The sequence below is a fragment of the Mycobacterium sp. 852002-53434_SCH5985345 genome (assembly GCF_001667155.1).
GTDB lineage: Bacteria > Actinomycetota > Actinomycetes > Mycobacteriales > Mycobacteriaceae > Mycobacterium.
The window spans coordinates 1-99,600 of sequence record NZ_LZIE01000056.1 but is presented as its reverse complement, the minus strand read 5'-3'; the positions used below and the strand labels follow the sequence as shown (position 1 = coordinate 99,600).

The window sequence follows — 99,600 nt, the reverse complement described above, 5'->3', positions numbered from 1 at the left end:
GTCCCTCCCACCCTGGCAGGGAGCACCCGTGAACGCCGCCACCACCGCCATCGTCGACCTGCTGGCCGAGCTGGCCGCCAACACCCCGGCGCTGCCCCGCGCGGCCTGCCGCCGACACCGGCAGATCTTCGACAGCACCGAGCCCGACGACATCGCCACCGCCACCCAGATCTGCCAGCACTGCCCCGAGCTGGCCCCCTGCCGGGAATGGGCCGACACCCAGGCACCCCGCACCCTCACCGGCGTCGTCGCCGCTGTGGACCGCACACCCGGCTACGCCCGACGCCGCACCACCAAGAAGGAGAACACCGAATGACCGAATACCTGCCCGGCGACCGGCTGCCCGACGCGCCGTGCCTGCTGCCCACCGAAGCCAGCGCCGGATACGGCTACATCGCCGAAACCGGCGAGAACGCCATCACCCTGACCCTGCTCGACCCCACCGTCGGGCCGGTCAACATCGCGATGACTCCCGACCTGGCCATGCTGGTCGCCGGGACGCTGGCCGCGTCATGTGTGCGGCTGCGCAGGCTGGCCGCACCCCAGGAAGGCGGCCAGCAATGATCGACGACGACAACATCGGCCCGATCAAGCTGCCGCGCGAGCTGCTCACCATCACCCCGGCGGCGCCCGACGGCCTGCAATTCGCCTACCAGCTCGCCCCCGACGGCACCGAGCTGATCGCCCTGCTGATCACCGACCCCCGGCTCGGCGCGGTGCGGCTGCTGCTCACCGTGGACGGCGCGCGCGTGGTGGCCGCCACCCTGGCCGCGATGCTCGACCAGCTTCCCGAGCTGCGCGACGAGTGGCGCATTTCAGGGTTGAATTGACAGCTACAGGAAGGAACTTCGACCATGCTCGACACCATCGGCGCCCACGTCCGCAGCGACCCTCGCGGCTGGTTGCGCTTCGCATCGCTGCCCGCCGATCTGCAGGGGGTGGGCGGTGCTGTTTGCTGGTCGGCGGTTTGCTGTGGAGAAAATGTGGAGAGTTTTCTCCACGTGGCCCCCTCCCGGGTCGCGTCAATAGCCCAGCAATATATAGGTTCTCTATAGAGGCTGATAGAGCAGTTATTAGGGTACCCATACTCTCAAGTAGAGGTTGAGATTTTGAGACCGATTTTTGGAGGGGCTGTGGAGAAAGTTCTCCACATCTCCACATCGTCTCCACATTGCTGGGGCGCGTCACGCGATCACCCACTGACCGGTCTCGCCGTCGTGTTTGACCACCTTGTTGACGGCCAACTGGGTCAGCACGGTGGTGATCACCGACCGGTCCCGGCTGTACGCCTGCCGCCGCAGCTCGCCCTCCGACAGCCCGCCGTCGGACTCGGTGACCTGCCTGACGATCCACGCCGCGACCCGGCTGGCCCGCTGGCTGGCCCGAAACGTCTTCTCCTCGTCGGCGGCCTGGTTGAAGATGCCGCGCACCATGCCCAGTTGGGCGGCCTCCTCGGCCTGGGCCTCGGCCAACCGCTGGGCCACCTGCTCGCGGGTGCGCGTCGACACCGCTGCGGCGATGCCCGACAGTTGCCAGTCCTCCTCGGTCATGGTGAGCCGCCCGTCGAGCAGTGCCAGCGCGTAGGCGAATTTCTCCCGCACGAACAGCGCGTGCCCGTCGAGGGCGTCGGTTTCTCCCCGCATCGCCTTGGCCCGCTCGGACAGGATCACATGCCGTGCGGTGTCGGGAATCATGATCTCGCGCGACTGGGCCAGCTCCAGATAGTTGGGCAGCGTCAGCGAGGTCGGCGTCCAGTGCGGCGGGTCATCGGTGATGCGCGCGTCGGTGCCGGGGAACCACTGGAACCGTTGCGGGGTGCCGCCGCCGTGATCGCCCAGCAGGGCACCGGCGCGCGCGGGCTGCACCGACAGCACCAGTGTCATCCGGTAGCTGCCGCTGCGCAGGTGGATGTCGCGGCCCTTGGTGACGTAGGAGAAGCCGAGGGTCTCCCCCGAGAACGCCGAGCGCAGCACCGCCATCGTGGTGGATCCGGTGCGACTAGCCAGCGCGGTGGCGGTGTCGATTTCGTCGGCGACGAACATCACCGACTCGCGCACCCCGTCGAGGTGCTCGTCGTCGGGCTTGTGCTGGTAGGCGGCGATCATGCCCTCACCGGAGCCCAGGTTGCGCACCGGCACGCCGCCCAGCGGGACCAGGTGGCGCGCGGTCGCCGAGGCGGCCCCCTTGCCGCCGCCCGATACGGCGGCGACGGCGGCGAACCAGTTGAGGCTGCCGGGCCCGCCGATGATGGGGGGCAGCACAATTCGCGGCGTTGCCAGTGCCAGCGCACGAGCGGCGCAGTGCGCCAGCACCGCCCAGGGCGGGCACATACGCGCCAGCGCGGCGTTCTGGATGGTGCGCAGGGATTCCCTTGCGGTCCAGAACGTTTCGTGGTCAGGGGCGTCGATCACGGCGGTCTTGGCGTGCCCGTTGAGGGCGCCCGGCTCCACCTCGATCACCTGCCCGGCGTCGGGGGCGTAGCGCACATGGCCGTCGGTGTAGCTGGAGTTGATCGCCGACTTGAGCGTGTCGTTGATCTCGCTGTCGGGGAAGGGGTGATCACCCAACGGGCTGGCCATCCGCCCGGCGTCGGTCAGCGCCTCGCGCACCTCGGCCTCGGTCAGCGATCCGGCGTTGACGAAGCCCATCGCGTTGTAGGCCGCCTCGTTGAGACGGGCGTTGCGCCCCTTGTGGGTGTTGGCCAGCTCGGCGGCCTCGCTGCGCAGCGTGCCCAGCGCGTAGGCGCGTTCGCGCTCGTCGATCTCGGCGGGCGGCCTGGGCCCCGGCGCCGGGCTGGATCGCCGAAGCCCCGCCTTGCGGGCCAGCTCTTTGAGCTGCGGGTCGTCGCTGTCGGCGACGAACTCGAAAATCCGCCGGGTGTTGGCCTGGGCGTCGGCGGTGAACTGCACGCCCGCGTTCATGGCGGGCTCCAGGCCGAAGGCCAGCACCATCCGCCCGACAACGGGGCCTTTGCCCAGCGTTTGGCTCAGGGCGTAGTCGACCGGCGGCCTCGCCGCCCCGCAGGCGCTACGCTCCGAGGTGTCGGTTGCGGCATCCTGGGCGGGGCGCGGCGGCGACTGGTGGGGCCCGGTGTCGCTCAGTAAGGCGGCGCCGGGCCCGTCGCCGTCGGGCGGTCCAGCGTCCTGGGCGTCGAGGTAGGTCACGCGGCGCCGCCGGTGGGCTGCAGGAATGCCGCCAGCTCGTCGGCGTCGACCTTCAGCAGGCGCGGGCCGACGCGGACAGCGTTGAGGCGACCGTCGGCGATCCAGCGGCGAACGGTGCGATACGAGACGTCGCAGTAGTCGGCGGCCTGTTGCAGGCCGATCAGGTCGGGATGGCGGCGCTCGCGGCGATTAGCGGGCTGGCGAGTCTTCGAGGACATTCGCGTGGCTTCCTTTAGGCATGGCTGTAACCAAGACCAAAAGGCGAAATTCCCACGGGGAGAACGACAACCGGCTCGCCAGAACTCTTGTCGACCGTACTCGTTTACACAGCCGGGGTTGTTTGTTTACGTCGCCCCCTGGTCTAGCCCGCAGGGTTCCAATACCAGGATTTGCCGTCAGGAACACTACTACGGTTAACCCCGCGTGTCCGCAGATGGCTTTACTTGGCCGCCGCGAGCTTCGACAGCCGCTGCGCGATTTCGGCGTCACGGCCCTCGGCGACATGCTGATAGCGCAGCGCCATCTGCGGCGTGGTGTGTCCCAGCCGGTGCATGAGTTCGGCTGTTGTGGCACCGGATTGGGCGGCCAGCACCGCCCCGACGTGACGCAGGTCATGCACCCGCAGGTGTGGCTTGCCGATTGCCTCGCGCGCCTTCTCCCAGTGCGTGCGGTAGCGGTCGGCGCGCAGATGGGTGCCGTCGTCATCGGCGAACAGCAGCGAGTCAGCGGCGCGGCCAACGTGATTCTTTAAGTGCGCCTTGAGCATTGGCCGGATATGCGGCGGGATCGCCACATCGCGCACGCCCGCCGCCGTTTTCGGCTGCCCAACGTCGAACTTGCCGCCGCGATAGGTGACCGCACGGCGCACCCGCAGCACGCCCTGATCGTCGCTCACGTCCTTGCGGCGCAGTTCCGAAGTCTCACCCCACCGCAGGCCGCACCACGCGGCCAACAACACGCTGGCGCGCAGGGGGGCGGGCATCTTGGACGCCAGCTTGTTGACGTCAGTCGGGGTCAGAATGTCGACATCGCGGCGGCGCTTGGTCTGCATCGCCGCGCGGATCCGGCACGGGTTGGCGTCGAGCACCTCGTCGGCCACCGCCGTGGCGCAGATCGCGTGCAGCAGCGCGTAGGCGTGGGCGTTACGGGTCTGGTGGCCGGTGCCCAGCCCGGCGTGCCATTCGCGGACCCGCGCCGGGGTGAGCGTGACGATCTTGGCGTCGCCCAGCTCGGGCAGGATGAGGCGCGCCAGCATCGACTCGTAGTGCGCGCGGGTGCGCGGGCGCAACTGCCGGTGCTCGATCCACCGCTGCGCGTAGGCCCGCAGGCTCACCCCGTCGCTGCGCTCGACCGCGCCCCAGGTGCCGAGTTCGATCTTGCGGCGTTCGATGTTCAGCCAGCCGATGGCGTCGTCGTCGGTGGCATACGTGCGCGGTGCCTTGTGCCGGTTGCCGTCGGGCCCGGTGTAGGCGGCCTGCCAGCGCCCCGAGGGCAACTGGCGTAGCTGTCCGAACTGGCGTCGTGTCCCGGCCATCGTCGCACCCCTTTCTTCCGTGCGAAATACGTGCAAGAACAATGTACCAATATGTCCGGCAATGTCCTTTACTGTCGGATGGCCGGGAGCGGCAAAATCGCAGGTAAACGGGCAGAAACTGCAGGCAGATCGAGCGGCGAAGCTACGAGATCAATCAGGTTCGAATCCTGCCGGGGGCACAAAAATAGTTGCAGGTCAGACGGTGTTTCCGTTAGTCAGCTCGGCTAATGAAACGCCGTTTCGGGCCTCAGGGTTACGAGGATGCCACCACTGTTCCCAAAGTCTTTCCGGCCGGCAAAAGCGCGTCGTCCTCGCCTTGGCTGGAATCGCCATCACGCACGCTGAAACGTTCACCGCGCATAAACCGGACTCAGATGGTGCATTTCAGCCCGACGTGGGCGGCGTGGTACCCGAGCCGGCGATAGAACGCCCGAGCCCTTTCGCGAGCCTCGTCTGTGGTCACCTGCGCCAGCTGTGCCCCGTGCGCTCGGCCGTAGTTGTGTGCCCACTCGATGAGCGCAGTACCAAGCCCCTGTGCGCGTTCGGCTTTGGCGACCCGTAATCCCTCGATCTGCAGCCGGGTGGCGCCGCCGCGGGAAAGGCCGGGAATGATCGTCAATTGCACAGTCGCGACGACCATATCGGAACCGTTCAGGACGACTCCGAGATAGTTGGATCGGTTGCGAACGACGATGTCGTAGGCCGCCTCGTAGCGTTCGAGTTCGGCGTCTTCGCGATCCTGACCGAATTCGTCGTCGGAGAGCAGCTGGGCGATCACCCCCACGTGTTCGCGCGTCGCGCGCTGCACACGATATGTGCGGCCCGCTATCCGCAGCAGTCCTCGGACCGAGGACTGCGCCAGTGCCTGTAGGCGCGCCACCAACAGGTCCAGCCACGCCCCCACGTTGGTTCGTGCCTCCGCGGTATCCGGGTAGCGGCATCGCAGATGCAGCCCGGACTCGTCCTGGATGAACCAGAGCATGACGCCGTCGGTGTCAACGCTCGCGCTCACATACTGGGCGTCGAGTCCGACCGAGTCGATGCGCACCGGAAGTCTGCTTTGGTCCAGCCAGGAAATGGCGAACATTCCGGGCGCGATGGGCATTCCACCCCACGGAGCCAGAACGTCGGCCAGTGGCCAGGAACCAAGCTGCACGGCCTCTTTGACGGCGGCGGCCGCGGCGTGCGGCTCGGCAACCGCCGACTCCAGGACCGAATTGGTGATGAACCAGCCCACCGAGTCGTGCCATTTGTCTTCAAATCGGCTGTGCACGGGGAAGACCGCGCGCAGCGGCGCCCCGGCCAACTCGCGGGTCACCCCTGTCATGGCGACCACAGCGAGTGCCAGCGTCGAGACACCGTCCTCGCGTGCCTGCGCCGCGAACGCGGCGCCGTCATCGACATCGAACACATCACGCACTTCAACGCGTTCCGGATGCGGCCCGGACTCACCCAACGGCAGCGGAAACCGTGGCATCACCCCACCGCTGTCGCTGATGATTTGCGCCCATCGCGCGCGCACGCGTTCCGGTGCCGCGGGACGGTCCAACAGTGCTTGCGTGTGCACGACAAATGCCGGCGGCGGCTGCAGCGACGACGTACGTCCGATCCGCGCGTCGGCGAGCATCGACAACAGGTCTCGGGCAATCACCAGCATTGACCACATGTCCACGTGGGCGTGGTCGGCAGCGATCACCACCGTCAATCCGGCGGCAGTCTCCAGCACACACAATCGATGTGAGGGTCGCTGATAGGGCGAGCACGTCGCATTGAGAACTACTCGCAGTGCGTCGTTGACCGCCTGGCCCGGAGTGATCTCATGCTCTACCCACTTGCCTGGGTGAATATCGATCTCATTCAGCTGCGGATCGCCGTCCGCCCCGAGCGTGAATGCCGTCCGTAGGGTGCCGTGGCGGGCGATCACAGCCAGCCACGCATCGGCCAACGATTGGCGGCTGACCCCCGCCGGCAACCGAATGGACAAAGCCATCCAGGAGCCGGGTCGTGCGCCCGCACCAACGTGTATGCGCTGGTCGAAAGACACCGGGAGCTGCCGGCCGAGGTCAGACACCGACACGTCGTAGCCCCAGAGTCGTCCAAAGGGTAGCCGCAGGTGCGCGACGTTGGTCAGCCGCATGGCGGTACCCTAACGCCCCAGTTAGCCTGAGTGCTCGGTCTGCGCGGTCGGCTCCGGGGCGAGTCGTCCGGTCGTGAGAAGAGTTGCGTGATGTCCACTTTCGTGGTTCCTGGAGCAGAGCTTGCGGTTGAACTGAGCGACGAAGGTGGTCATCCGGTCGTCCAACTGCACGGACTTACCTCCAGCCGCGCGCGTGACCGGGTGCTCAATCTCGACCTCGGCAGGGGCCTCAGCGGGACCCGATTGCTGCGGTACGACGCACGCGGCCATGGCAAGTCGACTGGGCGCAAGGTCCCGGAGGATTATCGATGGGAAAGCCTTGCCGAGGATCTTCTGCAGCTGCTCGACAAATGGTTTCCCGGCGAACGGGTGCACGGAGTCGGCCCGTCCATGGGTACCGGCACGCTGCTGCACGCGGCTGCCCGCGAGCCGGACCGCTTCGCCGGCCTCACGCTCATGGTGCCGGCCACCGCGTGGGAAACCCGGCCCGCGCAGGCGGCGATCTACCGGGTTGCGGCCGAAGTTATCGAAACCGAGGGAGTCGGGGCATTCATCGCGTCGGCTCGTGGGGCGACTCCGCCGCCAGCCACAGTCGGCGCGCCCGAAACAGTTCCCGATGTGGCCGACGCGCTGCTGCCGTCACTGTTTCGAGGCGCGGCTCTCAGCGACCTGCCCGCACGCGAAGCGGTCGCACGAATCGATGTGCCGACGACGATTCTGGCCTGGGTCGGCGATCCGGCGCATCCGATGTCGACAGCGGAATCGCTTGCCGCACTGATGCCGCGGTCAACGCTCACCGTGGCGCACATCCCGGCCGATGTCGAGACCTGGCCCCAGATCCTGAGCCAAGACGTCGCCCGCAGAGGCTGACTTGTGCGCGCACGCCACGTCGGCTCGTGCCTGGGCTGAGTCGGCGCCTTGCATGGTGTAGGCCATCAGCGGCTTCCGTCTCTACGGAGTACCTACACCGCACGCCGCCCGAATCAATCGAGAGATCCCAGATGAATCCCGCTGCGATTGAGCGCATTGCCCAGCCGTTGGCCCAACGCGGCGGCGACGCCTTCGGGTGATCAGATTGGAACCGGTTGTCGCACAACGGAATTCATTTCGACCGAGCTGAGGCATCCGATAACGATCCGACACGCACACCGGCATCACGCATCTGAACTGCGAATAGTGGCCCTAAATCGCCTGCAGGACAGGAGAATCGGGCTTACTTCAACTTCGCGCCAGGACGAACGCTTCGATGTGGCGCTTGCCGGCTCGCGCTTCGTACTTTCGCCAGCCGGGGTAAAGCTCTAGGCCCTTCGCCCAGATTTCGTCGCGCTCGCCCGGCGAGGCGAGCCGCGCGTTCGCATGCCACGTGTCCCGGCCGATCGCCACCGTCGCCTCCGGGTGCGCCTTGAGGTTGTGGTACCAGGCGGGATGCTTGGCGCCGCCGAAATTGGACGCGATGAGGGCCAGGCCATCCGGATGCGGGATTCCGTACACGGCGACGGTGCGGGGCTCACCGGATTTAGCGCCGGTGGTGGTGAGCATCACCACGGGGATGCCGGTCGCGAGCCCGGCGAAGCTGCTTCTGCCACCCGTGAGCTTGGTGATGAGTCGGTCCAGGTGGTGCGCCGTGGGGCGCAGGAGCGCCACACCCACCGGCGTCGAGGCGAAGCGACGCATGATCCGGTGGAACGCATTGGCATCGCCGAACGATTGGCTGGGCATGGTGACATTGTGACCCGACCTTGGGTCGCTTAGGGCCTATTCGTCCGAGCTGAATAACTGGACGAAAACGTGTCACAGAAGTCGCTTGCGGCACTAAGCTGCTGGTCGTGGGCAAGAACGTGTTAGCCAACGGCAGGGGCCGCTGGCTGGCGATTGTGGCCTCGTTCGCGCTTGCGGCCGCCATGGTCTACGCCCAAGACACAAAGCCGCGCTGCTGTGCGCCGAACGCGGTGGCCGCGGCCCCCACCACCACGGCCGCCGCGTCGATCAACGCCGCCGCCCCGCCGAACATCCCGCACACCGCCAGCCCCGCGGAAGTGGAAATGTTGACCGCCAGCGCACCGGCCGCCGCGCAGCAATTCCAGGTCGCGCTGCCCCGTGGAATCGCGTCGGAGGACAGGCTGCAGGTCAAGACGATCTGGGCGGAACGCGCCATCAGCGTGCTGTTTCCGCAGATCAAAACCATCTATGGGTACCGGGAAGACCCGCTGCCGTGGCACCCGAACGGGCTGGCGATCGACGTGATGATCCCGAACCACGGCAGCCCCGAGGGCATCGAGCTCGGCAACCAGATCGCCGGGTACGCCCTGGCGAATGCGAAGCGATGGGGAATCAACCACGTGATCTGGCGGCAGAAGATCTACCCGGGCGTCGGCGGGGGCAGCTGGACCGCCGACCTCGGTTCGGAAACCCTCAACCACTACGACCACGTGCACATCGCCACCAACGGCGGCGGCTACCCGACCGGGCACGAGGTCTACTACATCGCCTCGATGACGCCCGCGCCGCAGCAATGATTGGGTGACAACGAGATTCACTCCGGCCCGGCAGGAAACGCCGCCACCGGCATCTCGACGGTTCCCCGGCACGGGCCGCCGTTGATGTCGGTGTGCCAGGTGCCGCGCAGCGAACCGTCCGCCTGCGGCGTGTAGAACGCCCACGACCGCGCGGGCGCCCACACCTTCGGGACGCCGTCGCCCATGAAGCAATCCCATTGGAAGTCGAAGCGCTCAACCCAACGAGTGCCGTCCCAGGCGTAGTGAGACGGCTGGGGCAGCGTCGGGTTCTTGGGCGTGGGGCCGTTGGTGGCGGTAGCCACGCACTTGCCTGACGGGCAGGCGGTGACGAAGACGTAGTCGACGCTGAACGTCGGCTCGGGCTGACTGGCCGCCGTGCTGGTGCCGGACTTGCTCGCGGCGTACCTCACCAGCGAATATTTCCCGTTCCACGCCGGTGTCGCCGCGTGCGCCGGAACGACGGTCATCGCGAGCACCGCCGCCGCGACGCCGACCAGCGGCACGGCGCCGAACCGCCACCCGGGAAACATCACGTCCATGGTGGGGGTTCGACGGCGCAGCCCATACTCCGCCAAGAATTCTTTGAGACTCCGTTAAGGCTCCGTGCGGATTCTGTGATCAACGCACTCCGCGTCCGTCAGAAAAGCCACCTCAGCACAAGGAGACCCCGATGTTTTCTCGCCGTTTCACCGCCTCCGTCGTCGGCACCGCCGCCCTGGGCCTGGCCGCGCTCGGCCTCGCCGGCACGGCGGGTGCGAGCTCGGTCGATGACGCGTTCCTCGCCCAGCTGGCATCGGATGGCATCACCCCGCCGAGCGCGTCGGTCGCCATCAAGGACGCGCACGCCGTTTGCAACGCGCTCGACCAGGGCCAGTCGAGCAAGGAGGTCATCAGCGCCGTGGCCAAGGCGACCGGCTTGAGCACCAAGGGCTCCAAGACGTTCGCGGTCGACGCGGCCTCGGCCTACTGCCCGCAATACGTCACGTCGGCCTGACACCGACCACCACAGTGCGGGGACCCGGCGGGCCCCCGCACTGTTCATGGCCGCCGCAACAGAAACAGGCTGTAGGCGGCGACGGACTGAGCGTCGGCGATCACTCCCGACCGGATCATCTGCTCGACGTCCTCGCGGGCGAACCAGGCACTGCGCAGGTCTTGTTCCTCGTGCTCGAGATCCGGCTCCCCTTCGGCGATTCCGGTGGCCAGGAACACCCAGCCGCGCTGGCTGGTCATGCCCGGAGCGACGTCGAGCTGGCCGAGCACCTCGAATGACGACGCACTCAATCCCGTTTCCTCGCGCAGCTCACGCTCGGCCAACTCGGACGGGTCGGTGTCCGCCAAGCCGGGAGCGGTGCCCTGCGGGAATTCCCACCGCCGCTCCCCGAGCGGATACCGGAATTGCTCAACCAGCCGGAATCGGTGCCCGTCGAACGGCATCACCAGCGCATAGTCCGGTTTGTCCACCACGCCGTAGATGCCCGGGCTGCCGTCCGGGCGACGGATGTCGTCTTCGCGGAGCACCATCCATTGGCTCCGATAGATCTCGCGGGACGCGACGCATTCGATGAAGGGCACCAACCCAGTATCACTGGGATGCCGTGAAGCGGTCGTACGTGCGGCGCAGGGCCCCGCGGTCGACGGAGTGCAGCGCCCGGGTGAGGACTTCGAACACGTCGACGTGCCCGACGGTGGGATCCGCCGTCTCGCCACGCGTGTATTGCCACGGCATGGACCGGCCGCGCCGCAGCACTTCGCCGAGGTACCACACGGCGCCATCGACGAACGGTTCATTCCGCTCTTCGTTCAGGAGCTGCTCGGGTGTCGAGGCCTTCTGAATGACAAGCTCTTCCAACGCGTCTAACGACTCCGGCGAGAAGTCCCACACGGCATCGCCGCCGTAATGACCTGCCCAGACCGGGAATTGGGCCCCCCGCTCGGCAAGCCAGCATCTCAGGTATTCCTCATCCGAAAACCGCTGGGTGACTTGCCTTTTAGCGCTGAAGCGGCGCTTTCCAGCTTCTTCGACCCGGTCGCGTAACTCGGCCACCCATCGGTGGTCCTCGGCGCGGTCGCGCCACTTCGCCAGCTCCTCCCTGGCCGCGACGGTGACCGGATTGTCTTCGCCGAAGACTCGTGCTTCGTCGAAGACCAGTGCCTGCCAGGTAGCCACCTTGTCCCCGTAGTCCATGGGTTCTGGCTCCCACAGTGCAATGGTGTGCCGCGCGATCAGCGTGTGGCGGTGGTCGTCGCCCAGCTTTTCGCGCATCACCTCGACCAGCGACTCGAGCTCAGCCACGGCGCCGGCGCCGTCCACCGATTCGCCGTGCCATTGCGCCAGCGACAACCGCATTCCCAACGTGTCCTCGTGGTCGTCGCCGAGCACCCTTCGCCGGGCGGCAAGGACGCGCTCGCCCTCGGCGACGGCACCCGGGTAGTCACCAAGCTCCTTGCGCTTGTGCGCCACGCGGTCCATGGACGTCAGCACGGTGGGGTGCTCGGCGCCCAGGACGCGTTCTTCGTCGGCCAGCAGCTGTGACCATTCGGCCAACGCGGCCCGCGCTTCCTGCTGGGGCCGGTCCGCGAACATGTGGCGCGCCGTCAACGTGGTGATGTGATCCCAACCGAGCACCTCCTCGAACTCGGGTACCAGCTGCTCGAGCACGGCGTAGGCCCCGGCCTGGTCTCCCATTTGGAGCTGCAGGTGTACCAGCGCAAGCTTCATGTCCAAGACGTTGGGGTGCCGTTCCCCCAGGATCGGGCGGCAGACCGCGACCAGCTCGTTCATGAGTGGCAACGCCCCGGCGAAGTCGGCCGCGGCGATGCGCTCCGAGATGAGCCGGGTCAAGGCGGCGAGCGGCCCAGGCAGTTCCGGCTGCGTCATACCGCTATCGAATCTCTCCTGCGGCCCCGTGGCAATTCACTCTGCGGCCGGTGTCGCGCTGGCATGAATCGGCACGGTGCCCGATAGTCATAGGAACAAAACTCCAACGTCAGCAGAGGTGGGGGTCATGCCGGACGACCCGGGGCGTGCCTGACCATGCGCGGGCACATCATCGTCAGTGGTGACGACGCGCTGGCGACCACGATCGTCGAGGAGCTCAACAACGCCGGTGTACACATCGTCAAGCTCCAAACCGCCGGCGAGCTCGACACCGCCGGTGTGACCCGTGCTCGCGCCGTGATTTGCGTCGGTGACGACGACGCGACCAACCTCGAAATCGCACTGCTGGCAAGGAAAGCCAACCCCCGGGTGCGCGTGGTGGCACGGCTGGGCAACGATGTGCTGCGGACGGCGATGGCGGCCGACAAGCGTCCCGGCGCGATCCTGGACGTCGCCGACCTCTCCGCGCCCTCGGTCGTCGAGGCGTGCCTGGCGCACACCGTGCACCCCTTTGAGGCGGCGGGCATCGAATTCGTCGTCTCCGGCGCCGAGGCACCGTATAGCGCGACGCTGCGCGAAATCTACGGTGACCTGGCACCGGTGGCGGTGATCCACGGCGAGAACTGCGCCACCCCGGGCGAGGTGGTGTCCTGTCCAGGCCGTGATCTGTCGGTGCACGCCGGCGACTGGACCGCGATGATCGGCACCGCCGAGGAATTGGCCGAACGCGGCATCAAGGTCCCGCGGCCGACCGTGACGCGCTATCGCCTGCCCCGGCTGCGGCGGATCCTCGACAGTGCGCGCGCGCTGCGCGACGACGTCAACCCGATGTTTGCCCGAGCGTTGCTGGCCGCGGCATGCCTACTGGTCGGGTCGACGGTAATCCTGCGGTTCAGCTACCAGCCGGGTCCGAAGATGACCTGGCTCGACGCGCTGTATTTCAGTACCGAGACGATCGCGACGGTCGGTTACGGCGATTTCAGCTTCCTCCATCAGCCGACCTGGCTGCGGCTGTTCAGCATCATGCTGATGTTCGCCGGCGTAACAACCACCGCGCTCCTCGTCGCTTTCGTCGCGGACCTGCTGATATCGCGGCGCTTCGCCCACTCCGTCGGCCGCCGCCGGGCGCGCCATCTGCGCAATCACGTCATCGTCGTCGGGCTCGGTTCGTTCGGTAGCCGCGTCGTCGCCGACCTGAGGTCAGCGGGATACGACGTCGCCGTGATCGAGCGGGACGAAAACAACCGCTTCCTGTCGGCGGCGGCCGACCTCGACGTACCGGTGATCTTCGGGGACGCGACGCTGCGCCAGACGCTGGAGGCCGCCCGCGTCGAGCACGCCCGCGCGGTGGCGGTGCTGACCCAGGACGACATGGTGAACATCGAGACCGGGATCGTGCTGCGCGAGATGCTGGGCCCCCGGGTGAAGCCCGAAGTCGTGCGCACCGACGTTCCCCTGGTGCTGCGCGTGTACGACCGCGCGTTGGGTGCCGCGGTGGCGCAGCGGTTCGGATTCGAAAACGTCCGGTCCACCGTCGAACTGGCCGCACCATGGTTCATCGGCGCCGCAATGGGCCTGCAAGTGCTGGGCACATTTTCCGTCGGGCAGCGCTCGTTCATGATCGGTGGAATGCATGTGGCGCCAGGCAGCGAGCTCGACGGGCTGAAGATGTTCGAACTGTCCACCCAGACCCGGGTCATAGCGATCACCCGCCAGGACGCGCCCGTCGAGCTGCACCCGCGGCGGGACGCCTGGCTTCGTGGCGGCGACACCGTCTACCTGGTCGGCCCGTATCGCGAGTTGTTGGCGACGCTGCGCAAGGGACAGCCGCCGCAGCAGCCGGCCGCGGGCGACGAGCGCGCGTCGGCCTAGAGCCGGCCGGCCACGTCCGCGGCACGGCTCAGTTGGTCGACGTCCGCGCTCGTCGGGATGAGCTGTACCTCGTCGGTGCCGATGTCCTCGAACTTGCGCAGCACCGCCAGCAGCTCGTCCTCGGAACCGGCCCATCCGGTCGTCGGCGCCATGGCGTCGACGTACTCCGCCGGTATCCAGTTCATGTAGCGCCGTAGGTGGCGATGCACCTGGGCCCGGGCCTGCTCCGGCGATCCGAACGCGAACCAGAACGACGTCACCAGGTGGGGTTTCCCCTTGCCCGCCTGAGCCCACGCTTCACGCGCGACGTCGAACAGCTCGTTCTGCTTGGCGACGTCCAGGTCCAGCGTGGTCCCGGCCAGTCCAGCGGCCCAGGACGCGGCGCTGCGGATGGTCTTGGGGCCGATGCTCCCGACGAACAGCGGCGGGCCGCCGGGCTGCACCGGCGCCGGCCCCACTGGCAGGACGGACTCCGTGAGCTTTTCGCCGGCCCACACCCGCTTCATCACGGCGACGCGGTCGGCCATCTCGCGCATGGTCTGCGTCGCCGGATCGGCGCCGACGGCGTGGTAGTCCTCGTGCCTGCCGCCCACGCCGATGCCCACGCTCAGCCGCCCGCCGCACAGCATGTCGCCGGTCGCCAGGCCCTTGGCCAGCATGACGGGGTCGTGCAGCTGCGGCACGATCACGGTCGTCAGCAGCCGCACCCGGGTCGTCCACGCCGCCAGCGCGCCCAGCAGAGTCAGATTGTCGGGGTTGTCGAACGCGATGCGCTCGCCCCAGCACAGCGACGAGAACGGGCCGGCGTCGATCGCGCGCGCCCAATTCTCCAAAACTCCCGCGTCCAAGTCCGGCTCCATCACCGGTAGCGTCATCGCAATCCGCACGACGGCGATTCTGGCATGACCGTCAACATCCGGGCGTACAAGTGGCAGCATGGAACAGATGGGTTTCACCAGCAGTTCCATCGCGCACGTCCGCCTCACCGTCACCGATATTGAGCGATCCCGGCAGTTTTACGAGAGCGTGTTCGGTTGGCCGGTGCTACTGGAGGTGCCCGACAACGCCGACGAGGCCACCCGCAGCCAGTTGAGCTTCTTGTTCGGTGGCGTCATCTACGACCTCGGCGGCACGCTGCTGGGACTGCGCCCGGTTGCAACCGATCGCTTTGACGAGGATCGCGCCGGGCTCGACCACATCGCGTTCCGGGTCGGCAGCAAGGATGAATTGGACTCCGCCGCAGCGCATCTCGATGAGCTCAGCGTTGCGCACGAGCCCGTGAAAGACATCGGACCGTCGTACATCCTGCAGTTCCGCGACCCCGACAACATCGCCCTGGAGCTCACGGCACCCAAGTAGGAGGAGGCCATGTCCATCAGTTTCAACCACACGATCGTCGCCGCCCGGGACAAGCGCGAGTCCGCTGAGTTCCTCACCGAACTGTTTGGGCTGCCCAGCCCAAAGCCGTTCGGCCACTTCATGGTTGTCGAACTCGAGCACGGCGCCACTTTGGACTATGCGGATGCTTCCGACGGCGGGAACATCCCGCGGCAGCACTATGCCTTCCTGGTGTCCGAAGAGGAATTCGACACGATCTACGGCAAGATCTCCTCGCGCGGCATGGAGCACTGGGCTGACCCGGGCGCCAATCGGCCGGGCGAGATCAACCACAGGGACGGCGGGCGCGGCGTGTACTTCCTCGATCCGTCCGGACACGCCATGGAGGTTCTCACCCGCCCGTACGGGTCGGGGGGCTGACGCTCCGGCGGGCGGCGGCGCCTACTCGCCGGCGTGCGGTGTGCCGTGCCGAACGCTCTCCTGTGCCCGATAGTCGTGGGCGAACTGCGCGACGTGCCCGGGCAGGGCATTGGCGGCGACGTCGGCTAGGGTTGTCTCCTCGAGCACCGACCGCATGCTGGCACGCAACGCCCGCCAGACGTCGGTGAGCGCCGCGGTCGGACCGGAGTAGGGCAGGTCCCCTAGCCCGATGTCGCGCACGCTCGCCAGCGGGCCGTCGATACAGCGCAATACGTCGGCGATGCTGATCTCGTCTCCGGGACGGGCCAGTTCATAGCCGCCTTCGCGGCCCCGATGGCTTTTCACCAGCCGGTCGGTGCGCAGGTTGGTCAGGATGTCGACGAGGAATTGCGGCGGTATGCCCTGCGCTTGGGCCAAGTCGTCGGTTTTCACCAATGTCCCGCTGGGGACCGTGGCGAGCTGGACCATGGCCCGCACCGCGTACTCCGCCTTCGCCGACATGCGCACTCTCAGGATTGTGCCACTCGGCGCGCGGATTGCGGTGCAGCCGGGCTGTGGCGGTGCGCTAAGCCCGCGATTCGAGCAGATCGACGATGTTGCGCGCCTGCTCCTCGACGGTACGGTCCGGCGTAAGCCGCAGGTCGGGGTTGGCCGGCGGCTGATACGGGCTGTCGATGCCGGTGAAGTGCGCGATCTCGCCCGCGCGGGCCTTGGCGTACAGGCCCTTCGGATCACGCTGCTCGCATTCTTCGATCGGGGTATCGCAGAACACCTCGACGAAGTCGAACCCCGCGGCGGCGTGCACATTACGAGCCATCTCGCGTTGCTCGGTCAGCGGGCTGATCGCCGGCACCAGCACGACGTTGCCGCAGTCGGCGAGCAACGCGGCCACATGTGCCAGCCGTCGCAGGTTCTCGGCGCGGTCGGCCATGCTGAAGCCCAGGTCGGCGTTCAAACCGTGTCGCAGGTTGTCGCCGTCGAGAACGTAAGCGGGCGTGCCCTTTTCGAGCAGCATCCGCTCGACCAGCATGGCCACCGAGGATTTACCGGAGCCGGACAGGCCGGTGAACCACACCGTCTTGCCCCGCGGCCGGGCTTCGGCGACGGCCGAAGACTTGTGCCGCACGGTGTTGGGGCTCGCCGTTTGCACCGAGACGTCGCGCAGCACCATGCCCGCGGCCACGGTGCCGTTGGTGTGCGGGTCGATGAGGATGAACGAACCGGTGCTGGCGTTGCGGGTGTACTCGTCGAGCAGCAGCGGCACCTGGGTACGCACCGAAATGCGGCCAAGCTCGTTGAGCTGCAACGCTGTTGCGGACTTGTCGCGATGCAGGGTGTTCACGTCGAGCCGGTAGTCAAGCCCGGTCACCCTCGCGCGCGTGGTACGGGTGGTGTGCTTGATGACGTAGTCGCGGCCGGGCTCCAGCGCGGCGCCGTCGGCCATCCAGCAGACGGTCGCATCGAATTCCTGCGTGACCCGGGGATGATTGTTGGTGCGGGCGATGAGATCACCGCGCGAGATGTCGATCTCGTCGGCCAGGCTCACCGACACGGCCATCGGCGGAAAAGCTTCCTCCACTGGACCATTCGGCCCTTCGATCGCGGTGATGCGGGTGGCCTTCCCGACCGGCAAAACGACGACTTCGTCTCCCGGACGCATCACCCCGCTGGCCACGGTGCCGGCGTAGCTGCGGTGGTCTTGATGCTCGCGGGTGTGCGGCCGGATGACGTACTGGACTGGGAACCGCACGTCGACCAGGTTGCGGTCACCGGCGATGTAGACCTCCTCCAGGTGCGACAGCAGCGCCGGTCCCTCGTACCAGGGCGTCTGGTCGGATTTGGTCACCACGTTGTCGCCGTGTAGCGCGGAAAGCGGGATGGTGGCCACGTCGTGCACATCCAGGCGTGCGGCGAAGGCGTGGAATTCGTCCCGGATGGCCTCGAATTTCTCCCTGTCCCAACCGATCAGGTCCATCTTGTTGACGGCGAGAACGATGTGCTGAATGCCGAGCAGCGAGGCCAGGAAGGCGTGCCGGCGGGACTGCTCCAACAGGCCGTGCCGGGCATCGACGAGCACGATCACCAGCTGGGCGGTCGACGCGCCGGTCACCATGTTGCGGGTGTACTGGATGTGGCCCGGGGTGTCGGCGATGATGAATTTCCGCTTGGGCGTTGCGAAATAGCGGTAGGCGACGTCGATGGTGATGCCCTGCTCGCGTTCGGCGCGCAAGCCGTCGGTCACCAGGGCCAGGTCGGTGTAGTCGTGGCCACGATCCTTGGACGTCTGTTCCACCGCCGCCCACTGGTCCTCCATGACGGCCTTGGAGTCGTAGAGCAGGCGGCCGATCAGCGTGGATTTGCCGTCGTCGACGGAACCCGCGGTGGCGAGGCGAAGCAGCGTGGCGGGTGTGGCCATCAGAAGTACCCCTGCCGTTTGCGGTCTTCCATCCCGGCCTCCGAGATTCGGTCGTCGGCCCTGGTCGCGCCGCGTTCGGTCAGCCGGGACACCGCCGTCTCGGCGATGACCTCCTCCACCGTCACGGCCTCCGATTCCACGCATCCGGTGCAGGTGACGTCCCCGACGGTGCGGAAGCGCACCGTCGCTTCGAACACCGGCTCGTCGTCGCGCGGCTGCATGTGCCGGTCGACCGCCAGCAGCATGCCGTCGCGGCGGAACACCTTGCGCCGGTGGGCGTAATAGATCGAGGGCAGCCCGATGTTCTCCGCGCCGATGTAGGACCAGATGTCGAACTCGGTCCAGTTCGACAGCGGGAAGGCCCGGATGTGTTCGCCCTTGTGGTGCCGGCCGTTGTAGAGGTTCCACAGCTCGGGCCGCTGGGCCTTCGGGTCCCATTGGCCGAACTCGTCGCGGAAGCTGAACACCCGCTCCTTGGCGCGCGCCTTCTCCTCGTCGCGGCGGGCCCCGCCGAACGCCGCGTCGAACTTGTTCTCCCGAATGGCGCGCAGCAGCGTCACGGTCTGGATCGGGTTGCGTCCCTGCTTCGGCTCGACGACGCGCCCGGCGTCGATGTCCTCCTGGACCGAGGCGACCACCAGGCGCACCCCGTGCTCGGCGACCAGCTCGTCACGGGTGGCGATCACCTCGTCGAAGTTGTGGCCGGTGTCGACGTGCATCACGGGGAACGGCAACCGCCCGGGGCGGAACGCTCGCAGCGCCAGGTGCAGCATGACGATGGAGTCCTTGCCCCCCGAGAACAACAGCACGGGTCGCTCGAACTCGGCGGCCACCTCCCGGATGATGTGGATCGCTTCGGCCTCCAGCGAGCGCAGATGGCTCAACTCGTACTGGCCGGCGGCGGGGGCCGCCTTCAGATCGCTGGTCATAGCTTCCTCGGGTAAACCTGGTTGAGTCGGTCATATTTGGCAGCTTTGCCGTCCATAGCATCAGTTCGCGCCGATGGTTGTCAAGTGGCGGCCACCTCACGGCGCGGAGGACGGCCATGCGACGTATCGGGTCAAGACCGGCGGCAGACCTTTTCCGGCCAATGTCGGGTGCGACAGCATGAACGGATGACCTCCGACCCTGCACCCGCCGGCCCGCCATCGAGCGGCCGCGACGTCATCGCGCAGTTCCTCCCCCAATCGGCGTTCGTCGCCAAGCTGGGGATTGTCGCCGACCAACTCGAGGAGCACGAGGTCAGGCTGCGTCTGCCGTGGGACCCGTCCAACGTCACGATCGGCGACATGGTCCATGGCGGGGCTATCGCCACACTCGCCGATGTGACCGTGATGGCGGCGGCGTGGTGTGGGGCCGAGGCGCCCCCGGAACTGCGGGGGGTAACCGTGTCGATGACCTTGGACTTCATGGCCCCCGCCCGGGCCACCGACGTGATCGGCGTCGGCCGGGTGCTGCGGCGCGGCCGGTCGCTGGTTAATTGCGAGGCCGAGATCATCGACGCGCAGGGCCAGCTCGTCGCGAAGGCCCTCGCCACCTACAAGGTCGGCTAGAGCCTCACCGAACGTGCACTCAGGGCGCAGAAATGGGCAATTTCTCGCCCTGAGAAACGCGCTCGGTATAGGGGGCGGCGCTAGAGCGTCACTTCCTCGAGCTTGCCCGTGGCGACGTCGAAGACGAACCCGCGAAGCGAGACATGCTTGGTGACGAACGGGCTGTTCTCGATGCGGCGCAGCGACTGCCGGACGTCCTCGCCCACGTCGGGGAATGACTCGGCCGCCCATGGCGGCTTGACACCGGTCTCCTCCTGAATGGCGCGCTTGAAGTCGTCGTCGGTGAAAGTCAGCATCCCGCAGTCGGTGTGGTGGATCAGGATGATCTCGCGGGTCCCCAGCAACCGCTGGCTGATGGCGAGCGAGCGGATGACGTCGTCGGTGGCGACTCCGCCGGCGTTGCGGATGACGTGCGCCTCGCCCTCGTTGAGGCCGAGGAGGCGGTAGACGTCGAGCCGGGCATCCATACACGCGACCACCGCGACGTGTTTGCTCGGCGGCATGGGCAGCGGGCCCTGGAAGCCGCTCGCGTATTGGGCGTTGTTGGACAGGTAGTCATCGGTAACCGTCACGCGCGCCTCCTCGGGATATCGCGGGCTGAACGTAGCAACTAACCACCCGTAATTCACTCATGAGAATCAGCCGGATCACAAGGACGGGCCCGGCTCGTTAACCTGTCCCAATGCGAGGCGGGCGGTGCGGTCGGGGATGATCCGCTTCTTGGCGCGCCGATTGCTCAACTACGTCGTGCTGCTGGCGCTGGCGTCGTTTCTGACGTTCTGCCTGACGTCGGTGGCGTTCCGGCCACTGGACAGCCTATTGCAGCGCAGTCCGCGTCCGCCGCAGTCGGTGATCGACGCGAAGGCCCATGCGCTCAACTTGGACAAGCCGATACCGATCCGCTACGCGCAGTGGGCTTCGCACGCCGTTCGCGGCGACTTCGGAAAGACCATCACCGGACAGCCCGTCGGCGCCACCCTCTGGCGCCGCGTCGGGGTCACCCTGCGGCTCCTGGTCGTCGGGTCGCTGGCCGGCACGGTCCTGGGCATCGTCGCCGGCGCCTGGGGAGCCATCCGCCAGTACCGACTGAGTGACCGCCTTGTCACGATGGTGGCGCTGCTGGTCCTGAGCACCCCGACGTTCGTCATCGCCAGCCTGTTGATCCTTGGTGCGCTGCGGGTGAACTGGGCTTTGGGCGTGCACCTCTTCGATTACACCGGGGAAACCTCGCCGGGGGTGAGCGGCGGGCTCGGGCACCATTTGGTGGACCGGTTGCGGCATTTGATCCTGCCCACGCTCACCCTGACGCTGGCCGCCGCCGCCGGATACAGCCGTTATCAGCGCAACGCGATGCTCGACGTTCTGGGCCAGGATTTCATTCGCACCGCGCGCGCCAAAGGGCTCACCCGCCGCCGCGCCTTGGTCAAGCACGGGTTGCGTACGGCGCTCATACCGTTAGCCACCCTGTTCGCCTACGGGGTGGCCGGGCTGGTCACCGGTGCGGTGTTCGTGGAAAAGATCTTCGGCTGGCACGGCATGGGTGAATGGCTGGTACAGGGCATCGCCACACAGGACACCTACATCATCGCCGCGATCACGCTGTTCTCGGGCACGGTGGTGCTGCTGGCCGGCCTGCTGTCCGACGTCTTCTACGCCGCGCTCGATCCGAGGGTGCGGGTGTCATGACGACCGAACCCAAAGTGGAAGGCGCTCAGGGCCTCTCGGCACCCAAGGCAACGGAGTTCACCTCGCGCCGGAAACTCGTGCTGCGCAGGTTCCTCCGCAACCGCTTGGCGGTCGTGTCACTGACGCTGCTGGTGCTGCTGTTCGTCGGCTGCTACGCGCTGCCTGCGGTGCTGCCCTATTCCTATGACGACCTCGACTTCGACGCGCTGCTGCAACCACCGAACAGCCGGCACTGGTTGGGGACCAACGCGCTGGGGCAGGACTTGTTGGCGCAGATCCTGCGGGGCATGCAGAAGTCGATGCTGATCGGTGTCTGCGTGGCGGTCATCTCGACCGGCATCGCCGCCACGGTCGGGTCGATCGCCGGTTATTTCGGTGGCTGGCGCGACCGGGCGCTGATGTGGCTGGTCGACCTGCTGCTGGTGGTGCCCAGCTTCATCCTCATCGCCATCGTCACACCGCGAACCAAGAGCTCGGCCAACATCCTGATGCTCGTCTTGCTGCTGGCCGGATTCGGGTGGATGATCAGCTCGCGCATGGTGCGCGGCATGACCATGAGTCTGCGCGAACGCGAATTCATCAGGGCCGCAAGGTACATGGGGGTTTCCAGCCGTCGGATCATCCTCGGCCACGTGGTACCGAACGTGGCCTCCATCTTGATCATCGATGCCGCCCTCAACGTCGCCTCGGCCATCCTGGCCGAGACCGGGCTCAGCTTTCTCGGATTCGGCATTCAGCCGCCCGATGTGTCGCTGGGCACGTTGATCGCCAATGGCACCCAGTCCGCGACCACCTTTCCGTGGGTGTTCCTGTTCCCGGCGGCCGTGCTGGTTTTGATCCTGGTGTGCGCCAACGTGACCGGCGACGGCCTGCGCGACGCCCTGGACCCCGGCAGCGGCATGCTGCGAGGCGGCGCCCGGTGAGCGCGCTGCTGGAGGTGACCGACCTCGCCGTCACCTTTCCGACGGACAGCGAACCGGTGACCGCGGTGCGCGGTATCAGTTACAGCATCGCCCCGGGTGAGGTTGTAGCCATGGTCGGCGAATCGGGCTCCGGCAAGTCGGTTTCGGCGATGGCGGTGGTGGGCCTGCTGCCGGAGTACGCGCGGGTGCACGGCTCGGTGCGGCTGCACGACACCGAGCTGCTGGGCCTCGGCGACGATGCGATGTCGCGGTTCCGCGGCAAGACGGTCGGCATGGTGTTCCAGGACCCGATGTCGGCGCTGACGCCCGTCTACACCGTCGGCGACCAGATCGCCGAGGCGATCGAAATTCACCAGCCGCACGTGGGCAAGAGCGCCGCCCGCCGGCGCGCGGTGGAACTGCTCGAGCTGGTGGGCATCGCGCAGCCGGAACGACGCGCGCGGGCGTTTCCGCACGAGCTGTCCGGCGGCGAACGGCAGCGGGTGGTCATCGCGATGGCGATCGCCAACGACCCGGATCTGCTGATCTGTGACGAACCCACCACCGCCCTGGACGTCACCGTGCAGGCGCAGATTCTCGAGGTGCTCAAGACGGCGCGCGACGTCACCGGCGCGGGAGTGCTGATCATTACCCACGACCTGGGTGTTGTCGCCGAGTTCGCCGACCGGGCGCTGGTGATGTACGCCGGCCGGGTCGTCGAATCCGCCGGGGTGCAAGGCCTTTACCGCGATCGCCAAATGCCCTACACCGTTGGGCTATTGGGCTCCGTTCCGCGACTGGACGCCGCCCAGGGCACCCGGCTGGTCCCCATCCCCGGCGCGCCCCCGTCGTTGGTGGGGCTGGAGCCCGGCTGCCCCTTCGCGCCGCGCTGCCCTCTGGTCATCGACGAATGCCGAGCGGACGAACCGGAGTTGCTCCCAGTCGGGGTGGATCACCGCGCGGCCTGCATCCGCACCGACCGGGTGAACGGGCGCAGCGCCGCGGACATCTACGGGGTCAACACCGAGGCCCCCCGAACCGAATCCGGCGACTCGTCGGTCGTCGTGCGCGTGCGCGATCTGGTCAAGACGTACCGGCTCACGAAGGGGGTGGTGTTGCGCCGCACCGTCGGTGAGGTCCGCGCGGTCGACGGCGTCAGTTTCGAGCTGCGCCAAGGCCGCACGCTGGGCATCGTCGGCGAGTCCGGCTCCGGCAAGTCGACCACCCTGCACGAGATCCTCGAACTCGTTGCACCGCAATCGGGTTCGATCGAAGTGCTCGGTACCGATGTCGCGACCCTGAGCGCCTCCCGCCGGCGATCGTTGCGACGCGACATCCAGGTGGTGTTCCAGGACCCGGTGGCCGCGCTGGACCCCCGCCTGCCGGTGTTCGATCTGATCGCTGAACCTTTGCTGGCCAACGCCTTCGACAAAGACCGGACCAACGCGCGCGTCGCAGAACTGCTCGACATCGTGGGCTTGCGCCGGGCCGACGCCGCCCGCTATCCGGCCGAGTTCTCCGGTGGGCAGAAGCAACGCATCGGCATCGCCCGCGCGCTGGCATTGCAACCGAAGATCCTGGCGCTCGACGAGCCGGTGTCCGCCCTGGACGTCTCCATCCAGGCCGGCATCATCAACCTGTTGCTCGACCTGCAGGAGCGGTTCGGCCTGTCGTATCTGTTCGTGTCCCATGACCTTTCGGTGGTCAAACACCTCGCTCACCAGGTGGTGGTGATGTATGCCGGCGCGATCGTGGAGCAGGGCGACAGCCGGCAGGTGTTCGGCAGTCCGCAGCACGATTACACCCGGCGGCTTTTGGGCGCCGTGCCACGAGCGGATCTGGGCAAACGTGTCTAGGCGGGTCGCGACGGCGCTTTTCGTTGTAGCGCTTACGGTCTCCGGATGCTCACCGGCCATCAACGTCATGCCGGAAACCGGCCACAACGCCGCCGAGATCGGCACCAGCAGCGATATCAACCCCCAGGATCCCGCCACATTGCGGGACGGCGGCAGCCTGCGGCTGGCGCTCAGTGATTTTCCGCCCAACTTCAACATCCTGCACATCGACGGCAATTCGGCCGAAGTGGCCGCCATGATGAAGGCGACGTTGCCACGGGCATTCATCATCGGCGCCGACGGCTCGACCACGGTCGACACCGACTACTTCACCAGCGTCGAGCTCACCGGCACCGCACCGGAGGTGGTGACCTACACAATTAACCCGAAGGCGGTGTGGTCCGACGGGACCCCGATCACGTGGGAAGACATCGCCAGCCAAATCCACGCGCTGAGCGGAGCGGACAAGACGTTCGAAATCGCGGGACCCAGCGGCGCCGACCGGGTCGCGTCGGTCACCCGGGGCGTCGATGACCGGCAGGCCGTCATGACCTTCGCCAAACCGTATGCCGAGTGGCGCGGCATGTTCGCCGGCAACGGCATGCTGCTCCCCAAGAGCGTCACGGCCACGCCGGAGGCGTTCAACAAGGGCCAACTGGATGCGCCCGGCCCGTCGGCCGGCCCCTTCATCGTCACGTCGCTGGACCGGACCACCCAACGGATCGTGTTGTCCCGCAACCCGAAATGGTGGGGCGCCCGTCCGCGCCTGGACAACATCACCTACCTGGTGCTGGATGACGCCGCGCGGCTGCCCGCGCTGCAGAACAACACCATCGACGCGTCGGGTGTCGGTACGGTCGACCAGCTGACCATCGCGCAGCGTACGAAAGGGATCTCGATCCGGCGGGCCCCGGCACCCGCGTGGTCTCACTTCACGTTCAACGGTGCGCCCGGGTCGATCCTCGCCGACAAGGCGCTGCGCCTCGCGGTCGCCAAGGGCATCGACCGGCGCACCATCGCCAAGGTTGTCCAATACGGCCTCACCAGTGATCCGGTGGCGTTGGGCAACCACATCTATGTCGCCGGGCAGAAGGGCTACCAGGACAACAGCGCGGTCGTCCCGTACGACCCGGACGAGGCCAAGCGGGAGCTCGACGCGTTGGGCTGGAAGCTCAACGGCCAGTTCCGCGAGAAGGACGGTCGCCCGCTGGTCATCCGCGATCTGTTCTATGACGCCCAGGGCAGCCGGCAGTTCGCCCAGATCGCGCAGCACAGTCTCGCCCAGATCGGCGTCAAGCTCGAACTGGTGTCCAGGTCCGGCAGCGGTTTCTTCACCAACTACATCAACGTCGGGGATTTCGACATCGCCCAATTCGGTTGGCTCGGTGACGCTTTCCCGCTCTCGGCGCTGACCCAGATCTACCTATCCGGCGGGGAAAGCAACTTCGGCAAGATCGGCAGCCCGCAGATCGACGCGGCGATCGAACGGACCCTCGAAGAACTCGACCCCGGCAAGGCGCGGACGTTGGCCAACGATCTCGACAAACTCATCTGGGCCGAGGGGTTCAGCCTGCCGCTGACACAATCGCCGGGCGACGTCGCGGTACGCAGCACGCTGGCCAATTTCGGCGCCGCCGGGCTCGGCGACCTGCGCTACACCGCCATCGGATTCATGCGCGGCTGACCCGGCGTAGCGGCGCCGGGATCGGCAGGATGCCCTCCACCGCGGCCGCCACCCCGATCGCCTTCCACAGCAGGCGCAGCTCGGGGCGCGGCGGAAGCGCGTCGAGCGCCGGGGCTTTCGCGGCGAGCCCGTCGAATTCGCCCCGCGACACCGCCTGGGCGATGGCGATCGCGGCGGGCTCACGGAAGTCCAGCGCGCTGTGCGCCATGGTGGGCAGCTTCAACAGCACCGCGTGCGGCAGCAGTGCGGCGACGCGCTCGGCGACCGCCGGCGGGGTGATGAGGTCGCGACCGCCGGAAACCACCGCGGTGGGCCAGCCGAAATGCGGCATCTCGGCCACCAGGTCATAGGGCTCGTCCTCGAATGTCGCCGTCTGCGTGCGCGCCTCGCGTTCCGCCACGGCCGGGTCCAGCGGAAGCCCGTCGGGTTCGGCGGCGTAGTCGAGTTCGCGGAACGCGATGCGGCTCACCAGGTCTTCCTCGTAGCGATATGGCAGGTTGCTCAGGGTGGTGAACCGGGACATCACCCACCACAACAGCTTTCGGCCATCCAGCAGCAGGTCGAGTTCGCGCTCGAGCAGGCCGGCGCCGCCGTAGCCGTAGATCGTCGCGACCACCTGGGTGGCCGCCGCGGTCATCACCCCGGCGTCGACGAGCTTGCGCATTTTGGGCGCCAGCGCGGCGGTTTCGGGGCTATCGCCCCTGAGCAGGAGCCGACGAATCGCGCGGCGCACGATCACAATGTCATGCCGCGACAGCAACGGAGAGTCCAGGATCATCGCCCGCACCCGGCCGGGATGGCGCACACCGAACCCGGAGGCGATGTAGGTGCCGTACGACGCGCCGTAGATGTCGGCCGAGTCGACGTGGGCGTCGTCGAGCACGGCGGCGATGTCGTCGACAACCTGGTTCACGGTGATCGCTTCGGGGGGCAGGTCCGCGCCCGCGTCGTCGTGGCGCGACATACCCACCCCGCGGTGTTCGATCATGATGACGTCCAGGCCGGCAGCGGCGGCGCGGCCTCGCAGGCCCTTGTACATCTGCACCGACGCCACGCCGGGACCGCCCGGGATGATGACCAGCGGGTGCGCCGACTTGCGGCCGGTGCGCACGTAGTACAGATCGAACTCTTCGCTGGTTTCCGGCGAGATCGGCCGACGCACGGGCCGCACCCCGGGCAACGCCGCGAGCTTCTCCTGCACCCGGCGCCGTTTCGCATTCATCGTCATCGGTGTCGGCCCGCCATGATCCCATTCTGCCGGGACGGCCGGCGGGCTTCGCCGCGCCGGTCCACAGGCGGGGGTTCGACGCAGCTCAGCGGGTTCGCGCTAAGCGCTGAGATCGATGCGGTGCGCGCCCTTGACGCCGTCGTACCGGTCCGGACTGCAGGTGAGCACGATTACCTGACCGTGCGTGCCGACCGTGTCGAACACCTCCCCCATCTTCGCCAGCCGGTCGGGATCGGTGAACCCCAGCGCGTCGTCGACCACCACCGGAACGGCGTCCTCCTTGGCGACCAGGGCGGCGCCGGCCAGCCGCGCCAGGATGCCGAGCTGCTCCTTGGCTCCGCCGGAGAGGGATTCGTAGGGCACCGTGACGCCGTCGAGGGTGCGGCTGCGGATGCACAGGTCGCTGTCGATGTCGACCTCGAACGTGGGCCCGAACACCGGCCGGCCGAGCCTTTCCAGTTCCGCGCGGTAGGGCTCGACGTAGCGCTGCCGGGTGGTGTCACGGTGGCGCGTCATCACCGAGCGCAACAGCCGCGCCGCACGGGCCCGGCTGCCGACCCGGATGTGCTCGCTGGCGGCATGCTCACGTTCGGTCTCCGCGGCATCGAGCTTGCCCTGGCGTCCCTCGCTGCCGAACACCGAGAGTTCGATGGTGATCTCGCGCAATGCGCGCGCGGCCTCTTCGTAGCGTTCGCGAAGTTCCTCAGCTTCCTTGGTAGCAGAGGTCAATTCGCTGTGCACCGCGTCCGGATTCGCCGCTGCAAGGCCGTCGGCGAGCTCGGCGTGGCGACGTTCGGCGGCCCGCGCCGCTTGCAGCGCCGCGTCCGCCGAGGCCGCGAGCTCGTCATCGCCGGCCGATGCCCGCTCCCGGGCCAGCCGGTCGGTGGCGGCGTCGAGCTCGCCGCGTTGCGTCTGCAACGTGTTGTGGAGAACCGTTGCGCGGGTTGCCAACTCGGTGAGCCGGGCGGATTCGGCGGTGGCGGTCCGACGGCGGTCGTCGCACTCCGCCAGCGCGGCCAGGTGAGCCTTCTCGAGGGCATCGAGTTCGTCGCGGGCCGCGCCGACGTCCGCCGGGGGGAAGCCGGCCTCGGCCGGTTGCGCGGCACGCAGCTCCGCGAGTCGCGCGCGCAGTTGGTCGATCTCCTGGTCGCCGCACAGGCCGGCCAGGGTTGCGCTCAGCTGGTCGCGGTTGCCCTGCAGTTCTCGGCGACGCTGATCGGCGGATCGAGCGGCGGCGAGGTCGACCACCCGGGCAGCGGATAACGCGGCGGCCAATTCTTCTTGTGCGGCAGTGTGTTTCGCTTGAACATCGAGCGCCGTCGCGCCCGGACTGACCCGCGCGGTCAGTATGCCGGGAACCTGGACCGAGGTGGGTCCGGTGGCCGTGATGGACCAGGTTTGGCCCGCGGACAGCGACACACGTTGCTCGCCGATGGAGAGTTCGATGTCCGCGGCAGCGGTGAACTCGACCGCGGCGGACGTCGACGCCAACTGGTCGCCGATGCGATCGGCAGCGGCGGCGGCGTTCTCGATTCGCCGCAGCAGCTGCTCGGTGATGGCGATCTCGCTGAGTGCCGCGCACACTTGATCGCGGTCCCGCCGGATTGCCCCGACCTTGTCCACTCGGGCGCTCAACCGGTCGGCTTCTTCGCGGTCGGTTTGCTCAGCGACGGCACGCCGGGCGGATTCGACGCCGAGTTGCAAGGCAGCGAGGGCCGCGGCGGCCTCTTGGGTCGCGGCGTCGGCGGCGTCGGCCCCGGCGCGCGCCGCGTCGCGCGCGTCGGCGGCGGCCTGCGCTTCGGCCTCGGCGGTAGCGACAACGGCTGTGCGGGTGCTGATTTCGGCGAGCAGTTGCAGGCGTGAGTGGTGGGCGGTTGTCGCGGCGGCGCTCGTCGCCGCTGCCGCGGCGGCGATCAACTCGGCCTCCCGCGCCTGGCCGGTGAGTTCGTCGATCTTCTCCGCGGCCTCCTGCGCGGCGGCGAGCCGGGGGCGGGCAGCGATGCGCTGCTGGGACAACTCCGCGACCCGTTCGGTCAGGGCGGCATGCCGGCACACCCGCTCGTCGACCTCGGCGACCGCCGCCGCGTACTCGGCGACCGCGGCTTCTGCGTCGGCCAGTCGCGCGATCGCCGCAGCCCATTCGCCCGTCGGACGCCCGGTTGCGGTGAAATAGCGTCCATATTCCGCGTCGATTCGCTCGATGAGCAACGGTTCGGTGCCCGACAGCGCCCCGGTGTCGCCGGCCGCCACATCGAGCGCGCGTGAGAGTGCATCGCAGCCCGAGAGATCCACCGCGGCGGTTGATGCGGACTGCAGCACCCGCTGGGCATGCCACAGGTCGCTGTCGACCGTCTCGGCCAGCATCGCGCGGACACGTTCGTGCGCCTCGTCGCCGGTGAGCTGCTCGCGGTGCGGGGCCTGAATCGTCAGCTCGGTTTCACATTTCTTATGGAACCGCTTCCGATAGATGAATCGATAAGGGCCGCAGCTCAATTCGGCGCTCACCTCGGAGCCGACATCACTGTTGGTGGGCTTGACCTGCTTGACTTCCTTCTTCGTCGAGCGGTCCCTGGACTCCAGCAGTAGGTCCAGGGCTTCGACCATCGACGACTTGCCGATCTCGTTGGCGCCGAACACCACGACGACGCCATGATCGGGAAACTCGATCTCCCGGTGCGTGATGCCGCGGTAGTTCGTCAGGATCAGGCGGTGCAACTTCATGCGGCACCCCGATCGGTGAGCCGTAGTAACAGCGCCAGCGCCGCCTGCGCGTCAACGGCGGTCTCGGAATCACCTTCGCGCGCCGTTGCCACGAGCTCGTCCACCGCCGCGGCGGCGAATCCCCCGATACCGAGATCGCTGAATTCGCCATCGGCCGGAATGACCGCCAGGTCGGTGCGGCGTTCCCACAGGCCGAGCCAGGCGTACAGCCGCGCGTACTTGTCCAGGCACGCGTCCAGCGCGGCGCGGTCGGTGACCGTCAGCGACCCGGTGAGCGCCAACCGCACCACGGTGCGGTCCTTTTCGGTCATCAAGTCCAAGTTGACGTCCAGGTCGACGATGTCGCGCCGAGTGTCGACCTGTCGGTGCATGGTGACGAAGCGCCAGCGGCCGACATGTCGCGATTCCACCGTGACGGCCCGGCGCGGATCGGCTTCGTCGATCTCGACGATGAGGACGTGGCCTGGGTCCGATTCCACGTCGTCGAAGTTGGTGACTTCGGGCGCCCCGGAGTACCAGACCCGGCCGCTGTTCCCGACGTGCGTGCGGGAATGCTTGTCCCCCAGTGCCACATAGTGCACCGTGCCGGTCACCAGCGCGTCGTCGAGCGCGGCGAGCCGGATCAGGGAGGGCTTGTCGCGATCGGGGTCCAGCACGTCGACCCCGCCGTGGGCGACCAGGATCCGGGTGACCGGTTCCGGCGTCAGGGCTTCAAGGACTTCCGCGACCAGGTCGGTGGTCGGGGCCTTGGACCGCCAAGGCGCGGCGACGATCTCCAGCCCGGGCCTGACCTGGTGCACGCCTGCCCGGTCGAGCACCACCACGTTGTCGGGGCGTTCGGCGGTGAACAGCGCGCTGGTGTACACCGAGGACGCGTCCAGCGGATCGTGGTTGCCCGGCAGCAGGTAGACGGGAATCCCGATGGCGCGCATGGCTTCCAGGGACTGCCCGACAACCTGCGGGGGAAGCTGGTTGTGTTCGAAGACATCACCGGACACCACGACGAACTCGGCACCCACCTCCGCCGCCAGCGCCCCCAACCCGGCCACCGCATCCCGCCGGGCCGCGGAGTATCGCGGCTGGGCGTCGCCGGTGAGGAAATGCCGGGTCATCCCGAGCTGCCAGTCGGCGGTGTGCAGGAATCGCATGGCGGTGGCCTCCTTTCGAACTGCGTGGTTACCAGGGCATTGCGAGCTTAAGTCCGCACACCGACAAGACGCGGGACCTCGCCCGGCAGGTCTCCGAGCGGGTACGCCGCCGCGCGCTCGTCGAGAGGTTGATCAATCAGTGGTGCTCGGCGGCCTGGGCCGACCCCGCACCAACACGTTCCGCCACCCCAAAAAAGGCTCCTGCGTGACGACGACGATGACCACGACGCGGCATAGGGGTTAGCGTGGCTTCCGTGAAAGACCAGCGCACGTTGCTGTTGATGCGCCACGCGAAATCCGACTACCCGGCGGGGGTCACCGACCACGACCGGCCGCTGGCATCCCGCGGCATCAAGCAGGCCGGACTCGCCGGTGATTGGCTGCGCGCCAACGCGCCGGCCATCGACGCCGTCCTGTGCTCCACCGCGAAGCGCGCCCGGGAGACGTTGGCCAACACGCGCATCGATGCCCCGGTGCGGTATAGCGAGCGGCTCTATGGCGCAACACCCGGCACCATGATCGAGGAGATCAACACCGTCGCCGACGACGTCAAGACGCTGCTGGTCGTCGGACATGAGCCGACGATGTCCGCCCTGGCCCTCGGCCTGGCCGGCAGTGGTACCGATACCGCTGCGGCCGAGGGAATTTCGGCCAAGTTCCCGACGTCGGCGATCGCGGTGCTGGCCGTGCCGTCCGGATGGGGAGACCTCGAACTCGGTCGCGCGCAGTTGATCGGGTTCGAGGTGCCGCGCTGAGCTACGAGTTCGTGGCCAGCGTGAGTTCCATCAGCTTGAGGGCCTGACCGCAGGCGTCGATGCCGGGTGCCTGGGGGTTGACCCACCAGCCGACCACTCCGGCCGCGTCGCTGGCCACTCCGCATGCACCGTTCGGGTCATCCGGGCGCATCACGATCGAATCGATTCCCGCGATGTTGCGCGTCTCGACCTTGTACTTCAGGAAGTCGGCGACCTTGCGTTCGTTGCTCAGGCTGCCCTGCTCGAACCAGAACCGGGTGATGTCGATGAGCCCGGCCGGGTTGGCCGCCTGCCACCTACAGATGGCGCCGACGAACGTGCTCTGGATGTCGAGCGGGTCGGCACCCACGGTCTTGGCCAGGATGTCGCTGGTGAGCACCTCACACTCCTTGAGCAGGTTCGGATACTGCTGCTGGGAGTTGTTGTTGCGCGTGGGGCCACCCGCCTTCACGGCGTTGCCCGCGACGGACCTCGAACATCCGGTCAACATCAGTAACGCCGCGATCAAGACGGCTACCACGGGGCGGACGTTTCTTCTGGTCATTTGGAGTTCGCAATCGACTGACGCGCCAATTCTTTGGCTATGTCGCATGGCGGCGGAAACGGCTTTTGGCTGAAGCTGATCGACCACTCGATGAAGTCGTCCTGAAATTGGATGCCCACCTCGCATAGCGAGTCACCGAGGTTCGGTTCGTTTCCTATCGCGATGAAGCCGCCGTGTCCGTTGATGTTGATGTCATCGACGCTGGCGCGCGAGAGTTCCTCGGTCTTGCGCTCGCGTCCGATCGGACTGCCGCGATACCAGGAGAAGGAGAAGTGCGGACCGAGGATGCCGCCGCCCGCCAGCCATTGGCAGCCGACGGAGTTCCGGGCCGTGTTGATCAGCCCGGTTACCTTGGTCAGCTCGGCCACCGTCTGATCGCTGATGCCGCCGCACTGGGGGAACATCGGCCCGTGGTGTCCCTCCGAATTCCCCGGCGCTGTCGACGACGTCGCCCCCGGTTTGTTGCCGCCCGAATCGGAGCACGCCGCAACCGCGGGAACCAAGATCGCCAAGGCTAATGCCGCACCGGCCAGCGCCCTCGAGTTACGCCGCACCGCTACCCTGCTTCTGCTCAGCCTGCTGCCGGTCCACACGATGCACTGTAGCGGCAGCTCAGCGGGTCAACCACCGACGCGCCTGAGCAGGCGTTTCAGTCGCCCCCACGCGGGTTGGGCCATCCGGCGGCTGCTGCCCACCGCGGGACGCGCCGTATGCGACCCTTACGAAATGCTCCTGGCACTGCTGCGCCAGTACATCCAGCCGTACCGGCGGCTGGTCGCAGTGCTGATGGCGCTCCAGCTGACCAGCACGCTGGCCTCGCTGTACCTGCCGACGGTCAACGCCGCAATCATCGACGAGGGCGTCGCCAAGGGCGACACGGCCACCATCGTCCGGCTCGGCATGGTGATGCTTTCGGTCACCGGGTTGCAGGCGTTGTGCGCGGTCGCGGCGGTGTACTTCGGCTCGCGAACCGGGATGGGCTTCGGCCGCGACCTGCGTGCCGCGATGTTCAACCACATCACCACCTTCTCCGAGCATGAGACCGCCCGCTTCGGCGCACCCACGCTGTTGACGCGCAGCACCAACGACGTCCGCCAGATTCAGTACTTGGTTCAGATATCGAGCACCGTGCTGGTCACCGCGCCCATCATGTGCATCGGCGGAATCTTCATGGCCATCCACCAAGAGGCGGCGCTGACCTGGCTGCTGCTGGTGAGCGTTCCCATCATGGCCGTGGCCAACTACTGGGTGATGTCGCACATGCTGCCCCTGTTCCGCCGGATGCAAGGCCTGATCGACGGCATCAATCGGGTAATGCGCGACCAGCTTTCCGGCGTCCGGGTCGTGCGGGCGTTCGCCCGCGAGGCCTACGAGCGCGACCGATTCGCCCGCGCCAATGCCGCCCTGTCGAACACCGCGCTGACCGCCGGCAATTGGCAGGCGGTGATGCTGCCGGTGACCACGCTGACCGTCAACGTTTCCAGCGTCGCGCTGATCTGGTTCGGTGGGCTGCGCATCGATCGTGGCCAAATGCAGGTCGGCTCGCTGACCGCCTTTCTGGCCTACTTCACCCAGATCCTCATGGCGGTGTTGATGGCGACCATGACGCTGGTGGTGCTGCCGCGAGCGTCCGTGTGCGCCGAACGGATCACCGAGGTGCTCGCCACCCAGGCCGCGGTCAGCGACCCGCCGCGGCCGGTGTTTCCGGGCGGCGGGATCACCGGGGTGGTGCGCGTGGCGGGTGCGACGTTCACCTATCCGGGCGCCGACAGCCCGGTGCTGCAGGACATTTCGTTGACGGCACGGCCCGGCACCACCACGGCCATCGTCGGTAGCACCGGTTCGGGAAAGTCGACGCTGGTGTCGCTGATCTGCCGGCTCTACGACGTGACCGGCGGCGCCGTCCTCGTCGACGATGTCGATGTCCGCGATTACCACACAGAGCGGCTCTGGTCCGCGATCGGGCTGGTTCCCCAGCGCGGCTATCTGTTCTCCGGGACCGTGGCCGATAACCTGCGCTACGGCAAGGCGGACGCGACTGACGACGAGATGTGGGACGCGTTGCGGGTGGCCGACGCCGAAGGATTCGTCCGCGCACACGATGACGGGCTGCGAATGCGGGTGGCCCAGGGCGGAATCAACTTCTCCGGCGGCCAGCGGCAGCGACTGGCGATCGCGCGGGCGGTCATCCGCCGCCCGACCATCTACCTCTTCGACGACTCGTTCGGGGCTCTCGACGTGCACACCGACGCGCGGGTACGGGCATCGCTCCAGCAGATAGCGGGCGAGGCCACCGTCATCGTTGTCACCCAACGGGTTTCGACCGCCGCCCAGGCCGACCAGGTTATCGTCATCGACGGCGGGAAGCTGGTGGGCACCGGCACGCACGAAACGCTGCTGACCGACTGCGCCACCTACGCGGAGTTCGCCGACTCGCAGTCGGTGAGCGCCTTGCGATCGGGTCGGGTCGGGGGCGCGCCATGACCGCGGCGGCCACCCGAGGTTTGACCCCGGCCCCGGCCGGGCGGTCGCGCGACTTCTGGGGTTCGGCTGCCCGACTGGTGAAACGACTTGCGCCGCAACGCCGGCTGAGCATTGCGGTGATCATCCTGGGTATCACGGGGACGGCGATCGGAGTTGTCGTCCCGCGAATCCTCGGGCACGCCACGGATCTGCTGTTCAACGGGGTGCTCGGTCGACAGCTCCCCGCGGGCATCACCAAGGCCCAGGCCGTCGCCGCGGCCCGGGCCCGGGGCGAGGGCACCTTCGCCGACCTGCTGTCGGGGATGAATGTGGTGCCGGGCAAGGGCGTGGACTTCGGCGCGGTGGCCCGGACCTTGGCCGTGGCGCTGGGCCTGTATCTGATTTCGGCCCTGTTGATTTGGGCGCAAGCGCGGCTGCTCAACGTCACCGTGCAACGCGCCATGGTCGCGCTGCGTTCCGATGTCGAGGACAAGATCCACCGGCTGCCGTTGTCGTACTTCGATGGCCGCCAACGTGGCGAGCTGCTGAGCCGGGTCACCAACGATATCGACAATGTGCAGTCGTCGCTGTCGATGACCATCAGCCAGCTGGTGACGTCGATCCTGACCGTGGTGGCGGTACTGGCGATGATGGTGTCCATCTCGCCGCTGTTGACCCTGATCGCGGTGGCGACGGTGCCGCTGTCGTTGGTGGCGACGCGCGCGATCGCGCGGCGCGCGCAGCGGCTGTTCGTCGCGCAGTGGACGAGCATCGGTCGCCTCAACGCCCACATCGAGGAGACCTACAGTGGCTTCACGGTGGTCAAGACGTTCGGCCACCAGGCCGCGGCTCGCAAGCAATTCCGCGATTGCAACGACGACGTTTATCACGCCAGTTTCGGCGCCCAAATGTTCTCCGGCCTGGTGGCACCGGCGACCGCATTCATCGGCAACCTCGGCTACGTGGCGGTCGCCGTGGTGGGCGGCCTGCAGGTGGCCACCGGCCACATCACTCTCGGAGGTATCCAGGCCTTCATCCAATATGTCCGGCAGTTCAACGCCCCGCTTAGCCAGGTGGCCGGGATGTACAACACCCTGCAGTCCGGGGTGGCCAGCGCTGAGCGGGTGTTCGATCTGCTCGACGAGCCCGAGGAATCGCCGGACCCCGAGCCCGCTCTGCCGGGGCTCGACGGACGCCCGGCCGGGCGGGTGGAGTTCCAGCACGTGAGCTTCGGTTACCACCCGAACGCCCCGGTGATCCACGACCTGTCGATGGTGGCCGAGCCGGGTAGCACCGTGGCGATCGTCGGGCCCACCGGAGCCGGCAAGACCACTCTGGTGAACCTGCTCATGCGGTTCTACGACGTCGATTCCGGCCGGATCCTGGTCGACGGGATCGACATCACCACGGTGAACAGGCAGGCGCTCCGGTCGCGAATCGGCATGGTCTTGCAGGACACCTGGCTCTTCGACGGGACGATCGCTGAGAACATCGCCTACGGGCGGCCCGAGGCCAGTGCGGACGAGGTGGTGCAGGCCGCCAAGGCGGCTTATGTCGACCGGTTTGTACACACCCTGCCAGCCGGCTACCAGACGCGCGTCAGCGGCGGGGGCGGCAATATCAGCGCCGGCGAGAAGCAGCTCATCACCATCGCGCGCGCATTTCTGGCCAGGCCGCGGCTACTGATCCTGGACGAGGCGACCAGCTCGGTCGACACCCGCACCGAAGCGCTCATCGCCCGGGCCATGTCTGAGCTTCGCCGGGATCGAACGAGCTTCATTATCGCGCACCGCCTTTCGACGATCCGCGACGCCGACCGCATCGTGGTGGTCGAGGCGGGCCGCATCGTCGAACAAGGCAGCCACGCCGAGCTGTTGGCCCGCCAAGGCGCCTACTACGCCATGACGCGGGCGTAGCGCAACATCCCGCCGCGTGGCCTGGCCGCAATCGCGTCGCGGGGAACGCATTTCACTCCCGGTGCCAAAAGTTAGTGTCACTGCGTCGGCTCCGTGGGGGTTGCAGCAGAATGGCAACGGTAGTGACCGGAAGGACCGATAGGCGATGGTGGACAAGCGTCTCGAACTCGGCCTGCTCGGACCGCTGGAGATGAGCGTCGACGGCACGCTGGTGCCCCTGGGCACCCCCAAACAGCGGGCGGTGCTGGCCATGCTGCTGATGAACCGCAACAGTCCGGTGGGGGTGGACCGGCTCATCACGGCTCTGTGGGACGACGAGCCGCCGTCGGGGGCACGCGCCAGCATTCATTCCTACGTGTCCAACCTGCGTAAGCTGCTCAGCGGCGCCGGCATCGACCCGCGGGCGGTGTTGGCCGCGGCGCCTCCCGGATACCGGCTCAACATCGCCGAAAGCGATTGCGATCTGGGGCGGTTCATCGCCGAGAAGACGGCGGGCGTGCATGCCGCCGCCACGGGCAGATTCGAAGAGGCCGGCCAGCACTTGGCGGCGGCATTGGCGCAGTGGCGCGGGCCGGTGCTCGAGGACCTGCGCGAGTTCCAATTCGTCGACACCTTCGCCACTTCCCTTGTCGAGGAAAAGATCCTGGTCCATGGCGCAAAGGCGGAGGCCGAAATTGCTTGCGGGCGTGCGTTCGCCGTGATCACCGAGCTGGAGACGCTGACCGCGGAACATCCCTACCGCGAGCCGCTGTGGGCCCAGTTGATCACGGCATACTATCTGACCGACCGCCAATCTGACGCGTTGGCCGCCTACCGCCGCGTCAAAACCACTCTCGCGGACGACCTGGGGATCGATCCGGGACCGACACTGCGGTCGCTCAATGAGCAGATCCTGCGGCAGGAACCGCTAGACGTGAAGCGAACCGCCAAGACCGCCGCCGTCGATACGGTCACGGTCCTCGAACAGCACACCATGGTGTCCGGCCAGCAGGCCATCGCGTATCTGCACGAGATCTCGGGACGCAGCTATCCGCTGCGAGCGGCGGCGACCCGGATCGGGCGGCTCAGCGACAACGACATCGTCCTCGACAGCCCCAAAGTCAGCCGCCACCATGCGGTCATCGTCGACACGGGCACCAGCTTCATCATCAACGACCTCCGCTCTTCCAACGGGGTGCACGTGCAGCATGAGCGAATCCGCTCCGCCGCCACGCTGCGCGACGGCGACCACGTCCGCATCTGCGACCACGAATTCACGTTTCAGATCGCCACGGACGGCGAGAGCACACCGGGCTAATCGGTTGATTGTCATGCGTCGGGCTGGGCGGGGGCTTACGGTCATGGTTGCTGGGCCAGGGGGTTGCGGCTGACCCGTGTGCCCGGCGATTGTTGGGTTGTCGACGGTGTGGTGGCTGGGTGAAGGATCGGCGATGAGTGATGAGCAGGCCTCGCGGGCGGGGACGGAATTTGGGCCTTATCACCTAAAGCGGCTGCTGGGCCGGGGTGGGATGGGGGAGGTTTACGAGGCCGAGCACACCGTCAAGGAGTGGACGGTGGCGGTCAAGCTGCTCTCGGAGACGTTCAGCAGGGACCCGGTCTTTCGCGAGCGGATGAAACGTGAAGCCCGCACCGCCGGTCGTTTGCAGGAGCCGCACGTGGTGCCCATTCACGACTACGGCGAAATCGATGGGCAGATGTTCTTGGAGATGCGCCTGATCGAGGGCACCGACCTAGACAGCGTGCTCAAACGCTTTGGCCCGCTGGCCCCGCCGCGCGCGGTGGCCATCATCACCCAGATCGCCTCGGCGCTCGATGCCGCCCATGCCGCGGGAGTGATGCATCGCGACGTCAAACCGCAGAACATCCTGGTCACTCGCGACGACTTCGCCTACCTGGTCGACTTCGGCATCGCCAGCGCCACCACCGACGAGAAGCTCACCCAGTTGGGCACCGCGGTCGGCACCTGGAAATACATGGCGCCCGAACGCTTTTCCAATGCCGAAGTCACTTACCGCGCCGACATCTACGCGCTGGCCTGCGTGCTCTACGAATGCCTCACCGGCTCGCCGCCCTACACATCCAGCAGCGCTGGCGCACTGGTTACCGCCCACACCATGAACCCCATCCCCCAGCCCACCGCGGTGCGCCCGGGCATCCCCAAGGGCTTCGACGCGGTAGTCACCCGCGGGATGGCCAAGAAACCCGAGGACCGCTACGCCAGCGCCGGCGACCTGGCCCTGGCCGCCCACGACGCGCTCAGCGACCCCGACCAGGACCACGCCGCCACCATCTTGCGCCGCAGCCAAGAAGCCACCCTGCCGGGCACCGTGATGGCGCCTCCCCCGCCGCCGCGTCCGGCGGCCAACACCCCGCCACCGTCGCCGGGCCAGAATGCACCGACACCCACCCCGGCGCTCGGCTCGACTCCGGTTCCCGGGCAAAGCGCTCCGCCCTGGCGGCCCGACAGTGGGCCCATTCCGGCCGCCGCCCAGCCCCCGGTCACGCCGCCCTATTACCAAGCCGCCAACGCCAATTGGGGCAGTGCACCACAACAATTCGGCGGCCCACCCGCCTGGAACCAACCCCCACCGAAACGACGCAACCCCTGGCCCATCGTCGCCGCCGTCGCCGCGCTGGTGATCGTCGTGGTCCTGGCTGCCGTGGGCATCGCGATATTCATGGGAGGCGACGACAGCAACCCGCAGGCGAACCGCACGTCGACGACGACCACCACCAGGACCGTCCCCACCACCACGACAACTACTCGGCCCGCCAACCCGCAGGGCAAGCTGCTGGGCATGCTGCCCGCCGGGTATCCCAGTGGCGCTTGCACGCCCGCGACCCCGAAGTCCAACAGCATTTGGGTGAATGCGCTGGCCATGGTCGACTGCGACCAGAACACCAATCAGGGTGGCCCATCCCGCGCGGTCTACGGCCTGTTCGCCAACACGGACCTGCTCAAGAAGGCGTTCGACGACGACGTGGCCGCCGTGCAGCTGATGAATTGCCCCGGAGCCGGCACGTCACCGGATGGCTGGCACCACGACAGCACGCCGTCGGTGACCGCGGGCATGATCGCTTGCGGCACCTATAAAAACCACCCCAACGTGATATGGACCAACGAGGCGAAACTCATGCTCTGTGACGTCTACGGGGATCCCCCGGCCATCGAGGACCTGCATACCTGGTGGACCAATTACGGTGGCTGATCGGATCCAAACCTTTAGCCGCACTGTGACTTTGAATTACGACTGAAGGTCGGGGCCCTCGGCGCGCAGATCGTCGACCGCCGACATGGCGCTACGCAACTTGGCCAACCATTCCTCGGCATGTTCGCCGACGAGCTTGACCGACCACGCGAGCGCGTCCGCGCGGGACCGCGCGACGCCGGCGTCGACCAATGTGTCGAGCACCTGACGCTCCGGTTGCTTCAAGCGCGTCATCACAGGTACTGCGATGTGAGTGAAGAGGATTCGCTCCGCGCCGGTGCTGGAGCCGATCTCGACGCCCCAGGAAACCTTGCGGCCGTAGCGATCCTGCGCCTCGTCGGCGATGCGCATTCGCTCCGAACGGGTTTCCTCGCGGAAGCGCGACGCGCGCCCTTCCGCGCGGGCCTCGGTCTCTTTCTCCGAGCCCTGCGGTTCGGGCAGTCTCCCGATGACCGTGATCTCTTCGCGGTCGACGATGACCGTCGGGTCGCCGTCGAACCAGCTTTCGGGCAGGCGCCCGGCGAACCATTCGGCGGCGTCGCTCGCGTCGGGTTGCTGTGCCTGCTGCCAGCCGCCGGGGCGGCCGTAGCGCCGGCCGTGCGTGTGGTGAGATTTCATAATTACATGATTACATCGTTACAGCCGCAATGGAATGGCGTTCACCGCCGGCGAACGCAGCCCCGCACCGGCCCGCGCGCAGAAGGCGCGTCGGGTGCGGAAAACCCGTTGATATGGGCAGTTCAAAGTTGTATTTTTGGTAGCGAAGCAGGCCCGGAAACGACCAATTCCCAAGCGCCGGATGTCAGGGTAGAAAACCGGCCGCGTAGGACCCGCGCATGACGGAGCCCAACGCCCCCTAGCGTCGTCCGGGCCTGCCCATGTCCGCAGGATTTCCCCGGTCAGTCGCCGCCAGAACCGTCCCCGCGGCGGATCCGGAAGAGCTTGACCTCGTTCTTGATGCCCTTGAGGCGGCGCGCACCGGCGAACGACGCATCGAATCGGCCGGCGTCGCCGATCGTCTCCCAGACCGAGTCCGCCGCCAGCACCGTGCCCGGGCGCGCCACACTGGTGACCCGGCTCGCGACGTTGACCGGGCTGCCGAACCAGTCTCCCGCCCGGCTCACCGCCATGCCGGAGGCCACCCCCGCTCTCAGCCGCGGGAAGTCGGCGTCGGTGTCGACGGCGTCCACGAGCTTCACCACCACGTCGAGCATGGGCAGCGGATCGGGGCAGACGAACATGACCGCGTCGCCGATCGTCTTGATGAACCGCACGGGCGGGACGGTGACGTCTCGGGCCAGGACCGCCAGCCGGTTGGCCAGATGACCCAGCTCCTCCGCCGACACCGCTTCGCCGATCCGGGTGAAGCCGACGAGGTCGGCGAAGGCCACCGTGATCTGACGCGCTCCCGGCAGCGGCTGGCCGGCGGCGCGCTCGGCGGCGTTGACCGCTTCGGTCTCCATCATGTGGCGCAGCTGCATGAACATCATGTGCCGCAGCAGCGGGCCGAGTTCGGGCGCGATTTGGCTGACTAATGCCTTTGACGCCTTGGCGATTTCCAGTTCGGTTGCCCCCGGCCGCATGATCGCCGAAAGCGCGGAGTAGCGCATGACCTCGGCGGCCCGGGACAGGCCTTCCGCGAGCACCCGGACCACCAGCACCACCTGCTCGGGATCCAGGCCCAGCTCGACGAAACGCCGGGCGTAGGCGGCGGCTTCACCGTCGGCGCGCATGTGCACGACGGCATCGGGGTCCTCGATTCGGGCCAGACCGATGGCGCGTTGCAACTGCTGCAGAAGGTCCAGTTCGATGCCGTGGGTCTCGCTGATCTCTCGGGCGGACACGTAACTGCCGTCGTCACCGATGAGGTGGCGGGTGGCCAGCAGCAGCGGCGGATTGGTCGTCCTGATCTCCTCGGCGGTGATGCCCTGCTCGAGCAGCCACTCCACCAATTCGGCCCGTTCGGCGCGTGCGCTGCCCTCGAGTCCGTCGAGTAGGTCCTCGTCCACTTCGTCAACGTACAACGGGCGCCGATCGCGAGCCATGATGGAAAGCGATGAGCACACCTCTGCTGCGGGGATTTCCGCCGATCGTCGATGAGCACGCGAGTGTGCTGATCCTGGGGTCATTTCCCAGCGCACAATCCCTGGCAGTCGGTCAGTACTACGGCAATCCCCGAAATGCGTTCTGGCCGATCACCGGCGAGCTGTTCGGGTTCGACGCGACGGCGCCGTACGAAGCACGGCTGGTCGCGCTGCAATCGGCGGGCGTGGCCCTCTGGGACGTCTTGCGCGCATGTCGCCGCGCCGGCAGCGCGGATGCGGCAATCGAGCCGAAAAGCCTGGCGGTCAACGACTTCGATGGACTGTTCGCGCGGTACCCAACGATCGCGCGGGTCTACTTCAACGGCGCCAAGGCTGCGGAGCTGTACCGCAGGCTCGCCGAGGCCGACGAGCGGGTCGAGTACCGGCGGCTACCGTCGACGAGCCCGGCAAACGCCATCCGACCGGGCGCCAAGCTGGCCGCGTGGCGCGAGATCACGTCGATCGCGAGCGCGGCGAAGCCGGGCGAAGCGGGTCGGCGCAATAGATGAGGCGCTCTTTATGACACCGGCGGTTGCCGGTGTGCCCACGGCCTGGCGGATTCGATCTGCGCGGCCAGCGACAACAGCGTCGCTTCGTCGTACGGCCTGCCCACCAGCTGCACGGCGATCGGCAGACCGTCACCGTCGAAGTCCCACGGCACGGCCGCCGCAGGCTGTCCGGTCAGGTTCCAGACCTGCTGGTAGGGCACCTGTTGCGCCACCGCCAGCAGCGTCCATACCGCGCCGCGGCGCTGGTAGGCGCCGATGCGAGACGGGCCCGTCGCGTTGCCGGGCGTGACGACGACATCGACGTCGTCGAAGATCGCTTGGATCCGGGCGGCCGCTGCCGGCTCCGCGTCGCGAAGGGCGGTCATTCGGCGGTCCGAGAAAAACGAACCGGCGCGCGCCAGGTTGCGGGTGCGCGCTTCGAGACGTTCGGGGTAAGCGAGCGAATCGGCGTCGTCACTGATACCGCGCAGGTAGCGGGGCAGGTAATTGGTCATGATGGCCGACGGCGGATAGTCGGGGTCGGCGGTGATCACGTCATGACCGAGATCGCGGAGCAACGCGCCGGCCTGTTCTACCGCCGTGAGCTGATGCTTGCCGATCCTGACGGGCAGCGGCGTTGGCGACTTGGTGCTCAAGGCAATTCGCAGCTTGCCGGGGTGACGCGTCGCCGCGGCCGCGAACTCGCCCTCGGGCCCCGGCACGGTCGACGTCGCATCGAGGAAAAGCGCCGCGTCCAGGACCGACCGGGCGAGCGGGCCGTTGACACTCAGCCCGTACCACGCATCGTCGTGCGGCTCCAACGACACTCGATCCCGTTGTGGTTTGACGCCGAACAGTCCGCACCAGATCGCCGGGATGCGAATCGACCCGCCACCGTCGGACCCCAGCGCCAGCGGAGCGAGTCCGGCGGCCACCGCGGCGGCGCTGCCGCCACTGCTGCCGCCTGGAGTTCGCCTGGGATTCCATGGGTTGCGGGTCGCACCGAACGTCAGCGATTCGGTGTAGGGAAACATCATCAGCTCGGGCACATTGGTCTTGCCGAGGATGACGGCGCCCGCGGCGCGTAGCCGGCGGACCACCTCCGCGTCGGAGGTCGCGGCGGGGCGGTGTCCGCCGCTGCCATAGGTCGTCACCTCGCCGGCGACGTCGACATCGTCTTTGATCGCGATCGGCACCCCGAGCAGCGGGAGCCGCTCGCCGGCGTCGAGGCGGTCCTGCGCGACGGCGGCCTCGTATCGCGCGCTGTCCGAGAGCACCACGCGATAGCAGCGCAGCTGGCTGTCCAGCCGCGCGATCCGTTCCAGGTAGATTTCGAGCAGCTCGGGCGCGGTCAGTTCGCCGTCGGCCAGCATTCGTGCCTGAGCCGCCGCGCCGGCAAAGGCCACGTCGCGAGCGTCCACTGCGGCAGCGTATCCCCCGCACCGGGCCGGCCAGTACCGTGGGCGACATGCCCTGCGTGTTCTGTGCGATCGTCGCCGGCGAGGCCCCGGCCATCCGGATCCATGAAGACGACGACTACCTGGCGATCCTCGACATCCGCCCGTTCACCCGCGGCCACACCCTGGTGATCCCCAAGAGGCACAGCGTGGATCTCACCGACACGCCGCCGGAGACGCTGGCTGGGCTGGTCACCATCGGCCAACGGATCGCCCGCGCCGCCCGCGCGACGGAGTTGGCCGACGCGACCAACATCGCGATCAACGACGGCAGCGCCGCCTTTCAGACGGTGTTCCACATCCACCTACACGTGCTGCCCCGGCGCAACGGCGACAAACTGTCGGTCGCCAAGGGAATGTTGCTGCGGCGCGACCCCGACCGGGACGCCACCGCGGAAATCCTGCGCTCGGCTCTGGCCCGCATCGACGCCAGCCAGTAATACTGGGCGGATGGCACTTCCGTCCTGGGTCGAGCAGCGGTTGCTGCCTCAGGTCCTGCGCGTACACGACACCGTCTATCGCAGGACGAACGGCTGGATCGGTCATCGCATGCTGCTGATACCCAGCCTGCTGCTCCATACCGTGGGCGCTAAGACGGGCCAGGCGCGAACAGCGGCGCTCACCTATGCCCGGGACGGCGACGACTACCTGATCGTCGCTTCCAAGGGCGGCGACCCGCGCGCGCCCGGCTGGTATCACAACCTGCGCAAGCATCCGGACGTGGAGATCAACGTCGGGCCAAAGCGTTTGGCGATGACCGCCCGCGCGGTGCTGCCGGACGATCCCGACTACGCCCGGCTGTGGCAGATCGTCAACAAGAACAACGGCGACCGGTACACGGCCTACCAGCAGAAGACCTCGCGACCGATTCCCGTCGTGGTACTCGCGCGACGTCGACCCTGAACCTGACGCGGAGGTTTATTCTCCACTAGCGCGCGGTGAATTACTCGATGGCTCACCAAACGGCGCGGGATCGGCTGGAGCGGGTATGAGTCCGTGGGCGGGAAACCCTTGGCGGCGATTCAGGCTGCCCCCGCGGCTCGGTTGGCTCTTCGTCGGTGCATACGGTTTGGCGGCCGCCCTGGTGGTGGCTTCCTCGATCGGCGGCTGGGAGGGCGCCTACGCAACCCGACCGGTCGACGAAATCGCCCTGGCGGTGTGCCTGCTGTTCGGGGCGGGGTGTGCCGGCTACGCGGCCCGGTCGGCGGCCGGTCGGCAAAGGGCCGGGTGGCTGGCAATGGTGACGGCCCAGCTGGGCTGGGCGGCGGGCGAGGTCATCTGGGCCGTGTACGACGTGCGTTCGGAACTGGCCCACGCCACCCATCCCGCCGCCGCGGAGATCGTGCTGTTGCTATGGCCGTTCGGCGCGTACGCGTCGCTGGTGCTGTTGTCGCGCTTCTCGCGGCAAAGCCCGCGGCGACTGGTGCTGGACGGCCTCATCGTGGCGACGTCGCTGTTCGTGGTGTCGTGGGTCTTCGTCCTCGAGAAACAACTGCGCGAGGACAGCGGTTCGCAGGCGACGACGATCGCCGAAGTCTTCAACGACGTCCTCCTGCTGACGACCTCGATCCTGATGCTGTCCCGGGTTCGTCGCGGCGACCCGCCGAGCCGCAACCTGCTGGCCGGGGGCGTGACGACGATCAGCATTGCCGACATCACGATGGTGTTCAAGAGCGGGATCGGCAGCTACCAGGTCAGCGATCTCGTGGACCTCGGCAGAGTGGGCGGGCTCGCCATGATCGCGCTCGCCGCGCTGTCGAGCGTCTACGAGGTGCCGGTGCCGGGGGCGCGTGACGACGAAATACGGTCGCGCACCCGGCTGTGGCTGCCGTACCTGCCGCTGCTGGTGGCCGCCGCAGTCGGGCTGACCCGCGCGGTCAGGTTGATGGCGCACGGACCTCTGCTGATCGCGCTGGGGATCCTGGTGGCCGCGGTGCTCGTCCGGCAATTCGTCATGCTGATGGAGAACCAGAGGTTGTTGTCCGAGGTGGCGCGGGAAGCGTTCCGTGACAGCCTGACGGGGCTGGCCAATCGGGCCTACTTCCTCGATCGGCTGGAGCAGGCCGTCGCCCGGCGAAGCTGCGAAATTTCGCCCATTGCGGTGTTGTGCCTCGACCTCGACAATTTCAAATCGGTCAACGACGCCCTCGGCCACCCTGCCGGTGACGAATTGCTGATCCGGGTCGCCGGGCGGCTCACCGCCGCCTTGGACGACAGGTGCGTCACCGCTCGCCTCGGTGGTGATGAGTTCGCAGTGCTCATCGAGGGGTCCATCGAAGAATCACAAGGAGCGGCGCGACGGGTTCTCGAGGCGTTCAACGCCCCGATTCTGGTCGATGGCGTTCCGATACCGGTCCGACCGAGTGTCGGTTACACGGTCGCCACCGCCTCGTCGGACTGCAGCGTCGAGCAGCTCCTCAGGCATGCCGACCTGGCCATGTACACCGCTAAACGCGAAGGCGGCCAATGCATTCGGAGCTTCGTGCCGGATCTGTCCCTCTCGTTCTCGACCGCGCAGCCGACGGGGCCCATCCCGGCGGCAGTAAAGGTCGCCAAGCCGGGCGCCGCACCGATGTTCAGGCGCGCCGCTGACGTAGGGACGTCACGGCCGGTGCAACCGCAGGAAGGTATCGACGGCGTCCGGTGGCCCCCGACAGCCATCCGGATTGCATTGTCCCTCTTGATCATTGGCGTGGTCGCGTTCACTGCGACCAGCGCCCTCTACCCGAACGCCAGCCACAGCGTCTTCTTCGCCAAATCCCTGTACTCGGCGTTGAACCTGCTGGCGGCCGGGCTGATTGCCGTGCGCGCGTGCCGCCTCAAGGCCGACCGCCTTGCGTGGTCTTTGATCGCGGCGGGCATGGCGTTGTCGGCGCTAGGTGACGTCGCCTATGCCTTATGGGTCCCGAACGCCCAGTCGCCCTCGGTTGCCGATCCCGAATACCTGGCTTTCTATCCGCTCGTCTATGCCGGGATTCTGCTGCTGATGCGATCGCGCCTCAAGCGGGTGCCGATGCCCATCCGCCTCGATTCCCTGGTGTGCGCGTTGGCCGTCGCCGCACTGGCCGCGGCGCTGCGGGCCGGGCCCATGCATGGCGCCGCCGCACGGACACCCGCCACCGTGCTGGTGGGTCTGGTCTACCCGTGGGGCGATCTGGTCCTGCTGGCGCTGGCCGTCGGCATGCTGCCAATCCTCGGTTGGCGCAGCGAATTTCGCTGGGGTTTTCTGGTGGTCGGGCTGGTTGGCTTCGCGGTCGCCGACACGGCCTACCTCTTTCAAACCTCGGCGGGCTCATACCGGGTCGGCACCACGCTGGACGCGCTCTGGCCGGCTTCGTCGCTGCTGGTGGCGATGGCCAGCTGGGCGCGTGGGTCGTCGGCGGCGCCGGCGGCACGGCGTGGACTCGCCTCCTACGCGGTTCCGGTGACCTGCACCGTCGTAGCACTGGGCGTCACCATCCTGGGGCACGATTCGCGGCTCGCGTCGACGCTCGCCGCGCTGAGCCTCGTTGCGGTCGCCGCCCGATTCTCGGTGACCTTCCGGGATATCAGCATGCTGGCCGAAAGCCACCAGCAGGCCATGACGGACGAATTGACCACCCTGCCCAATCGGCGATCACTCGCGACGGCGCTGACCGAGCTGTCGGCTTCCGCGTCACCCGTCGGGACGTCGTCGCGTCGTTCGCTGCTCTTGCTGAATCTGCATAAGCTGCGCGAGATCAACGACTCCGTCGGTCGCCACTTCGGTGATGAGCTGGTGTGGCACATCGCAAACCGACTGGCGCACAGCGTTCGTCGCGATGACCTGCTTGCGCGCGTGAGCGACGAAGAATTCGCCATCCTGCTCGGTGAGGGATCGGATCTGGTCGCCGCACGCGCCCAGGCGGGGCGGTTGCTCGAAGGCGTCAGCATCCCATTCGAACTCGACGCCATCAGCGTGCAGATCGATGCTTGCATCGCCATCGCGCTCTACCCCGATCACTGCGACCATCCGCAGGAGCTGTTGAATCGCGCCGAGGCGGCGATCCCGCACGCCAAGTCCGCCCTCAGCAGGATCGCGGTGTACGAGTCCGCCTTTGAGATTGACCGTGATCACGACCCCAACCTCGTCGGGGAGTTGCGGGCCGCGCTGATCGATGGCGACCAGTTGACGGTGCACTACCAGCCCAAGGTGAACGCGAGTGACGGAAACGTCCACAGCGTCGAGGCGTTGCTGCGCTGGCGACATCCCACCCGCGGGTTGCTGCTGCCAGAGGAATTCCTTCCGGCCGCGGAGCGGGCCGGCTTGATGCGCACGATCGCCAATCGCACCATCAACCTCACGCTCGAGCAAGTTCGGTCCTGGCGCGACCAGGGCATTCCGCTGACAGTCGCGGTGAACCTGTCGACGACGAACCTGCTCGACCTCGACCTCGCCGTCACCATCGAGCGGCTGCTGCGGGTCCACGGCCTACCCCCCGAAGCGCTGATCGTCGAGATCACCGAGAGCGCCCTCGTCGATTCGGAGCGCTCCCGCAACACCGTCGCCGCCCTGCAGCTTCTCGGCGTTCGGATCTCGCTGGACGACTACGGCACCGGATGGTCGTCTCTGGCGCGCCTGCAGGATGTCTCGGTCGACGAACTCAAACTCGACCGAAGGTTCGTAGCGCGGCTGGCCCAGGACCCGCGGTCGGTTGCCATTGTGCAGTCCACCGTGGACTTGGCCCAGAACCTGGGCGCCGACCTGGTCGCCGAGGGGGTCGAAGACGAGGTCACCCTGAGCGCGCTGCGGCGCTACGGCTGCACCATCACCCAAGGGTTCGTGCACAGCGCGCCGTTGCCGCCGGACGAACTGCAACGCTGGATCACAACCCGGAGCGCGATCGCGGGCATCGAATCCGAACGATCGGCTATGACGGACGGTTAAAACAACTCCTTGGCCAGCAATTCCAGCGTCAGCACCCGTGCCGGAGCGGTGGCCGGGTCGATGCCGCGGCGAGCCGAGGCGACCGGGTGCACCATCACCTCGTCGACGTCGAACCGCTGCGCAAGCGCTCGCAACTGGTCGGCGGCCTCGGCCGGTGTACCGAGGACCGCTCGTTGCAGCCCGCTCTCCACGATGCGCTCCTGCTGCGGCGTCAGCTCGGCGTCTTGGGCTTCCTCAACCAGGGGCACCGGGCCCAGGGGCTGTCCGGTGCGCAGCTTCGCCATGATCTGTAGGTTGGGCAGCATCAATGCCGTTGCCTCGTCGCGTGTTTCGGCCACCGCGGCGTTCACGGTCAGGAACGTCAGCGGTTCGGGGGTTAGGGGGCTGGGCCTGAATCGGGAGCGATAGAGCTCGAGCGCCTCTTCGGTTCCGCTGCCCGAGAAGTGATGCGCGAAGACGTACGGCAGCCCCTTGGCGGCGGCCAGATGCGCCGAGTACATCGACGAGCCCAGTAGCCACAAGCGTGGCTCACCGGCCGCCGCCGGAGTCGCCTTGAGGCGATAGTCCCCCGAGCGCAGCGGTACCACCACGCCGCGCGCGCTCATCAGCGCCGCCACGTCGTCGAGGTACTCCGGAAAGTTTTCGATGTCACGGTCGTCCCGGCCGCCACGCAGCGCGTAGGAGGTCACCGGGTCGGACCCGGGCGCCCGACCGATGCCCAGGTCGATGCGGCCCGGGGCGGCGGCCTCCAGCAGCGCGAACTGCTCGGCCACCGCCAGCGGCGCGTGATTGGGCAGCATCACACCGCCGGACCCCAGCCGCACCTGCGTGGTCTGCGCGGCCAGATAGGCGATCAGGACCGGCGGGCTTGTGGCGCCGACCGACGGCATGTTGTGGTGCTCGGCGACCCAGTAGCGCGTGAAACCCAGGCGATCCGCGGCCTGTGCCAGCTGCACGGTCGCGGCGAGCGCATCGCTGGTCGTCTGGTCGGTGCGCACCGGGACGAGATCAAGGACGGAAAGACGCACGTTCGCGTCAACGTCTGATGGCGTGCGAACGTTCCCGGGCGTCAACGGTCCTTCGTATCTCAGTAGTCCTTCAGCGTGATCGAACTGACGATGCGGTCGAAGACCTCCTGCGGGATCGGCGCCCCGCCCGGAATGTTGTCGACGACAAGCCATTGGTTGCGGCTGACGTAGTCGTTGAACTCCTTGCGGTAGTTGGTGAAGCCGAGTTCGTAGTCATCACCCGCGGTGGCGAGCTCGCCGGCCAGGATGTAGGCGCCCAGGAGGGCGACGCTGGTTCCCTGGCCCGACAACGGCGAACAGCAATATCCGGCATCGCCGACCAGCGCCACCCGGCCCTTCGACCAGCGGTCCATCTTGATCTGGGACATCTCGTCGAAGTAGAAATCCGGTGCGCCGCGCAGGTATTCCAGCAGTTGGGGACGGACCCACCCGTCGTCGGCCATCCGCCGCTCCAGCTCGGCGAACTGCGCCTCGGTATCGCGGTAGTCGATGCGCAGATCGGTGTCCATGAAACCCAGCATGGCCCGGGCCTCGCTGTTGTTGCGGGCGCTGTACACCCCGGCCATCGTGGAGTCCCCGTAATGCCACGTCTGCCAATAGTCCAAGTCGAGAAAATTGGGCACGGTGAAGATCGCCGCGTAAGTGCCCAGCCGCTCGATGAATTGGTCCTCGGGGCCGAACACCAATCGGCGCACGTTCGAGTGCAGGCCGTCTGCCCCGACGACCAGGTCGAAGCTGCGCGCAGGGGCACGTTCGAAGGTCACGTTGACGGCCGTGCCGTCGTCCTCCAAGCCGATGATGGTGTCATCGAAGATGTATTCGGCCGTCCATTGGCTTGCGCCGTACAACAATTCGACGAGGTCGTCACGCAAGAGCTCGATATCGGGGCTGTCGATGGGTCCGCTGGTGGGCGTCGACTCCGTGTCGCGGGAGAGCTCGTTGCCGTCGCGGTCGACGACGGAAGCGCCCCGAATTTGCGTCTTCCGTTTTTGGGCGGCGGCCAGCAGCCCCATGCGTTCCAGCACTCCCAGCGCCGGCCCGCGCACGTCGATCGCCTGACCGCCCGGCCGCGGCCCGGGGTGGCGCTCCACCACGGTGACCGAATAACCGTGCCGTCCAAGCCAATAAGCCGCCGTTGCACCGGCCACGCTCGCGCCGGAAATCAGAACGTCAGTCACTTGATCCCTGCCAGCCATTTCGCGTCTCGGAAAACGTCGTCGAGCATTGCTGGTGTCAACCTACCGGTAAACATGTTTTGCTGGCTCGGGTGGTAGCAGCCGAGTAACCGCACACCAGGGGCGAATTGCGCCACCACCCCGTGGCCGAACCGCGGTTTGCGCATGGCGGACGCTCCCGGCAGGCGCAGCGCGATTTGCCAGGCGAAGCCGCCCAACGCCACGATCGTGCGCACATGCTCGGATACCAGCCGCCATTCGGCCTCCAGCCAGGGCCAGCAGGTGTCGCGCTCCGCCGGCGTCGGGGCGTTGGCCGGGGGCGCGCACCGCACCGGTGCCGCGATGCGAACCCCGTTGGCCCGCAACCCATCCGCGGCATCCACGCTGGTGGGTTGGTTGACGAGCCCGGCCCGGTGCAGCGCCGCGTAAAGCTGATCGCCGGACCGGTCGCCGGTGAACATGCGTCCGGTTCGGTTGGCCCCGTGCGCGGCGGGGGCCAACCCGACGATCAACAGCCGCGGCCGCTCCGACCCCCAGCCCGGCACGGGCCGGCCCCAATACGGCTGGTCGGCGAACGCGCGGCGCTTGATGACGGCCACGTCTTCGCGCCATTCGACCAACCGCGGGCACGCCCGGCAGACGCTGATCAGGGCGTCGAGTTCGGGGATCGACGCGGCGTGCGGCGCGAGCGCGGCGACCTGTGCGGCGTCGGCGGCCACGGTGGTCTGCGGGGTCGCCGGATCACCCGGCCATCCGGTGCCGGGGACCACTGGGGAATCGAACGCCTGGCCGGTACGAGGGTGGAGGAGCACATGAACATCCTGCAGTCAGCCGGTAGGCGGCGGCCGAACGCCCCGAAATACTCGGTGGTCTCGCCGCAAATCAACGGCTAAATTCTGCCCGGGATATTTCATGAGCCATACGAGCCGCGGCCCGGCGCTTCTCATCTTGTCCGCCACGCTGATGGCGACGGCCGGTACCGGCATCTCGGTGATCGCGTTTCCATGGCTGGCGTTGCAGCATCATGACCGCGCGCGCGACGCGTCGATCGTGGCCGCGGCCATGACGCTGCCACTGGTGCTGTCCACCCTGGTCGCCGGCTCCGCGGTCGACTTCTTCGGGCGGCGCCGGATTTCGCTCGTTTCCGACTCGCTCTCCGGCGCGGCGGTGAGCGCCGTCCCGCTGATCACCTGGGTGTTCGGCGTCGACGCGATCAACGTCGCCGAGCTGGCCGGATTGGCCTTCTGCGCGGCGGCCTTCGACCCCGCGGGGACCACGGCGCGCCAGTCGATGCTGCCCGAGGCCGCCGCCCGCGCGGGCTGGTCGCTGGACCGCACCAACGGCCTCTACGAGGCGATCCTCAACCTTGGTTTCATGGTGGGCCCCGGCATCGGCGGCCTGATGATCGCCACGGTCGGCGGCGTCGACACCATGTGGGTCACGGCGGGTTGTTTCGGGTTGTCGTTGTTGGCGATTGGTGCGCTGCGGCTCGAAGGCACCGGCAAGCCCCACCACGCGACCCGCCCCGGCGGGTTGGTGTCCGGCATCGTCGAGGGCCTGCGGTTCGTCTGGACTCTGCGGGTGCTCCGGACGCTCGGCCTGATCGACCTGGCCGTCACCGCGTTGTACCTGCCGATGGAAAGCGTGCTCTTCCCAAAGTATTTCGCCGAGCAGGACCAGCCTGCGGAGTTGGGTTGGGCGCTGATGGCCCTCGCGGTCGGTGGCGTGGCGGGCGCGCTGGGCTATACGGCGCTCTCGAAATACACCCGGCGGCGTACGGCCGTTCTGACGGCGACCCTGACCTTTGGCGCGGCGACGGTGGGCATCGCGTTCCTGCCGCCGCTGCCGGTGATCTTGGTGCTCTGCGCGGTGACCGGCCTGGTCTACGGGCCGATCCAGCCCATCTACAACTACGTCATGCAGACCCGCGCGCCTCATCATCTGCGCGGCAGGGTGGTCGGGGTGATGGCGGGGCTGACCTACGCCGCCGGGCCGTTGGGCCTGCTGGTGGCCGGTCCGCTCGCCGACGCCGCCGGGTTGAACGTCACCTTCCTGGCGCTCGCGGTGCCGATTCTGCTGATCGGGTTGTTGGCCATCCGGCTGCCGTCGTTGCGGGAGTTGGACTTGGAGGCAAGTCGGCAGTCGCCGCTGTGATCCGTCAGTCGCCGAGGATCTTGCGCTTTTGCTGCTCGAATTCCTCATCGGTGAGCAATCCCCGGTCTTTCAGCGCGGCCAGCCGCTCGAGCCGCTCGATCGGGTCCGCAGCCTGTTGGGTCTGCGCCGCCTGCATGGCGCCGAGCGCCTGCTGCTGCATCTCGGCTCCGCGCCGCATCATCTCATCCCGGAATGCGGTCGGATCGGCAATGGCTTGGCGGATGACATCGGCCATCGGCATACCCATGACCTGAGCGCCCGCCAGGTCGGGACGGGCCGAGGTCACGGCGTCGATTGCCACATCGGCCGTGGCGGCCGGCTGGCGGTCCATTTGGATGCGGCTGTGGTCCTTCGGGTCGTAGAGCACCGGCAGTCTCATGCCCGGACGCGGTGGGCTCAACTGAGGTAGCAGCGCGGTGAGGCTGGCCTCGAACGGCGGTTCGGCGTCCGGCGTGACCCGCAGCAGCAGCTTCCAACGAACTTCGGTGTTGCCAACCAGGTTCGGGTTGCCGATCGTGACGGAAATCGCCGACTGCTCGGCGGCGAGGACCTCCGCAAACGCACGGATGCCGACTTTGCTGAGATCTCGCCGTCCGAACATCTCTGACCCGCCTTTCGCCAGAATCGCTCAACTGTACAGCGCCCCCCGGCCCGTAGGATCGGTCCGTGACCGCTGATGTCCTGGCCGAGCTCATCGCCGGCCTGCCCGACGGCATGATCGTCACCGACCCGACCGTGACCGAGGGCTACCGCCAGGACCGCGCCTTCGACCCGTCGGCCGGCAAACCGTTGGCCGTGGTCCGGCCGCGGCGCACCGAAGACGTGCAAACCGTGTTGCGCTGGGCGTGTGCTCATTCGGTCCCGGTGGTGACCCGGGGCGCCGGCAGCGGCCTGTCCGGTGGGGCCACGGCGCTGGACAACGGAATCGTCCTGTCGACGGAGAAGATGCGCGACATCACCGTCGACCCGGTCACCCGCACCGCGGTATGCCAGCCGGGTTTGTTCAACGCCGAGGTCAAGAAGGCCGCCGCCGAGCACGGCCTGTGGTATCCCCCCGATCCGTCGTCCTTCGAGATCTGCAGCATCGGCGGCAACATCGCCACCAACGCCGGCGGCCTGTGCTGCGTCAAGTACGGCGTCACCACCGACTACGTGCTGGGGATGCAGGTGGTGCTGGCCGACGGCACGGCGGTCCGACTCGGCGGCCCAAGGCTCAAGGACGTCGCGGGGCTGTCGCTGACGAAGCTTTTCGTCGGCAGCGAAGGCACCCTGGGCGTCGTCACCGAGGTAACGCTGCGCCTGGTGCCCAAGCAGAACGCGTCCAGCATCGTGGTGGCCTCTTTCGCGACGGTCGAGGCGGCCGTCGAAGCGGTGCTCGGGGTCACCGCGCGGTTGCGCCCGTCGATGCTGGAGTTCATGGATTCGGTGGCCATCAACGCCGTCGAGGACACCTTGCGCATGGACCTGGACCGGGGGGCGGCCGCGATGCTGGAGGCCGGGTCCGACGAAAGGGGGCGCGCGGGCTCAGAAGACGCTTCGGTGATAGCCGCGGTGTTCGCGGAATGTGGTGCGGCGGAGGTATTTTCGACCGACGACCCCGACGAGGGCGAGGCGTTCGTCGCTGCCCGCAGGTTCTGCATCCCCGCGGTGGAGGCGAAGGGATCGCTACTGCTCGAGGATGTCGGGGTCCCGCTCCCGGCGCTGGGCCAGCTGGTCACCGGCATCGCGGACATCGCGGCCGAGCGTGACCTGACGATCTCGGTGATCGCCCACGCCGGCGACGGCAACACCCACCCGTTGATCGTGTACGACCCCGGGGATGCCGCGATGACCGAGCGGGCCCATCTCGCGTTCGGCGAGATCATGGATTTGGCCGTCGGCCTCGGCGGGACGATCACCGGCGAGCACGGCGTCGGCCGGTTGAAGCGGCCGTGGCTGGCCGGCTACCTCGGGCCCGAGGTGATGGACCTCAACCGGCGGATCAAGCAGGCCTTGGACCCACGGGGCATCCTCAACCCGGGCGCGGCGATCTAGGGCTTTGTATCTACTCGAGTGTGCGGCTGGCCGCACACTCGGTGCTCAGCGTGCGGCTAGGCGCACACTCGCCGGCGACCGCGTTGACATTCTGGCCTGAGTGTCGTACGAATGAGACATGTCCCCGGTTATGTCTCGTAACGCGCCGGTCAAGTTCGAGCTGGCGACCGCCGACACCTGGCGGGATCCGTGGCCGATGTACCGCGCGCTCCGCGACCAGGATCCGGTGCACCACGTCGTGCCGGCCAAGCGGCCCGACCACGACTACTACGTGCTGTCCCGGCACGCCGACGTGTGGGCCGCCGCCCGCGACCATGAGACGTTTTCCTCCGCGCAGGGATTGACTGTCAATTACGGCGACCTGGAAATGATTGGGCTGCAGGACAACCCACCGTTCGTCATGCAGGATCCGCCGGTGCACACCGAGTTTCGGAAACTCGTATCGCGCGGCTTCACGCCACGACAGGTGGAGGCGGTGGAGTCCAAGGTGCGCGAGTTCGTCGTCGAGCGCATCGAGCGGCTGCGCGCGAACGGCGGCGGCGACATCGTCACCGAGTTGTTCAAACCCCTGCCGTCGATGGTGGTCGCGCGCTACCTCGGTGTCCCCGAGGAAGATCGGGCGCAATTCGATGGATGGACCGACGTGATCGTCGCGGCCAACACCGTTGAGGGCGGCGTCGCCGGTGCGCTGGAAACGGTCGGTGATGCCGTCGGGTCGATGATGGCCTACTTCACCGCCTTGATCGAGCGCCGTCGGACCGAGCCCGAAGACGACACCATCTCGCACCTGGTGGCCGCCGGCGTGGGCGCCGACGGTGATATCGCCGGCACGCTGTCGGTGCTGGCGTTCACGTTCACCATGGTCACCGGCGGCAACGACACCACCACTGGAATGCTCGGCGGCTCAATGCCTTTGCTGCATCAACGCCCCGACCAGCGCCGGCTGCTTGCCGACGATCTCGGGCTGATCCCCGACGCGGTCGAGGAGCTGCTCAGGCTGACCTCGCCGGTGCAGGGATTGGCCCGCACGACCACCCGCGACGTGACGATCGGCGACACCACCATCCCCGCCGGTCGCAAAGTTTTCCTGCTGTACGGGTCGGCCAACCGCGACGAGCGCCAATATGGTCCGGACGCCGGCGAACTCGACGTGACGCGACGCCCGCGCAACATCATGACCTTCAGCCACGGTGCGCACCACTGCCTTGGCGCGGCGGCGGCGCGCATGCAATCCCGGGTCGCCCTGACCGAACTGCTCACCCGCTGCCCGGATTTCGAGGTCGACGAGTCCGCGGTCGTCTGGTCGGGGGGAAGCTACGTGCGGCGCCCGCTGTCGGTACCGATGCGGGTGAAGCGCTGATGCCGAACGACTGGCTGGGCACGCACCGCACCGAAGCGGCCGCGGACCGGATCCTCGACGCGGCCGAGCAGCTTTATACCGAGCGCGACCAGGCGTCGATCGGCATGAACGACATCGCCAGGGCCGCCGGCTGTTCCCGCGCCACGCTGTACCGGTACTTCGAGAACCGCGAGGCGCTGCGAACCGCCTACGTACACCGCGAAACCCGTCGGCTCAGCCGCGCGATCAAGGAGCGGATCGGCGGCATCGACGATCCCCGGGAACGGCTCGTCGCGAGCATCACCGCCACGCTGCGGATGGTTCGCGGCAGCCGCGCGTTGGCGTCGTGGTTCGCCATCACCCGGCCGCCGATCGGCGCCGAGGTGGCCGGGCAGTCCGAGGTGATCACCGCCCTGGCGGCCGCGTTCGTCGGCTCACTCGGGCCCGAAGATCCCGCCGTGGTGGAACGCCGGGCACGTTGGGTGGTGCGAGTGATCACTTCACTGCTGCAGTTCCCGGGCCGAGACGACGCCGACGAGCGGGCGATGATCGAAGAGTTCGTCGTGCCGATCGTGACACCGGTTCCCGCCCGGAGTTAGGCGCCCGTTTCACCAGACCGGGCCCCAACGACCCGGGCGCTCAGGTTCGCACGCGCGTGAAGCGGTGCAGCAGCCAGGCCAAGGGGATGGTCAGCGCCATCGTCGCGACGAACAGGCCCAGCATCGAACCGGTGTACACGTGGGCGCGGACGATGTACACCATGGCGAATTCCATGGTGATCAAGTGGATGAGGAAGATTTCGTAGGAGATCTCCCCCAGCCACACCATCGGCCGCGTCGCCAGCATCCGCCAGTACCAGCCCTGGTCCCCCAGGGCCAGCGGCGCCACCGCGAGCGCGGCGATCACGGCATAGAAACAAGTCTTGAACAGGGCCTCGCTCAGCGTCGCCGGCGACGTGGTGGGCGCGCCGGCGATGGGAGTCGAGACGATGAAGTAGCAGATCGTGGCGAGCGGTATGGCCACGAACGCGTACCCGCGCACGCCCATCGCCTGCAGCACGGCCAGCAGCATCCCGGCGAGGAACCAGGCCAGATAGGTGGGCAGCCAGAGCCGCGCGCCGTCGGGGAACCAGTGATCGGTGTGCACGAGGATCAGCCACGCCGGGCTGATCAGCGTCAGCGCGGCCAGCGCGCCCAGCAGCAGCCTCGGCTGCCACCGCCGCCGGCAGACGAGCACCAACAGCAGGTATGCCAGCAACGGAAGCAGCACGTAGAAGGAAGCCTCCACCGCGAGGCTCCACATCTGGGTCAGGCCCTGATGCAGGTACTTCCCCAGGTAGCCGTTGCAGTAGATCTGCGTCAGCGTCAGGTTGCGCGCCAGGCCGAGCCATGTGTGCCCGGGGTTGGGTCCCGCCTCGCGGAAGTGGTACAGCACGTAAGCGAACAGCACGGTGATGACGTAGGCCGGCATGATGCGCCGAACCCGATGCCACGCATAGCGACTCAGCGACGGTGGCGGCCCGCCGGTGGCCGCTGATTTCAACCACGGCCGGAACAGCAGGAAGCCGGAGAGCACGAAAAAGATCGGCACGCCGATCTCCATCCGGGAGCCGACCAGGCCCCAATAACCGTGGGTGTACTTGCCGGTGGTGTAGGCCGCGTGGGTGCCGACGACGAGAAGTGCGGCGACGGCACGGATTCCGGTCAGGGAGGCGACCCGGTCGACGTGGGCGGTCTGCTCGAGTCCGCCCTGGGCGTCTTGTTCTTCGGACAGGGTCATCCGGTGTGTTTCCTGCGCGGCTTTCCGCCATCCCGGCTGCGTGGCTTGGTCGCCGAACGGTCCGGCTGAAGGTTGATCAGCACTCCCGAAATGCGGGTGTGCTCGAGCTTTTTCAGGGTCGACGTCGGCAGCTTGGCCGGCAACTCCACCAGCGAGAAGTCCGGGCCGATCGCGATGTGGCCGAAATCGCTGCGATGCAGGCCGCCCTCGTTGGCGATGGCACCGACGATGGAGCCGGGGCCGATCTTGTGCCGCTTGCCCACCGCGATGCGGTAAGTGGTGAAGGGTCTGGTCTGTCTTGGCTTTTCGGGACGCTCCCGATGTTCGGTGTGCCGCTCGCGCCGCTCGCGCGGCGGCTCGGGCGACATGAGGAATTCTTCGCCATCGCGGGACTGCAGCGCCAGGGCCGCGGCTATGTCGGCCAGCGGGACATCATGCTCGCGTTCGTAGTCCTCGACCAGCTTGCGGAACAGCTCGATTCCCGGACGGCCCAGCGCGTTGGTGATGGAATCGGCGAACTTCGCCACCCGCTGGGCATTGACGTCCTCGACGGTGGGCAGCTCGGCCTCGGTGAGCGTTTGCCGAGTCGCCTTCTCGATCGCCTTGAGCAGGTGGCGCTCCCGCGGGGAGACGAACAGCAGCGCGGTCCCCGAGCGGCCGGCCCGGCCGGTGCGTCCGATGCGGTGCACGTAGGACTCGGTGTCGTGCGGGATGTCGTAGTTGAGGACGTGCGATATCCGCTCCACATCCAGCCCGCGTGCGGCCACGTCGGTGGCGACCAGGATGTCGATGCCACCGTCCTTCAGCGCGGCGACGGTCCGCTCCCGCTGGCCCTGAGGAATGTCCCCGTTGATGGCGGCCGCGGAAAAGCCTCGGGCCCTTAGTTTTTCCGCGACTTCTTCGGTAGCCTGCTTGGTGCGCACGAAGACGATCATCGCCTCGAACGGCTCGACTTCCAGCACCCGGGTCAGCGCGTCCATCTTTCGCGGACCGGCGACCTGGATGTAGCGCTGTGAAATGTTCTCCGCGGTAGCGGTTTTCGCCTTGGTGGAGACCTCGAGCGGATCGTGCAGGTACTTGGTGGTGAGCTTGCGGATCGCCGCCGGCATGGTCGCCGAGAAGAGGGCGACCTGTTTGTACTCGGGGGTGTCGGCCAAGATGCGTTCGACGTCCTCGGCGAAGCCCATGGTGAGCATCTCGTCGGCCTCGTCAAGCACCAGGTAGTCGACGTGCGACAGGTCCAGCGTCCCGCGTTCGAGATGGTCGATGACCCGGCCGGGGGTGCCGACCACCACCTGGGCGCCGCGCCGCAGCCCGGCCAGCTGAACCGTGTAGGAGGAACCGCCGTAGATCGGCAGCACGTTGATCTTCGGCAGGTGGGCCCCGTAACGGCTGAACGCCTCGGCCACCTGCAGCGCCAGCTCCCGGGTGGGGGCCAGCACCAGCGCCTGAGTCGCCCTGCTGGCGGCGTCGATCTTGGACAGGATCGGGATCGCGAACGCCGCGGTCTTGCCGGTGCCGGTCTGCGCGAGCCCGACGACGTCCGAGCCCTCCATCAGCGCCGGAATCGTCGCGGCTTGGATGCCCGTGGGTGACTCGTAGCCGACGTCGGCGATCGCCCGCAGGACCGAGGGATGGATCTGCAGGTCGGCAAACGTCGGAGAGGCAGCCTCAGGCGAGGTGTCCGGGAGGGTCATCGTCCAAGGAGTCTAGTGGTGATCGCGAGCTCAGCGGGAGCTGAGCGCTGCGGGTCACCACCATCGGGCCCCGTGGTGATCGCGAGCTCAGCGGGAGCTGAGCGCTGCGGGTCACCACCATCGGGCCCCGATCGCGAGGCCCCGTGATCATGAGCACAGCCGCGCCGGGCCCGGCCATGCCTGTCACACCTGCGCGCGCGATGACGGTACGGTGCGCGATGTGTGGTCGATACCCCGCCGTACCGAGCCACTGACCGGCTCGGCCGCTCTCGCGTTGATCGCCATGACGTTGACCGGCTGTGGTTCGGGAGACTCCACGGTCGCGAAGACGCCGCAGGCTACGACGACTACGGACACCCCGTCCATCACCGCCCCGGCTCAGCCCTCCGGCGCCGCCGCACCGCCCGGCAGCACCGCGCCGGCGGACCCATGCGCGATCAACCTCGCCTCCCCCACGATCGCGAAGGTGGTCTCTGAGCTCCCGCGCGACCCGCGCAGCCAGCAAGGCTGGAACCCCGAGCCACTGGCCGGCAACTACAACCAGTGCGCCCAGCTGTCGGCGGTGATCATCAAGGCCAATACCAACGCCGTCAATCCCACCACCCGGGCGGTGCTGTTCCATCTCGGGCAGTTCATCCCGCAGGGGGTCCCCGACACCTACGGGTTCAATGGCATCGACGCGTCGCAAACCACCGGCGACACGGTGGCGCTGACCTACCCCAGCGGCATCAACGGGTTGAACACCGATGTGCGATTCCACTGGAACGGCAACGGCGTGGAGCTGATCGGTAACGCACCGGGTCACTGAGCCTCCGTTTCCGTCAGTCCCCTCACCTACAGTTGCTGCTGTGTTCGTCACCGGCGACAGCATCGTGTACAGCGCGTCGGACCTCGCCGCCGCAGCCCGCTGCGAGTACGCCCTGTTGCGGGATTTCGACGCGAAGCTGGGCCGGGGACCCGCCGCCACGGTCGAGGATGATTTGCTCGCGCGGACCGCGGTCCTCGGGAACGAGCACGAGCGACGCGAATTGGACCGGCTACGCGAGAAGTTCGGTGATGGCGTTGCGGTCATCGGCCGCCCGGCCTACACGCTCGCCGGCCTCGCGGCGGCCGCCGAGGCAACCCGGCGCGCCATCGCCGGCGGCGCGCCCGCGGTGTATCAAGCCGCCATGTTCGACGGCCGCTTCCTCGGCTTCGCCGACTTTTTGGTGCGAGACGACGAGCACTACCGAGTGATCGACACCAAGCTGGCCCGTTCGGCCAACGTCACCGCGCTGCTCCAGCTGGCCGCCTACGCCGACGCGCTGGCCGCCTCCGGTGTGCCGGTGGCCCCCGAGGCCGAACTGCACCTGGGCGACGGGACGGCGGCGCGCTACCGCGTCCGCGACCTCGTTCCCGTCTACCGCTCCCAGCGCGCCCGATTGCAGCGGCTCCTGGACGAGCACCACGCCGGGGGCGCCGCGGTTCGCTGGGATGACGAGGGCGTGGGCGCCTGCTTGCGTTGCCCGTTGTGCACCGGGCAACTGCGGGCCACCGACGACCTGCTGCTGGTCGCCGGCATGCGAGTGGGCCAGCGGGACAAGTTGATCGACGCCGGAATCACCACGGTGTCCGAGCTCGCCCGGCACACCGGCCCGGTACCGGAGATCGCGTCCGGCACACTCGGCAAACTGACCGCCCAGGCGAGCCTTCAAGTTCGCCAACGCGAAACCGGCACACCGCTTTTCGAGATCGTCGACCCGCAGCCGCTGACGCTGCTACCCGAACCGGACCCGGGCGACCTGTTCTTCGACTTCGAGGGCGACCCGCTGTGGACCGTCGACGGACGGGAGTGGGGTTTGGAATACCTGTTCGGCGTCCTGGAAGCGGGGCCGGCCGGCGGCTTTCGCCCCTTATGGGCGCACAACCGGGTGGACGAACGCAAGGCCCTGACCGATTTCCTGGCGATGGTGGCCAAGCGCCGCAAGCGCCGTCCGAACATGCACATCTACCACTACGCGCCGTACGAGAAGACCGCGCTGCTGAAGCTCGCCGGCCGCTACGGGGCCGGCGAGGACCAGGTTGACGAATTGCTGCGCAGCGGAACGCTCGTAGACCTTTACCCGTTGGTACGCAAGAGTATTCGCGTGGGCGCGGAATCGTTCAGCCTGAAGGCGCTGGAACCGCTCTACATGGGAGCGCAGCTGCGGGCCGGCGACGTGACCACGGCCACCGGTTCGATCACCTCCTACGCGCGGTACTGCGAACTGCAGGCCGACGGCCGACGCGACGAGGCCGCCTCCGTGCTCAAGGAGATCGAGGACTACAACCACTACGACTGCCGCTCGACCCAGGAACTGCGTAACTGGTTGATGTTGCGCGCCTACGAATCCGGCGTCGTACCGGTCGGCGCCCAGCCCGTGCGGGGCGGCAACACCGTCGAGGACCACGACCAGTTGGCGGTGACCTTGTCGGGGTTCACCGGTGACCCCGCCATCGGTGAGCGCACTCCCGAGCAGACGGCGGTCGCACTGCTGGCCGCGGCGCGCGGCTACCACCGGCGCGAGGACAAACCGTTCTGGTGGGCCCACTTTGACCGGCTGAACTTCCCCGTCGAGGAATGGGCGGACAACACCGACGTCTTCATCGCGGAGAACGCGTCGCTTGCCGTCGACTGGAACACGCCGCCCCGCGCGCGCAAGCGGCAGCGACGGGTCCGACTGCGCGGTGAGCTGGCACGCGGGGAGCTGGTGGCCGACGTCTTCGCGCTCTACGACCCGCCGGCCCCACCGGGGATGTCCGACGATCCCGACCGGCGGGCGGCCGGACGCGCCACTGTCGTCGAGGCCGACGACCCGGCGCTGCCCACCGAGGTGACCATCGTTGAGCGAGTGGGCAACGACGGCAAGCCATTCCACCAACTCCCGTTCGCGCTCACCCCGGGCCCGCCGATTCCGACGACCGCACTGCGCGAATCGATCGAAACGACGGCCACCGCCGTGGCGGCCGGCTTGCCGCAGCTACCCCGCAACGCCGTCGCCGACATCCTGCTGCGCCGCGCGCCCCGCACGCTCAGCGGGACCGCGCCGCCGCGTGGCACCGACACCGCAGCCGACATCGCCGCCGCGGTACTGGATTTGGATTCGTCGTACCTGGCAGTGCATGGACCGCCGGGCACCGGCAAAACACATACCGCCGCCCGCGTGATCCAGCGCCTGGTCACCGTCCACGGCTGGCGCGTCGGCGTGGTCGCGCAGTCGCATGCCGCGGTGGAGAACCTGTTGGACTGCGTCATCGACGCCGGGCTGGAGCCGGCGCGGGTGGCGAAGAAACGCAATGACCACAACGCCCCGCGCTGGCAGGAGATCGACGGCGGCGCTTACGCCAGTTTCATCGCTGACACCGCGGGCTGCGTGGTGGGCGGAACCGCATGGGATTTCGCCAACGCCAATCGGGTCCCGCGCGACAGCCTGGACCTGCTGGTGATCGACGAGGCGGGCCAATTCTGTCTGGCCAACACCATCGCCGTGGCGCCGGCCGCGGCGAACCTGTTGCTGCTCGGCGACCCCCAGCAGCTGCCGCAGGTCAGCCAGGGAACCCATCCCGACCCGGTTGACACGTCCGCCCTCGACTGGCTGGTGGACGGCCAGCGCACGCTGCCCGACGAACGGGGCTATTTCCTGGACCTGTCGTACCGGATGCACCCGGCGGTGTGCGCCGCGGTGTCCGCCCTGTCCTACGAGGGCAGGCTGCGTTCCCACGAGTGCACCGCCGCCCGACGCCTGGCCGGATACCGGCCCGGCGTCCGGACGCTCACCGTCGGGCACCACGGCAACTCGACGGAGAGCCCCGAGGAGGCGGAAGCGATCGCCGCCGAGATCGATCGACTGCTCGGAACACCGTGGACCGATGAGCACGGCACCCGGCCCCTGACCGCTTCCGACGTGTTGGTGCTGGCGCCCTACAACGCCCAGGTGGCGCTGCTGCGCCGCCGGTTGACCGCCGGCGGGCTCGGCGAGGCCCGGGTTGGCACGGTCGACAAGTTCCAGGGCGGGCAGGCGCCGGTGGTGTTCATCTCGATGACGGCCTCTTCCGCGGACGTGGTGCCGCGCGGAATGTCGTTCCTGCTCAACAGGAACCGGCTCAACGTCGCCATCAGCCGGGCTCAGTATGCGGCGGTTATCGTGCGCTCGGGGTCGCTGACCGAGTACCTGCCCACCACGCCCGCGGGGTTGATCGACCTGGGCGCATTTCTGGCGCTGACGCAGCGGACGTGACAACCGGCCCGGGCCTAGTTGCCGGACGAGTGGCGACCGTAACCGGTCGGGTCTTCGTCGGCATCGCGGCGGTGCCGATGACCGCGCGCCGAGCCGTTCTGCGGCCGCGGGGGCGGCGGCGCGGGCCGATCGCGGGGGGCGGACCGGTAGGCGCGCGCAGACAGTTCGGTTACCGGACGGAACCGCTGACGGGCGTCGACATGGGAGCCGTTGTGCGCGAAACCGATTGGGCCACCGTTCGGAACGGGGTCGTCGCGCCGGCTGTGCCATGCCGACGGCGGGCGCGGGCGGGCGGGACGATCGGCCGGAGTCCCGGCACCGCTTGCGCGCCCGTACGCCGCGCGCGATGCGGGGGCGGCCTCCGGTTCACCAAGGATGAATTCGACGTAGTCGTCGTCGTCATAATCATCGCCAACCAAATCGCCCACCCCGGGCGGCCCGCCGGCCGCGGCCGACGGAACGTAACCGATCAAGAACAAGGCGGCCAAGATCCCGAACAGCGCAATGAACGCGGGCAACAGCACCGATTGCGACATGGCGGCCGCGAACGGGTCGCGCAGGAACTCGGGCAGTTGCAGCGTGGCGGGCGCCTCCTCGCCGACACCGCCGGACGGCTGCGGCGGCATCTCGGCGCCGATCCGTGCGGTCATGAACGCGGCCATGCCGGCGCTTCCGAGCACCGCGCCGAGCTGGCGGACGGAGTTGTACACGGCGGAGCCCGCGCCGGCCAGGCGCGGCGGCAGGTTGCGCGTCGCGGTGGCGGTCAGCGGCGACCACACGAACGCCATCCCGACGCCCGACGCAAAGAACGGCAACACCAGCCGCCAGATCGGCGTCGCCGGTGACATCTCGAAGGTGAGCCAGGTCAGCGCTATCGCCAGCACCGAGAAGCCGAACCCGAGGACCGGCCGTGGATGGTATTTGTCGACCATCCTGCCGACGAACGGGGCGAACACACCGTTGGCGATCGCCATCGGCGCGATCAGCAGGGCCGAGCGCGTCGGCGACAGCCCGCACACGGCCTGCGCGTAGAACGTCAGCGGCAGCATCATCGCCGTCGCGGCGAACGAGACGATGGCCACCCCGACGTTGCACAGGCCGAAGTCGCGGTCGCGGAAGATCACCAGGGGAATCAGCGGCTCGTCGGTGTTCATCGACTGCCAGAACGCGAACACCGTCATGAACCCGGCTCCGGCGACCAGCATCGCCCAGATCCACGGCTGCCAGTGCGCGGCCTGGCCCTGTTGCAGCCCGAACACGATCAGGAAGATCCCCACGCCGGACAGCGCGACGCCGACCACGTCGAACCGGTGCGACTGGGTGGGCAGCACCGGCACCAGCCAGTACGCCAGCGCGAGCCCGGCCACGCCGATGGGGACGTTGACGAAGAAGATCCACTGCCACCCCAGCCCGTCGACCAGCACGCCGCCGGCCAGCGGGCCCACCAGGCTGGCGACCCCGGCGGTGGCTCCCCAAAGGCTCACCGCGACGCCGCGCCGCTCCGCCGGGAAGATCCGGGTGATCGTCGACAAGGTCTGCGGGGTGAGCACCCCGGCGCCGACTCCCTGCACCACCCGGGCGGCGATCAGCATGGCGGCGCTGCCCGACAGCCCGCACCACACCGAGGCGACGGTGAACACCACCAGACCGATCAGGTACAGGTTCTTGGGGCCGAATCGGTCACCGAGCCGCCCGGCCACCAGCAACACGACCGCATAACCCAGCAGGTAGGCGCTGGTTACCCAGACCACGGTGTCGTAGCCGATGTGCAACTTGGTCATGATCGTCGGGTTCGCGATGGCGACGATGGTCGAGTCGACCATGATCATGAAAAAGCCGATCATCATCGCCCAGAGCGCGTTCCAGGGCTTCTGGGATTGCGGGGAATTCTGGGTGAGGAAGTTCCAGCGCTTGGTGAGGTGGGCTGGGTTCGGCGCAGCGCGCCGGGTCATCCCGGACGACGGAGGCGTCGCCGCGGTCATCTACCCACCTCGTTTCAGCTTCCGTGGATGGCCGGCTGCACGGGGCCGTCTCGTCGGCGGGCCCGGACCGTCACGGACATCCAGCCTGCATTATGGCCGCTGACGCAATTGAGGGCAGCGACTGACCCGATCCGGGTACATCACGCGAAGGTTTCGTGCGTTCTGCAGCGCGCAGGTTAGCCTGGTAGGACGCCATTTGCAGGAGAGGCAAGATGCGGGCCCGACGGAAGCGGTCTTCGAACCGGTTTTTTAGCATGTCGCACGCGGAGCAGGCGCCGACGCCCACCAACGGCCGGCCCAAGACGTCCGCGCGGGCTTTGGCCCAGGTCATCGAGCGGAGCTCGCGGATCCAAGGACCGGCGGCCGAGGCCTATGTGTCCCGGCTGCGCAACGCGCACCCGAGCAGCAGCCCGGCCGACATCCTCGCCAAGCTGCAGAAGCGCTACGTGGGCATGGTGACGGCCAGCGGCATGGCGGTGGGCGCGGCGGCGACGATCCCCGGCATCGGCACCTTGAGCGCGCTGTCTGCCGCCGCGGCGGAAACGGTGACGTTCCTGGAGGCCACCGCGTTCTTCGTGTTGGCCGTCGCGGTGGTCTACGACATCCCCGCCGATCACCGGGAACGCCGCCGCGCCCTGGTGCTGTCGGTGCTAGTCGGCGATAACAGTAAGGAAGCGGTCACCCAACTGTTCGGCCCGAGCCGCACCAACGGTGGCTGGATTTCCGAGAGCGTGGCCGCCGTGCCACTGTCGTCGATCTCAGGGCTGAACTCGCGATTATTCAAGTCGTGGGTCAAGCGGTACGCGCTGCGGCGCGGCGCCCTGGTGTTCGGCAAACTGCTCCCGGTGGGCATCGGGGTCGTCGTCGGGGCCGTGGGCAACTACTTCGCGGGCAAGAAGATCGTCCGCAATGCCGACCGGGCATTCGGCGCCGCGCCCGTGCGGTGGCCGCGCGCCCTGCACCTGGTGCCGCCGTTCCACGAAGCCGGCTAGCGCCCCCTCCGGACCCCGTCTCCCTGGCGAATTGCTGGCGAAAGGTTAGCCTTTATAGGGCGGGAAACGTGGAGCATCGCCACGACTGTGACATGCTGCACAATCCGGGGCCCGAGAAACGTACAGGCGCCGTGCAAGAGCTGTGTAAGCGCTTGCAGGACAGAGGAATTGAGGCGAACAGCGGTCGTGAGCAACATAAGTTCACCATTCGGGCAGAACGAATGGCTGGTCGAGGAGATGTACCGCAAGTTCCGCGATGACCCCTCGTCGGTGGATCCGAGCTGGCACGAGTTCCTAGTCGACTACAACCCCGAGCCGACCAACGACTCGGCTTCCAGCGCCCCGGCCGCCGGCGACGGCCGGCCCGCCGCGAGCGCCCCGCAAGCACAACCCGCGCCGGTCGCCCAGCCGTCCGCCCAGACCGCGGCGCCGGCCCAACCGGCCGCCGGCAACGGTGCCGCCAGCGTCCCCGCGGCAGCACCGGCCAAAGCCAAAGCCCCGACTCCCCCGCCCGCGGAAGGCGACGAGCTGCAGACGCTGCGCGGCGCCGCGGCCGCCGTCGTCAAGAACATGTCAGCCTCGCTGGACGTGCCGACCGCCACCAGCGTCCGGGCCGTCCCGGCCAAGCTGATGATCGACAACCGCATCGTCATCAACAACCAGCTCAAGCGCACCCGCGGCGGCAAGATCTCCTTCACCCACCTGCTGGGCTACGCGCTGGTGCAGGCGATCAAGCAGTTCCCGAACATGAATCGGCACTACGCCGAGGTCGACGGCAAACCCACCGCGGTCACCCCGGCTCACACCAACCTGGGCCTGGCCATCGACCTGCAGGGCAAGGACGGCAAGCGTTCGCTGGTGGTGGCGGGCATCAAGGGTTGCGAGACGATGCGCTTCGCGGAATTCGTCTCCGCGTACGAGGACATCGTGCGCCGGGCCCGCGACGGCAAGCTGACCGCCGAAGACTTTGCGGGCGTCACGATTTCGCTGACCAACCCGGGCACCATCGGCACGGTGCACTCGGTGCCGCGGCTGATGGCCGGCCAGGGCGCCATCATCGGCGTCGGCGCGATGGAATACCCCGCCGAGTTCCAGGGCGCCAGCGAGGAGCGCATCGCCGAGCTGGGAATCGGCAAGCTGATCACGCTGACCTCGACGTATGACCACCGGATCATTCAGGGCGCGGAATCCGGGGACTTCCTGCGCACCATCCACGAGATGCTGCTGTCGGACGCGTTCTGGGACGACATCTTCCGCGAACTGGGCAACCCGTACCTGCCGGTGCGGTGGAGCACCGACAACCCGGACTCGATCGTCGACAAGAACGCCCGGGTGATGGAGTTGATCGCGGCCTACCGCAACCGCGGCCACCTGATGGCCGACATCGACCCGCTGCGGCTGGACGGCAGCCGATTCCGCAGCCACCCCGACCTGGAGATCCTCAACCACGGGCTGACGCTGTGGGATCTGGACCGGGTGTTCAAGGTCAACGGCTTTGCCGGCTGCGAGTACAAGAAGCTGCGCGACGTGCTGGGCCTGCTGCGCGACGCCTACTGCCGCCACATCGGCGTGGAATACACCCACATCCTCGAGCCCTCGCAGCAAGAGTGGCTGCAGCAGCGCGTCGAGACCAAACATGTCAAACCGACGGTGGCCGAGCAGAAATTCATCTTGAGCAAGCTGAACGCCGCCGAGGCATTCGAGACGTTCTTGCAGACGAAATACGTTGGGCAGAAACGGTTCTCGCTGGAGGGCGCCGAGAGCGTGATCCCGATGATGGACGCGGCGATCGACCAGTGCGCCGAGCACGGCCTCGACGAAGTAGTCATCGGGATGCCGCACCGCGGGCGGCTCAATGTGCTGGCCAACATCGTCGGCAAGCCGTACTCGCAGATCTTCAGCGAGTTCGAGGGCAACCTCAACCCGTCGCAGGCGCACGGCTCCGGTGACGTCAAGTACCACCTCGGCGCCACCGGCGTCTACCTGCAGATGTTCGGCGACAACGACATTCAGGTCTCCTTGACCGCCAACCCGTCGCACCTCGAGGCCGTGGACCCGGTGCTCGAGGGCCTCGTCCGGGCCAAGCAGGACCTGCTGAACCGCGGCGCGCACGACGATGGGGACGAGAAGGCCTTCTCGGTGGTGCCGATGATGCTGCACGGTGATGCCGCCTTTGCCGGCCAGGGCATCGTCGCCGAGACGCTGAACATGGCGGACCTGCCCGGTTACCGGGTCGGCGGCACCATCCACATCATCGTCAACAACCAGATCGGCTTCACCACCGCGCCGGAGTATTCGCGTTCCAGCGAATACTGCACCGACGTCGCCAAGATGATCGGGGCGCCGATCTTCCACGTCAACGGCGACGACCCGGAAGCTTGCGTGTGGGTGGCGCAGCTGGCCGTGGACTTCCGGCAGAAGTTCAAGAAGGACGTCATCATCGACATGCTGTGCTACCGCAAGCGCGGCCACAACGAAGGCGACGACCCGTCGATGACCAACCCCGCCATGTACGACGTCGTCGACACCAAGCGTGGGGTCCGCAAGAGCTACACCGAGGCCCTGATCGGCCGCGGCGACATCTCGCTGAAGGAGGCCGAGGACGCGCTGCGCGACTACCAGGGCCAGCTGGAACGGGTGTTCAACGAGGTCCGGGACCTGGAGAAACACGGCGTCCAGCCGAGCGCATCCGTCGAGGCCGACCAGATGCTTCCTGCGGGCCTGTCGACCGCGGTGGACAAGGCGTTGCTGTCCCGCATCGGTGACGCGTTCCTCGCCCTGCCGGAGGGCTTCAGCCCGCACCCGCGGGTGCAGCCGGTGCTGGAAAAGCGCCGGGAGATGGCCTACGAAGGCAAGATCGACTGGGCCTTCGGCGAGCTGCTGGCGCTGGGTTCGCTGGTGGCCGAGGGCAAGCTGGTGCGGCTTTCCGGCCAGGACACCCGGCGCGGGACCTTCTCCCAGCGGCATTCCGTGATCATCGACCGCAACACCGGCGAAGAGTTCACCCCGCTGCAACTACTGGCCACGAACACCGACGGGACGCCCACCGGCGGCAAGTTCCTGGTGTACGACTCACCGCTGTCGGAGTACGCCGCCGTCGGATTCGAATACGGCTACACCGTGGGCAACCCGGACGCCCTGGTGCTGTGGGAGGCGCAGTTCGGCGACTTCGTCAACGGCGCGCAGTCGATCATCGACGAGTTCATCAGCTCCGGCGAGGCCAAGTGGGGCCAGCTGTCCAACGTGGTGCTGCTGCTCCCGCACGGCCACGAAGGTCAGGGCCCCGACCACACCTCCGGCCGCATCGAACGCTTCCTGCAGCTGTGGGCGGAGGGTTCGATGACCATCGCGGTGCCGTCGACGCCGTCGAACTATTTCCATCTCCTGCGCCGGCACGCACTCGACGGGGTTCAGCGGCCGCTGATCGTCTTCACGCCGAAGTCGATGCTGCGCAATAAGGCCGCCGTCAGCGACGTCAGGGACTTCACCGAGATCAAGTTCCGCTCCGTGCTCGAAGAGCCGACCTACGAGGACGGCATCGGTGACCGCACCAAGGTCACCAGGATCCTGCTGACCAGCGGCAAGATCTACTACGAGCTGGTGGCGCGCAAGGCCAAGGACAACCGGGACGACGTCGCGATCGTGCGCATCGAGCAGCTCGCCCCGCTGCCCAAGCGCCGGCTCAACGAGACGCTCGACCGCTACCCCGGCGCCAACGAGTTCTTCTGGGTGCAAGAGGAGCCGGCCAACCAGGGTGCCTGGCCGCGGTTCGGCCTCGAGCTGCCCGAACTGCTGCCCGACAAACTGACCGGGCTCAAGCGGATCTCGCGCCGGGCCATGTCGGCCCCGTCGTCGGGCTCGTCGAAGGTGCACGCGGTCGAACAGCAGGAGATCCTCGACACCGCGTTCCGCTAGACGGGGCGATCCCGCAACACCCGCCGGTACGAGTGACCGCTGGTACCGGCTAGCCTCGACGCAAACGAGCCGACAAGGAAGGGTGCTCATGCAGGGGTTCGCCGGCAAGGTGGCCGTGGTGACGGGCGCGGGTTCGGGCATCGGACGGGCGCTGGCCGTTGAGCTGGCCCGCTCGGGCGCCAAGGTCGCGATCAGCGACGTCGACGTCGAAGGCCTGGCCGAAACCGAGGCGCAGCTGAAGGCGATCGGTGCCGAGGTCAAGTCGGACCGGCTCGACGTGACCGAGCGCGAGGCGTTCCTGGCCTACGCCGACGCGGTCAAGGAGCACTTCGGCAAGGTCAACCAGATCTACAACAACGCCGGCATCGCCTTCACCGGCGACGTCGAAGTCAGCCAGTTCAAGGACATCGAACGGGTGATGGACGTCGACTTCTGGGGCGTGGTCAACGGCACCAAGGCATTCCTGCCGCACCTGATCGCCTCCGGCGACGGCCACGTCATCAACGTCTCCAGCGTGTTCGGGTTGTTCTCGGTGCCCGGGCAGGCGGCCTACAACTCGGCCAAGTTCGCGGTCAGGGGATTCACCGAGGCGCTGCGACAGGAAATGGTGGCGGCCGGACACCCGGTGGCGGTGACCACGGTCCACCCCGGCGGCATCAAGACCGCGATCGCCCGCAATGCCACCGCCGCCGAGGGGCTCGACCAGGCCCAGCTGGCCAGCCTGTTCGACAAACGGCTCGCCAAGACCAGCCCGCAACGAGCCGCCCAGATCATCCTGGAGGCCGTGCGCAAGAAGAAGGCCCGGGTCCTGGTCGGCACGGACGCCAAGGTGTTGGACGCCTTGGTGCGGCTGACCGGCCCCGGATATCAGCAGCTCTTCGGGCCCGTCATGGGCCGGCTGATGCCCAAGCAGTGATGGCCGCCGGTAACGGATAGCCTGACGCAGCACGCCATCACGAGGGAGTACGCATGCATGGGTTCGCCGGCAAGGTCGCTGTGGTGACCGGCGCGGGTTCGGGGATCGGCCAGGCATTGGCGCTCGAACTGGGGCGCGCGGGCGCCAGGCTCGCGATCAGCGACGTCGGCGTCGACGGTCTCGCCGAGACCGAGGCGCAGTTGAAGGCGATCGGAACGGAAGTCAAGGCGGATCGGCTCGACGTGACCGAGCGCGAGGCTTTTCTGGCCTACGCGGACGCGGTCGGCGAGCATTTCGGGCGGGTCAACCAGGTCTACAACAACGCCGGCATCACGTTCGTCGGATCCATCGAAGACAGCCGGTTCGAGGACATCGAACGGGTGATGGACGTCGACTATTGGGGCGTCGTGAACGGCACGAAGGCATTCCTCCCGCACCTGATCGCCTCCGGCGACGGCCACGTCATCAACGTCTCGAGCGCGCTCGGTCTGTTTTCGGCTCCCGGCCAGGCGGCGTACGTTTCCGCCAAGTTCGCGGTACGCGGATTCAGCGAGGCGCTGCGACAGGAGATGGTGCGGGCCGGCCATCCGGTGCGGGTCACGACGGTGCACCCGGGCGGGGTCAAGACGGGGTTCGCCCGCAACGCCATCTTCGCCGACGGGCTCGACCAGGACGGCCTGGCCGAGAAGTTCGAGGAACAGCAGGCCAAGACCACACCACAGCGGGCGGCCCAGATCATCCTGGGCGCCGTGCAGAAGAACAAGGCCAGGGTGCTGGTCGGACCGGACGTGAAGGCGATGGACCTGGTGGTTCGGCTGACCGGTTCGAGACCTGAGCGGCTGCTGGGCGGGCCGGTCATGGCACGCGTGCAGCAGGTGGTACACCAGCTCATGCCCAAGCGCTGACGCCCGCCTTACCGCCCCAGCGGATGCTCCGCCAACCACCCGCCGGCGACCGCCTGCGGGTCGGCTCCGCCGGCCACCTGGCGGCGCATGTCGACCAGGGCCGCCGAGTCCAGCACGCCGGCGACCTCGTTGATCGCCAGCAGCTGCCGATCGCTCAGCGCGTTGCGGCGATACAGCGGCACCACGTTCTCGGCCCGGATCAGAGCGGGTTTGCCGTCGACGAGCGTGACGAGGTCGGCGGGGAGGCCGGGGTCGGCGGTCGTCGTCCACCCCGCGGTCAGCTGCCCGGCCCGAACCGCGGCGAACATCGTTGCCTCATCGGGCAATTCGCGCGGAGCGGGAAGCCGGCAGGTGCCCACGCTCGACGGGGCCCGACGGCCGGTGACGGTGCCCACGACCAGGCCGGCGCAGTGCTTCGGCAGCGTGCTCAAGTCGGCGCTGACATCGCTGCCGCCCCACGCCTTGGCGGTGGCTCCCGTCACCAGCAGCACGGGTTTGTCTTCCGCGGCGGTCGTATAGTCGCCCGCGGCGACTCCCTCGGGCAGCGCGGCCACCATCGCGCGGTAGACATCCGCGTCGGAGATCGCCACCGTGCCGGGCTGCAAACTCTCCAGCTTGCGGCCGGTCAGGGCCGGGACGACAGTGAACGCGCCCGAGTCCAGGCGCGCCATCGGATCGTCGGCGGTCTCGGCGCGCGCCGCGAAACCGTAGGACCGCAGCGCGGCCACGTAGACGCCGGCCAGCAGCGCCGACTCGGGATCCGTCCCGGAGCCGACCACCAGTTCCGGACGGGCGCGGTGGTCGCCGGTGTCGGTCCCGCAACCCGCCACAACGAGTAGGGCGGCGAGCAGCGGCACCGCCAGCCAGCCGGTCCTCACCCCGCGATGTCTGCGGGGTCCGCGGCCAGGGCCACCGCCGTGGCGACCGCATCCCCGACGCGCAGGTCCAGCGGGCTCGGGACGATCCGGTCGAACGCCAGGTCGTCGCTCACGACCGAGAAGATCGCCTCGGCCGCGGCGACCATCATCTTTTCCGTGATCCGGCGCGCCCCGACATCCAGCGCCCCCCGAAAAACGCCGGGGAAGGCCAGCACGTTGTTGATCTGGTTGGGGAAGTCGCTGCGGCCGGTGGCCACCACCGCGGCGTACTTGGCCGCCACCTGCGGATGGATCTCCGGATCGGGGTTGGACAGCGCGAAGACGATCGCGTCGGGCGCCATCGTGGCGATCATCTCCTCGGGCACCACACCACCCGAGACCCCGAGAAACAGATCGGCGCCGCGCAGCGCTTCCGCCATGCTTCCCGTGAGACCGTCAGGGTTCGTGCGCTGCGCCAGAACACTCTTCACGCTATTCATGTCGCCGCGCCCGGTGTGCAGGATCCCCCGCGAATCCAGCACGGTGATGTCGGAAACACCCATCGCCAGAAGGAGATTCGTGCACGCGACACCCGCTGCCCCGGCGCCGGAAACCACTACCCGCAGCGACGTCATGTCGCGGCCGAGCAACTTGGTGGCGCCCATCAGTGCGGCCAACGCGACGATCGCCGTCCCGTGCTGGTCGTCGTGCATCACAGGGCAGTCCAGCGCTTCGATGACGCGCCGTTCGATCTCGAAACAGCGCGGAGCGGAGATGTCCTCGAGGTTGACCGCGCCGAACGTCGGGCGCAGGCGCACCAGGGTTTCGACGATCTCGTCGGGATCCTTGGTGTCCAGCACGATCGGGATCGCGTTCAGCCCGCCGTACGCCTGAAACAGGGCGCACTTGCCCTCCATCACCGGCAGCGACGCGGCGGGGCCGATGTCGCCGAGGCCCAGCACGGCGCTGCCGTCGCTGACGACGGCGACCAGCCGGTTGGCCCACGTGTACCGGGCGGCCTTGGCGCGATCGGCGGCTATCGCGCGACTGACCTGCGCCACACCCGGGGTGTAGGCGATCGACAATGCCCGCTGGGTGTCCAGGGGGGCCGTCAGGCCTACGGAAAGCTTGCCGCCTACGTGTGCCTCGAAGATCTCCGCGTCGGTGATCGCGCCCTGTTCGGCGCGTATCTGTATCGATTCAATCAACTCGGACACGCGCCCCAGGGTACTGACTACCGATTAGTAGGCCTAATCTGCGCGGGATGACTTCCGCGACGGCCGGGTGGCGTCAGATCAGTTTCAGCTCGGTCACCGCGTTGCGCTCGTCGACCAGCTCGGCGGTGGTCTTGTCGATGCGGCTGCGGGAGAAGTCGTCGATCTCCAGCCCCTGCACGATCGACCAGTTGCCGTCCTTGGTGGTCACCGGGAACGACGACATGATTCCCTCCGGCACGCCATAGGAGCCGTCGGAGTAGACCGCCATCGACACCCAGTCACCGTCCGGGCTGCCCAGCAGCCACGAGCGGGCGGCGTCGATGGTCGCCGACGCGGCCGAGGCGGCCGAGGAGGCACCGCGCGCGTCGATGATCGCCGCGCCGCGCTTGGCCACGGTCGGGATGAAGTCGTTCTCGATCCAGTTCTGGTCACCAACGACCTCCGCGGCATTCTTGCCGCCCACCTCGGCGTGGAAGATGTCGGGGTACTGGGTGGCGGAGTGATTGCCCCAGATCGTCATCTTCTTGATGTCGGTGACCTTCGCGCCGGTCTTCTTGGCCAGCTGCGATATGGCCCGGTTGTGGTCCAAACGGGTCAGCGCCGAGAACCGTTCCTTCGGGATGTCGGGCGCGTTGTTCAGCGCGATCAGCGCGTTGGTGTTGGCCGGATTGCCGGTCACGCCGATGCGGATGTCGTCGGCGGCGACGGAGTTCAGCGCCTTGCCCTGCGCGGTGAAGATCGCGCCGTTGGCCTCCAGCAGGTCGCTGCGCTCCATGCCCGGGCCGCGCGGGCGGGCGCCGACCAGCAGGGCGAGGTTGGCGCCGTCGAAGATCTTGTTCGCGTCCGCACCGATCTCCACCCCGGACAGCAGCGGGAACGCGCAGTCGTCCAGCTCCATCACGACGCCCTCGAGCGCCTTGAGCGCCGGCTCGATCTCGAGCAGCCGCAGCTCGATCGGGCGGTCGGGGCCCAGCAGTGCACCGCTCGCCAGGCGGAACAACAGGCTGTAGCCGATCTGGCCGGCGGCGCCGGTGACGGCGACCTTGAGAGGACTTGCGCTCACGTCGAAATGCTCCTTGTGGAGATAGTCATGCAGATTCGGGTCTCGGCACGAAACTAGCGCACCCCTCTCGGCTGCCAACCTCCGGTCCGACACCCGGCCCACTCCGCCGCGCTCCGATCGGCGCGCTTTGCGAAGCCAGGGCGCGTAGCATGAAGCACCGTCCGGTCAGACCTGCGCAGCGATCGGAGGTGGATGTGTTCCAGGGTTTTGACGCATTGCCCGAAGCGCTTCGGCCGCTCGCCCACGAGCCGCGTCCGCCGCATCCCGATCCCCCACCCCACTCCCCCAACGAGACGTTGGTCGACTGCGCCGTCTACGCCGACGGCCACCGGCTGCCCGGGAAATTCAGCTACGCCGCGGCCCGGGACAAGGTGCGCCAGATCGAAATGCTCGGACACGAAGCGTTCGTCTGGGTCGGCCTGCGCGAACCCGACCAAACCGAGATGCAGGACGTCGCGGACGTTTTCGGGCTGCACCCGTTGGCCGTCGAGGACGCGGTCTGCGCGCATCAGCGGCCCAAGCTTGAGCGGTACGACGACACGGTGTTCCTTGTCTTGAAGACCGTTACCTACGTCGCGCACGAATCGGTGACGAAGGCCCGCCAGATCGTCGAAACCGGCGAGATCATGGTCTTCGTTGGCAAGGACTTCGTGGTCACCGTCCGCCATGGTGAACACGGCGGGCTATCGGAGGTGCGCAAGCGCATGGAAGCCGACCCGGAGCAGATGCGCCTGGGACCGTACGCGGTGATGCACGCCATCGCCGACGACGTGGTCGACCATTACCTCGAGGTGAGCGGCCTGGTCGAGTCCGACATCGACAGCATCGAGGAGGTGGCGTTTGCGCCGGGCCGCAAGCTCGACGTCGAACCGATTTATCTCCTCAAACGCGAGGTCGTCGAACTGCGCCGGTGCGTCAACCCTCTGTCCGGCGCGTTCCACCGAATGCAGGTAGAAAACAAGGACCTGATCTCCAAAGAAGTGCGGCGCTACCTGCGCGACGTCGCCGACCACCAGTCCGAGGCCGCGGACCACATCAACAGCTACGACGACATGCTCAACTCGCTCATACAGGCGGCATTGGCCCGCGTGGGCATGCAGCAGAACTCCGATATGCGCAAGATATCGGCCTGGGCCGGCATCGTCGCGGTGCCGACCATGTTCGCGGGCATCTATGGCATGAATTTCGAGTTCATGCCTGAGCTGAAGTGGCACTGGGGCTATCCGGTGGTGGTCGGGATAATGGCCACCGCCTGCCTGACCCTGTACTTCAGCTTCCGCAGGCTCAACTGGCTCTAGCCGCTCGATCAATTAGGTTGTGCGGCAGGGCGATTCGGGTTCAGCACATCGACGCCGTCGTTCTGCCACGCCTGTCGCATGGCTTCGGCGCCCTTCAACCGCACCCACGCCGCTTCGGTCGCGGTGATGGGAGTCGCCGCGAGGAATCGCACCGGGTCGCGGGGCGGTTCCAGCGGTAGATCGTCGATGTCGCTGGGGCCCAACAACACCGCGGTGAACGGCACTCGCCCCGCGGGTCGCGTCCACAGCGGCGAGCCGAGATCGACCAACGCGTCGGCGGTCAGCACCAACCCCTCGACGGCCGGTGTCGCGGCCAATACCGCCAGGCTGCGGGCAATTCCGCTGACCGGCCCCGGATTCCGCAGGCTCAGCACGACTTCGGCGCGCGGGCCCCGCGTCCGGTCATCGACGATCTGTGTCGGGTCGGTCATCGGATAACGCGAACAGCCCAGCGACACGTAGTGCAGCAGCCCGTCGGTCCCGCGGAAGCGCAGTACCTCAATGGGTTCGGTGCCCAGGAATGTCACGCTCGCCGAATCGGGCTCGGCGCCGGCGAAGTGGCGGCGCAGGTGGGCCCGCACCCGGTCCAGGATCCGGCTCACCGCTACCCAGACGCCGCGTTGGTCAGGTTCGCCCCGGTGCCGGGGTCGAAAACGGCGAGCTTCGCGGTGTCGAACGCGAGCTCGAGAGACTGCCCCATTGCCGCTTTGGACTCCGTGGGAACCCTTGCCACGAACTGGTTTTCGTGGGCGTGGGCGGCGGCGGCCAGCTCGTCGAGCTGGGCTGAGTGCGCCGCCCACCCCGCGGTGGAAAAGTAGACGAACTTGTCGGCACCCAGCGACTCAACCAAGTCCACCTTCACCTCGAAGGTGAGCGCCCGGATGCGCTGGTACCCATCGATCAAAGCGGCGTCGTGCAGATGCTCGGGCCGTACCCCGACGATGACGTTCTCCGGCGCGGGGTGCCGGGCGATCGCCTGTTGCACTTCCGGTGTCACCACCACTTCCCCGAACGGCAGCGTCAGCCCGGTGGGCGTCAACGTGGCCGGGAAGAAGTTCATGGCCGGCGAGCCGATGAACCCCGCGACGAACAGGTTGGCCGGATGTTCGTAGAGCTCGTCGGGGGTGCCGATCTGCTGCGCGACGCCGCCGCGCATCACCACCACCCGGTCTCCCAGCGTCATGGCCTCGGTCTGGTCGTGGGTGACGTAGACGGTCGTGGTGCCCAGCCGCTTCTGCAGCCGTGCGATCTCACCGCGCATCTGGACGCGTAGCTTGGCGTCCAGGTTGGACAGCGGCTCGTCCATCAAGAAGGCTTTGGGGTGGCGCACGATCGCCCGGCCCATCGCGACCCGCTGTCGCTGCCCGCCTGACAACTGGGAGGGCTTGCGGTCGAGCAGTTCAGTCAGGTCAAGGGTTTTGGCGGTCTCCTCGACCTTCTGGGCGATCTCGGCCTTCTTCATCTTGGCCAGCGTCAGCGGAAACGCGATGTTCTGCCGCACGGTCATGTGCGGATACAGCGCGTACGACTGGAACACCATCGCGATGTCCCGATCCTTGGGCGCCTTCTCGTTCATGCGCTCGCCACCGATGCGCAGCTCGCCCGACGAGATGTCCTCAAGGCCGGCAATCATGTTCAGCGTTGTCGTCTTACCGCACCCCGACGGGCCGACCAGAATCAGGAACTCGCCGTCGGCGATGGTGATGCTGAGGTCTTTTACCGGGGTGGCGCCGTCCGGGTATCTCTTGGTGACATGGTCCAGCACAATCTCGGCCATCGCGCTATCCCTTCACAGCGCCGGAGGTCAACCCGGCGATGATTCTTCGTTGGAAGATTAGAACAAAGAGGACGATCGGGACCGTGATCACGACGGCACCGGCCGCGATCGACCCGGTGGGTTCCTCGAATTGCGAACTGCCACCGAAGTTCGCGATGGCCACCGGGGCGGTGATCGCCGCCTTGGTGGCGGTCAGCGACAGCGCAAGCAGCAGGTCGTTCCAGGCGAAGATGAACACCAGAATCGCCGCGGTGACCACCCCGGGCGCGGCCAGCGGGACGATCACCTTGCGGAACGCCTGGGCCGGTGTGGCACCGTCCATTTTCGCCGCCTTCTCCAGATCCCACGGAATCTCCCGGAAATACGCCGACAGCGTGTAGATGGCGAGCGGCAGAGCGAATGTGATGTAGGGCAAGATCAGCCCGGGCCAGGTATCGAACAGGCCGACGAAGCGTTCGATGTTGAACAGCGGGGTGACCAGCGAGATCGCCGGGAACATGGTGACCAGCAGGGTGGCACCGATCAGCATCCGCTTGCCCGGGAAGTTCAGCCTGGCGATCGCGTAGGCCGCCATCGCGCCGAGCCCCACCGCGATCGCGGTGGTGATCAACCCAATCCCGATCGAGTTGACCAGCGCCGAGCTGAACAAGTCACCGCGGAAGATGCCACGGTAGTTCTCGAAGGACACCGACGACGGAATCAGCTTGCCGTCCTTGACCGTTGACGTCGGCTTGAGCGAGAGGCTCAGGATCCACAACACCGGAACCAGTGCGTACACCACCACCACGGTGTCTAGCAGGACCCAGCCGGCCCAGGCCCGCCCGGGGCCCGCTTTGTTAGCGGCCATCGACGTCACCACCGGGCGCCGCGGCGCCGAACGCCTTGATGTAGACCAGCGCGATGATGCCCACACAGAGGAAGATGAGCACGCTGATCGCCGAGCCCAATCCGACGTTGAACCCCTTGAAAAGGTTGTCGTAACCCAGGATTGACACCGAGTCGGTGTTGTTGGCGCCGTCGGTCAGCACGTAGATGCTGTCGAAGATGCGAAAGGCGTCCAGCGTTCGGAAGAGTAACGCGACCACCACCGCCGGCTTGATGATGGGCAGGGTGATGCGCATCAGCCGCCGCCACGGCCCGGCGCCGTCGACCTGGGCGGCCTTCAGCAAGTCTTCGGGCACCAGCGCCAGCCCGGCCAGCAGGAGCAGCGACATGAAGGGGGTCGTCTTCCAAACCTCGGCCAGGACGACGATGCCGAGCGACGGGATCTGGGCGGTCAGGGGGGCGCTGCCCTGCGGCAGAAGGTTGGCCAGATAGCCGGTTCCCGGCGTCCAAGCGTAGTACCAGCTGTAGGACGCGACCACGGTGACGATGCCGTACGGAATGAGCACCGCGGTGCGCACCAGGCCCCTACCGACCAACGTGCGGTGCATCACCAGTGCCAGCGCCAGGCCCAACACGAACTCGAGCGACACCGAAACCGCTGCTATTCCCAGGGTTACGGCCAGAGCGGTCCACCAATAGCGGTCGGTCAAGATCGTTTGGTAGTTGCTCAACCCGACGAATGCGGTGTCGTTGGGGGTGGCGAGGTTGTTGCGCTGCAGGCTCAGCCACACCGCATAGCCGATCGGGTAGGCCGTCACCGCCAGCATCAGGATCGCCGCAGGCGCGACGAGCACAAAGGCAAGTCGCCGTTCCGGCAGCTGGTTTCGGGCCCGAGGGCGTGGCGCGGCGGCTACGGTCATCAGCGTCGCTCTCCCCCGCGAGCGGGCGGTACCCCCACTGCATCGTCGCCGGCGCGGGTCACGGCAACAGCCCCTTGCCGTCGATGGCCTTCTGCGCCTGCGCGGTGAGTTCGTCGGCCGTCCGCTCCGGGTCGATTTCGGCGATCGGGCTCAGCGCCGCCGACAGCCGCAGCGACAGCGCCTGATACACCGGCGTGGCCGGCCGCACGGCGGCATCGGTGAGCTGTTGCCGAATGATCGTGTACATCGGATATTTGGTCTGGAATTGCGGGTCGGAGTACAACGACGCCCGGACCGCGGGCAGGCCACCCGCCATCGACACGTATTTCTGGCTCTGCAGGCTGCGCAGGCAGCGCACGGCTTCGAAGGCCTCCGCACGGTGGCGGGTAGTGCTGGCCACGGCGAGGTTCAACCCGCCGAGCGTCACCTTGGCTGGCCGGCCCGGCGCCACACCGGGATACGGCGCGAATCCGAAGACCCGCCGGCTGGCGTCGTAGGCGATGCGGAACTGCTCGTCGCTGGGCACGAACGTCCCGACGTCGTTGATGCTGCCCGCCAGGGCCGGGTCGCGGTTCAGCGGCAGAAAGGGGACACCGCCCTTCACCGCGTTCTCCAGCATGGAGGCCAGCACATACGGCCAGTTGACTTCCAATGCGGCCTTGCCCTGTTCGACCGCCAGGCGCGCCGTGCCTTCATCGGTCCGGCTGATCGACGGGTCGGCCCCGGGGGCGGTACCGACGGACTTGAGGATGCGCAGCGCGTTGACGGTCGCGGCCCGGTGTGCGGGCGTGTCGGTCAGCGTGACCTGGCGGCCGTCCTCGGAGAGCACCTGACCTCCGCCGCTCACCAGCAGCGTGTTGAACCACACAACCAGGCCCTCACCCTCGTTCGCCTGCACGGCGATCCAGGCGGGCTGACCCGCGGCGTGCAACCGGGCGGCCTCGCCCACCATCGCATCCCAGTCCTGCGGCGGTTGGCTCACCAAATCGGGCCGGTACCAAAGCAATTGCGTGTTGGTTATGACGGGTTCGGCATACAGCCTGTGCTTCCAGCGGGCCGTCGCCAGCGGGCCGGGCAACGTGTCAACGGCGGCGTCCGCGTCGGCCCGCCCCTCGGGGTCGTCGGATAACGGCAGCGCCCAGCCCGCCTCGGCGAACTCCGCGGTCCACACCACGTCCAGCGCCATCACGTCCAGCCCGCGGTCATGGGCGCTCAGCCGCCGCGCCAGCTGCACTCGCTGCTCCCCGGGACCCCGCGGCAGGCTCACGTGCTGGACGGTGAACCGTCCCCGCGATTGCCTGGTGCACTCTTGTGACACCGCCGTGAACGTGGCCGAGTCGGTGGCCGGCGTGAAGAAAGTGATCACCAGCCCGTTTCCGGCGGACCCGCAGCTAGAGAGCGCCGCCGTGGTGGTCACCGTCGCCAGCGCGATGACGCCCATCCGGCGCAGGCGCCCGGGACGTTTCACCACCGATTCACACCTCTCGCGCGCGGCCTCAAATCGCTAAGCGCGCCAACAGATCCCGTGCCTTCTCCGCGTTCTGCGGATCGCAGAGCACGTCGTAGCGGCCGGCCACCAGCTGCATGGTCGAGCTGAAATCCCTTGTGCCACGGGCCATCGCGTACGGGACCGCGGAGGTGATCAAACCGAAGAAGACACCGGCGACCAGGCCGGTGGCCAGCGCAGCCCACGGATTCGGGCTGAAGAACCCGAGCACCAGCCCGATGAACAAGCCCAGCCAGGCCCCGCTGAGCACACCGCCGCCGAGAACCTTTGGCCACGTCAGCCGACCGGTCACTCGTTCGACCTGCATAAGGTCGACGCCGACGATGATCACTTGCTGCACCGGGAACTGTTGCTCGGAAAGGTAGTCGACGGCTCGCTGCGCCTCGGCGTAGGTCGGATAGGAGCCGACCGGCCAGCCCTTGGGCGGGGTCGGTAACGAGGGCACGCCGCGCCGGGCGGCCGCCGCACCGGCGGGCGTGGCGCCTGGAACTTGACCGGGCTGGAAAGGACTAGTCATTGGTGCTCATTCTGCTCCGCCCTGGCCGAGGTCACATCTCGGGCCCTCATAGCCTATCCAGCGACCGCACGCCAACCTGCGAAGACAAGACCCCGCGGTCCGCAGGTCCGCGGCGATTCGCCACCAATCGCGCACTTGAGCATCGGCTAGGTTGAACAGCATGACAGCGCCCGGCGATGACTTCGGCGAACGCGCCCACGATGACCAGGCCAAACCGACGCCCGCCGGCAGCGGGGCTCCGGAACAGCCCGAGGCGCCGTGGGAGCCGCCCGCATCGGCGCCGACGCCGGAATATCCGCCCCCGGCCTATCCGCCGCCGGCGTATCCCACCGAGCACCACCCGGGTTACGGGAGCCAATACCCGCCGCCGCCACCCGGATACGGGCAGCCGCCGGGCTACGAACAGCCGCCGGGCTACGGCCCGCCGCCGTACCAGCCGGTGCCTCCGCAATTCGGCGGGCCGCCCGCCGGCTACGGGCCACCGTCTTATCCGGGCGGCTACTACCCCGCGCCGGACTACCTGGGCGGCTACGGGTTGCCGAGCGGACTCAAGCCGGGCACGAACAAGCTCGCTATCGCGTCGCTCATCTCGTCGTTCACCGGTGTGTTCTGCTGCTGCCTCGGCTCGATCGCGGGCATCGTGATGGGAGTGGTCGCGCTCAATCAGATCAAGCGCACCCAGCAGGACGGCTACGGCCTCGCGGTCGCCGGCATCGTCATCGGCGTCGCAACCCTGGTGGTGGGCCTGATCTTCGCGATATTCGCGATGCACTCGCGTTAGCACCATCGCGTAAGCGAGCGAACACCGCCGCCATCTGCCCTGCCGCCCGGCGCTGCCTAGGCTTTCCCCATGGCATCGGTCAACAGGGTCTACATCGCCCGGCTCTCGCGGATGTTGGTGCTGGGTCCACTCGGCGAGTCCTTCGGCCGGATCCGCGATGTGGTGATCAGCATCAGCATCGTGCGTCAGCAGCCGCGCGTGCTGGGGTTGGTCGTCGATTTGGCGACGCGGCGCAGCATCTTCATCCCGATGCTCCGGGTTACCTCGATCGAACCGGAGGCGGTCACGCTCAACACCGGCAGCGTGTCCCTGCGCCACTTCGAACAGCGTCCGGGCGAGGTGCTGGCGATCGGCCAGGTGCTCGACACTCAGGTCAGGGTCAACGACCCCGCGCTGCCCGAGCTGGCCGGCCTCGACGTCGTCGTCACCGACCTGGGCATCGAACAAATGCGCACCCGCGACTGGATGGTGAGCCGGGTAGCGGTCCGCAGTCAGCGGCGGCTGGGCCGGCGCGGCCCCGTGCACGTCGTGGATTGGCAAAACGTGCAGGGCCTCACCCCGTCGGCGCTGGCGCTGCCGGGCCAGGGGGTGGCGCAGCTGCTGAACCAGTTCGAGGGCTGGAAGGCGGTCGATGTGGCCGACGCCATCCGTGGGCTGCCGCCCAAGCGGCGCTACGAGGTGCTCAAAGCGCTCGACGACGACCGGCTGGCGGATGTCCTGCAGGAACTGCCCGAGCTGGACCAGGCCGACGTGCTGTCCGAGCTGGGCACCGAACGCTCGGCCGACGTGCTCGAGGAGATGGATCCCGACGACGCCGCCGACCTGCTCGGCGTGCTGAATCCGACCGACGCCGAGATGCTCCTGACCCGGATGGACCCGGGCGAGTCGGCCCCGGTACGTCGGCTGCTGGCACATTCGCCCGACACCGCGGGCGGCCTGATGACGTCGGATCCGGTGGTGCTGACACCCGACACGTCGGTCGCCGAGGCGCTGGCCCGGGTCCGCGACCCCGACCTCACCCCCGCCCTGTCGTCCATGGTGTTCGTGGTGCGCCCGCCCACGTCCACACCGACGGGGCGGTACCTGGGCTGTGTGCAGCTGCAGCGGCTGCTGCGCGAACCACCGGCGGCGTTGGTCGGTGGGATAGTCGACAACGACCTGCTCACCCTGACGCCGGAAACGCCGCTGGGGGCGGTGACCCGCTACCTGGCCGCCTACAACCTGGTGTGCGGACCGGTCCTCGATGACCAGAACCACCTACTGGGCGCGGTGACGGTGGACGATCTTCTCGATCACCTGTTGCCGCACGACTGGCGGGTCGATGTGCAGGCGCTCGACGTCACCGGCCGGCTCGAAGAACTGGGAGGATCCGCGTGAGCACGTCCTCGACCCCGCGCCGGCTCTACACCCCGCGGACGTCGCGCAGGTACTCGCCTCGCCTCGACCCCGAGGCCGTCGGCCAGATCACCGAGTCGATCGCACGCTTCTTCGGCACCGGCCGCTACCTGCTGGTGCAGACCATCCTCGTGGTGGCCTGGATTGCGCTGAACCTGTCCGCGGTGAGTCTGCGGTGGGACCCGTACCCCTTCATCCTGCTCAACCTGGCCTTCTCCACGCAGGCCGCCTACGCGGCGCCGCTGATTCTGCTCGCACAGAATCGTCAGGAAAATCGCGATCGGGTCGCGCTCGAACAGGATCGCCATCGCGCCGCGCAGACCAAGGCCGACACCGAGTTTCTGGCCCGCGAACTCGCAGCCGTGCGACTGGCGGTCGGTGAGGTCGTGACCCGCGAATATCTGCGTCACGAGCTCGAGGACCTACGCTCGCTGCTGGCGAATTTGGACGTCGAATCCGAGGGCTCTGAGGCGGCGCAGGGCGGTGACAGCGTCGACCGAAACGCAAGGAAATAGGGGCGTAATCAGTTCCGACCATTGCGCCACTCTGGTCACAAGAGTTATGTATGGTGATCTAGTTCACGGCTGAGAAGCAGTTGACCAGCTCACATACCTAGGACGGTCGAGTGCGCATAGGGGGACGCCGGGGTACACACCCGGCCGCCGCGGCGGAGCGGCAACGAGCACTTCAGGTAACACGCACGCGTGCGTTCGGGGTCGCGACCATCACCCCGTTGATTTTCGCCGGAGCAGTGAGCGGAGCGGCGCCTTCGCTTCCCGAAAAACTCCCTCCGGTGCACGCGAACATCACCCCGGTGGCCGCGGTGTCCCCTAGCATCCCCGACCTCTCCGGGCCCGCCGTCGTCTCCATCGACCGTTCCCCGGCCGCTTTCCACGTAGCCGAACCCGCCTTGTCGGCACCACCGCCAGCGATGATCGTGAATGCGCCTGGGGCGCTTGGCATCCCGAGCATCGCGCTGGCGGCCTATCGCAGTGCCGAGCAAAAGATGGCCGTGGCCGCCCCGAACTGCGGCGTCAGCTGGAACTTGCTGGCGGGGATCGGACGCATCGAGTCGGGGCATGCGGGCGGCGGCGCCGTTGACGCGCGCGGCACCGCCGTCGTCCCGATCTACGGCCCCTCGTTGGACGGCACGCTGCCGGGCAACGAGGTCATCCTGCAGAGCAGCACCGGCAACCGCCCCACCTATGCCCGCGCGATGGGACCGATGCAATTCTTGCCGGGCACCTGGGCGCGATACGCGTCCGACGGCAAAGGCGACGGCGTGGCCGATCCGCAGAACCTGTTCGACTCCACCCTGGCGGCGGCCCGCTACCTGTGCAGCGGCGGCCTCAATCTCCGCGACCCGTCGCAAGTGATGGCCGCGATCCTTCGCTACAACAACTCGATGGCCTACGCGCAGAACGTGCTGGGCTGGGCCTCGGCGTACGCCACCGGGGTGGTTCCGGTCGACCTGCCTCCGATGACGGGTCCGCCGCCTCCGCTCGGCGACGGCTTCCTCGAGCACCCCGAGGGACTCGGCCCCAACCTGCCGATGAACGTCAACGGGTTGCCGGTGGACGATCCCCTGGCGCGCGTGCCGCTGATCGACCTCGGCCAACCGCAGAGCGCCGGTCCACCGCCGATGTTCCCGTGGATGACCCCCACCCAACAGCAGGCCCCGACGCGGCAGCCCGGCTGCACGGTGATCTGCGTCGGCTCCCAGAACCCGCCGCCCGCCGCCCCACCGTGGGCGCCGCCGCGTTTGGCGGCGCCGAAGCAGCCGGGTCCCGCTACGGGCGGCTGACCAGCCGACAACGTCACGCGCCTACACTCGGCGGTGATGTCCCCTCATGACACTGCCGACCTGAGCGCAGCAATCCGCACCGCACTGGGGAAGGTGATCGACCCCGAGTTACGGCGCCCGATCACCGAACTCGGAATGGTCAAGAGCATTGACACCGAGCCCGACGGCGGCGTGCACGTGGCGATCTACCTGACCACCGCCGCCTGTCCGAAGAAGACCGAAATCAGCGAACGGGTCACCCAGGCCGTCTCCGACGTTCCGGGCACCGGGGCCGTGAAAGTCACCCTCGACGTGATGAACGACGAGCAGCGCACCGAACTGCGCAAGCAGTTGCGCGGCGACGCCCGCGAGCCCGTCATCCCCTTCGCCCAGCCGAACTCGCTGACGCGGGTCTATGCGGTCGCGTCCGGGAAGGGCGGGGTGGGCAAGTCCACCGTCACGGTCAACCTCGCCGCCGCGATGGCGGCCCGTGGACTGTCCGTCGGCGTACTCGACGCCGACATCCACGGCCATTCCATCCCCCGCATGATGGGCACCACCGACCGCCCGACCCAGGTCGAGTCGATGATCCTGCCGCCGATCGCCCACGAGGTGAAGGTCATCTCGATCGCCCAGTTCACCGAGGGCAACACACCCGTGGTGTGGCGCGGGCCCATGCTGCACCGGGCGTTGCAACAGTTCCTGGCCGACGTCTACTGGGGCGACCTGGATGTCCTGTTGCTGGATCTGCCGCCGGGCACCGGCGACATCGCCATCTCGGTGGCTCAGCTGATCCCGAGCGCCGAGCTCATGGTCGTGACGACGCCGCAGCTGGCCGCCGCCGAGGTCGCCGAGCGGGCGGGCAGCATCGCGATGCAAACCCGGCAGCGCATCGCCGGCGTGGTGGAGAACATGTCGGGCCTCACGCTGCCGGATGGCTCGACGATGCAGGTGTTCGGCGAGGGCGGCGGCCGTCAGGTGGCCGAACGGTTGTCCCGCGCGGTCGGTGCCGACGTGCCGCTGCTGGGTCAGATCCCGCTGGACCCCGCGTTGGTGGCCGCGGGCGATTCGGGGACCCCGATCGTTTTGAGCGCGCCGGACTCCCCGGCGGGCAAGGAACTGCGCAGCGTGGCCGAGAACCTGTCGTCGCGACGGCGCGGATTGGCAGGCGTGTCGCTCGGGCTCGATCCGACGCGGCGCTAGGCCACGGGGCGACCCATCGCCCGGCTTCGCTGCGCGCTGCGATCGCCGCGCTAGGTCGCGTCGGCGTCGAAGGGTGCCGGTCCGGGGGCGTGCGTCTGGGGCGCTGTCGACGGCTCCGACGGAGCGGCGGGCACCCCATTGACCGCCGGGCCCGGCCTGTCGAAGTTCCCGGTGAGGAAGGAATCGTCGCCGTCCAGCAGGTGCTTGGTCAGCGCGGCGCGCGGCGTCATCCCCCGCAGCCTCTGCAACTCGCTCAGCGGAACCCGCAGATCGTCGAACTCGGGCCCGAGGTCTTCGCGCAGCTGGGTGGTCACCCCGCTGAGGTAGTCCCGGGCCTGCCGCAGCGCGGTCGACGTCCAGCGGATGGCCCCGGGAAGTCGCTCCGGCCCGAGGACCACCAGCCCGACCACGACGAGGACCAGGATGTGCTCCCAGCTCAGGCTGCCGAACATTTAGCTGCCGTCGGGGTCGGGCTTGACGGTCAGGGTGACATGCCGGCCGTCGCGGACCACCTCGATCGGTGAGTCCTGGCCGATGGTCAGCTGGCGCACGGCGACGACGAACTCGTCGGAGTCGGCGACCCCGCGGTTACCGACCTTGACGATGACGTCGTTCTCCAGGATGCCGCCCTTCTGCGCGGGGCTTCCCGCCTTCACGTTGGCAACCTGGGCGCCGGAGGCGATGGCGTTGCTCACCGACCGGGTGCTGATCCCGAGCGTCGGGTGCACGATCTTGCCGTCTTTGATAAGCGTGTCGGCCACCGTCTTCGCCTCGTCGATCGGAATCGCGAAACCCAGCCCACTTGCGCTGTCGGACAAGGACTTACCCGCGGTGTTGATGCCGATCACCTGCGAATCCATGTCGATCAGCGGGCCTCCGGAGTTGCCGTGATTGATCGACGCGTCGGTCTGCAGAGCGTCGATGACGGTGTCGGTGTCGGAGCCCTCGCCCGATAGCGGGACGGGACGGTGCAGCGCACTGATGATGCCGTGGGTCACGGTGCTGCGCAGACCGAGCGGCGCACCCGCCGCAAGGACCTCGTCGCCGACGCGCACCTTGTCCGAGTCACCGAACCGGGCCACGCTCAGATTGTCGACGTTGTCGACCTTGAGCACGGCAAGGTCGGTCTTGGGGTCGCGCCCCACCAGATTGGCGGGCACTTCCTTGCCGTCGTTGAACACGACGGTCGTCTTGAACTGGCTGGGGTTGTTGGCCGCCTCGGAGATCACGTGGTTATTGGTGATGATGTAGCCGCGACCGTCGACCACCACGCCGGAGCCCTGCAAGCCCTCCTGGTCGCTCTTGGACTCGATGGTCACCACCGCGTTGGCGGTCGCCGCGGCCACCTTGGCGAAGCGACCCGCCGGCCCTTCACCGTTGCCGTTGGTCGACAGCGTCACCTTCGAGGTGGTGAACGCCTCGGCGACCTCGGCCGTCTTGCGGCCGACCACCCCGCCGATCACCCCGATGAGCAGCGCGATCAGCAGCAAGACCAGCAGCGCCAGGTAGGACACCTTGCCGCCGAAGAGCACGTCGCGCACGCCGAGCTTGCCGCCGTAGCCCCGCGGCCCTCGCGGCCCCGATGGGGCGACGGCCGGAGTGCCCAGCGCCGCGGCCGCCGACGGGTCTCGCCAGGGATCGTCGAGCTCGTCCGTCTCGGCACCGTTTTTCTCCGCCGCCAGCGCACCGGCGTCGACCGGGTGGCGCTGCAGCGAGTCGGGACTGCCGACCGGGCGACTGAACGCCTCCTGCAGGACCGGATCAGCCGGTTCTTCGTGCGGCCGGAAGTCGGTCTGTTCGCGATACTTCTGCGGGCGGACGCGGTCGGCCACGAAGGATCCGCGCAGCCCGTCGGGACGGCTGAACAGTTGACGCGATGCGGGGTCGACCGGCGGACGGGAGATGGGGCGCGGCGCTAAGCGGTTGCCGCTGTTCTTGCCGCTGTCGTTGCCTTGATCGGAGGTCACGTTACCCCTTTGGATCCTCTTCTTGAGCGCTCGAGACAGGCCCTTCACCGGGCGATATACCCGACACCGGCGTGGCCGTGTCCACCCTAGTATCCACGGTTCGGCGCCGGCCGCCCATGAGCGCGCGGGCGGGGTGCGCAAAAGTCGGCGGGATCAACCATGGGGAGTTCGGCCAGAGGGTGTCGAGCTACGGACGCTTGCGCTGCTCACGGGCGTCGCGCTCAGCAAAACGGTCGGACGACCTGGTGGTCATGTCATCGGGCGAATCATAGGGAATCTCAGCGAGCATTCCGAGCAGCGTGCTGGGTATACGGATCGGATGCGAGTCGCGCAGCGCCGCACGGGCCCGGCTCTGATCGTCGACCTCGGCCGCGCACTCGGGGCACAGCGACAGGTGGTGCGCCGCCCGAAGGTGCGCGTTCATCCGCAGCTCACCGTCGACGAACGCCGCGATGGCTTCGACGGAAAGGTGCTCGGTCGAACCGAACTGGCGCGGCGCGCCGACGGGCGCATCGCTCTGGGAGGCGAACTGTGCGGGAAGCCAGGAGAACGCGCGGCGGAAGAGATGTCCTCCTCGATCGGGCATCACCGGGTCCTTTCGTAGCGCCTACCCCTCGAATGTAGCGCGAGGGGTGCGCAATAGCGCATCTCAAGACCACAAAACCGCTGGCTCACATCCGGGCGGCGACCCGCTGTGTCGATTCGGGAGTTCGCCGGCTACGCCGGCTCCGCGTGCAGTGCACCCCGGCCGGCGCCTGGATGGGCGGCCAGGTAGTCGCGAAGCGCCTGACGTCCGCGGTGGATGCGGCTGCGTACGGTCCCGAGCTTCACGCCCAGCGTCGCGCCGATCTCCTCATAGGACAGGCCTTCGATGTCGCACAGCACGACGGCGGCGCGGAACTCCGGCGGCAGCGAATCCAAAGCCGCCTGCAGGTCCGGCCCGAGCCGTGAATCGTGGTAGATCTGCTCGGGGTTGGGCTCGTCCGCGGGCACCCGCTCGTAATCCTCGGGCAGCGCCTCCATCCGGATCCGGGCGCGCCGGCGGACCATGTCGAGGAACAGGTTGGTGGTGATGCGGTGCAACCAGCCTTCGAACGTTCCGGGCTGATAGTTCTGCACGGACCGGAACACCCGGATGAAGGTCTCCTGGGTGAGGTCCTCGGCGTCGTGCTGATTGCCGGAGAGGCGGTAGGCCAGCCGGTATACCCGGTCGGCATGCTGACGCACCAGCTCGTCCCACGAGGGCATCGTGGACTTGTCCCCGGTCGCGTCGAATACCGCGGTGCCTTGCAAGCCGTCGGACGCCTCCACCCACTCGTCCGTGGGGCAGTCCTGCGCGTGCGGCATGCTGGTCGGGCCCAAAAGCGTGGTGATGATCGAATCCTCCGAATCAGTCCTGCCGAAGAGCGACAAGTCGTCACCGGCGGCAACACGTAGCCGCCAGTCCGTATTCCCGTGCGCACGCGCTCCGCGATCCATAGGGACACCGTCGCGTATCGGCGTATGTGCGGTATATGAACAGTCTGAGCTGAGGCTGAGAAACCGTATCGTTACCAGCGCTGTCCAGGAGATATCCGCCGCGGCGTGAGCTTAAACGCAGCGACCTCGCCGGGCGTGTCGTAACGGTGCAGCTTAGGCGCGCCATGCCGGGGTGCGCACCGAAGTGGAATACGCTGCGGGCATGGACGGCACCGACGCAGAAACCCCCGGCCAGCCGGCGCCCAGTCGAGCCGAATCCCTGTTCGCGCACGCCGAGGGGTCGATCTCCGAAGACTCGTTGCTGGCGGCCGCTCGCGAGCGTGCCGTGGACATCGGCGCGGGCGCGGTGACGCCCGCGGTGGGCGCGCTGCTGAGCCTGCTGACCAAGCTCAGCGGCGGGAAGGCCGTCGCGGAGGTGGGCACCGGCGCCGGGGTCAGTGGGTTGTGGTTGCTCTCCGGCATGAGCGAGGACGGCGTCTTGACGACGATCGACATCGAGCCCGAGTATCTGCGGCTCGCCAAGCAAGCCTTCTCCGAAGCGGGCATCGGGCCGTCGCGCACCCGGCTGATCAGCGGCCGGGCCCAAGATGTCCTCACCCGCCTCGCCGACGAGTCCTACGACCTGGTGTTCGTGGACGCGGACCCGGTTGACCAGCCGGACTACGTCGTCGAGGGCGTGCGGCTGCTGCGACCCGGCGGCGTCATCGTGGTACACCGCGCGGCCCTCGGCGGGCGAGCCGGCGATCCCGCCGCCCGCGACGCCGAGGTGGTCGCGGTGCGGGAAGCTGCGCGACTCATCGCCGAGGACGAGCGGCTCACCCCGGCCCTGGTTCCGCTCGGCGACGGCATTTTGGCCGCCGTGCGCGACTGATCTGGCGGTGGCGACCCGCCGCACCCGACGACGCCGCGCTTGCGATCGCCACTGACCCGATGGTGGCGACCCGCCGCACCCGACGACGCCGCGCTCGCGATCGCCACTGACCCGATGGTGGCGACCCGCCGCACCCGACGACGCCGCGCTCGCGATCGCCTTTATGAATTCTTGACGCGCTACCTCCTTGACTTGAGACTGAACGTGCGTTTAATGTCCTGAACATGCGTTCAGCCGACCTGACCGCCGCCGCCCGGATCCGGGACGCGGCCATCGAGCAGTTCGGCGAGTCCGGGTTCGGCGTGGGGCTGCGCGCGATCGCCGAGGCGGCGGGGGTGAGCGCCGCGCTGGTCATTCACCACTTCGGCTCCAAGGAGGGACTGCGCAAGGCGTGTGACGATTACATCGCCGACGAGATCCGCAACAGCAAGTCCGAGACGATCAGGTCGAACGACCCGGCAACCTGGTTCGCGCAAATGGCCGAGATCGAGAGTTACGCCCCGATGATGGCGTACCTGGTACGCAGCATGCAGACCGGTGGCGACCTCGCGAAGATGTTGTGGCGCAGGATGATCGACAACGCCGAGGAGTACATGGAGGAAGGCGTGCGGGCCGGGACGATCAAGCCCAGCCGCGATCCGAAAGCCAGGGCCAAGTATCTCGGCATCACCGGAGGCGGGGGCTTCCTGCTCTATCTGCAGATGCACGACACACCAACCGATTTGCGCGCGGTCCTGCGTGACTACTCCAGAGACATGATCCTGCCCGCGCTCGAGATCTACACCGAAGGACTGATGGTCGACCGCACCATGTATGACGCATTCCTGGCCGCAGATGATCAAGGAGAAAACCATGCCAGTTGACAAGATCGCGCCCATCGAAATTCACCATCTGACAAAGAACTTCGGAGCGGTGCGGGCGCTGGACGGCCTGGATCTCACCGTGCGCGAAGGCGAAGTGCACGGCTTCCTCGGCCCCAACGGCGCCGGGAAGTCGACGACCATCCGCATCCTGCTGGGTCTGGTCAAGGCGGACGGCGGCAGCGTGCGGCTGCTGGGCGGCGACCCGTGGACCGACGCGGTCGCCCTGCACCGCCAGATCGCCTATGTGCCCGGCGATGTCACACTGTGGCCGACGCTGACCGGTGGTGAGACCATCGACCTGCTGGCCCGGATGCGCGGCGGCATCGACCGCAAACGTCGCGACGAGCTGATCGAGCGCTTCGCCCTCGATCCACACAAGAAGGCGCGGACCTATTCGAAGGGCAACCGGCAAAAGGTCTCGCTGATCTCCGCCTTCTCGTCGCGGGCCCGCCTTTTGCTGTTGGACGAGCCCAGCAGCGGCCTGGACCCCTTGATGGAGAACGTCTTTCAGCAGTGCGTTGCCGAGGCGCGCGACCGCGGCGCGACGGTGTTGTTGTCCAGTCACATCCTCGCCGAGACCGAAGCGCTGTGCGAAAGGGTGACCATCATCCGGGCCGGCAAGGCCGTCGAGAGCGGGACCCTGGACTCGATGCGGCATCTCAGCCGCACCTCGATCAAGGCCGAAATGACCGGCGATCCCGGGGACCTCACTCGCATCAAGGGGGTCGAGGACGTCACCGTCGAGGGCACCATCCTGCGCGCTCAGGTCGACGGCGAAAGCCTCGGGGAACTCATCCGGGCACTCGGCGACGCCGGCGTGCGCAGCCTCGTCAGCCAGCCGCCGACGCTCGAGGAACTCTTCCTGCGCCACTACGACACGGCGGACCAGGTTTCCGCATCATGAGCACCGCAACCTTGGATCGCTCAAACCGCCCGGCGCACCCCGCGCCGCGGGGCTCGAACTTCGCCGGAACGCTGGGGATGCTGCGGCTCTACTTGCGCCGCGACCGAATCTCGCTGCCGCTGTGGGTGTTCCTGCTGTCGGTGCCGCTGGCAACGGTGTACGTCGGCAGCATCGAAAAGGTCTACCCCACCCAGGCCGCCCGGGCCGGCTTCGCCGCTTCCATCATGGCCAGCCCGGCGCAGCGCGCGCTCTACGGACAGGTCTACAACGACAGCCTTGGCGCCGTTGGCATTTGGAAGGCGGGGATGTTCCACCTGCTGATCGCGGTGGCCGTCATCCTGACCGTCATCCGGCACACCCGGGCCGACGAGGAGGCGGGCCGAACCGAACTCGTGGACTCGACCGCCGTCGGTCGCTATGCCAGCCTCACCGCCGCGCTGCTGTTGTCGTTCGGGGCCTCCATCGCCACCGGCGTGATCGGTGCGGCGGGACTGCTCACCACCGACGTCCCCGCCGGTGGGTCGCTCGCGTTCGGTGCGGCGCTGGCCTGCTCCGGCCTGGTGTTCGCCGCCGTCGCCGCGGTGACCGCGCAACTGTCCCCGAGCGCGCGGTTCGCGCGCGGCGCCGCGTTCGCGGTTCTGGCGGCCGCCTTCACGCTGCGCGCCGTCGGTGACGCCGGTTCCGGTGCGCTGTCGTGGCTTTCGCCACTGGGGTGGTCCTTGCAGGTCCGGCCGTACGCCGGCGATCACTGGTCCGTATTGACGCTGCATCTGACGACAGCCGTGGCGCTCACCGCGGTGGCATACCGGCTGCTCGCCGGCCGTGACGTCGGTGCCGGGCTCTTTGCCGAACGCCCCGGCCCCGGCTCGGCCGCGCCCGCGCTGGGCAATGTGTTCGGGCTGGCCTGGCGATTGGACCGTGGTGCGCTCCTGCTCTGGACCGTGGGGCTGTGTCTGTATGGCGTCTTGATGGGCAGTGTGGTGCACGGCATCGGCGACGAGCTCGGCGGCAGCGACGCCGCCCGCGACATCGTCGTCCGGATGGGCGGTACCAGCGCCTTGGAGGAGGCCTTCATCGCCGTCGCGTTCACCATGATGGGGATGGCGGCCGCCGCATTCGCCGTCTCGCTGACGCTGCGATTGCACCAGGAGGAAGCGGGCCAACGCGCCGAAGCGACGCTGGCCGGTGCGGTGTCGAGAGCCCGCTGGCTGGCGAGCCACCTGCTGGCGGCATTGGTCGGATCCTCGGTGGCGATGCTGGTCAGCGGTTTGGCCGGCGGCCTGGTCTACGGCGCCGCCGCCGGCGACGTCGGCGGCAAGGTGGCTGTCGTGGTGGCAAGCGCGGCCGTGCAACTGCCCGCAGTCTGGTTGTTGTCCGCGGTGACGGTCGGCTTATTCGGCCTGGCACCACGATTCACGCCCGTGGCTTGGGGCGTTCTGGTGGGATTCATCGCCCTATACCTGATCGGTTCGTTGGCCGGGTTCTCGCAATGGTTGCTCGACCTGGAACCGTTCGCCCACATTCCCCGGGTCGGCGCGGGTTTCACCGCCACGCCACTGCTGTGGCTATTGGCCATTGACGCCGCACTCGTTACCCTCGGTGTCATGGGCTTCCGACGCCGCGATCTGCGTGGTTAGGAGCGCTGTGAAAACCGGTCTTCGCGTGACGGTGCAATCGATCTGGGGAATCCTCTCTTTCGGCTTGATCCTCTTCCTGCCCGCCGGCACGTTGCGTTATTGGCAGGCATGGGTTTTCATCGCCGTGTTCATGGCGGCAACGATCGTCCCCGTCGTCTACCTGGCGCGCAACAATCCCGCGGCCCTGCAGCGCCGCATGAAGGCGGGCCCGCGGGCCGAACCCCGGGCGGCCCAGAAATTCATCATCACCGGCTCGTTCCTGGTCCTATTCGCGGCGATGGTGCTCAGCGCGGTCGATCACCGGTTCGGCTGGTCGTCCGTGCCGGCGTGGCTGTCCGTGCTCGGCGATGTCCTGGTGGCGGCGGGGCTCGGGATCGCCATGCTGGTGATCGTCCAAAACGGTTACGCCGCGGCCACTATCACAGTGGAGTCAGGCCAGACACTGGTGTCCGATGGCTTCTATCGATTCGTGCGCCACCCCATGTATGTCGGGAACGTGGTCATGATGATCGGCATGCCGTTGGGGCTCGGCTCCTACTGGGCGTTGCTCTTGGTCATCCCGGGCTGCATCCTGCTCGCCCTCCGCATCCTCGACGAGGAAACGCTCCTCACCCAGGAGTTGACCGGGTATCGCGAATACCGGCAACGGGTGCGCTATCGGTTGGTTCCCTACATCTGGTAACGGCCGGGCCGACGCGCCTAGGGTATTCGCGTGGCCCGAAATCCCGCGCCCGCGCGAGATCGGCCGTGGCGACGCCCCGGCGCGCTCCGGTACGCGATGAGCCGGATACGCGGCGTCGCCAAGCCACCCGTCACGGTGACCGATCCACCGGCCGACCTTGACGTCGAACGCGATGTAGGCGTGCCGACGCGCGACGGAACGGTATTGCGGGTCAACGTTTTCCGGCAGCGCGATACCGGTGCTCGACCGGTGATTCTGAGCATCCACCCCTACGGCAAGGACAATCTGCCGAGGCGGCGCGGCAACAGGTGGACGTTCTCCATGCAGTACCGGATCCTGCGCCAGCCGCGACCGGTGCGCTTCTCGGCGCTGACCGGCTGGGAGGCGCCCGATCCCGCGTGGTGGACAGCGCAGGGCTTCGTCATGGTGAATGCCGATTCGCGCGGCTGTGGTCGCTCCGACGGAAACGGGCGCCTGTTGTCGCGCCAGGAGGCCGAGGACACCTACGACCTGGTGCAGTGGATCGCCGGACAGCCATGGAGCGATGGACGCGTCGTCATGCTCGGGGTGTCGTACCTGGCCATCAGCCAGTACGCGGTTGCCGCGCTGCAGCCGCCGGCACTACGGGCGATCTGCCCGTGGGAAGGCTTCACCGACGCCTACCGTGACCTGACCTTCCCGGGCGGCGTTCGCGAGACCGGGTTCACCAGGGTGTGGTCGCGAAACGTGCGACGCGACACCCGGCAGGCCTACGACCTGGAACGGATGCAGGACGCCCACCCGTTGCGCGATGAGTTCTGGCGTTCGCTGGTCCCGGACCTCTCCGCGATCAAGGTGCCCATGCTGGTGTGCGGCAGCTTCTCCGACAACAACCTGCACAGCCGCGGCTCCATCCGCGCGTTCACGCACGCCGGCTCCAGCCACGCCCGCCTCTACACCCACCGCGCCGGCAAGTGGGCGACCTTTTACTCCAAGCCCGCGCTGACCGAGCAATTGCGGTTCTTCCGCGGAGTGCTGGACGGGGTGCCCGCTTCCCGCAGCGTCCGCCTCGAGGTCCGCGAAGACCGCGACACCGTCGCAGCAGTGCGCGAAGAGGCCGAATGGCCGCTGGCGCGCACCCATTGGCGCCCAATGTATTTGGCCGAGGGTGGACTGCTGACCGCCCAGCGGCCATCGGAGGAAAGTGGCATCACGTTCGGAACCCGCTCCGGCGCAGCAGCTTTCAGCTGGACCGTCCCGGCTGATATCGAGCTGACCGGCCCGATGGCGGCGCGGCTGTGGATCGAGCTGGACGGCTGCGACGACGCCAACCTGTTCGTCGGCGTGGAGAAGTGGCGTGCCGGACGGTTTGTCGCATTCGAAGGCTCCTACGGCTACGGCCGCGATCGGGTGAGCACCGGTTGGCAGCGAGTCTCGCTGCGTGCGCTGGACGCCGATCTTTCGCGGCCGTGGGAACCCGTCGCGGCGTGCACAAACCCGCGACCCGTCGCCGCGCACGAGGTCGTCGAGGTCAACGTGGCGCTGGGCCCGTCCGCGACACTGTTCCGCGCCGGTGAGCAGCTGCGCTTGGTGGTCGCAGGGCGCTGGTTGTCCCCGAGGAACCCGCTCACCGGCCAGCTCCCCGCGGCCTATGCCGGCTCGCCGCGCGGCCGCGTCAAGCTGCACTGGGGCCCGCGCTACGACGCGCATCTGCTGATCCCGGAGATCCCCGGGTAGCACGGGGCACTAAATCCAGACGCCCTTGCCCACCGCGACCACACCGCCCGCGCTTATCGCGAAGCGCTCCCGGTCCTTCTCGAGGTCCACGCCGACCATCTCGCCGGGCCCGACGACGACGTTCTTGTCCAGGATGGCGTGGCGTACCACCGCGCCCCGGCCGACCCGGGCGCCGGGCATGATCACGCTGCCCTCCACGATCGCGCCGTCATCGACCACGACGTTGGACGACAGCACCGAGTTGCGCACCGAAGCTGCCGAAATAATGCTGCCGGCGCCGACGACCGACTCCTGGGCCGAGCCGCCGTTGACGAACTTGGCCGGTGCCAGGTTCTCCGACTCACCGCGGATCGGCCAGCGCTTGTTGTAGAGGTTGAACACTGGATGCACCGAGACCAGGTCCATGTGCGCGTCGTAGAACGCGTCCAGCGTCCCCACGTCACGCCAGTAACCCCGGTCGCGATCGGTCGCGCCCGGCACCTCGTTGTCCTTGAAGTCGTAAACCGCGGCCATCCCGTCGCCCACCAAGCGCGGAATGATGTCACCGCCCATGTCGTGATCCGAATGGTCGTCGTCGGCGTCGGCGCGAATCGCGTCGATGAGCACCTTGGTGGTGAAGATGTAGTTGCCCATCGACACGAACGTCGCCTCGGGGTCATCCGGTGTGCCGGGCGGGTCCAACGGCTTCTCCACGAATTCGCGGATGCGGCCGGAATCGTCGGCGTCGATACACCCGAATGCGGTGGCCTCTCCGCGCGGCACGCGGATGCCGGCCACCGTCGCGCCGGCCCCGCTTTCGATGTGGAAGTGGACCATCTGCTCGGGGTCCATCCGATAAACGTGGTCGGCGCCGAAAACGACTATGTAGTCGGGGTCTTCGTCGTAGATCAGATTGAGCGATTGGTAGATCGCGTCGGCGGAGCCGGTGTACCAGCGGGGGCCCAGGCGCTGCTGCGCGGGCACGGGGGTGATGTACTCACCGGCCAGACCGGAAAGCCGCCAGTTCTGCGAAATGTGACGGTCCAGTGAATGCGACTTGTACTGGGTGAGAACGCAGATCCTCAAGTAGCGCGCGTTGACGAGGTTGGAGAGCACGAAGTCGATCAGCCGATAGGCGCCGCCGAAGGGAACCGCGGGCTTGGCCCGATCCGCGGTCAGCGGATACAGCCGCTTGCCCTCACCGCCGGCCAGGACAATGCCCAGCACGTGTGGCGCTTCCCTCATGGTTCAAACCTATCGGCCGTCGCGAGGCGCTGCCAGAGGGACGGCGCTATTGGCGGTGTTCTGCGGCTGTCCGTCAAGGTATTTG

The 99,600-nt window shown here is 67.8% G+C and carries 87 protein-coding genes; 45 read left to right on the top strand and 42 right to left on the bottom strand.

Going from position 1 to position 99,600, the window contains the following annotated elements:
* From A5756_RS13615 to A5756_RS13605, 3 genes are all read left to right on the top strand, one after another.
* On the top strand, positions 1-316 hold a 316-nt coding region (locus A5756_RS13615), incomplete at its 5' end, for a WhiB family transcriptional regulator (protein WP_232005348.1).
* On the top strand, positions 313-564 hold the full coding sequence (locus tag A5756_RS13610) for a hypothetical protein (protein WP_066953033.1): 252 nt from the start codon (positions 313-315) through the stop codon (positions 562-564). The genes A5756_RS13615 and A5756_RS13610, both read left to right, overlap by 4 nt.
* Entirely contained in the window at positions 561-830 is a 270-nt protein-coding gene (locus A5756_RS13605; RefSeq protein ID WP_066953031.1) for a hypothetical protein, read from the top strand. The genes A5756_RS13610 and A5756_RS13605 overlap by 4 nt, the downstream gene beginning before the upstream one ends.
* Positions 831-1,184: 354 nt before the next feature.
* Here A5756_RS13605 and A5756_RS13600 read toward each other — a convergent pair whose 3' ends face one another.
* The 4 genes from A5756_RS13600 to A5756_RS13585 form a co-directional block, all read right to left on the bottom strand.
* Entirely contained in the window at positions 1,185-3,164 is a 1,980-nt protein-coding gene (locus A5756_RS13600) for a hypothetical protein (protein WP_066953029.1), read from the bottom strand.
* On the bottom strand, positions 3,161-3,382 hold the full coding sequence (locus A5756_RS13595) for a helix-turn-helix domain-containing protein (RefSeq protein WP_082960031.1): 222 nt from the start codon (positions 3,380-3,382) through the stop codon (positions 3,161-3,163). The genes A5756_RS13600 and A5756_RS13595 overlap by 4 nt, the downstream gene beginning before the upstream one ends.
* A 221-nt stretch (positions 3,383-3,603) precedes the next feature.
* On the bottom strand, positions 3,604-4,698 hold the full coding sequence (locus A5756_RS13590; protein WP_066953027.1) for a site-specific integrase: 1,095 nt from the start codon (positions 4,696-4,698) through the stop codon (positions 3,604-3,606).
* Between the two features lie 370 nt (positions 4,699-5,068).
* Positions 5,069-6,835 (bottom strand): GNAT family N-acetyltransferase, encoded by a 1,767-nt coding sequence (locus A5756_RS13585; RefSeq protein WP_066953025.1) that lies wholly within the window; start codon positions 6,833-6,835, stop codon positions 5,069-5,071.
* Between the two features lie 90 nt (positions 6,836-6,925).
* Here A5756_RS13585 and A5756_RS13580 point away from each other — a divergent pair, with 90 nt between their 5' ends.
* Positions 6,926-7,705: an alpha/beta fold hydrolase gene (locus A5756_RS13580; protein ID WP_066953023.1), complete on the top strand. Its 780-nt coding sequence runs from the start codon at positions 6,926-6,928 to the stop codon at positions 7,703-7,705.
* Between the two features lie 348 nt (positions 7,706-8,053).
* Here the strand turns inward: A5756_RS13580 and A5756_RS13575 are convergent, their stop codons facing one another.
* Positions 8,054-8,554, bottom strand: a complete 501-nt coding sequence (locus tag A5756_RS13575) for a nitroreductase family deazaflavin-dependent oxidoreductase (protein WP_066953021.1) — start codon at positions 8,552-8,554, stop codon at positions 8,054-8,056.
* Between the two features lie 107 nt (positions 8,555-8,661).
* On the opposite strand from A5756_RS13575, the gene A5756_RS13570 reads away from it, so the two are divergent.
* A complete protein-coding gene (locus A5756_RS13570; RefSeq protein WP_066953019.1) occupies positions 8,662-9,351 on the top strand; it encodes a glycoside hydrolase in 690 nt (229 codons plus the stop codon).
* Between the two features lie 17 nt (positions 9,352-9,368).
* On the opposite strand, the gene A5756_RS13565 is transcribed toward A5756_RS13570, so the two are convergent.
* Entirely contained in the window at positions 9,369-9,818 is a 450-nt protein-coding gene (locus A5756_RS13565) for a hypothetical protein (RefSeq protein WP_066953063.1), read from the bottom strand.
* 203 nt (positions 9,819-10,021) lie between these two features.
* Between A5756_RS13565 and A5756_RS13560 the strand changes: the two genes are divergently transcribed.
* Positions 10,022-10,345 carry a DUF732 domain-containing protein gene (locus A5756_RS13560; RefSeq protein WP_066953017.1) on the top strand — a complete coding sequence of 108 codons (324 nt, stop codon included), beginning with the start codon at positions 10,022-10,024 and terminating at the stop codon, positions 10,343-10,345.
* Between the two features lie 44 nt (positions 10,346-10,389).
* On the opposite strand, the gene A5756_RS13555 is transcribed toward A5756_RS13560, so the two are convergent.
* Both A5756_RS13555 and A5756_RS13550 read right to left on the bottom strand, forming a co-directional pair.
* Positions 10,390-10,875, bottom strand: coding sequence for an NUDIX domain-containing protein (locus A5756_RS13555; RefSeq protein WP_231989158.1), 486 nt, complete (start codon positions 10,873-10,875; stop codon positions 10,390-10,392).
* A 61-nt stretch (positions 10,876-10,936) separates the two neighbouring features.
* Positions 10,937-12,232, bottom strand: a complete 1,296-nt coding sequence (locus tag A5756_RS13550) for a tetratricopeptide repeat protein (protein ID WP_066953015.1) — start codon at positions 12,230-12,232, stop codon at positions 10,937-10,939.
* 156 nt (positions 12,233-12,388) lie between these two features.
* Here A5756_RS13550 and A5756_RS13545 point away from each other — a divergent pair, with 156 nt between their 5' ends.
* Positions 12,389-14,104 (top strand): NAD-binding protein, encoded by a 1,716-nt coding sequence (locus A5756_RS13545; RefSeq protein WP_066953013.1) that lies wholly within the window; start codon positions 12,389-12,391, stop codon positions 14,102-14,104.
* Here A5756_RS13545 and A5756_RS13540 read toward each other — a convergent pair.
* On the bottom strand, positions 14,101-14,979 hold the full coding sequence (locus A5756_RS13540; protein WP_066953011.1) for an LLM class flavin-dependent oxidoreductase: 879 nt from the start codon (positions 14,977-14,979) through the stop codon (positions 14,101-14,103). The genes A5756_RS13545 and A5756_RS13540 overlap by 4 nt on opposite strands.
* Before the next feature lie 70 nt (positions 14,980-15,049).
* On the opposite strand from A5756_RS13540, the gene A5756_RS13535 reads away from it, so the two are divergent.
* Positions 15,050-15,463, top strand: a complete 414-nt coding sequence (locus A5756_RS13535; protein ID WP_066953059.1) for a VOC family protein — start codon at positions 15,050-15,052, stop codon at positions 15,461-15,463.
* Between the two features lie 9 nt (positions 15,464-15,472).
* A complete protein-coding gene (locus tag A5756_RS13530) occupies positions 15,473-15,862 on the top strand; it encodes a VOC family protein (protein ID WP_066953009.1) in 390 nt (129 codons plus the stop codon).
* Positions 15,863-15,883: 21 nt separating this feature from the next.
* On the opposite strand, the gene A5756_RS13525 is transcribed toward A5756_RS13530, so the two are convergent.
* The 3 genes from A5756_RS13525 to cysD are packed head-to-tail and all read right to left on the bottom strand — an operon-like array spanning position 15,884 to position 19,207.
* Positions 15,884-16,369 carry an RrF2 family transcriptional regulator gene (locus tag A5756_RS13525; RefSeq protein ID WP_066953007.1) on the bottom strand — a complete coding sequence of 162 codons (486 nt, stop codon included), beginning with the start codon at positions 16,367-16,369 and terminating at the stop codon, positions 15,884-15,886.
* 58 nt (positions 16,370-16,427) lie between these two features.
* Positions 16,428-18,278, bottom strand: a complete 1,851-nt coding sequence (gene cysC / locus A5756_RS13520) for an adenylyl-sulfate kinase (RefSeq protein ID WP_066953006.1) — start codon at positions 18,276-18,278, stop codon at positions 16,428-16,430.
* A complete protein-coding gene (gene cysD / locus A5756_RS13515; protein ID WP_066953004.1) occupies positions 18,278-19,207 on the bottom strand; it encodes a sulfate adenylyltransferase subunit CysD in 930 nt (309 codons plus the stop codon). The genes cysC and cysD overlap by 1 nt, the downstream gene beginning before the upstream one ends.
* A 186-nt stretch (positions 19,208-19,393) precedes the next feature.
* Here cysD and A5756_RS13510 point away from each other — a divergent pair, with 186 nt between their 5' ends.
* The gene (locus A5756_RS13510) at positions 19,394-19,831 is read left to right on the top strand and encodes a PaaI family thioesterase (RefSeq protein WP_066953002.1); all 438 of its coding nucleotides are present in this window, start codon (positions 19,394-19,396) and stop codon (positions 19,829-19,831) included.
* Between the two features lie 80 nt (positions 19,832-19,911).
* Here the strand turns inward: A5756_RS13510 and A5756_RS13505 are convergent, their stop codons facing one another.
* Entirely contained in the window at positions 19,912-20,403 is a 492-nt protein-coding gene (locus tag A5756_RS13505) for a carbonic anhydrase (RefSeq protein ID WP_066953000.1), read from the bottom strand.
* Between the two features lie 136 nt (positions 20,404-20,539).
* On the opposite strand from A5756_RS13505, the gene A5756_RS13500 reads away from it, so the two are divergent.
* The 4 genes from A5756_RS13500 (at position 20,540) to A5756_RS13485 (ending at position 25,938) form a co-directional block, all read left to right on the top strand.
* Positions 20,540-21,517 (top strand): ABC transporter permease, encoded by a 978-nt coding sequence (locus tag A5756_RS13500; protein ID WP_066952998.1) that lies wholly within the window; start codon positions 20,540-20,542, stop codon positions 21,515-21,517.
* Positions 21,514-22,440 carry an ABC transporter permease gene (locus A5756_RS13495; RefSeq protein WP_066952996.1) on the top strand — a complete coding sequence of 309 codons (927 nt, stop codon included), beginning with the start codon at positions 21,514-21,516 and terminating at the stop codon, positions 22,438-22,440. Before A5756_RS13500 ends, A5756_RS13495 begins: the two co-directional genes overlap by 4 nt.
* Positions 22,437-24,275 (top strand): ABC transporter ATP-binding protein, encoded by a 1,839-nt coding sequence (locus A5756_RS13490; RefSeq protein ID WP_066952994.1) that lies wholly within the window; start codon positions 22,437-22,439, stop codon positions 24,273-24,275. Before A5756_RS13495 ends, A5756_RS13490 begins: the two co-directional genes overlap by 4 nt.
* A gap of 67 nt (positions 24,276-24,342) precedes the next feature.
* Positions 24,343-25,938 carry an ABC transporter family substrate-binding protein gene (locus tag A5756_RS13485; RefSeq protein WP_232005347.1) on the top strand — a complete coding sequence of 532 codons (1,596 nt, stop codon included), beginning with the start codon at positions 24,343-24,345 and terminating at the stop codon, positions 25,936-25,938.
* Here the strand turns inward: A5756_RS13485 and A5756_RS13480 are convergent.
* The 3 genes from A5756_RS13480 to A5756_RS13470 all read right to left on the bottom strand — a co-directional run bounded on the left by A5756_RS13480 (position 25,925) and on the right by A5756_RS13470 (position 31,035).
* Positions 25,925-27,166 carry an alpha/beta hydrolase gene (locus A5756_RS13480; protein ID WP_066952992.1) on the bottom strand — a complete coding sequence of 414 codons (1,242 nt, stop codon included), beginning with the start codon at positions 27,164-27,166 and terminating at the stop codon, positions 25,925-25,927. The genes A5756_RS13485 and A5756_RS13480 overlap by 14 nt on opposite strands.
* Positions 27,167-27,265: 99 nt before the next feature.
* Positions 27,266-29,887: an ATP-binding protein gene (locus A5756_RS13475; protein WP_066952990.1), complete on the bottom strand. Its 2,622-nt coding sequence runs from the start codon at positions 29,885-29,887 to the stop codon at positions 27,266-27,268.
* On the bottom strand, positions 29,884-31,035 hold the full coding sequence (locus A5756_RS13470) for an exonuclease SbcCD subunit D (protein ID WP_066952988.1): 1,152 nt from the start codon (positions 31,033-31,035) through the stop codon (positions 29,884-29,886). The genes A5756_RS13475 and A5756_RS13470 overlap by 4 nt, the downstream gene beginning before the upstream one ends.
* Before the next feature lie 254 nt (positions 31,036-31,289).
* On the opposite strand from A5756_RS13470, the gene A5756_RS13465 reads away from it, so the two are divergent.
* Entirely contained in the window at positions 31,290-31,790 is a 501-nt protein-coding gene (locus A5756_RS13465) for a histidine phosphatase family protein (RefSeq protein ID WP_156659496.1), read from the top strand.
* A 1-nt stretch (position 31,791) separates the two neighbouring features.
* On the opposite strand, the gene A5756_RS13460 is transcribed toward A5756_RS13465, so the two are convergent.
* Both A5756_RS13460 and A5756_RS13455 read right to left on the bottom strand, forming a co-directional pair.
* Entirely contained in the window at positions 31,792-32,334 is a 543-nt protein-coding gene (locus tag A5756_RS13460; protein WP_066952986.1) for a DUF3558 domain-containing protein, read from the bottom strand.
* Entirely contained in the window at positions 32,331-32,888 is a 558-nt protein-coding gene (locus tag A5756_RS13455; RefSeq protein ID WP_066952984.1) for a DUF3558 domain-containing protein, read from the bottom strand. Before A5756_RS13455 ends, A5756_RS13460 begins: the two co-directional genes overlap by 4 nt.
* A gap of 172 nt (positions 32,889-33,060) precedes the next feature.
* Here A5756_RS13455 and A5756_RS13450 point away from each other — a divergent pair, with 172 nt between their 5' ends.
* From A5756_RS13450 to A5756_RS13435, 4 genes are all read left to right on the top strand, one after another.
* A complete protein-coding gene (locus A5756_RS13450; protein ID WP_066952981.1) occupies positions 33,061-34,818 on the top strand; it encodes an ABC transporter ATP-binding protein in 1,758 nt (585 codons plus the stop codon).
* Positions 34,815-36,713: an ABC transporter ATP-binding protein gene (locus A5756_RS13445; RefSeq protein WP_066952979.1), complete on the top strand. Its 1,899-nt coding sequence runs from the start codon at positions 34,815-34,817 to the stop codon at positions 36,711-36,713. Before A5756_RS13450 ends, A5756_RS13445 begins: the two co-directional genes overlap by 4 nt.
* A 145-nt stretch (positions 36,714-36,858) precedes the next feature.
* Positions 36,859-38,010: an ATPase/transcriptional regulator EmbR gene (gene embR / locus A5756_RS13440; protein WP_066952977.1), complete on the top strand. Its 1,152-nt coding sequence runs from the start codon at positions 36,859-36,861 to the stop codon at positions 38,008-38,010.
* 133 nt (positions 38,011-38,143) lie between these two features.
* Positions 38,144-39,922 (top strand): serine/threonine-protein kinase, encoded by a 1,779-nt coding sequence (locus A5756_RS13435; RefSeq protein WP_066953052.1) that lies wholly within the window; start codon positions 38,144-38,146, stop codon positions 39,920-39,922.
* A gap of 36 nt (positions 39,923-39,958) precedes the next feature.
* On the opposite strand, the gene A5756_RS13430 is transcribed toward A5756_RS13435, so the two are convergent.
* Together A5756_RS13430 and A5756_RS13425 are read right to left on the bottom strand one after the other, a co-directional pair.
* Entirely contained in the window at positions 39,959-40,540 is a 582-nt protein-coding gene (locus A5756_RS13430; RefSeq protein WP_066952975.1) for a hypothetical protein, read from the bottom strand.
* Between the two features lie 281 nt (positions 40,541-40,821).
* Positions 40,822-41,967 carry an adenylate/guanylate cyclase domain-containing protein gene (locus tag A5756_RS13425; protein ID WP_066953050.1) on the bottom strand — a complete coding sequence of 382 codons (1,146 nt, stop codon included), beginning with the start codon at positions 41,965-41,967 and terminating at the stop codon, positions 40,822-40,824.
* A gap of 11 nt (positions 41,968-41,978) precedes the next feature.
* On the opposite strand from A5756_RS13425, the gene A5756_RS13420 reads away from it, so the two are divergent.
* Positions 41,979-42,515, top strand: a complete 537-nt coding sequence (locus A5756_RS13420) for a DNA-deoxyinosine glycosylase (protein ID WP_066952972.1) — start codon at positions 41,979-41,981, stop codon at positions 42,513-42,515.
* A gap of 8 nt (positions 42,516-42,523) precedes the next feature.
* On the opposite strand, the gene A5756_RS13415 is transcribed toward A5756_RS13420, so the two are convergent.
* Positions 42,524-43,915 carry an amidase gene (locus A5756_RS13415; protein WP_082948365.1) on the bottom strand — a complete coding sequence of 464 codons (1,392 nt, stop codon included), beginning with the start codon at positions 43,913-43,915 and terminating at the stop codon, positions 42,524-42,526.
* Between the two features lie 47 nt (positions 43,916-43,962).
* Here A5756_RS13415 and A5756_RS13410 point away from each other — a divergent pair, with 47 nt between their 5' ends.
* From A5756_RS13410 to A5756_RS13400, 3 genes are all read left to right on the top strand, one after another.
* Positions 43,963-44,391: an HIT family protein gene (locus A5756_RS13410; RefSeq protein WP_066953048.1), complete on the top strand. Its 429-nt coding sequence runs from the start codon at positions 43,963-43,965 to the stop codon at positions 44,389-44,391.
* Positions 44,392-44,401: 10 nt separating this feature from the next.
* Positions 44,402-44,854, top strand: a complete 453-nt coding sequence (locus tag A5756_RS13405; protein WP_066952968.1) for a nitroreductase family deazaflavin-dependent oxidoreductase — start codon at positions 44,402-44,404, stop codon at positions 44,852-44,854.
* 85 nt (positions 44,855-44,939) lie between these two features.
* Positions 44,940-48,857 (top strand): bifunctional diguanylate cyclase/phosphodiesterase, encoded by a 3,918-nt coding sequence (locus tag A5756_RS13400; RefSeq protein ID WP_082960030.1) that lies wholly within the window; start codon positions 44,940-44,942, stop codon positions 48,855-48,857.
* On the opposite strand, the gene A5756_RS13395 is transcribed toward A5756_RS13400, so the two are convergent.
* The 3 genes from A5756_RS13395 to A5756_RS13385 are packed head-to-tail and all read right to left on the bottom strand — an operon-like array spanning position 48,854 to position 51,887.
* A complete protein-coding gene (locus A5756_RS13395) occupies positions 48,854-49,885 on the bottom strand; it encodes an LLM class flavin-dependent oxidoreductase (RefSeq protein ID WP_066952966.1) in 1,032 nt (343 codons plus the stop codon). The two genes, A5756_RS13400 and A5756_RS13395, sit on opposite strands and share 4 nt — an antisense overlap.
* Before the next feature lie 59 nt (positions 49,886-49,944).
* Positions 49,945-51,081, bottom strand: coding sequence for an FAD-binding protein (locus A5756_RS13390; RefSeq protein WP_369828640.1), 1,137 nt, complete (start codon positions 51,079-51,081; stop codon positions 49,945-49,947).
* Positions 51,060-51,887, bottom strand: a complete 828-nt coding sequence (locus tag A5756_RS13385) for a uracil-DNA glycosylase (RefSeq protein ID WP_066952962.1) — start codon at positions 51,885-51,887, stop codon at positions 51,060-51,062. Before A5756_RS13385 ends, A5756_RS13390 begins: the two co-directional genes overlap by 22 nt.
* Positions 51,888-51,972: 85 nt before the next feature.
* On the opposite strand from A5756_RS13385, the gene A5756_RS13380 reads away from it, so the two are divergent.
* Positions 51,973-53,214, top strand: a complete 1,242-nt coding sequence (locus A5756_RS13380) for an MFS transporter (RefSeq protein WP_066952960.1) — start codon at positions 51,973-51,975, stop codon at positions 53,212-53,214.
* Between the two features lie 4 nt (positions 53,215-53,218).
* Here A5756_RS13380 and A5756_RS26250 read toward each other — a convergent pair whose 3' ends face one another.
* On the bottom strand, positions 53,219-53,815 hold the full coding sequence (locus A5756_RS26250; RefSeq protein WP_066952958.1) for an SHOCT domain-containing protein: 597 nt from the start codon (positions 53,813-53,815) through the stop codon (positions 53,219-53,221).
* A gap of 65 nt (positions 53,816-53,880) precedes the next feature.
* Between A5756_RS26250 and A5756_RS13370 the strand changes: the two genes are divergently transcribed.
* From A5756_RS13370 to A5756_RS13360, 3 genes are all read left to right on the top strand, one after another.
* Positions 53,881-55,248 carry an FAD-binding oxidoreductase gene (locus A5756_RS13370; RefSeq protein WP_066952956.1) on the top strand — a complete coding sequence of 456 codons (1,368 nt, stop codon included), beginning with the start codon at positions 53,881-53,883 and terminating at the stop codon, positions 55,246-55,248.
* Between the two features lie 118 nt (positions 55,249-55,366).
* Complete coding sequence (locus A5756_RS13365) at positions 55,367-56,608, top strand: cytochrome P450 (RefSeq protein WP_197505771.1); 1,242 nt, start codon at positions 55,367-55,369, stop codon at positions 56,606-56,608.
* Entirely contained in the window at positions 56,608-57,186 is a 579-nt protein-coding gene (locus A5756_RS13360; RefSeq protein ID WP_066952953.1) for a TetR/AcrR family transcriptional regulator, read from the top strand. Before A5756_RS13365 ends, A5756_RS13360 begins: the two co-directional genes overlap by 1 nt.
* Before the next feature lie 40 nt (positions 57,187-57,226).
* On the opposite strand, the gene A5756_RS13355 is transcribed toward A5756_RS13360, so the two are convergent.
* Entirely contained in the window at positions 57,227-58,366 is a 1,140-nt protein-coding gene (locus A5756_RS13355) for an acyltransferase (protein WP_066952951.1), read from the bottom strand.
* Positions 58,363-60,063 (bottom strand): DEAD/DEAH box helicase, encoded by a 1,701-nt coding sequence (locus tag A5756_RS13350; protein WP_066952949.1) that lies wholly within the window; start codon positions 60,061-60,063, stop codon positions 58,363-58,365. The genes A5756_RS13355 and A5756_RS13350 overlap by 4 nt, the downstream gene beginning before the upstream one ends.
* Before the next feature lie 211 nt (positions 60,064-60,274).
* On the opposite strand from A5756_RS13350, the gene A5756_RS13345 reads away from it, so the two are divergent.
* Positions 60,275-60,871 (top strand): LppP/LprE family lipoprotein, encoded by a 597-nt coding sequence (locus tag A5756_RS13345; RefSeq protein ID WP_066952947.1) that lies wholly within the window; start codon positions 60,275-60,277, stop codon positions 60,869-60,871.
* A gap of 40 nt (positions 60,872-60,911) precedes the next feature.
* Positions 60,912-64,319, top strand: coding sequence for a TM0106 family RecB-like putative nuclease (locus A5756_RS13340; protein WP_066952945.1), 3,408 nt, complete (start codon positions 60,912-60,914; stop codon positions 64,317-64,319).
* A gap of 14 nt (positions 64,320-64,333) precedes the next feature.
* Here the strand turns inward: A5756_RS13340 and A5756_RS13335 are convergent, their stop codons facing one another.
* On the bottom strand, positions 64,334-66,301 hold the full coding sequence (locus A5756_RS13335; RefSeq protein ID WP_082960029.1) for an MFS transporter: 1,968 nt from the start codon (positions 66,299-66,301) through the stop codon (positions 64,334-64,336).
* A gap of 212 nt (positions 66,302-66,513) precedes the next feature.
* Here A5756_RS13335 and A5756_RS13330 point away from each other — a divergent pair, with 212 nt between their 5' ends.
* The 4 genes from A5756_RS13330 (at position 66,514) to A5756_RS13315 (ending at position 73,029) form a co-directional block, all read left to right on the top strand.
* Positions 66,514-67,293, top strand: coding sequence for a hypothetical protein (locus A5756_RS13330; RefSeq protein WP_066952941.1), 780 nt, complete (start codon positions 66,514-66,516; stop codon positions 67,291-67,293).
* A gap of 186 nt (positions 67,294-67,479) precedes the next feature.
* Positions 67,480-71,208, top strand: a complete 3,729-nt coding sequence (locus tag A5756_RS13325; protein WP_066952939.1) for a multifunctional oxoglutarate decarboxylase/oxoglutarate dehydrogenase thiamine pyrophosphate-binding subunit/dihydrolipoyllysine-residue succinyltransferase subunit — start codon at positions 67,480-67,482, stop codon at positions 71,206-71,208.
* 88 nt (positions 71,209-71,296) lie between these two features.
* Complete coding sequence (locus tag A5756_RS13320) at positions 71,297-72,124, top strand: SDR family oxidoreductase (protein WP_066952937.1); 828 nt, start codon at positions 71,297-71,299, stop codon at positions 72,122-72,124.
* Positions 72,125-72,177: 53 nt separating this feature from the next.
* Positions 72,178-73,029 carry an SDR family oxidoreductase gene (locus tag A5756_RS13315; protein ID WP_066952935.1) on the top strand — a complete coding sequence of 284 codons (852 nt, stop codon included), beginning with the start codon at positions 72,178-72,180 and terminating at the stop codon, positions 73,027-73,029.
* Between the two features lie 8 nt (positions 73,030-73,037).
* Here the strand turns inward: A5756_RS13315 and A5756_RS13310 are convergent, their stop codons facing one another.
* The 3 genes from A5756_RS13310 to A5756_RS13300 form a co-directional block, all read right to left on the bottom strand.
* Positions 73,038-73,907 carry a glycine betaine ABC transporter substrate-binding protein gene (locus A5756_RS13310; protein ID WP_066952933.1) on the bottom strand — a complete coding sequence of 290 codons (870 nt, stop codon included), beginning with the start codon at positions 73,905-73,907 and terminating at the stop codon, positions 73,038-73,040.
* Positions 73,904-75,103, bottom strand: a complete 1,200-nt coding sequence (locus tag A5756_RS13305) for an NADP-dependent malic enzyme (protein ID WP_066952931.1) — start codon at positions 75,101-75,103, stop codon at positions 73,904-73,906. The genes A5756_RS13310 and A5756_RS13305 overlap by 4 nt, the downstream gene beginning before the upstream one ends.
* A 73-nt stretch (positions 75,104-75,176) precedes the next feature.
* Entirely contained in the window at positions 75,177-76,166 is a 990-nt protein-coding gene (locus A5756_RS13300; protein ID WP_066952929.1) for a malate dehydrogenase, read from the bottom strand.
* A gap of 194 nt (positions 76,167-76,360) precedes the next feature.
* On the opposite strand from A5756_RS13300, the gene corA reads away from it, so the two are divergent.
* Positions 76,361-77,464, top strand: a complete 1,104-nt coding sequence (gene corA, locus A5756_RS13295; RefSeq protein WP_066953044.1) for a magnesium/cobalt transporter CorA — start codon at positions 76,361-76,363, stop codon at positions 77,462-77,464.
* Between the two features lie 8 nt (positions 77,465-77,472).
* Here the strand turns inward: corA and A5756_RS13290 are convergent, their stop codons facing one another.
* The 6 genes from A5756_RS13290 to A5756_RS13265 are packed head-to-tail and all read right to left on the bottom strand — an operon-like array spanning position 77,473 to position 83,010.
* The gene (locus A5756_RS13290; protein WP_066952927.1) at positions 77,473-78,066 is read right to left on the bottom strand and encodes a suppressor of fused domain protein; all 594 of its coding nucleotides are present in this window, start codon (positions 78,064-78,066) and stop codon (positions 77,473-77,475) included.
* Positions 78,067-78,068: 2 nt separating this feature from the next.
* Complete coding sequence (locus tag A5756_RS13285) at positions 78,069-79,241, bottom strand: ABC transporter ATP-binding protein (RefSeq protein WP_066952925.1); 1,173 nt, start codon at positions 79,239-79,241, stop codon at positions 78,069-78,071.
* Between the two features lie 4 nt (positions 79,242-79,245).
* On the bottom strand, positions 79,246-80,088 hold the full coding sequence (locus A5756_RS13280) for a carbohydrate ABC transporter permease (RefSeq protein WP_066952923.1): 843 nt from the start codon (positions 80,086-80,088) through the stop codon (positions 79,246-79,248).
* Positions 80,078-80,986, bottom strand: coding sequence for a carbohydrate ABC transporter permease (locus A5756_RS13275; RefSeq protein ID WP_066952921.1), 909 nt, complete (start codon positions 80,984-80,986; stop codon positions 80,078-80,080). Before A5756_RS13275 ends, A5756_RS13280 begins: the two co-directional genes overlap by 11 nt.
* Positions 80,987-81,044: 58 nt before the next feature.
* A complete protein-coding gene (locus A5756_RS13270; RefSeq protein WP_369828641.1) occupies positions 81,045-82,427 on the bottom strand; it encodes an extracellular solute-binding protein in 1,383 nt (460 codons plus the stop codon).
* 55 nt (positions 82,428-82,482) lie between these two features.
* Positions 82,483-83,010, bottom strand: coding sequence for a general stress protein (locus tag A5756_RS13265; protein WP_066952917.1), 528 nt, complete (start codon positions 83,008-83,010; stop codon positions 82,483-82,485).
* A gap of 160 nt (positions 83,011-83,170) precedes the next feature.
* On the opposite strand from A5756_RS13265, the gene A5756_RS13260 reads away from it, so the two are divergent.
* From A5756_RS13260 to A5756_RS13240, 5 genes are all read left to right on the top strand, one after another.
* Entirely contained in the window at positions 83,171-83,791 is a 621-nt protein-coding gene (locus tag A5756_RS13260) for a DUF4190 domain-containing protein (RefSeq protein ID WP_066952915.1), read from the top strand.
* A 69-nt stretch (positions 83,792-83,860) separates the two neighbouring features.
* Entirely contained in the window at positions 83,861-85,168 is a 1,308-nt protein-coding gene (locus A5756_RS13255) for a magnesium transporter MgtE N-terminal domain-containing protein (protein ID WP_066952913.1), read from the top strand.
* A complete protein-coding gene (locus tag A5756_RS13250) occupies positions 85,165-85,701 on the top strand; it encodes a DUF1003 domain-containing protein (RefSeq protein ID WP_066952911.1) in 537 nt (178 codons plus the stop codon). The genes A5756_RS13255 and A5756_RS13250 overlap by 4 nt, the downstream gene beginning before the upstream one ends.
* Before the next feature lie 110 nt (positions 85,702-85,811).
* Positions 85,812-86,990, top strand: a complete 1,179-nt coding sequence (locus tag A5756_RS13245; RefSeq protein WP_082960028.1) for a lytic transglycosylase domain-containing protein — start codon at positions 85,812-85,814, stop codon at positions 86,988-86,990.
* 36 nt (positions 86,991-87,026) lie between these two features.
* Entirely contained in the window at positions 87,027-88,172 is a 1,146-nt protein-coding gene (locus A5756_RS13240) for an Mrp/NBP35 family ATP-binding protein (protein ID WP_156659489.1), read from the top strand.
* A 50-nt stretch (positions 88,173-88,222) separates the two neighbouring features.
* Here A5756_RS13240 and tatB read toward each other — a convergent pair whose 3' ends face one another.
* From tatB to sigE, 4 genes are all read right to left on the bottom strand, one after another.
* On the bottom strand, positions 88,223-88,624 hold the full coding sequence (tatB, locus tag A5756_RS13235; RefSeq protein WP_066952906.1) for a Sec-independent protein translocase protein TatB: 402 nt from the start codon (positions 88,622-88,624) through the stop codon (positions 88,223-88,225).
* Positions 88,625-90,139 carry a S1C family serine protease gene (locus A5756_RS13230; protein WP_066952905.1) on the bottom strand — a complete coding sequence of 505 codons (1,515 nt, stop codon included), beginning with the start codon at positions 90,137-90,139 and terminating at the stop codon, positions 88,625-88,627.
* Between the two features lie 187 nt (positions 90,140-90,326).
* On the bottom strand, positions 90,327-90,725 hold the full coding sequence (rseA, locus tag A5756_RS13225) for an anti-sigma E factor RseA (protein ID WP_066952904.1): 399 nt from the start codon (positions 90,723-90,725) through the stop codon (positions 90,327-90,329).
* 131 nt (positions 90,726-90,856) lie between these two features.
* Positions 90,857-91,618: an RNA polymerase sigma factor SigE gene (gene sigE / locus A5756_RS13220; protein WP_066952902.1), complete on the bottom strand. Its 762-nt coding sequence runs from the start codon at positions 91,616-91,618 to the stop codon at positions 90,857-90,859.
* 202 nt (positions 91,619-91,820) lie between these two features.
* On the opposite strand from sigE, the gene A5756_RS13215 reads away from it, so the two are divergent.
* The 6 genes from A5756_RS13215 (at position 91,821) to A5756_RS13190 (ending at position 98,291) form a co-directional block, all read left to right on the top strand.
* A complete protein-coding gene (locus A5756_RS13215; RefSeq protein ID WP_066953042.1) occupies positions 91,821-92,489 on the top strand; it encodes an O-methyltransferase in 669 nt (222 codons plus the stop codon).
* A 224-nt stretch (positions 92,490-92,713) separates the two neighbouring features.
* Entirely contained in the window at positions 92,714-93,352 is a 639-nt protein-coding gene (locus A5756_RS13210; RefSeq protein WP_066952900.1) for a TetR/AcrR family transcriptional regulator, read from the top strand.
* A complete protein-coding gene (locus tag A5756_RS13205; protein WP_066953040.1) occupies positions 93,342-94,256 on the top strand; it encodes an ABC transporter ATP-binding protein in 915 nt (304 codons plus the stop codon). The genes A5756_RS13210 and A5756_RS13205 overlap by 11 nt, the downstream gene beginning before the upstream one ends.
* The gene (locus A5756_RS13200; RefSeq protein ID WP_156659487.1) at positions 94,253-95,893 is read left to right on the top strand and encodes an ABC transporter permease; all 1,641 of its coding nucleotides are present in this window, start codon (positions 94,253-94,255) and stop codon (positions 95,891-95,893) included. Before A5756_RS13205 ends, A5756_RS13200 begins: the two co-directional genes overlap by 4 nt.
* A gap of 7 nt (positions 95,894-95,900) precedes the next feature.
* A complete protein-coding gene (locus A5756_RS13195; RefSeq protein WP_066952898.1) occupies positions 95,901-96,575 on the top strand; it encodes an isoprenylcysteine carboxylmethyltransferase family protein in 675 nt (224 codons plus the stop codon).
* A gap of 30 nt (positions 96,576-96,605) precedes the next feature.
* Positions 96,606-98,291: a CocE/NonD family hydrolase gene (locus A5756_RS13190; protein WP_066952896.1), complete on the top strand. Its 1,686-nt coding sequence runs from the start codon at positions 96,606-96,608 to the stop codon at positions 98,289-98,291.
* Positions 98,292-98,300: 9 nt separating this feature from the next.
* On the opposite strand, the gene glgC is transcribed toward A5756_RS13190, so the two are convergent.
* On the bottom strand, positions 98,301-99,515 hold the full coding sequence (glgC, locus tag A5756_RS13185) for a glucose-1-phosphate adenylyltransferase (RefSeq protein WP_066952894.1): 1,215 nt from the start codon (positions 99,513-99,515) through the stop codon (positions 98,301-98,303).
* Positions 99,516-99,600: the final 85 nt, after the last annotated feature.

What these genes read in the sequence shown, in the direction of transcription:
- A5756_RS13610 (WP_066953033.1), top strand. Translation starts at nt 313, where the DNA reads ATGACCGAATACCTGCCCGGCGACCGGCTGCCCGACGCGCCGTGCCTG.
- A5756_RS13605 (WP_066953031.1), top strand. Translation starts at nt 561, where the DNA reads ATGATCGACGACGACAACATCGGCCCGATCAAGCTGCCGCGCGAGCTG.
- A5756_RS13595 (WP_082960031.1), bottom strand. Translation starts at nt 3,382, where the DNA reads ATGTCCTCGAAGACTCGCCAGCCCGCTAATCGCCGCGAGCGCCGCCAT.
- A5756_RS13590 (WP_066953027.1), bottom strand. Translation starts at nt 4,698, where the DNA reads ATGGCCGGGACACGACGCCAGTTCGGACAGCTACGCCAGTTGCCCTCG.
- A5756_RS13585 (WP_066953025.1), bottom strand. Translation starts at nt 6,835, where the DNA reads ATGCGGCTGACCAACGTCGCGCACCTGCGGCTACCCTTTGGACGACTC.
- A5756_RS13580 (WP_066953023.1), top strand. Translation starts at nt 6,926, where the DNA reads ATGTCCACTTTCGTGGTTCCTGGAGCAGAGCTTGCGGTTGAACTGAGC.
- A5756_RS13575 (WP_066953021.1), bottom strand. Translation starts at nt 8,554, where the DNA reads ATGCCCAGCCAATCGTTCGGCGATGCCAATGCGTTCCACCGGATCATG.
- A5756_RS13565 (WP_066953063.1), bottom strand. Translation starts at nt 9,818, where the DNA reads ATGACCGTCGTTCCGGCGCACGCGGCGACACCGGCGTGGAACGGGAAA.
- A5756_RS13560 (WP_066953017.1), top strand. Translation starts at nt 10,022, where the DNA reads ATGTTTTCTCGCCGTTTCACCGCCTCCGTCGTCGGCACCGCCGCCCTG.
- A5756_RS13555 (WP_231989158.1), bottom strand. Translation starts at nt 10,875, where the DNA reads ATGGTGCTCCGCGAAGACGACATCCGTCGCCCGGACGGCAGCCCGGGC.
- A5756_RS13550 (WP_066953015.1), bottom strand. Translation starts at nt 12,232, where the DNA reads ATGACGCAGCCGGAACTGCCTGGGCCGCTCGCCGCCTTGACCCGGCTC.
- A5756_RS13545 (WP_066953013.1), top strand. Translation starts at nt 12,389, where the DNA reads ATGCGCGGGCACATCATCGTCAGTGGTGACGACGCGCTGGCGACCACG.
- A5756_RS13540 (WP_066953011.1), bottom strand. Translation starts at nt 14,979, where the DNA reads ATGACGCTACCGGTGATGGAGCCGGACTTGGACGCGGGAGTTTTGGAG.
- A5756_RS13535 (WP_066953059.1), top strand. Translation starts at nt 15,050, where the DNA reads ATGGGTTTCACCAGCAGTTCCATCGCGCACGTCCGCCTCACCGTCACC.
- A5756_RS13530 (WP_066953009.1), top strand. Translation starts at nt 15,473, where the DNA reads ATGTCCATCAGTTTCAACCACACGATCGTCGCCGCCCGGGACAAGCGC.
- cysC (WP_066953006.1), bottom strand. Translation starts at nt 18,278, where the DNA reads ATGGCCACACCCGCCACGCTGCTTCGCCTCGCCACCGCGGGTTCCGTC.
- cysD (WP_066953004.1), bottom strand. Translation starts at nt 19,207, where the DNA reads ATGACCAGCGATCTGAAGGCGGCCCCCGCCGCCGGCCAGTACGAGTTG.
- A5756_RS13510 (WP_066953002.1), top strand. Translation starts at nt 19,394, where the DNA reads ATGACCTCCGACCCTGCACCCGCCGGCCCGCCATCGAGCGGCCGCGAC.
- A5756_RS13500 (WP_066952998.1), top strand. Translation starts at nt 20,540, where the DNA reads ATGATCCGCTTCTTGGCGCGCCGATTGCTCAACTACGTCGTGCTGCTG.
- A5756_RS13495 (WP_066952996.1), top strand. Translation starts at nt 21,514, where the DNA reads ATGACGACCGAACCCAAAGTGGAAGGCGCTCAGGGCCTCTCGGCACCC.
- A5756_RS13485 (WP_232005347.1), top strand. Translation starts at nt 24,343, where the DNA reads ATGCCGGAAACCGGCCACAACGCCGCCGAGATCGGCACCAGCAGCGAT.
- A5756_RS13480 (WP_066952992.1), bottom strand. Translation starts at nt 27,166, where the DNA reads ATGACGATGAATGCGAAACGGCGCCGGGTGCAGGAGAAGCTCGCGGCG.
- A5756_RS13475 (WP_066952990.1), bottom strand. Translation starts at nt 29,887, where the DNA reads ATGAAGTTGCACCGCCTGATCCTGACGAACTACCGCGGCATCACGCAC.
- A5756_RS13470 (WP_066952988.1), bottom strand. Translation starts at nt 31,035, where the DNA reads ATGCGATTCCTGCACACCGCCGACTGGCAGCTCGGGATGACCCGGCAT.
- A5756_RS13460 (WP_066952986.1), bottom strand. Translation starts at nt 32,334, where the DNA reads ATGACCAGAAGAAACGTCCGCCCCGTGGTAGCCGTCTTGATCGCGGCG.
- A5756_RS13450 (WP_066952981.1), top strand. Translation starts at nt 33,061, where the DNA reads ATGCTCCTGGCACTGCTGCGCCAGTACATCCAGCCGTACCGGCGGCTG.
- A5756_RS13445 (WP_066952979.1), top strand. Translation starts at nt 34,815, where the DNA reads ATGACCGCGGCGGCCACCCGAGGTTTGACCCCGGCCCCGGCCGGGCGG.
- embR (WP_066952977.1), top strand. Translation starts at nt 36,859, where the DNA reads ATGGTGGACAAGCGTCTCGAACTCGGCCTGCTCGGACCGCTGGAGATG.
- A5756_RS13435 (WP_066953052.1), top strand. Translation starts at nt 38,144, where the DNA reads ATGAGTGATGAGCAGGCCTCGCGGGCGGGGACGGAATTTGGGCCTTAT.
- A5756_RS13430 (WP_066952975.1), bottom strand. Translation starts at nt 40,540, where the DNA reads ATGAAATCTCACCACACGCACGGCCGGCGCTACGGCCGCCCCGGCGGC.
- A5756_RS13425 (WP_066953050.1), bottom strand. Translation starts at nt 41,967, where the DNA reads ATGGCTCGCGATCGGCGCCCGTTGTACGTTGACGAAGTGGACGAGGAC.
- A5756_RS13420 (WP_066952972.1), top strand. Translation starts at nt 41,979, where the DNA reads ATGAGCACACCTCTGCTGCGGGGATTTCCGCCGATCGTCGATGAGCAC.
- A5756_RS13410 (WP_066953048.1), top strand. Translation starts at nt 43,963, where the DNA reads ATGCCCTGCGTGTTCTGTGCGATCGTCGCCGGCGAGGCCCCGGCCATC.
- A5756_RS13405 (WP_066952968.1), top strand. Translation starts at nt 44,402, where the DNA reads ATGGCACTTCCGTCCTGGGTCGAGCAGCGGTTGCTGCCTCAGGTCCTG.
- A5756_RS13400 (WP_082960030.1), top strand. Translation starts at nt 44,940, where the DNA reads ATGAGTCCGTGGGCGGGAAACCCTTGGCGGCGATTCAGGCTGCCCCCG.
- A5756_RS13390 (WP_369828640.1), bottom strand. Translation starts at nt 51,081, where the DNA reads ATGGCTGGCAGGGATCAAGTGACTGACGTTCTGATTTCCGGCGCGAGC.
- A5756_RS13380 (WP_066952960.1), top strand. Translation starts at nt 51,973, where the DNA reads ATGAGCCATACGAGCCGCGGCCCGGCGCTTCTCATCTTGTCCGCCACG.
- A5756_RS26250 (WP_066952958.1), bottom strand. Translation starts at nt 53,815, where the DNA reads ATGTTCGGACGGCGAGATCTCAGCAAAGTCGGCATCCGTGCGTTTGCG.
- A5756_RS13365 (WP_197505771.1), top strand. Translation starts at nt 55,367, where the DNA reads ATGTCCCCGGTTATGTCTCGTAACGCGCCGGTCAAGTTCGAGCTGGCG.
- A5756_RS13360 (WP_066952953.1), top strand. Translation starts at nt 56,608, where the DNA reads ATGCCGAACGACTGGCTGGGCACGCACCGCACCGAAGCGGCCGCGGAC.
- A5756_RS13355 (WP_066952951.1), bottom strand. Translation starts at nt 58,366, where the DNA reads ATGACCCTGTCCGAAGAACAAGACGCCCAGGGCGGACTCGAGCAGACC.
- A5756_RS13350 (WP_066952949.1), bottom strand. Translation starts at nt 60,063, where the DNA reads ATGACCCTCCCGGACACCTCGCCTGAGGCTGCCTCTCCGACGTTTGCC.
- A5756_RS13335 (WP_082960029.1), bottom strand. Translation starts at nt 66,301, where the DNA reads ATGACCGCGGCGACGCCTCCGTCGTCCGGGATGACCCGGCGCGCTGCG.
- A5756_RS13330 (WP_066952941.1), top strand. Translation starts at nt 66,514, where the DNA reads ATGCGGGCCCGACGGAAGCGGTCTTCGAACCGGTTTTTTAGCATGTCG.
- A5756_RS13320 (WP_066952937.1), top strand. Translation starts at nt 71,297, where the DNA reads ATGCAGGGGTTCGCCGGCAAGGTGGCCGTGGTGACGGGCGCGGGTTCG.
- A5756_RS13315 (WP_066952935.1), top strand. Translation starts at nt 72,178, where the DNA reads ATGCATGGGTTCGCCGGCAAGGTCGCTGTGGTGACCGGCGCGGGTTCG.
- A5756_RS13285 (WP_066952925.1), bottom strand. Translation starts at nt 79,241, where the DNA reads ATGGCCGAGATTGTGCTGGACCATGTCACCAAGAGATACCCGGACGGC.
- A5756_RS13280 (WP_066952923.1), bottom strand. Translation starts at nt 80,088, where the DNA reads ATGGCCGCTAACAAAGCGGGCCCCGGGCGGGCCTGGGCCGGCTGGGTC.
- A5756_RS13275 (WP_066952921.1), bottom strand. Translation starts at nt 80,986, where the DNA reads ATGACCGTAGCCGCCGCGCCACGCCCTCGGGCCCGAAACCAGCTGCCG.
- A5756_RS13270 (WP_369828641.1), bottom strand. Translation starts at nt 82,427, where the DNA reads ATGGGCGTCATCGCGCTGGCGACGGTGACCACCACGGCGGCGCTCTCT.
- A5756_RS13265 (WP_066952917.1), bottom strand. Translation starts at nt 83,010, where the DNA reads ATGACTAGTCCTTTCCAGCCCGGTCAAGTTCCAGGCGCCACGCCCGCC.
- A5756_RS13260 (WP_066952915.1), top strand. Translation starts at nt 83,171, where the DNA reads ATGACAGCGCCCGGCGATGACTTCGGCGAACGCGCCCACGATGACCAG.
- A5756_RS13255 (WP_066952913.1), top strand. Translation starts at nt 83,861, where the DNA reads ATGGCATCGGTCAACAGGGTCTACATCGCCCGGCTCTCGCGGATGTTG.
- A5756_RS13240 (WP_156659489.1), top strand. Translation starts at nt 87,027, where the DNA reads ATGTCCCCTCATGACACTGCCGACCTGAGCGCAGCAATCCGCACCGCA.
- tatB (WP_066952906.1), bottom strand. Translation starts at nt 88,624, where the DNA reads ATGTTCGGCAGCCTGAGCTGGGAGCACATCCTGGTCCTCGTCGTGGTC.
- rseA (WP_066952904.1), bottom strand. Translation starts at nt 90,725, where the DNA reads ATGCCCGATCGAGGAGGACATCTCTTCCGCCGCGCGTTCTCCTGGCTT.
- sigE (WP_066952902.1), bottom strand. Translation starts at nt 91,618, where the DNA reads ATGGATCGCGGAGCGCGTGCGCACGGGAATACGGACTGGCGGCTACGT.
- A5756_RS13215 (WP_066953042.1), top strand. Translation starts at nt 91,821, where the DNA reads ATGGACGGCACCGACGCAGAAACCCCCGGCCAGCCGGCGCCCAGTCGA.
- A5756_RS13210 (WP_066952900.1), top strand. Translation starts at nt 92,714, where the DNA reads ATGCGTTCAGCCGACCTGACCGCCGCCGCCCGGATCCGGGACGCGGCC.
- A5756_RS13205 (WP_066953040.1), top strand. Translation starts at nt 93,342, where the DNA reads ATGCCAGTTGACAAGATCGCGCCCATCGAAATTCACCATCTGACAAAG.
- A5756_RS13200 (WP_156659487.1), top strand. Translation starts at nt 94,253, where the DNA reads ATGAGCACCGCAACCTTGGATCGCTCAAACCGCCCGGCGCACCCCGCG.
- glgC (WP_066952894.1), bottom strand. Translation starts at nt 99,515, where the DNA reads ATGAGGGAAGCGCCACACGTGCTGGGCATTGTCCTGGCCGGCGGTGAG.